The 96247-nt window shown below is 66.3% G+C and carries 77 protein-coding genes and 1 pseudogene; 30 read left to right on the top strand and 48 right to left on the bottom strand.

The genetic code is table 11. The features are described from left to right. The 5 genes from SRAH_RS08885 to SRAH_RS08865 all read left to right on the top strand — a co-directional run. Positions 1-519 (top strand): exodeoxyribonuclease III (locus tag SRAH_RS08885; protein ID WP_029462996.1); only part of this gene is annotated, 519 nt, incomplete at its 5' end. Between the two features lie 39 nt (positions 520-558). Continuing rightward, positions 559-2469: a sensor histidine kinase gene (locus SRAH_RS08880; RefSeq protein ID WP_029462995.1), complete on the top strand. Its 1911-nt coding sequence runs from the start codon at positions 559-561 to the stop codon at positions 2467-2469. Then, a complete protein-coding gene (locus SRAH_RS08875; RefSeq protein ID WP_029462994.1) occupies positions 2466-3164 on the top strand; it encodes a response regulator transcription factor in 699 nt (232 codons plus the stop codon). The genes SRAH_RS08880 and SRAH_RS08875 overlap by 4 nt, the downstream gene beginning before the upstream one ends. 134 nt (positions 3165-3298) lie before the next feature. Continuing rightward, positions 3299-11737: a YDG domain-containing protein gene (locus tag SRAH_RS08870; RefSeq protein WP_029462993.1), complete on the top strand. Its 8439-nt coding sequence runs from the start codon at positions 3299-3301 to the stop codon at positions 11735-11737. A 78-nt stretch (positions 11738-11815) separates the two neighbouring features. Then, positions 11816-13477, top strand: coding sequence for a ShlB/FhaC/HecB family hemolysin secretion/activation protein (locus SRAH_RS08865; protein WP_052369150.1), 1662 nt, complete (start codon positions 11816-11818; stop codon positions 13475-13477). Here the strand turns inward: SRAH_RS08865 and SRAH_RS08860 are convergent. After that, positions 13474-14373 carry a 5'-nucleotidase gene (locus tag SRAH_RS08860; RefSeq protein ID WP_029462991.1) on the bottom strand — a complete coding sequence of 300 codons (900 nt, stop codon included), beginning with the start codon at positions 14371-14373 and terminating at the stop codon, positions 13474-13476. The genes SRAH_RS08865 and SRAH_RS08860 overlap by 4 nt on opposite strands. 89 nt (positions 14374-14462) lie before the next feature. Here SRAH_RS08860 and SRAH_RS08855 point away from each other — a divergent pair, with 89 nt between their 5' ends. After that, entirely contained in the window at positions 14463-16082 is a 1620-nt protein-coding gene (locus SRAH_RS08855) for a peptide chain release factor 3 (RefSeq protein ID WP_029462990.1), read from the top strand. A gap of 9 nt (positions 16083-16091) precedes the next feature. Here the strand turns inward: SRAH_RS08855 and purN are convergent, their stop codons facing one another. Continuing rightward, complete coding sequence (gene purN / locus SRAH_RS08850; protein ID WP_029462989.1) at positions 16092-16694, bottom strand: phosphoribosylglycinamide formyltransferase; 603 nt, start codon at positions 16692-16694, stop codon at positions 16092-16094. A 15-nt stretch (positions 16695-16709) separates the two neighbouring features. On the opposite strand from purN, the gene SRAH_RS08845 reads away from it, so the two are divergent. The 3 genes from SRAH_RS08845 (at position 16710) to SRAH_RS08835 (ending at position 19863) form a co-directional block, all read left to right on the top strand. Further along, positions 16710-17435: a YceH family protein gene (locus SRAH_RS08845; protein WP_082210144.1), complete on the top strand. Its 726-nt coding sequence runs from the start codon at positions 16710-16712 to the stop codon at positions 17433-17435. 111 nt (positions 17436-17546) lie between these two features. After that, positions 17547-18728, top strand: a complete 1182-nt coding sequence (locus tag SRAH_RS08840) for an acyl-CoA dehydrogenase family protein (protein ID WP_029462987.1) — start codon at positions 17547-17549, stop codon at positions 18726-18728. Positions 18729-18747: 19 nt separating this feature from the next. Further along, positions 18748-19863: an acyl-CoA dehydrogenase family protein gene (locus SRAH_RS08835; RefSeq protein ID WP_029462986.1), complete on the top strand. Its 1116-nt coding sequence runs from the start codon at positions 18748-18750 to the stop codon at positions 19861-19863. Between the two features lie 16 nt (positions 19864-19879). Here the strand turns inward: SRAH_RS08835 and SRAH_RS08830 are convergent, their stop codons facing one another. The 3 genes from SRAH_RS08830 to SRAH_RS08820 all read right to left on the bottom strand — a co-directional run bounded on the left by SRAH_RS08830 (position 19880) and on the right by SRAH_RS08820 (position 25145). Continuing rightward, a complete protein-coding gene (locus tag SRAH_RS08830) occupies positions 19880-22087 on the bottom strand; it encodes a hypothetical protein (protein WP_197537870.1) in 2208 nt (735 codons plus the stop codon). 148 nt (positions 22088-22235) lie between these two features. Beyond that, the gene (gene katG, locus SRAH_RS08825; protein ID WP_029462984.1) at positions 22236-24443 is read right to left on the bottom strand and encodes a catalase/peroxidase HPI; all 2208 of its coding nucleotides are present in this window, start codon (positions 24441-24443) and stop codon (positions 22236-22238) included. Positions 24444-24587: 144 nt separating this feature from the next. Continuing rightward, the gene (locus SRAH_RS08820; RefSeq protein WP_029462983.1) at positions 24588-25145 is read right to left on the bottom strand and encodes an HNH endonuclease; all 558 of its coding nucleotides are present in this window, start codon (positions 25143-25145) and stop codon (positions 24588-24590) included. 193 nt (positions 25146-25338) lie between these two features. Here SRAH_RS08820 and SRAH_RS08815 point away from each other — a divergent pair, with 193 nt between their 5' ends. Genes SRAH_RS08815 through lspA form a run of 3 tightly spaced genes read left to right on the top strand, consistent with a single transcriptional unit; the run spans position 25339 to position 29832 of the window. Next, complete coding sequence (locus SRAH_RS08815; RefSeq protein ID WP_029462982.1) at positions 25339-26391, top strand: bifunctional riboflavin kinase/FAD synthetase; 1053 nt, start codon at positions 25339-25341, stop codon at positions 26389-26391. An 8-nt stretch (positions 26392-26399) separates the two neighbouring features. Then, positions 26400-29294 (top strand): isoleucine--tRNA ligase, encoded by a 2895-nt coding sequence (gene ileS, locus SRAH_RS08810; RefSeq protein WP_029462981.1) that lies wholly within the window; start codon positions 26400-26402, stop codon positions 29292-29294. Between the two features lie 28 nt (positions 29295-29322). Further along, on the top strand, positions 29323-29832 hold the full coding sequence (lspA, locus tag SRAH_RS08805) for a signal peptidase II (RefSeq protein WP_029462980.1): 510 nt from the start codon (positions 29323-29325) through the stop codon (positions 29830-29832). A gap of 28 nt (positions 29833-29860) precedes the next feature. Here lspA and SRAH_RS08800 read toward each other — a convergent pair whose 3' ends face one another. From SRAH_RS08800 to SRAH_RS08785, 4 genes are all read right to left on the bottom strand, one after another. Then, entirely contained in the window at positions 29861-30286 is a 426-nt protein-coding gene (locus SRAH_RS08800; RefSeq protein WP_029462979.1) for an Hsp20/alpha crystallin family protein, read from the bottom strand. A gap of 255 nt (positions 30287-30541) precedes the next feature. Further along, entirely contained in the window at positions 30542-30910 is a 369-nt protein-coding gene (locus tag SRAH_RS08795) for a type II toxin-antitoxin system HicB family antitoxin (protein WP_029462978.1), read from the bottom strand. After that, positions 30907-31200, bottom strand: coding sequence for a type II toxin-antitoxin system HicA family toxin (locus SRAH_RS08790; RefSeq protein ID WP_197537869.1), 294 nt, complete (start codon positions 31198-31200; stop codon positions 30907-30909). The genes SRAH_RS08795 and SRAH_RS08790 overlap by 4 nt, the downstream gene beginning before the upstream one ends. Positions 31201-31288: 88 nt before the next feature. Then, positions 31289-32284: a quinone oxidoreductase family protein gene (locus SRAH_RS08785; protein WP_029462976.1), complete on the bottom strand. Its 996-nt coding sequence runs from the start codon at positions 32282-32284 to the stop codon at positions 31289-31291. A gap of 160 nt (positions 32285-32444) precedes the next feature. Between SRAH_RS08785 and SRAH_RS08780 the strand changes: the two genes are divergently transcribed. Then, positions 32445-33377: a DMT family transporter gene (locus SRAH_RS08780; protein ID WP_029462975.1), complete on the top strand. Its 933-nt coding sequence runs from the start codon at positions 32445-32447 to the stop codon at positions 33375-33377. A 45-nt stretch (positions 33378-33422) separates the two neighbouring features. Here SRAH_RS08780 and SRAH_RS08775 read toward each other — a convergent pair whose 3' ends face one another. The 11 genes and pseudogenes from SRAH_RS08775 to SRAH_RS08725 all read right to left on the bottom strand — a co-directional run bounded on the left by SRAH_RS08775 (position 33423) and on the right by SRAH_RS08725 (position 47676). Continuing rightward, positions 33423-34217, bottom strand: coding sequence for an SDR family oxidoreductase (locus tag SRAH_RS08775; protein WP_029462974.1), 795 nt, complete (start codon positions 34215-34217; stop codon positions 33423-33425). Positions 34218-34273: 56 nt separating this feature from the next. After that, positions 34274-35197 (bottom strand): DMT family transporter, encoded by a 924-nt coding sequence (locus SRAH_RS08770; protein WP_029462973.1) that lies wholly within the window; start codon positions 35195-35197, stop codon positions 34274-34276. Between the two features lie 4 nt (positions 35198-35201). Further along, entirely contained in the window at positions 35202-36083 is an 882-nt protein-coding gene (locus tag SRAH_RS08765) for a TatD family hydrolase (protein WP_149028963.1), read from the bottom strand. An 82-nt stretch (positions 36084-36165) separates the two neighbouring features. Next, on the bottom strand, positions 36166-37851 hold the full coding sequence (locus SRAH_RS08760; RefSeq protein ID WP_029462971.1) for a choice-of-anchor I family protein: 1686 nt from the start codon (positions 37849-37851) through the stop codon (positions 36166-36168). Between the two features lie 93 nt (positions 37852-37944). Beyond that, a complete protein-coding gene (gene bktB, locus SRAH_RS08755) occupies positions 37945-39129 on the bottom strand; it encodes a beta-ketothiolase BktB (protein ID WP_029462970.1) in 1185 nt (394 codons plus the stop codon). Positions 39130-39241: 112 nt separating this feature from the next. Further along, positions 39242-39982 (bottom strand): 2OG-Fe dioxygenase family protein, encoded by a 741-nt coding sequence (locus SRAH_RS08750; protein WP_029462969.1) that lies wholly within the window; start codon positions 39980-39982, stop codon positions 39242-39244. An 80-nt stretch (positions 39983-40062) separates the two neighbouring features. Beyond that, positions 40063-43272, bottom strand: a complete 3210-nt coding sequence (locus SRAH_RS08745) for a type I restriction endonuclease subunit R (RefSeq protein ID WP_029462968.1) — start codon at positions 43270-43272, stop codon at positions 40063-40065. Positions 43273-43282: 10 nt separating this feature from the next. After that, positions 43283-44275, bottom strand: a complete 993-nt coding sequence (locus SRAH_RS08740; protein WP_029462967.1) for a virulence RhuM family protein/type II toxin-antitoxin system death-on-curing family toxin — start codon at positions 44273-44275, stop codon at positions 43283-43285. Between the two features lie 118 nt (positions 44276-44393). Continuing rightward, positions 44394-45707 (bottom strand): restriction endonuclease subunit S, encoded by a 1314-nt coding sequence (locus SRAH_RS08735; RefSeq protein WP_052369149.1) that lies wholly within the window; start codon positions 45705-45707, stop codon positions 44394-44396. Continuing rightward, a pseudogene (locus SRAH_RS08730) lies at positions 45697-47259 on the bottom strand (class I SAM-dependent DNA methyltransferase). Before SRAH_RS08730 ends, SRAH_RS08735 begins: the two are co-directional and overlap by 11 nt. Before the next feature lie 183 nt (positions 47260-47442). Further along, positions 47443-47676, bottom strand: coding sequence for a hypothetical protein (locus SRAH_RS08725; protein WP_045476894.1), 234 nt, complete (start codon positions 47674-47676; stop codon positions 47443-47445). Positions 47677-47783: 107 nt separating this feature from the next. On the opposite strand from SRAH_RS08725, the gene SRAH_RS08720 reads away from it, so the two are divergent. The 7 genes from SRAH_RS08720 (at position 47784) to coq7 (ending at position 54197) form a co-directional block, all read left to right on the top strand. Then, on the top strand, positions 47784-48221 hold the full coding sequence (locus tag SRAH_RS08720) for a hypothetical protein (protein ID WP_029462964.1): 438 nt from the start codon (positions 47784-47786) through the stop codon (positions 48219-48221). 82 nt (positions 48222-48303) lie between these two features. Next, on the top strand, positions 48304-49755 hold the full coding sequence (locus tag SRAH_RS08715; protein ID WP_029462963.1) for a TolC family protein: 1452 nt from the start codon (positions 48304-48306) through the stop codon (positions 49753-49755). 2 nt (positions 49756-49757) lie between these two features. Continuing rightward, a complete protein-coding gene (locus tag SRAH_RS08710; protein WP_045476889.1) occupies positions 49758-51173 on the top strand; it encodes a multicopper oxidase family protein in 1416 nt (471 codons plus the stop codon). Between the two features lie 59 nt (positions 51174-51232). Next, positions 51233-52030, top strand: coding sequence for a DUF411 domain-containing protein (locus SRAH_RS13255; protein ID WP_076607011.1), 798 nt, complete (start codon positions 51233-51235; stop codon positions 52028-52030). Between the two features lie 57 nt (positions 52031-52087). After that, a complete protein-coding gene (locus SRAH_RS08700) occupies positions 52088-52456 on the top strand; it encodes a copper resistance CopC family protein (RefSeq protein ID WP_029462960.1) in 369 nt (122 codons plus the stop codon). A 36-nt stretch (positions 52457-52492) separates the two neighbouring features. Then, entirely contained in the window at positions 52493-53422 is a 930-nt protein-coding gene (locus SRAH_RS08695; protein ID WP_045476886.1) for a CopD family protein, read from the top strand. A 106-nt stretch (positions 53423-53528) separates the two neighbouring features. Further along, a complete protein-coding gene (gene coq7, locus SRAH_RS08690) occupies positions 53529-54197 on the top strand; it encodes a 2-polyprenyl-3-methyl-6-methoxy-1,4-benzoquinone monooxygenase (RefSeq protein ID WP_029462958.1) in 669 nt (222 codons plus the stop codon). A 41-nt stretch (positions 54198-54238) separates the two neighbouring features. Here coq7 and SRAH_RS08685 read toward each other — a convergent pair whose 3' ends face one another. Beyond that, complete coding sequence (locus SRAH_RS08685; protein ID WP_029462957.1) at positions 54239-54688, bottom strand: OsmC family protein; 450 nt, start codon at positions 54686-54688, stop codon at positions 54239-54241. Positions 54689-54960: 272 nt separating this feature from the next. Between SRAH_RS08685 and ilvA the strand changes: the two genes are divergently transcribed. After that, a complete protein-coding gene (gene ilvA, locus SRAH_RS08680; RefSeq protein ID WP_045476883.1) occupies positions 54961-56556 on the top strand; it encodes a threonine ammonia-lyase, biosynthetic in 1596 nt (531 codons plus the stop codon). A 71-nt stretch (positions 56557-56627) separates the two neighbouring features. Here the strand turns inward: ilvA and rpmG are convergent, their stop codons facing one another. From rpmG to SRAH_RS08615, 13 genes are all read right to left on the bottom strand, one after another. Further along, positions 56628-56798: a 50S ribosomal protein L33 gene (rpmG, locus tag SRAH_RS08675; protein ID WP_029462955.1), complete on the bottom strand. Its 171-nt coding sequence runs from the start codon at positions 56796-56798 to the stop codon at positions 56628-56630. Between the two features lie 20 nt (positions 56799-56818). Further along, positions 56819-57052 (bottom strand): 50S ribosomal protein L28, encoded by a 234-nt coding sequence (gene rpmB, locus SRAH_RS08670; protein ID WP_029462954.1) that lies wholly within the window; start codon positions 57050-57052, stop codon positions 56819-56821. 243 nt (positions 57053-57295) lie between these two features. After that, positions 57296-58663: a DUF2325 domain-containing protein gene (locus SRAH_RS08665; RefSeq protein WP_171816044.1), complete on the bottom strand. Its 1368-nt coding sequence runs from the start codon at positions 58661-58663 to the stop codon at positions 57296-57298. Next, positions 58647-59156: a hypothetical protein gene (locus SRAH_RS12655; RefSeq protein WP_149028961.1), complete on the bottom strand. Its 510-nt coding sequence runs from the start codon at positions 59154-59156 to the stop codon at positions 58647-58649. Before SRAH_RS12655 ends, SRAH_RS08665 begins: the two co-directional genes overlap by 17 nt. 151 nt (positions 59157-59307) lie before the next feature. After that, on the bottom strand, positions 59308-60789 hold the full coding sequence (locus SRAH_RS08655; RefSeq protein WP_045476880.1) for a TrkH family potassium uptake protein: 1482 nt from the start codon (positions 60787-60789) through the stop codon (positions 59308-59310). Next, complete coding sequence (locus SRAH_RS08650) at positions 60786-62264, bottom strand: TrkH family potassium uptake protein (RefSeq protein ID WP_029462950.1); 1479 nt, start codon at positions 62262-62264, stop codon at positions 60786-60788. Before SRAH_RS08650 ends, SRAH_RS08655 begins: the two co-directional genes overlap by 4 nt. Before the next feature lie 6 nt (positions 62265-62270). Further along, a complete protein-coding gene (trkA, locus tag SRAH_RS08645; protein WP_029462949.1) occupies positions 62271-63662 on the bottom strand; it encodes a Trk system potassium transporter TrkA in 1392 nt (463 codons plus the stop codon). Further along, the gene (locus SRAH_RS08640) at positions 63659-64795 is read right to left on the bottom strand and encodes an acyl-CoA dehydrogenase family protein (protein WP_029462948.1); all 1137 of its coding nucleotides are present in this window, start codon (positions 64793-64795) and stop codon (positions 63659-63661) included. The genes trkA and SRAH_RS08640 overlap by 4 nt, the downstream gene beginning before the upstream one ends. Before the next feature lie 21 nt (positions 64796-64816). Then, entirely contained in the window at positions 64817-66007 is a 1191-nt protein-coding gene (locus SRAH_RS08635; protein WP_029462947.1) for an acetyl-CoA C-acyltransferase, read from the bottom strand. Positions 66008-66039: 32 nt separating this feature from the next. Continuing rightward, the gene (locus SRAH_RS08630) at positions 66040-66627 is read right to left on the bottom strand and encodes a hypothetical protein (protein WP_232841025.1); all 588 of its coding nucleotides are present in this window, start codon (positions 66625-66627) and stop codon (positions 66040-66042) included. 10 nt (positions 66628-66637) lie between these two features. After that, complete coding sequence (gene aceK / locus SRAH_RS08625; RefSeq protein WP_029462945.1) at positions 66638-68506, bottom strand: bifunctional isocitrate dehydrogenase kinase/phosphatase; 1869 nt, start codon at positions 68504-68506, stop codon at positions 66638-66640. Between the two features lie 186 nt (positions 68507-68692). After that, positions 68693-69898: an isovaleryl-CoA dehydrogenase gene (locus SRAH_RS08620; RefSeq protein WP_029462944.1), complete on the bottom strand. Its 1206-nt coding sequence runs from the start codon at positions 69896-69898 to the stop codon at positions 68693-68695. A gap of 137 nt (positions 69899-70035) precedes the next feature. After that, entirely contained in the window at positions 70036-70440 is a 405-nt protein-coding gene (locus tag SRAH_RS08615; RefSeq protein ID WP_029462943.1) for a MerR family transcriptional regulator, read from the bottom strand. 78 nt (positions 70441-70518) lie between these two features. Between SRAH_RS08615 and SRAH_RS08610 the strand changes: the two genes are divergently transcribed. Next, the gene (locus SRAH_RS08610; protein ID WP_052369148.1) at positions 70519-73125 is read left to right on the top strand and encodes a putative bifunctional diguanylate cyclase/phosphodiesterase; all 2607 of its coding nucleotides are present in this window, start codon (positions 70519-70521) and stop codon (positions 73123-73125) included. Here SRAH_RS08610 and SRAH_RS08605 read toward each other — a convergent pair. The 8 genes from SRAH_RS08605 to SRAH_RS08570 all read right to left on the bottom strand — a co-directional run bounded on the left by SRAH_RS08605 (position 73122) and on the right by SRAH_RS08570 (position 81874). Beyond that, positions 73122-73895, bottom strand: a complete 774-nt coding sequence (locus tag SRAH_RS08605; RefSeq protein ID WP_045476875.1) for a M48 family metallopeptidase — start codon at positions 73893-73895, stop codon at positions 73122-73124. The genes SRAH_RS08610 and SRAH_RS08605 overlap by 4 nt on opposite strands. After that, entirely contained in the window at positions 73892-74683 is a 792-nt protein-coding gene (locus tag SRAH_RS08600; protein WP_045476872.1) for a lysophospholipid acyltransferase family protein, read from the bottom strand. The genes SRAH_RS08605 and SRAH_RS08600 overlap by 4 nt, the downstream gene beginning before the upstream one ends. Further along, positions 74680-75279: a D-glycero-beta-D-manno-heptose 1,7-bisphosphate 7-phosphatase gene (gene gmhB / locus SRAH_RS08595; protein WP_045476917.1), complete on the bottom strand. Its 600-nt coding sequence runs from the start codon at positions 75277-75279 to the stop codon at positions 74680-74682. The genes SRAH_RS08600 and gmhB overlap by 4 nt, the downstream gene beginning before the upstream one ends. Positions 75280-75293: 14 nt before the next feature. After that, on the bottom strand, positions 75294-77540 hold the full coding sequence (glyS, locus tag SRAH_RS08590; protein WP_029462939.1) for a glycine--tRNA ligase subunit beta: 2247 nt from the start codon (positions 77538-77540) through the stop codon (positions 75294-75296). A gap of 44 nt (positions 77541-77584) precedes the next feature. After that, positions 77585-78577, bottom strand: a complete 993-nt coding sequence (locus tag SRAH_RS08585; protein ID WP_029462938.1) for a glycine--tRNA ligase subunit alpha — start codon at positions 78575-78577, stop codon at positions 77585-77587. A 71-nt stretch (positions 78578-78648) separates the two neighbouring features. After that, positions 78649-80328: an apolipoprotein N-acyltransferase gene (lnt, locus tag SRAH_RS08580; protein ID WP_082210142.1), complete on the bottom strand. Its 1680-nt coding sequence runs from the start codon at positions 80326-80328 to the stop codon at positions 78649-78651. Then, a complete protein-coding gene (locus tag SRAH_RS08575; RefSeq protein WP_029462936.1) occupies positions 80325-81191 on the bottom strand; it encodes a CorC family transporter in 867 nt (288 codons plus the stop codon). Before SRAH_RS08575 ends, lnt begins: the two co-directional genes overlap by 4 nt. A 26-nt stretch (positions 81192-81217) precedes the next feature. Continuing rightward, positions 81218-81874: a GNAT family N-acetyltransferase gene (locus SRAH_RS08570; RefSeq protein WP_232841024.1), complete on the bottom strand. Its 657-nt coding sequence runs from the start codon at positions 81872-81874 to the stop codon at positions 81218-81220. A 198-nt stretch (positions 81875-82072) separates the two neighbouring features. On the opposite strand from SRAH_RS08570, the gene SRAH_RS08565 reads away from it, so the two are divergent. Beyond that, positions 82073-83752, top strand: a complete 1680-nt coding sequence (locus SRAH_RS08565) for an AMP-binding protein (protein ID WP_029462934.1) — start codon at positions 82073-82075, stop codon at positions 83750-83752. Next, positions 83749-84705: an MBL fold metallo-hydrolase gene (locus tag SRAH_RS08560; RefSeq protein WP_029462933.1), complete on the top strand. Its 957-nt coding sequence runs from the start codon at positions 83749-83751 to the stop codon at positions 84703-84705. The genes SRAH_RS08565 and SRAH_RS08560 overlap by 4 nt, the downstream gene beginning before the upstream one ends. A 17-nt stretch (positions 84706-84722) precedes the next feature. Here the strand turns inward: SRAH_RS08560 and SRAH_RS08555 are convergent, their stop codons facing one another. Both SRAH_RS08555 and argC read right to left on the bottom strand, forming a co-directional pair. Continuing rightward, on the bottom strand, positions 84723-85640 hold the full coding sequence (locus SRAH_RS08555) for a diguanylate cyclase (RefSeq protein ID WP_149028959.1): 918 nt from the start codon (positions 85638-85640) through the stop codon (positions 84723-84725). Positions 85641-85652: 12 nt separating this feature from the next. After that, positions 85653-86573, bottom strand: coding sequence for an N-acetyl-gamma-glutamyl-phosphate reductase (argC, locus tag SRAH_RS08550; RefSeq protein ID WP_029462931.1), 921 nt, complete (start codon positions 86571-86573; stop codon positions 85653-85655). Positions 86574-86761: 188 nt separating this feature from the next. Between argC and sucC the strand changes: the two genes are divergently transcribed. From sucC to SRAH_RS08535, 3 genes are read left to right on the top strand one after another with little or no spacing between them, the layout of a single operon-like run. Then, positions 86762-87937, top strand: a complete 1176-nt coding sequence (gene sucC / locus SRAH_RS08545; protein ID WP_029462930.1) for an ADP-forming succinate--CoA ligase subunit beta — start codon at positions 86762-86764, stop codon at positions 87935-87937. An 18-nt stretch (positions 87938-87955) separates the two neighbouring features. Beyond that, positions 87956-88849: a succinate--CoA ligase subunit alpha gene (gene sucD, locus SRAH_RS08540; protein ID WP_029462929.1), complete on the top strand. Its 894-nt coding sequence runs from the start codon at positions 87956-87958 to the stop codon at positions 88847-88849. A 51-nt stretch (positions 88850-88900) separates the two neighbouring features. Then, positions 88901-89548 carry an FHA domain-containing protein gene (locus SRAH_RS08535; protein WP_029462928.1) on the top strand — a complete coding sequence of 216 codons (648 nt, stop codon included), beginning with the start codon at positions 88901-88903 and terminating at the stop codon, positions 89546-89548. 36 nt (positions 89549-89584) lie between these two features. Here the strand turns inward: SRAH_RS08535 and pyrF are convergent, their stop codons facing one another. Further along, complete coding sequence (gene pyrF, locus SRAH_RS08530; RefSeq protein ID WP_029462927.1) at positions 89585-90439, bottom strand: orotidine-5'-phosphate decarboxylase; 855 nt, start codon at positions 90437-90439, stop codon at positions 89585-89587. Positions 90440-90479: 40 nt separating this feature from the next. Here pyrF and SRAH_RS08525 point away from each other — a divergent pair, with 40 nt between their 5' ends. From SRAH_RS08525 to SRAH_RS08515, 3 genes are read left to right on the top strand one after another with little or no spacing between them, the layout of a single operon-like run. Continuing rightward, positions 90480-91244, top strand: a complete 765-nt coding sequence (locus SRAH_RS08525) for a class II glutamine amidotransferase (protein ID WP_029462926.1) — start codon at positions 90480-90482, stop codon at positions 91242-91244. Between the two features lie 59 nt (positions 91245-91303). Beyond that, a complete protein-coding gene (locus tag SRAH_RS08520) occupies positions 91304-91510 on the top strand; it encodes a DUF2191 domain-containing protein (RefSeq protein WP_029462925.1) in 207 nt (68 codons plus the stop codon). After that, on the top strand, positions 91507-91881 hold the full coding sequence (locus SRAH_RS08515; RefSeq protein WP_029462924.1) for a type II toxin-antitoxin system VapC family toxin: 375 nt from the start codon (positions 91507-91509) through the stop codon (positions 91879-91881). The genes SRAH_RS08520 and SRAH_RS08515 overlap by 4 nt, the downstream gene beginning before the upstream one ends. Positions 91882-91884: 3 nt before the next feature. Here SRAH_RS08515 and gshB read toward each other — a convergent pair whose 3' ends face one another. The 3 genes from gshB to SRAH_RS08500 are packed head-to-tail and all read right to left on the bottom strand — an operon-like array spanning position 91885 to position 96066. After that, positions 91885-92844 (bottom strand): glutathione synthase, encoded by a 960-nt coding sequence (gshB, locus tag SRAH_RS08510; RefSeq protein ID WP_029462923.1) that lies wholly within the window; start codon positions 92842-92844, stop codon positions 91885-91887. Further along, positions 92841-94136 (bottom strand): glutamate--cysteine ligase, encoded by a 1296-nt coding sequence (gene gshA, locus SRAH_RS08505; protein ID WP_029462922.1) that lies wholly within the window; start codon positions 94134-94136, stop codon positions 92841-92843. Before gshA ends, gshB begins: the two co-directional genes overlap by 4 nt. A 25-nt stretch (positions 94137-94161) precedes the next feature. Then, on the bottom strand, positions 94162-96066 hold the full coding sequence (locus tag SRAH_RS08500; RefSeq protein WP_045476862.1) for a methyl-accepting chemotaxis protein: 1905 nt from the start codon (positions 96064-96066) through the stop codon (positions 94162-94164). Between the last annotated feature and the right edge of the window lie 181 nt (positions 96067-96247).

The following is a 96247-nucleotide window of genomic DNA, read 5'->3' as shown; positions in this document are numbered from 1 at the left end:
ATAGAAAAGCGCTTCGACCAGCCCGGCCGCAAGCTCAGCCTGATCAGCTGCTACTTCCCCAGTGGCTCATCGAGCGAGGAGCGCCAGCAGGCCAAGTTTCGCTTTCTCGATGTGCTGGCCCCGCAGCTGGCGGCGCTGCGCGCTGAACGCGAGTTCATCCTGTTGGGTGACGTAAACATCGCACACCAAGAAATCGACCTCAAAAACTGGAAGGGCAACCTGAAAAACAGCGGCTTTTTGCCCGAAGAACGCGCTTGGATGACGCACCTGCTGGGCCGCGAGCCAGGCCAAGGCGGCCTGGTGGACGTGTATCGCCACCTGCACCCCCGCGAGGAGGCCGCCGCCTACACCTGGTGGAGCAACCGCGGCCAGGCCTGGGCCAAGAACGTGGGCTGGCGCATCGACTACCACCTCGCCACCCCGGCGCTGGCCGCCACGGCGCGCCAAGCCAGCGTGTACAAGGCGCAGCGCTTTTCCGACCACGCCCCGCTGAGCATAGACTACGACTTTGGGCTGTGAGGGCTTGGGCGAATCGAAGTTGAGCCTATCATCCCAGCCATGTTAAGGCTGCTTGGCTTGCTGCTGCTGTGCTGGGCTTGGGCATCTGCCCCAGCGGCCGCGCCTGCGCCACCGGCCGCACCAGCACCAGCCACCGCACCCACCCCCACCTCCCCCTTGCCGCAGCCCAACCGGCTGCTGGCGCAAAGCCTGTATGTGGACCTGCATGGCCATCTGCCCATCGAGCAAGTGCAGGCGCGGCCCTTTGAGCCCGTGCCGGCCCTGCTCGCCCGGGGCTACTTCGACGGTGCCCACTGGCTGCGCTTGGTGGTGCGGCCCGCCTATGCCGGCGAGCGCCTGGTGCTGCGCCTGCGGCCCAGCTACCTCGATGCGCTCACCCTCTACCACGCAGACCCCGCCCGGCCCGGTGCTTGGCTGGCCCAGCACAGCGGCGACCGGGTGCCCTTTGGCCTAAGGCCCTACGCCAGCGTGGTGCTCGGCTTTGAGCTTTTCCCTGCTACCGAAACGGTTTACTACCTGCGCCTGCAAAGCACCAGCACGCACCTGCTCAAGGTCGAGGTGCTGCCTTGGCAGGCGGCGCGGCTGGCAGACATTCGACTGGGCATGCTCAAGTGGACTTATCTGGCTATCATGCTCTGGATTTTGTTCAGCGCCTGCTTTGCTTTTGCTGCCCAACGCGACGCGCTCTTGGGCTGGTTTGCCTTGGCACAGGCGGTGTTTGTGGCCTATGCCTTTGCCATCATGGGGTATTGGGCCGCGCTGCTGCCGCAGCACAGTGCCGACATTCCCACCAGCCTCTTGGTGCTGCTCATAGCGCCCACCACCTACTGGTTTCACCACCAGTTGGCAGCACAGTTCCAGCCCCCGGCTTGGCTTATGCATGGCATGAAAGGGCTGGTGCTGGCGTCTTGCATCGGGCTGCTGCTTTACGCCTTGGGCCATGCGCGGCTGGCTTTGCAGATCAATTTGATCTGGAGCCTGGTTCTGGCCCTCATGCTGCCCTTGCTTGCCACCTTGGCACGCCACAGCGCCGCCCCAAGCCTGAGCGCCTTGCGAGCGGTGTATGGTGCTTCGGCGCTGGTGCTGCTCTGGAGCCTGGGCACCCTGCTGGGCTGGCTGCCGCTTGCCGCCGATCTGGCCATGTACGGCATCTTGCTGCAAGGCTTTTTATCGGCCCTCTTGATGGCGCTGCTGCTGTATCTGCGCGCCCGCGTCCTCGTGCAACAGCAGGCACAGGCGCGCACCCAGTGGGCCATGGCGCAGCAGCGCAACGAGCTCGACCGCCAGCGCCTGCAAGAGCAGCAGCGGTTCGTTGCCATGCTCACGCACGAGATCAAAACCCCCCTGGCCACCGTCCAATTCAGCCTCGACACCTTGCAGGTGCAGGGCCCAGCGCGGGCGCGCATCGATCGTGCCCTGGCCGACATGAACCTGCTGGTTGAGCGCTGCCGCCAGAGCGACCAGTTCGAGCACCAAGCCTTGGGCGACGAGATGCGCCCTTGCGATCTGCTGGCCCTCGTGCAGCAAGCCCTTGCCAGCAGCGTGAACGCCAACGAGGCGCAGCGCGTGCGGGTGCAGGCCGCGCCCAGTGCCTACCCCCTCACCAGCGACCCCTACCTGATCGGCATCGTGCTGGGCAACCTGCTCGACAACGCGCTCAAATACGCCGCCCCCCAGTCGGCCATCGATTTGCGTGTGCAAGCCGCCGCAGACGCGCAGGGGCGAGCGGGCTGGCAAATCGAGCTCGACAACGCACTCCGCCCCGCGGGTGCCCCAGACTTGGAGCGCGTGTTCCAAAAATACTACCGCGCCCCGGCTGCACACGGCAAAGTCGGTTCGGGTTTGGGTTTGCACCTCTCGCACGCCATTGCGCAGCAGCTCGGCGGCGCGCTCGGCTGCACCCTGCTTGGCCACGAACGCATCCGCTTCACCCTTTGGCTGCCCCAATGAATGCCCTCGATCCCCCCTTGCACCTGCTGCTGGTAGAAGACAACGACGACTTGCGCGCCGCCCTCAGCGAGGCCCTGGCCGCACAAGGCCACCACGTGTGCAGCCTAGACTGCGCCGAAGCGCTGCCAGAGAGTTCAACCCTCTCGCGCTTCGACATCGCCGTGCTCGATCTCAACCTGCCCGGTGAAAGCGGCCTGAGCCTAGCGGCCCGGCTGCGTGCGGTGCAGCCGGGCATAGGCATCGTCATGCTCACCGCGCGCAACAGCAGCCCAGACGTTTGCCGGGGCTACGCCAGTGGGGCCGACATCTACTTGGCCAAACCTGTGCCCATGATCGAGCTCATGGCGGCCTTGACCGCTTTGGCACGCCGCTTGCGCCTTCACGATCCAGACGCCAGCACGTTGCAACTTCAGCCACAGGCCATGCGATTGCTGGGTGCTGGCGGCGCGGCGGACCTCAGTGCCAGTGAAACCAAGTTGCTCTGCGCCTTTGCCCGCGCCCCACAGCAGCAACTCGAAAACTGGCAGATTGCCGACTTGCTGGGCATGGCGCTCGACTCGTACAACAAAGCGGCTTTGGAGCTGCATATGGTACGGCTGCGCAAAAAGCTGCAGCAGGCAGGCACTGAGCCGACCAGTCTAAAGGCCGTGCGCGGCATCGGCTACAAACTCGGTTTGCGGCTGTTGTTGGTTTGATCCCACACCTGCCCCTATGCGCGGCTTGGTGGTGCGCTCGACACGGGCAAATGAAGGCTTTTGTAGGCTTTGCCGGGCCTAGGTGGCTACAGTCGCGGCATCGTTATCTAGAGTCCTAGAGGAGCCCGCCTGCCATGAACAAAACCCACCGCATCGTTTGGTCCGTCGCCCGCCAAGCCTACATCGTGGCGCACGAAGCCGCTGGCTTTGGGGGCCGCCCCGGCACCACATTGGCGCTCAGCTTGGCGCTCTTGCTCGGGGCAGGGGCCGCAGCGGCCACGCCCACCGCCACCGAACTGCCCACGGGCGGCCAGGTGGTGGCCGGGCAGGCCAGCATCAGCAGCAACGGCGCGCGGCTCGACGTGCTGCAAAGCAGCCAGCGCGCCGCCCTCGACTGGCAAACCTTCAACATCGGCGCCCAGGCGCAGGTACACTTCGAGCAGCCCGCGGCCGGGGTGGCGCTCAACCGCGTGCTCGACACCCAAGCCAGCCAAATCTACGGCCGCCTCACGGCCACCGGCCAGGTGTTCTTGCTCAACCCCAACGGGGTGCTGTTCGCGCCCGGCTCACAGGTCGATGTGGGTGGCTTGGTGGCCTCCACGCTGCAGCTCTCCAACGCCGACTTCATGGCCGGCAACTACCGCTTCGAGGGCAGCAGCAGCAGCGCCATCATCAACCAAGGCAACATCCGCGCCGCCCAAGGCGGCACCGTGGCCTTAATCGCCGCGCGCATCGAAAACACCGGCGGCATCGAAGCCACCCAGGGCAATGTGCTGCTGGGCGCGGGCAGCCGCGTCACGCTCGATCTGGGCGGGCCGGTCAAGCTGCAAGTCGAGCAAGGCGCGCTCGATGCCTTAATCGCCAACGGCGGCGCCATCCGCGCTGCGGGCGGCCTGGTCTATCTCACGGCGCAGGCCGCCGGGGCGCTGGCCAGCACCGCCATCAACCACAGCGGCCTGATCGAAGCCCAAACCCTGGCCACCGGCGAGCGCGGCGAGGTGCTGCTCAGCGCCACCGGCCCTGGCAGCCGGGTCGAAGTCTCGGGCCGCATCGACACCCAAGCCGCCACCGGCGCAGGGGGCCAGGTCGATATCACCGCGCCCCAAATCTGGGTGCAAGGCAGCGCCCAGATCGACACCCGAGGCAGCGCCGGGGGCGGCCAAGTGCGCGTAGGCGGCGGCTGGCTGGGCCAAGACACCGACATAGCCAACGCGCTCGAAGTGCAGGTCGATGCCGGTGCGCGCACCGACTCCAGCGCCACCGCCCAAGGCAACGCCGGCACCGTGGTGTTTTGGTCCGACGACGCCATGCGCTTTGCCGGCCACATCCAAGCCACCGGCGGCCAGCAAGGCGGCGACGGCGGCATGGTCGAAGTCTCGGGCAAAGAGCGGCTGGCCTTCTCTGGCAGCGCCGACACCAGCGCCCCGCAAGGCCAAGGCGGCCTGCTGCTGCTGGATCCAACCGACCTCACCATCGTCAGCGGCGCCACAGGCACCACGGGCAACCAAGCCGCCTGGGCCAGCACCACCGACACCGCCAACTACACCATCGCCGAGGCCACGCTCGAAGCCCTCACGGGCAATGTGGTGCTGCGCGCCACCCGCAATCTAACCATCAACAACTTGGCCGACGGCGTGCTCAACCTCAGCCGGGCCGGCACCTCGCTCGAAGTATTTGCGGGCAATATGACCAACCAGGGCGCGCTGACCATACACACCAGCGGCAACCAGATCTACCACACCCCGCTCACCCTGGGGAATAACCTCACCTTGCGCAGCGACACCGGCGGCATCAGCCTGCGCGGCACCGTCAACGGGCCACACCACCTGGAGTTCACGCTGGGCAGCACCGGCCGCGCCGTGATCAACCACGCCATAGGCGGCACCACCGCGCTGGCCAGCCTGGGCACGAACAACCTCGGCCAGACCTTCATCAACGCCAACGTCACCACCACCGGCGCCCAAAACTACCGCAACAGCGTGCTCTTTGGCACCCAAGGGGTGGCACAGTTCGTCAACGGAGGCTTCGAGACCGGCAACCTCAACGGCTGGGATGTATTCAACTCGCGTGCCATTCTGGGCAGCACCGTTATCGGCGGCTTTACCAGCCCCATGGATACGGTACACCCCAGCCAGCACAACCTAACTGTCTCGACCAGTGGCACCTACAACACCACGGCCTCCAGCGCCCCCGCCGATCGCATCGTAGGCAATTGGGGTGTAGTCATGAGCTCCAACGGCAATTGCGCCTCCGGCGGTGGCTTCTGCATCATCCGCGGACCCTACATCGTGAGCCAAAGCACCGTGAGCCTCACGGCGGGCGACTCGGTTTCCTTCCAGTGGAAGGCCGAGGGCGGCCAGGACGCTTTCGACGTCTATGGCTACCTGCTCAACACCAGCAACGGGAACACCCTGCAACTCTTGAACCAGACTGGGGCCAACGCGGGTGCCAGCACGCCGTGGACCACGGTCTCGCGCACCTTGTCGGGCAGCGACCCGGCGGGCGATTACCGCTTCGTGTTTGTCTCTGGCTCTTGGGATGCCACTGGCGGCAGGGTGTGGGGCGCGCGCCTGCTCATCGACGATGTGCGCACCCAGTCCGCCGCTGCCAACCTATTCACCGGAAGCAACTGCAACCCCTGCACCGTGAGCGGCAGCGAGGTGAACTTCAGCGGCCCGGTCAGCTTGGGTGCCAGTGCCGTGATCAACAACTCGGCCGCCAGCGCCATCAGCGGCGCCATCTCGGGCAGCGGCGCGCTCAGCAAAACCGGGGCCGGCACCCTCACCCTCTCGGGCAACAACAGCTACACCGGCGGCACCGCCATCAACGGCGGCACGCTGGCGCTCAACCACGCCAACGCGCTCGGCAGCACGGGTGCCATCCGCTTTGAAGGCGGTGCCAGTGGCGGCGTGCTGCAATACAGCGCCCAAAATGCCGTGGACTATTCCGCCCGCATCGCCACCACAGGCAGCCAAGCCATCCGCATCGACACCAACGGGCGCGACATCACCTACGCCACCGCCTTGGCCGGGGACAACACCTCGCTCGAAAAACTCGGCGCTGGCAGCCTCATCCTCACCGCCAACGGAACCTACACCGGCGCCACCACCATCAGCAGCGGCAGCCTGGTGCTGCGCCACAACGCACCCACACGCGCCACCAGCGGCTTTGCTGGGCCGGGCACCCTGGTGATCGAACCATCGGGGGCGAGCTTCACCACCGCCGGCGGCTTTAGCACCGCGGGCTGGACCTTTAGCGACACCCAGCGCCTAGGCGGCTTGACCCTAGGCCGAGACGGCAACACCAGCCACATCACCCTGGCCAGCGCCGCCACAGTAAACGGCCCCGTCACGGTTTGGGGCAACAACATCAACGTCAACGCCCGGCTCGAAGCCACGGGCAGCAACACCATTGCGCTCAACGCCCGCCCCAGCGGCAACATCGGCCACAGTGCCAGCGGCAGCGTCCACGCCAGCAACCTGCTGCTGCGCGGCAACAACGCCCAACTCAACAACGTGGCCAATGACGTAGGCACCTTGGCAGCCAGCGTGGCCGGCACCTTGGGCTACACCGACGCCAATGCGCTCACCATAGGCACGGTGGGCGGCATCGCCGGCATCACCGGCGCCACCGGCACCGTGAACGTGGCCACCCGCGAAGGCGACCTCACCCTGGCCGCCAATGTAAGCACCAGCAGCAGCTCCGCCAGCGCCGTGCGGCTCAATGCGGGCGAGGCTGCGGCAGTCCGCACCACCACGGGCGGCAACTTGATGATCGCAAACACCGGCGTCACCGTGACCACGGGCTCGGGCGGCCGCGCCACGCTCTTTAGCGGCAGCATTGCAGGCAGCACCGGGCTGGCGGCTTTGGTGGGCACGGGGCAAAACCGTTTCCGCTACAACGCCGACGAAAGCACCGTCATCAGCGCGGGCGCGGGCTGGCTGGCGCTGGGCAGCGGCCTGCACGGCGTGTTTCGCGAGCAGCCCACCGCCACGCTCACTGTGGGCAATGCCACCATCACCTACGGCGACAACGTGCCGGGCAATATCGCGGCCACTATTGGCGGCCTGCTGCACGGCGACACCATTGCTGCCCCAACGGTGAGCGTGGTGGGCACCCCCACCAATAGAGCCACCAGCGGTGCCTGGCGTGCAGGCACACACGACCTAACCGCCAGCAACGCCGCTGCCACGCTGGGCTATGCCGCGACCGTGACCAATGGCACCCTCACCGTAAACCGGCGCGACATCACGCCCAGCTTTGTGGCCCAAGACCGGGTTTACAACGGCACCACCAGCGCGAGCGTAAACGGCAACCTGGCCAATACCGTGCGCGGCGACCTGCTCACGCTCGACCAGACGGCCACCTTTGACAACCGCAACGCGGGCACTGGCAAAACCGTGAATATCAGCGGCATCTCCTTGGGCGGTGTCGATGCAGCCAACTACCGCTTGGTTTTGAGCGGCACTCCGAACACACCGGTTGATGCCAATACCGCCATTACCACCACCGCCACCATCCACCGTGCCGATTTGCTCATCACGCTGCCCACCACCCCCGGGGCGCGCAGCAAGGTCTATGACCGCAGCACTTTGCTGGCTACGGACGCCAGCAGCTTCGTGGCAGGCGGCGGCACCCAAGTGTTTGCTGGCGACAGCTTGGTCACCACCGGGGCCACAGCGAATTTCAGCGACTTCAACGCCGGCACCGGCAAAACCATCACCTTGACTGGCGTCACGGTCAACGATGGCTATGGCGGCAACAACTACAACCTGCGCTTCGACACCATCACCGATGGCGTGATTACCCCGAGGCCGCTCACCGTCACGCTAAACAGTGCAATTACCAAAACCTACGACGGCACCACCGCCGCTTGGGGGGGCACTGTTGATGTCTCCGGGCTGGTGGCAGGCGACTCGGTAGGCCGCGCAGCCACGCTGACCTTCAACAGCGCCAATGTAATCCGGGATGGCAACGTAGCAACCGGTGCGGTGTTGCCCAACCAACACACCGTCACACCCTCGAACATTGGCATTCAAGGCACATCGTTTGGCGGTGTAACCAATGCCAACATGACCGGCAACTACGCCATCACCTTTGTTGGCAACGCGGCCAGCACCATCAACCCGGCCCCGCTGACCATCGCCGCCAACAACGACGCCAAATTCGTCACCTTTGGCGACCCCACTTTCAGCCTGCGCTTTAGCGGCTTTGTGAATGGCGAAACCGCTACAGGCGTGTTTGGGGGGCAGCAACCCACGGTAAGCCGCCCTCGCGCGGGCACCGACGAGGCTGCTGACACCTACACGGATGCGCTCGTGGTCTCGGGTGGCGCGGCAAACAACTACGATATCACCCGAGTGAACGGCAACTTCACCATCGTCCCGGCGGGCGAGTTGCTGGTGCGCGTGGGGCCTAGCGGGGTTACAAACACCACCTATGGCAGCGCGCCCACTTACACCAATGTGACGGCGCAGTATTTGTTTGCTACAACGGGCACTGGAAACATTACCAGCTCGGGCAACCAAGTTACAGGAGAAGTGGGTGCTAATTTCACTGGCGTGAGCATAGGCGATGTGATCAGTGTGGAAATCAGCGGAGTGCGCCAGCATCGGCGCGTGGCTACGGTTGGCCCGGCTGCAAACACCCTGACCTTGGACAGCGCCTTCACTGCCGATCTGACTACCGCCACGCCTTTTGATTTCAGCCGCGTGCGCACCTTTGGCTCTGGCAATGGGACTGATGCCAACACTGTAGGCATCAGCACCGCGGCCAACGACGCAACCGCAACCGTGAGCTTCAACGATGGCAATTCCACCTCCGGCAGCTTCACCCTAACGCCACCCAACGTCAGCACTAGCACCAGCACCGCAGGCTTCCTGCGCGCCGGTTCCTACCAGCTTGACGACAGCGCAGTCGGCCGCACTGTCTCCGGCACCAACTTCAACAGCAACATCCACGTAGTAGGCGCACTCGAAGTCGCGCGCCGTGGCATCACGCCCGTGGTCAACACCGCCGCCACAACCAAGACCTATGACGGCAACACCGCCATGCTGGGCTTGGACTTGAACGCAAGCCGGGCCACCGGGTTGCTCGGTAGCGACGCCGTCACGGTGGATGGCCTGGGCCAGTTCACCAACCGCAACGCTGGCACCAACAATAGAGAATACACCGTGGTGCTGCAGCGCCTCACCGGCGCAGACGCAGACAATTACTTCTTCACCGCACCCACCCTCAACGGAACCGACGGCACCATCACCCCGCGAACGCTGAACGTCAGCTTCACCGGCATCGACAAGGTCTATGACGGTAGCAACAGCGCCACCGTCAACACCGCAGACGACCGCGTGGCTGGCGATGCGCTCACCATCATCCGCAACGCCACCTTCGCCGACAAGCATGTGAGCGTTAGCGGCGGCGTTGTGCAAGCCAAACCCGTCACCGTGGGCAGCCTAAGCCTTGGTGGAGCGGATGCAGGAAACTACACCCTCGTTGCCAGCACCACCCCTGTAAACGCCCGCATCCTGCCCCGCACCGTCACCGTCTCGGGCGTTACCACGGCAACGCGGGAGTACGACCGCACCACCGCCGCCACAGTGGTGCGCGAAGTCGGCGATCTGGCTGGCCTGATCACCGACGATTTCAACCAAATCACCCTCGACGCCACCTTCCTCGACCCCAACGCCGGCACCGGCAAGCTCGCCACCCTCAGCATCAGCGCAGCCGGGCTCTACGCCAACAACTACCTCTTCGTGGGCGCGCGCACCGCCACCGGCGACGTCACGCGGCGCACCGTCAGCGTCGCGGCGGGTGCCGGCGTGAGCAAGGTCTATGACGGCACCACCGCCATGACCGGCGTCACCCTAGGCTTAACCGGCGCATTAGAAGGCGACGCGTTGACCGTGAGCGGCCAAGGGGCCTTCGCCAGCGCCAACGCAGGCACCGGCATCAGCTACACCTTGAGCAACCTGGTGCTGGGCGGCGCGGCTGCCGCCAACTACCAGTTCACTGGCGGTGCCACCTCCATCACTGGCAACACCGGCGTCATCACCGCGCGGACCTTGAACGTGCGCTTTACCGGCGTGGACCGGAATTACGATGGCACAACAGTCGCCACGGCAACCGTGCTCAGCGACGACCGCATCGCCGGCGACGTTCTCACTTTCACCGGGCTGCCCACCGGCAGCTTTGCCGACAAGAACGTGCTGCGCGACCCAAGCACGGGCAACGTGCTGGCAAAAGCCATCACCGGCATCAACCTAAGCGGCGTAACGCTGGGCGGTGCTGCGGCGGGCAACTACACCTTGGTGGCCGACACCTCGGGCCTCACGGCGCGCATCCTGCCCATCGACCTCACCCTCACGGGCATCACCGGTGGCACCCGCGAATATGACCGCAGCAGGGGCATCACCCTCACCGGTGCCACCTTTACCGGCCTGATCCCTAACGACACCATCACCGTCCAAGGCCAATTTGCCGATTGGAACGTGGGCGAAAACAAACCCGTCACCCTCAGCTTTGGCGGGGCAGACGCGGTCAACTACAACATCGGCGGGCTGACGCACACCACCGCCAGCATCACCCCGCGCACGCTCACAGCTACCGTGACGCCGGGCAGCATCAACAAGGTCTATGACGGCACCAATACCCTCACCAACCTAGACTTCACTTTGCAAGGCGCGATTGCTCCAGACGACGTAGGCGTGCTCTGGGATGGGAATTTCGACTCGATCCACGCCGGCACCAACGTCGCCTACACCCTCAGCCTAACGGGCTTGTTCGGCGTTGATGCAGGCAACTACATGCTGCCCAGTGTGCCCACTGCGCTCAACGGCACAGGTGCAACAATCTCCCCGCGCCCCGTCACCCTAGGCCTAGGCGGCCTGTCGCGGGTGTTCGATGGCACCAACACCTACCGAGCCAGCGAGGCCGACTTGGCCGCTCTGAGCGCGCAGTTGGGCATTGCAGGCAACCGCGTCACCGGCATCCAAGCGCAGTTTGACAATATGCAGGTGGGCACCGGCAAAACTGTGAGCTTTGGCAATGCCATCGTTGATGACGGCAACAATGGCAACAACTTTGCTTTGAGCTTTGCTGCCAGCAACAACAACGAGATCACCCGCTTGGTGCTCACTGAGTTGGATACCTCCCTGACCGCTGCCTTGGGTGGCGGTGTGCTGGACAATCTGCAAAACCAGTCTGACAGCCCGGCACTTGGAATGGATGCGCAAACTTTGGCCCTGCTGGTCAGCACCACGCCTGAGGCGCCTACAGCCGATTCATTTGTCCAAGGCGGTTTGATGTTTGTCGAGGTCTCATCCCTGCAGGCAGTGGGGCAGGACACTGGTGACGCCGTGCCCAGTGCCGACGCGCCAGTTGCTAACAACGAACCGGCCGCAGAGGAATCCACGCAAATAGCGGGCATGTTTGACACTGCGCAGCACAACACCCTGGGCTTTATGAGCGTGTTTGTGGTGGATGGCGGTGTGCGCTTGCCTGGCTTCGCGACAGCCCGAGCGACCGGTGCAGGCACCGAGGGTGAAACCCAAGAGCGCAGGAGGCAGGTCAATTGACGCCCGTCGGCCACATCCTGCAAAATCGATCTTTCTGAATTTTTACGCCTTCAATTCCGCCCAATGAAATCACCTGCAATGCGACAACTTCCCCTCTGGCTCGGCATCGCGCTGGCCTGGCCCGCCTTGGCCCAGCCCACCCTTCCAGACGCTGGCCAAATCCAGCGCCAAGAGCTCGCACCCCAACTGCAGCCGCCGCGCCCCGGTGCCACGGTGGAGGTGCAAGCCCCCGCTGTGGGCCTCACGCTGCCCGGCGGCGCGCAGCTGCGGCTGCAAGGGCTGCGCTTTGTGGGCAACACGGTGTTCGATGAAGCCCAGTTGCGCGCCGTGCTGGGCGATGCGCTGGGCCAGTCTTACGACCTGGCCGGCTTGCGCGCGCTGGCCGAGCGCATCAGCGCGCATTACCGGGCCAGCGGCTACCCCTTTGCCCGGGCCCTTTTGCCGCCCCAGCCCTTGACCGATGGCCAGTTGCTCATCCAAGTGGTGGAGGGCCGCTACGCGCAGGTGCGGGCGCTGTCGGATGAATCGGGCCTTGCAGACGCGGCCCAGCCTTGGTTGGGGCGGCTCGTCGGGGGCACGGTGATCGAGAGCGCCCAATTGGAGCGCACTACGCTGGTGCTCGACGACCAGCCTGGTATTCAAATCTCGCCCATCATCCGCCCTGGGCAGGAAGTGGGCACGGGCGACCTCGATGTGCGCGTGTTGCGCACACCTGGGCTGGGTGGTGAAGTGGGCTTTGACAACCACGGCAACCGCTTTACTGGTGCCCAGCGCCTGCGCTTGAACCTGCAGTGGGACAGCCCCTTTGCCTTTGGCGATCAGTTCAGCGCCCGCTTCTTGTATTCCGAAGAAGGCATGTGGCTGGGCAGCCTGAGCTACAGCCTGCCCTTGGGCTATAGCGGCTTGCGCGGCAACATCGGGTACTCGCACACTTACTACGAGTTGGGCCAAGAGTTTGCGCGCCTGCATGCCAGCGGCACCGCCAAAACCAGCTCTGTGGGCGTGAGCTACCCCCTGCTTCGTTCGCAGCGCACCAACCTCAACGCGGGCTTAACGTGGCAGCACAAGCGCCTCAATGACCGCCAGCAGCAAGCTGGCCTAGACGACCACAAATCCAGCGACAGCCTGCCCCTGACGCTCAACTTCGACCACCGCGACCCAATCGGCGGCGGGGCCATCACCTACGGCAGCGTAGGCGTAACAGTTGGGCGCTTGCGCTTAGGCGCAGCCCTCGCCACCCAAGATCGCGCCAGCGGCCAACACACCGCAGGCAATTTCAACAAATGGAACTTGGACATCGCCCGGGTGCAAGCCACGCCCGTGCCGGGCTTGACGCTGTTTGGCCGCCTCTCTAGGCAGTGGGCCAGCAAAAACCTCGATTCCTCCGAAGGCTTTGGCGTAGGCGGTGCCAGCGGGGTGCGCGCCTACCCACAAGGCGAAGCCAACGGCGACGAAGGCTGGCTGGCCCAGTTTGAACTGCGCTACAGCCTGGGTGCCTTCAGCCCCTATGCGTTTTACGATGCAGGCAGGGTGCGCATCAATGCCCAGCCCGAAACCCTAGCGGTGGCACCCAGCCCCAACCAGCGCGCCATTGAGGGTGCCGGGGTGGGGGTGCGCTATCAGCAAGGCCCTTGGAACCTGGACGCCAGCTTGGCTTGGCGCACCCACGGCGGTGAGGCGCAATCTGACTCGCGCCAGCGCAATCCGCGCATGTGGGTCACGGCCGCGTACCGCTTTTAAATCGCATTCGAAATCCCGCTCGCCACATGCCCCGAGGGCACATGGCGGGCGGCGTGTTCGATGTGGCCGGTCTGGTCGTCGAAAAAGAAATCGGGCTCGAACTCGCGCAAAAACTCGCCCTTGGGCAGGCCACCTAGGAACAGCGCCTCATCGACCTCGATGTTCCAGTTCATCAGGGTGCGGATGGCGCGCTCGTGCGCCGGGGCGCTGCGCGCCGTCACCAGCGCGGTGCGGATGCGCATCTGCGCCGTGCCCGCGCTTTGCAAGCGGTGCAGCGCCTCCAGCAGCGGCTTGAACGGCCCGCCCGGCAGCGGCAGGCCGGCCTTGCTGGCTTCGTGCTGCTGGAAGGCGCTCAAGCCCTGGGCCTGATAGACGCGCTCGGCCTCGTCGGAAAACAGCACCGCGTCGCCGTCGAAGGCGATGCGCACCTGGTGGGGGTGCGCGTCGCTGGCGTGCACCGACTGCGGATAGACCTGCGCCGCCGGCACCCCGGCCTCCAGCGCCGCGCGCACATCGCTCAGGTGCGTGGACAAAAACAAATTGGCGCGCAGCGGCCGCAGGTAGCGCCACGGCGGCTCGCCGCGCGTGAACACGCCGCGCTGGATCGGCAGGCCGTAGTGCTGCGCCGAGCGAAACACGCGCATGCCCGAGACCGGGTCGTTGCGCGACAAAATCACCACCTCGACCCGGGGCGGCTCGGCGCAGTTGAAGCGCATCAGCTTTTGCACCAGCGAAAACGCCACGCCGGGGCGGGCCGGCTGCTGCAAGCGCTCGAGCTGCAACTGCATGTAGGCGCGGTCGTCGCCTTGTTCGAAAACCTGGTTTTCGGCCTCGAAATCGAACAGCGCGCGCGAGGAAATGGCGACCACGAGCTGGCCGTCGAGGGTGGTGGGCATGGTGGGTTCATTGTCGCACGCCCCCCGGCGCGCCGCCCTCCCCCGCCTTGGCCTTGGCCTGGCCCGCCTATCGCCGATAATCCTAGGTTATGCCCGATCTAGCCTCCGAAGTGCGCCGCCGCCGCACCTTTGCCATCATCTCGCACCCCGACGCCGGCAAAACCACCCTGACCGAAAAGCTGCTGCTGTTTTCCGGGGCCATCAACATCGCGGGCTCGGTCAAGGCGCGCAAGGCCGCGCGCCACGCCACCTCCGACTGGATGGAGATCGAAAAGCAGCGCGGCATCTCGGTCGCCTCCAGCGTGATGCAGATGGAGTACCGCGACTGCGTCATCAACTTGCTCGACACCCCCGGGCACCAGGACTTCTCTGAAGACACCTACCGCGTGCTCACCGCCGTCGATGCGGCGCTGATGGTGATCGACGCCGCCAATGGGGTCGAGCCGCAAACGCGCCGCCTGCTGCAAGTCTGCCGCGCGCGCAACACGCCCATCCTCACCTTCGTCAACAAGATGGACCGCGAGGTGCAGGCGCCGCTGGACCTGATGGACGAGATCGAGCGCGAGCTGGGCATGACGGTGGTGCCCTTTACCTGGCCAGTCGGGATGGGCAAGCTGTTTCACGGCGTCTATGACCGGCGCAGCGAGCAGATGCGCGTGTTTGCCGCCGGGGCCGACAAGCGCGGGGCCGACGAGGAGGTGCTGGCCGGGCTGGAGCACCCGGAATCGGCGCGCCGCTTTGGCCACGAGTGGCAGCAGGCGCGCGAGGAGCTGGAGCTGGTCGCGGGCGCTTCACCGGCCTTCGATGAAGCGGCTTTTCTGGCCGGGCAGCAAACGCCGATGCTGTTTGGCTCGGCGATCAACAACTTTGGCGTGCGCGAGGTGCTCGACGCGCTGGTCGATCTGGCGCCGCCGCCCGGCCCCAAACCGGCCATGCAGCGCACGGTGCAGCCGACCGAGCCCAAGTTCAGCGGCGTGGTGTTCAAAATCCAGGCCAATATGGACCCGGCGCACCGCGACCGCATCGCCTTCGTGCGCTGCGCCAGCGGGCATTTCGAGCGCGGCATGAAGCTCAAGGTGGTGCGCTCGGGCAAGGAGCTGCGCCCGAACACGGTGGTGAGCTTTTTGTCGCAGCGGCGCGAGCTGCTCGACGAGGCCTATGCGGGCGACATCATCGGCATCCCCAACCACGGCGTGTTGCAGCTTGGCGACACCCTGACCGAGGGCGAGGCGCTGCAATTCACCGGGCTGCCGTTTTTTGCGCCCGAGATCATCCGCAGCGTCGAGGTGGCAGACCCGCTGCGCGGCAAGCAGCTCAAGGCCGGGCTGACGCAGCTCGGCGAAGAAGGCGCAATCCAAGTCTTTCGGCCGATGGCGGGCACGGTGCTGATGCTTGGTGCCGTGGGGCAGTTGCAGTTCGAGGTGGTGCAGCACCGGCTGGAGAGCGAGTACGGCGTGAAGGCGCGCATCAGCCCCAGCCCCTACCAGGTGGCGCGCTGGGTCACGTGTACGCCCGAAAACGGTGGCGAGACCGAGCTCAAGCGCTTCATGCAGGCCAATTTGCACCGCATGGCCTGGGATGCGGTGGATGCGCCCACGCTGCTGGTCGATCACCAGGCCACGCTGCGCGCGGTGGAGGCCAACTGGCCCAAAATCCAGTTCCACGCCATGCGCGAGCACGCCGGGCTGGTGTTTCACAAGGCGGTTTGAGGGGCGGCCTCAGTGCGCCGCCAGCCAGCGCTCGACCGCCCGTGGGTAGATCAGGTGCTCTTGCGTGAGCAGGCGCGCGGCCAGCGACTCGGGCGTGTCGCCGGGCAGCACCGGCAGCACCGCCTGCTCCAGAATCTGGCCGCAATCGACTTCGGCCGTTACGTGGTGCACCGTGGCCCCGACGAAGCGGCAACCCATTTCGAGCGCGCGCCGGTGCGTGTGCAGGCCCGGAAAGGCCGGCAGCAGCGAGGGGTGGATGTTGAGCAGGCGCCCGGCGTAGTGCTGCACGAAATCCGGCCCCAGAATGCGCATAAAGCCCGCCAGCAGCACCAGCGCCGGGCGGCCGTGGGCATCGAAGCGGTCGATGGCCTGCATCAGCTCGGCCTCGAAAGCGGCCCGGTCGGGGTAGGCGCTGTGCTCGACCAGCGCGGTGGGCAGCCCCTGCGCCTGCGCCCAAGCCAGCCCGCCCGCCTGCGCCTTGTTGCTCAGCACCCCGGCAATGCGCGCCCCAAAGCGCTGCTGCCAGTGCTGCTGCTGCGCCGCCCGCACCAAGGCTTGCATGTTTGAGCCGGTGCCCGAAATCAGCACGACAATGTTCTTTGTTTCAACCATATGGATGCGAGTGTAATGAGTCTGCCCGAACCCGACCCCAGCAACGCCCCCCACGCCCCCAGCGCCCCAGCCCATCCCGCCTTCGAACCCCTGAGCGTGGCGCAAGCGCGTGTACTCGCCACACTCATGGAGAAGGCGCGCACCGTGCCCGACAGCTACCCGCTCACCCTCAACAGCTTGCTGCTGGGCTGCAACCAGAAGTCGGCGCGCGAGCCGGTGCTGAACCTGAGCGAGGCCGAAGTCGCCGAGGCGCTCGACGGCCTGCGCCAGCGCACCCTGGTGTTTGAGAGCAGCGGCGGGCGCGTGCCGCGTTTTGAGCACAACTTTCAGCGCGCCGTGGGCGTGCCCGAGCAGGCCGCCGTGTTGCTGGGGCTGCTAATGCTGCGCGGGCCGCAAACCGCAGGCGAGCTGCGCCTGAACGCCGAGCGCTGGTACCGCTTCTTGGACATCGCTTCGGTGGAGGCCTTTTTGGAGGAGCTGCAACAGCGCGCGGCGCACAAGGGCGGGCCGCTGGTGACCTTGCTGGCGCGCCAGCCGGGGGCGCGCGAGTCGCGCTGGGCCCATCTGCTGTGCGGCACTCCGGCGCTGGAACCCGTTGCCGCAGGGGCGCCGGGCGCGGCACTGGGCGCGGGGTCGGCGGCCGAACTGGCGGCCCAGATGGCTGCCCTGGCCGAGCGCGTGCAGGCGCTGGAGCAGCAGGTGCAGCAGTTGGAGCAGCGGCTGGAGCAAGCCGGGGCCTGATCGGGTTGTTCTCGGGGGGGGCCGCCCCGCCCTGTCACCGCCCGGACAGCACGGGCCAGCAGGGCGTGCTACAAAGCGGTACAACCCCCCGCTGCACAGGAGACCGGCCCCATGGACTTGGCTTTCACGCCCGAAGAGCAGGCTTTCAGAGCCGAAATCCGCGCCTGGGTGCGCGCCCACCTGCCGCCCGAGCTGGCGCACAAGGTGCACCACGCCCTGCGCCTAAGCCGCGACGATCTGCAAGGCTGGGCCAAGGTGCTGGGCCGCAAGGGCTGGCTGGGCTATGGCTGGCCCCAAGCCTTTGGAGGCCCGGGCTGGAACGCGGTGCAAAAGCATTTGTTCGAAGAAGAATGCGCCCTGGCCGGGGCCCCGCGCGTGATTCCCTTCGGCCCGGTGATGGTGGCCCCGGTCATCATGGCCTACGGCAGCCCCGAGCAGCAGCAGCGCTTCTTGCCCGGCATCGCCAGCGGCGAAGTCTGGTGGTGCCAAGGCTACAGCGAGCCCGGTTCCGGCTCCGACCTGGCCAGCCTCAAAACCCGCGCCGAACACCGGGGCGACCACTACCTCGTCAACGGCCAAAAAGCCTGGACCACACTGGGCCAGCACGCCGACTGGATTTTTTGCCTGGTGCGCACCAGCAACGAAGGCAAGCCGCAGACCGGCATCAGCTTTTTGCTGATCGACATGAAATCGCCCGGCATCACGGTGCGCCCGGTGCGCCTGCTCGATGGCGAATACGAAGTCAACGAAGTCTTTTTCGACAACGTGCAGGTGCCGCTAAACAACCTCATCGGCCAGGAAAACAAGGGCTGGAGCTACGCCAAGCACCTGCTCAGCCACGAGCGCACCAACATCGCCGAAGTCAACCGCGCCAAGCGCGAGCTCGAGCGCCTCAAGCGCATCGCCCAAGCCGAAGGGGTGTGGGACGATGCCCGCTTCCGCGACCAGATCGCGCTGCTGGAGGTGGATGTGGTGGCGCTCGAAATGCTGGTGCTGCGCGTGCTGGCGGCCGAAAAATCGGGCAAAAACCCGCTCGACATCGCCGGTTTGCTCAAAATCCGTGGCAGCGAAATCCAGCAGCGCTACGCCGAGCTGATGATGCTGGCCGCCGGCCCCTTCGCCTTGCCCTTCATCTTCGAGGCCATGGAAGCCGGCTGGCAGGGCGATTTCCCCGGCGGCGCGCTGGGCAATGCCCCGCTGGCGGCCAATTATTTCAACTTGCGCAAAACCACGATTTACGGCGGCAGCAACGAGGTGCAGCGCAACATCGTGGCCCAAACCCTGCTCGGCTAAACCCCCCGGAGACACGCACATGGATTTCGACTTTTCCGAAGACCAACTGCAGCTGCGCGAAGCGGTGCGGCGCTGGGTCCACAAAGCCTACCCCTTCGAGCGCCGCCGCACCGCCGCCGCCGCCGGGGGGTTCGATCGCGCCACCTGGGCCGAGCTGGCCGAACTCGGCTTGTGTGGCCTCACCGTGTCCGAAGCCCATGGCGGCCTAGGCATGGGTGCAGTGGAGGCGATGGTGGTGCAAGAAGAACTCGGTCGCGGCCTGGTGCTGGAGCCGCTGGCCCAGGCCTTCATCGCCGCCGCCGTGTTGCAGGCGCACGCCAGCGCGGCCCTGCAGCAGCAGTGGCTGCCGCGCCTGGCCAGCGGCGAGGCGCTGTTGGTGCTGGCGCACGTGGAACGCGGCCTGCGGCACCGGCTTGGGGCCGTGACGACGCAGGCGGTGGAACAAGGCGCCGGCTGGCTGCTCAGTGGTGGCAAGAGCCTGGTGCCAGCCGGCGATTGCGCCGACGCGTTTCTGGTGCCAGCGCAAACGCCGCAGGGGCTGGCGCTGTTTCTGGTGCTGCGCGACGCCGCCGGGGTGCAGACGCGCGCCTACCCGACCCAAGACGGCAGCCGCGCCGCCGAAGTGGGCTTTGCGCAAACGCCAGCGCAACTGCTCAGCCCCGATGGCCAGGTGGCGCTGGAGTGGGCCGCCGATGTCGGCATTGCCGCCGCCTGCGCCGAAGGCGTGGGGGTGATGGAGCAAACGCTGGCCTACACGCTGGACTACCTCAACACGCGCCAGCAGTTTGGGGTGCCGATTTCCAGCTTTCAGGCGCTGCGGCACCGTGTGGCCGACATGAAAATGCAGCTCGAACTGGCGCGCAGCATGAGCTACTACGCCAGCCTCAAGCTCGGTGCGCCGGCCGCTGAGCGCCGCCAGGCGCTGGCACGCGCCAAGGTGCAACTGGGGCAGTCGATGCGCTTTGTGGGCCAGCAGGCGGTGCAGTTGCACGGCGGCATCGGCGTCACCGACGAATACCTCATCAGCCACTGCTTCAAAAAACTCACGCAGCTCGAACTCAGCCTGGGCGACACGCTGCACCACCTGGGCGAGGTGTCGGCGCGCATGCGCGAGAGCGCCGGGGTGTTTGCCTGACGACGCTTGGCCCGATTCAGCGCAGCAACAACAAGGCCAGCGCCAGCACCAGCCCCAGCAGCCCCAGCACGGCGTACCAGCCCCAAGGCCGCGCGGGCTCGGCGTAGGGGTCGACCAGGCTGCGCTCGGCCCCGGCGGGCAGTTGCGCCACCCCGGTGAGCGAGGCCCCAAAGGGGATGTTGATGCGGGCCCGGATGTTGACCGCCCAGCCGTTGGCATCCAGCAAGGGCCCAAGGTTGCGCTGGCGCAGCTTGAACCAGGCCAGCAGCATCGCGGGGCCAGAAATGAGCAGCAGCAGCCCGATCAACACCAGCGGCATCTGCCACAGCGGCAGGCGCAAAAAACCGCTCAAAATGGCAGCGAAGGCGGTGCCCAGCGCCCCCAGCGCCAAGCCGATGGCGGCAAAAATGCCGGCAAAGCGCGCAATGTCGAAAGCCGTGGTGGCGGCCGGGGCCGCTGCGGGCGCACCTGTGACACCGGCAGCACCGGCAGCGGGCAAAGCGGCGGCCCCGGCGGCCGACTGCGCCTCAACCCGCTGCTCGCGCGCCGCCGCAAAGCGCCGGAACTGCTCGCCCACGAAGCGGGCTAGGCGCCGGTAGGGCATCCAGAAAGCCTGGCGCACGCTGATCGGGGCTTCCTCGACGCGCAGCACGCGCGCCTTCCAGTCGCGCCCCTGGCGGTCGTAGAACAGGGCGTTGCGCCCAGCCACCAGCATCTCGTCGGCGTCGCCGCCGGTCAGGGCCGCGACGATGGTGATCGGGGCCTCGTCGGGGCGCTCGCATTCGCAGTAAAGCAAATAGGCACCCGACAGCGGAGCCAGCGCGCTGTGGCGCTCCAGGTCGGCCACGCGCAGGCACAGGGTGCAGCTGCGCTGGTCGATGTAGAGCGTGCCGGCCTGAAAGATGGCGGGCTGCTGCTGGCCGTAAAAATCGCTCAGGTTGACGAAGTTGCGCAGCAAGGGCACGAGGTCGCGCCGCAGCCGCAGCAACAGCTCCAGCGCCTCGATGCCGGCGGCGTTGGCGTCGGCCTGGCAGTCGAGTTCGATCAGGGCGGCCAGCCGGGCTGGCGTGGGGCCATCCAGCAAGCCGCGCAGCGCCGCAAGGCTCCAGTCGGCCAGCGCGGTGGCGGGGCGTTGCGCCAGCCAGGCGCGGCGGGCGGCCAGCCGCGCACGCAGGATCTCCCACTGGGCTGCTGTGAGCGCCGTGCATGGGCCCAGCAGCGGCTGCACCGCATCCTGTTGCAGCGTGGCAATGCGCGCCTGCCAAGCGGGGTTGAGCCCCTTGCTCAGCGGCAATTCGGCCCCCGGGCGCACCCGGGCCAGCGGCAAGGCGGCCAGCGCCTCGCTGCCTTCATGCAGCGTGAGCGCAGCCAGCTCGGTGTAGCGCGCCTCGGCCGGGTTAAGCGCCGCTTCGGCCTGGGGGTCGAACTGCGCCAGTCGGCAGCGGGTAAAAAAATCATCCACCTTGGCCTGCACGGCGTCGAAGGCTTGCAGGGCACAGGCCTCTTGCAGGCCGGAAAGCGCAGCGGCATCGGCCTGGGGCGCTGGGTGGGGCGTCAAGTGGGGCTCAAGCGGCACCTGCAAGTGCCAGTCGAGCGCCTGTTGCGCCTGCTGCAGCAAGGCCTCTAGGCCGGCTTGCGTGGCCCCCGCTTGGCCGCTTCGGTCGGTCTGCGCGCCTTGGGTGGAAATGACGTGCCCGATCAGTTCGGCACAAGCGGCATCCGGGGCCAGCTCGGCCGGCACCACCCCGTCGCCATTGGGCAGCGTGGGTGGGAACAGGCGTGCGGGATCGCTCAGGTCGTCCAAGCCGATGTGTGCGGCGCTGGGCTTGCCCAGGCGCTGCAGCACCTGGTGCGCGGCGGCAAACAGGGGCGCACCAGCGGCGGCGTCGGCACGCAGCGCATCCAGCGGCAGCTCGGTGCCGGGCTGGAACAGCAGTTGCGGGTTGTGCAGCACCTCGCACACCCAGCGCACCGCGGCGCGGATTTCGGGCACGCGGATGCTGCCGTCGCCGTCGGTGTCGATGCGTTGCAGGGTGAGGCTGTCGAATTCCAGCCCACTGGTCGGGCAGGCCAGCACGGCCCAGAGCTTTTGGTCGAGTTGGTCGAGGCAGCGCAAATCTTGCGCGCTTTCGATGCGCACCTGGTCAAAGCCGCCGCTGCGAAAAAAACGCCAGCGGTGCGGGCCGCTCATCTCCAGGGGTTCGCTCAGGGTGGATGGGCTCATGCTTGATCCTCGCCATTAAAAAACCGCCGCCAGCGGCCAAAGGGCTGGCGGCGGTTGCACATATTAGCAGTTCTCCGGGCTCGGTTATCGCTGCGTGGGCGGCTGGACACCGGTCCAGAGCCGGGCCCAACACCGGCCCCGGGCCGCTTTAGCGCAGATCGAAGCGGTCGTTCTCCATCACCTTGACCCACGCGGCGACAAAGTCTTGGGCGAACTTCTGCTGCGCGTCACTCTCGGCGTAGACCTCGGCCAGCGCCCGCAGCTGCGAGTTGGAGCCAAACACCAGATCAACCACGGTGCCGGTCCACTTCAGGGCACCGCTCTTGCGGTCGCGGCCTTCGAGCACGCTGGGGTTGGCGGCCGAGCGCGTCCACTTCGTTCCCATGTCGAGCAGGTTGACGAAGAAGTCGTTGCTCAGCGTGCCCGGGCGCGCAGTGAACACGCCGTGCTTGGCGCCGCCGTGGTTGGCGTCCAGCACCCGCAGGCCGCCGACCAGCACGGTCATCTGCGGGGCGGTGAGGCCCAGCAGGTGCGCCTTGTCGATCAGCCACTCGGCGGCGTCGGCTTGCGTTTCTTTCGTGGCGAAGTTGCGAAAACCATCGGCCTTGGGCTCGAGCCAGGCGAAGGAATCGACCTCGGTCTGCTCCTGCGAGGCATCGGTGCGGCCCGGGGTGAAGGGCACGCTGAGGTCGAAGCCGCCCTTTTTGGCCGCGGCCTCGATGGCGGCACCGCCAGCGAGCACAATCAGGTCGGCCAGCGAGACCTTCTTGCCGCCCGTGGCGGCGGCGTTGAAGCCCTTCTGGATGCCTTCCAGCACGCCCAACACCTTGGCGAGTTCGGCCGGGTGGTTGGCTTCCCAGTCCTTTTGCGGGGCCAAACGCACGCGGGCACCGTTGGCGCCGCCGCGGAAGTCGGTGCCACGGAAGCTTGAGGCCGAGGCCCAGGCCACGCGGACGAGCTCGGCGGTGGACAGGCCCGAGGCCAGCACCTTGGCCTTCAGCGCGGCGATGTCATTGGCGTCGATCAGGGGGTGATCCACGGCCGGAACCGGGTCTTGCCAGATCAGGTCTTCCTTGGGCACCAGCTTGCCGAGGTAGCGCGCCTTCGGGCCCATGTCGCGGTGGGTGAGCTTGAACCAGGCGCGCGCGTAGGCGTCGTGGAACTCCTGCGGGTTGGCAAGGAAGTGGCGCGAGATTTTTTCGTAGGCTGGGTCCATGCGCAGCGCCAGGTCGGCGGTGGTCATCATGGGCTGGTGGAATTTGTTTGGGTCGTGCGCATCGACCACGGTGCCGGCGCCGGCGTCGCCCTTGGGCTTCCACTGGTAGGCGCCGGCCGGGCTCTTGTTGAGTTCCCACTCGTACTTAAAGAGCGTTTCGAGGTAGCCCATGTCCCAGCGGGTTGGGTTGGGCTTCCAAGCCCCTTCGATGCCGCTGGTGATGGCGTCCGCGCCCTTGCCACTGCGGTGTTTGCTGATCCAGCCAAAGCCCTGCTCGGCGAGGTCGGCACCCTCTGGTTCCGGGCCCACCAGCGCGGCGTCACCGGCGCCGTGCGCCTTGCCAAAGGTGTGGCCGCCGGCCACCAAGGCGACGGTTTCGTAGTCGTTCATCGCCATGCGGCCAAAGGTGTCGCGGATGTCGTAGGCCGAGGCCAGCGGGTCGGGCTTGCCGTCCGGGCCCTGCGGGTTGACGTAGATCAGCCCCATTTGCACCGCACCCAGCGGGTTGGCGAGGTCGCGCTTGCCGCTGTAGCGGCCGTTGGGCTTGTCGCTGGTGGCCAGCCACTCGCTCTCCGGGCCCCAGTTGATGTCGCCTTCGGGCTCCCAGATGTCGGGGCGGCCGCCACCAAAGCCAAAGGTCTTGAAGCCCATCGAGTCCATGGCCACGTTGCCGGCCAAAATCAGCAGGTCGGCCCAAGACAGCTTCTTGCCGTACTTTTGCTTGATCGGCCACAGCAGGCGGCGGGCCTTGTCGAGGTTGCCGTTGTCCGGCCACGAGTTCAGCGGGGCGAAGCGCTGCGCGCCGGTGCCGCCGCCGCCGCGGCCATCTTGCACGCGGTAGGTGCCGGCGGCGTGCCAGGTCATGCGCACGAACAGCGGGCCGTAATGGCCGTAGTCGGCCGGCCACCAGTCCTGCGAGTCGGTCATCACCTTCTTCAGGTCGGCGACCACGGCGTCGAGGTCCAGCGTTTTGAAGGCTGCAGCGTAGTCGAAATCGCCCAGCGGGTTCGACTTGGTGTCGTGCTGGTGCAGGATCTTGAGGTTGAGTTGATTGGGCCACCAGTCGCCGTTGTTGGGGCCACCGGCCTTGGTGTGGGCGGGGGCGCCGGCGTGGAAGGGGCACTTGGCTTCGGTCGTCATGTTTGCATCTCCTGGTTGAAATAAGGGTGGGAAGGCAGTGGTGTCAGTGTAGATTCAAACTATCGGTGCGCGGAATTGGTTTTACCTAATCGATCAATAGGGCCTCTGCCTTGCTGCACCTTGCTGCAATTCGGCCCAGCGGCCTTAGGCGTGCAGGCGCGAGTGGCGCGGCAGGCGCGCGGCCAGAAACTCCATCTGGTCGGCCAAGATGCGGCGGTTGCGCAAAATAAAGTCCTCCCACAGGCTGGGCACGTAGGGCGTGTAGAGCAGCGGCATGCGCGCCTGCTCCGGGGTGCGGTTGCCCTTGCGGTGGTTGCAACTGCGGCAGGCCGTGACCACGTTCATCCAGTGGTCGCCGCCCTTTTGCGCCAGCGGGCGGATGTGCTCGCGCGTCAGGAACGACTCGGCAAAGGTGTCGGCGCAGTAGGCGCAAACGCAGCGGTCGCGGGCAAAGAGCTTTTCGTTGCTCAGGCTGGGCTTGAGATCGAAGGGGTTGATGTTGGGCACGCCCGCCGTGCCGATGATGGAGTTGATTTCGATCACCGACTGCAGGCCAGTGAGGGCGTTGGTGCCCCCGCGAAAACGCGCCACGCGCAGGCCCGCCTCCCAGCGCACTTCGTTGGCGGCGTAGTGCAGCACCGCCTGCTCCAGGCTGATCCACGACTGCGGCACGCCCTGTGCCGACAATTTCAACACCTTCAAAGCCAAGCCCTCGCGTCAGGCCCCGATGGGGGGGCTAAGATGCACAAAACCCGGCCTACCAGCCACCGTGCCAAGGCAGCGGCAGGCAAAAAGCGCTTGCCCGATCGGGCAGTGCCCAAACCGGTTTGTGTCAATATAGCGCGCTTTGGTTTCGATTTCACGACACCAGCCTGAAAACTTCCCTTTTTGTCGCATGAAAATCATCCAAGGCTTGGCCAATTTGTTGCGCCAGACCCGCTCCCACGGCGGCTGCGCGCTCACGATTGGCAATTTCGACGGCGTGCACCGCGGCCACCAGGCCATGCTGGCGCTGCTGGGCAACGAGGCGCGGCACCGCGGCCTGCCCACTTGCGCCCTCACGTTCGAGCCGCACCCGCGCGACTACTTTGCCCAAAAATACCGCCAGCCCGATCTGGCCCCGGCGCGCATCGCCACCTTGCGCGACAAGCTGCACGAGCTGCGCCGCTGCGGCGTCGATCGGTGCGTGATCCTGCCCTTTGACGAGCGGCTGGCGGCCTTGGCGGCGCAGGACTTCATCGACCAGGTGCTGGTCGGCGCGCTCGGGGCGCGCTACGTGCTGGTGGGCGACGATTTCCGCTTCGGGGCCCAGCGCCGGGGCGACTACGCGCTGCTCGACGCCGCCGGCAGCGCGCAGGGCTTCGACGTGGCGCGCATGCTGAGCTACGAGGTGCACGGCGTGCGCGTCTCCAGCTCCGAAGTGCGCGATGCACTGGCCGCTGGCCGCATGGACAGCGCCGCCGCCCTGCTCGGGCGCCCCTACGCCATCAGCGGCCACGTGGTGCACGGGCGCAAGCTCGGGCGCGCGCTGGGGGAGTCGGCCAGCGGGGCCGAGGACGGCTTTCGCACCCTGAATCTGCGCTTTGACCACTGGAAACCGGCCGCCAGCGGCATCTTCGTGGTGCAGGTGCATGGGCTGGACCCAGACCCCGCCGCGCCGCCGCTGCCCGGTGTCGCCAACCTGGGGGTGCGGCCCTCGCTCGACCCCCAGGATGCCAACGGCGGCCGCGTGCTGCTCGAAACCCACTGCTTGGCGTGGCCCGAGCGGGTGCAGCGCGCCTTGCAACACGCGCCCACGCCGGGCGAGGCCTACGGTAAAATCATCCGCGTCGAGCTGCTGCACAAATTGCACGACGAACTGCGCTACCCCGACCTTCCTGCCCTCACCCGCGGCATCGCCCAAGACTGCGCCGACGCCCGCGCTTGGTTTGCGGCCCGCCCCGCCTAACCTACCCCATGCCAGACGCCCAGCCCGAACTCCAGCCAACCCCGCGCGACTACAGCGCCACGCTGAACCTGCCCGACACCCCCTTCCCCATGCGCGGCAACCTGCCGCAGCGCGAACCGGGCTGGGTGCAGGAGTGGAACGATAAAGGGCTGTACCAGCGCCTGCGCGCCGCGCGCCGCGGGGCGCCCAAGTTCATCTTGCACGACGGCCCGCCCTACGCCAACGGCCAGATCCACATCGGGCACGCGGTCAACAAGGTGCTCAAAGACATGATCGTCAAGGCGCGCCAACTGGCCGGCTTCGACGCCCAATACATCCCCGGCTGGGACTGCCACGGCCTGCCGATCGAAAACGCCATCGAAAAACTGCATGGCAGGGGCCTGAGCCGCGACGCCATGCAGGCCAAGAGCCGCGCCTTTGCCAGCGAGCAGATCGCGCAGCAAATGGCCGACTTCCAGCGCCTCGGGGTGCTGGGTGAATGGGATCGGCCCTACCGCACCATGGATTTCGAGACCGAGGCCAACGAAATCCGCGCCTTCAAGCGCGTGCTCGAGCGCGGCTTCGTCTATCGCGGCCAAAAACCGGTCTATTGGTGCTTCGACTGCGGCTCCTCGCTGGCCGAATTCGAGATCGAGTACCAGGACAAACGCAGCCAGAGCCTGGACGTGGGCTTTTTGTGCGCCCAGCCGCAGCGCCTGTTGCAGGCATTTTTCCGCGACCACGGGCTGCCGCACGGCAGCGCCGCCGGGCTGGACGCGCAGCCGATCTATGCCGTGATCTGGACCACCACCGCCTGGACCCTGCCCGCCAACCAGGCCCTCAACCTCAACCCCGAGTTGCCCTACGCGCTGGTGCAGACGCCGCGCGGCCTGCTGCTGCTGGCCGAGGCGCTGGTCGAGGGCTGCTTGCAGCGCTACCAGTTGAGCGGCCAGGTGCTGGCCACCTGCGCCGGGCGCGAGCTCGAAGGGATTGAATTCGAGCACCCGCTGGCCACGGCGCACCCCGGCTACCAGCGCCGCAGCCCGGTCTATCTGGCCGATTACGCCACCGCCGACGACGGCACCGGCATCGTCCACTCCGCCCCAGCCTACGGCGTGGAAGACTTCAACTCCTGCGTGGCGCATGGGCTGGCGCTGGACGCCATCCTGAACCCGGTGCAGGGCAACGGCCAGTACGCGGCCGAGCTGCCCTTGTTTGGCGGCCAGCCGATCTGGCAGGCCGGTGCCGCCATCATCGAAGCCTTGCGCGACCAAGGCCGCCTGTTTGCCAGCCAGAGCATCGAGCACAGCTACCCGCACTGCTGGCGCCACAAAAGCCCGGTGATCTACCGCGCCGCCGCGCAGTGGTTTGTGCGCATGGATGCGGGCACCGGCGTGTTCACGCAAGACCCCGCCGACCAAACGCTGCGCCAACTGGCGCTGCACGCCATCGAACAAACCCGCTTCTACCCCGAAAACGGCCGCGCCCGCCTGCGCGACATGATCGCCAACCGGCCCGACTGGTGCATCAGCCGCCAGCGCTCGTGGGGGGTGCCGCTGCCCTTTTTGCTGCACACCGACAGCGGCGAGCCGCACCCGCGCACCCTGGACATCATCGACCTGGCCGCCGATGTGGTGCAGCAAGGCGGCATCGAGGCCTGGAGCCAGCTCGGTGTGGCCGACATCCTGGCGCGCATCGGCGATGCCGCCGACCCGGCGCACTACAGCAAGAGCAGCGACATCCTCGAAGTCTGGTTCGACTCCGGCAGCACCCACACCACCGTGCTCAAGGGCAGCCACGCCGGGGCCGGGCACCCGCACGGCCCCGAGGCCGACCTCTACCTCGAAGGCCACGACCAGCACCGCGGCTGGTTCCACTCCTCCTTGCTCATCGCCAGCGCCCTGTACGGCCGCGCGCCCTACAAGGGCCTGCTCACGCACGGCTTCACCGTCGATGGCGCGGGCCGCAAGATGAGCAAGAGCGTGGGCAACGTGATCGCGCCGCAGCAGATCAGTTCCAAACTCGGGGCCGAGATCATCCGCCTGTGGGTGGCCGCCACCGATTACTCGGGCGACCTGGCGATCGACGACAAAATTCTGGCGCGCGTGGTCGACGCCTACCGGCGCATGCGCAACACGCTGCGCTTTTTGCTCGCCAACATCAGCGACTTCAACCCCGCCACCGACGGCGTGGCCGAGGCCGATCTGCTGGAAATCGACCGCTACGCCTTGGCGCGTGCGGCGCAGTTGCAGGCCGAGGTGCTGGCGCACTACCAAGATTACGAGTTCCACCCGGTGGTGGCCAAGCTGCAGGTCTATTGCTCCGAAGACCTGGGCGCCTTCTACCTCGACGTGCTCAAAGACCGGCTCTACACCTGCGCGCCCAAGAGCCTGGCGCGGCGCAGCGCCCAGACCGCGCTGCACCAGATCACGCACGCCCTGCTGCGCTGGTTGGCCCCGTTTTTGAGCTTCACCGCCGAAGAGGCCTGGAAAATCGTCGGCCACACCGAGTCGATCTACACCGAAACCTATCTGCCGCTGGCCAGCCCGAACGAGGCGCTGCTGGCCAAATGGGGCCGCCTGCGCGAGCTGCGCACCGTGGTCAACAAGGCCATCGAAGACGTGCGCACCACGGGCAGCTTGGGCTCCTCCCTGCAAGCCAACCTGGTGCTGACGCTGGACGCCGAAGACCTGGCGCTGCTGCGCAGCCTGGGCGATGAACTCAAATTCGTGTTCATTGTCTCGGCCGTCGAGCTGCAGCCGGGCCCCGAGCTGGCAGTGCAGGTGCGCGCCTCGGGCGACACCAAGTGCGCGCGCTGTTGGCACTGGCGCGCCGACGTGGGGCACGACCCGGATCACCCCGATCTCTGCGGCCGCTGCACCAGCAACCTGTACGGCGGTGGCGAAGTGCGCCACGTGGCCTGAAACCCTTTTTTAAAGCGATAAAGCCCTCATGGCCAAATCCTCCCCCACCAGCCTGTGGCTCTGGCTTGCGCTGGCAGCCGTCATTGTGCTGGCCGACCAGTTCACCAAAACGCTGATCATCGCCGCCTTCGACCACGGCGAGGCGCTGCGCGTGACCTCGTTTTTCAACCTCACGCGGCACCACAACCCGGGCGCGGCTTTCTCTTTGCTGGCCGATGCGGGCGGCTGGCAGCGCTGGTTTTTAAGCGCGGTGGCGATTGGGGCCAGCGCCTTCATCATCTGGCTGCTGCACAAGCACCACAGCCAGCGCCTGTTTGCCTTTGCCATCGCCTGCATCATGGGCGGGGCGATTGGCAACTTGGTGGACCGGCTGCTGCACGGCTACGTGATCGACATGCTCGACTTTCACTTTCGCTGGCTGCAGCCGGTGTTCCACGGCGGCCACTTCCCCACCTTCAACCTCGCCGACATGGCGATCAGCATCGGCGTGATCGGCATCATCCTCGACGAGATTTTGCGCGTGCGGCGCTCGCGCTGAGCGCCGCCACGCGCGCCGCCCTGCGCCTTTAATCGATCGCCAGCCGCTGGCCGCTGCGGCCACGCTTCTTGGGCAGCGTCAGCGTGAGCACGCCGTTTTCGTACTTGGCCTTGGCCTCGGACTCGTCGATTTCGAGTGGCAACTGGAAGCTGCGCGCCACCGAGCCGTAGTAGCGCTCGCTGCGCAGCAGCTTGTCGTCGGCGGTCTGGCGGTCTTGCTGCTTGATTTCGGCGCGCAGGCTCACGATGCTGCCGTCGATGTGGACATGGATATCCTCGCGCGCCACACCCGGGATTTCGGCCTGCACCTGGTAGGCCTCGGGCGTTTCGCTCAGATCGACCTTGATCGACTGCGGCAGCGCGTCGCCGTGCAGCGGTTTAATGAAAAAGCCGGGTGAGGCCATGTCCTTAAAAAAGTCGTCGAACAGGCTGCCCCGGGGAATGAGGTGGTTCATGATGCACTTGCTCCTTTGCTTGCCAATGCGATGGATGACATTCAAGGTGCCACAAGCCCTTGCGGCACAAGCACAATCTAGCGGCAAAGGGTGCAGATTTCAAGACTTGGCAGCGCCGCATGTGCAACAAAATCTTGTGCCTGGCGTTGGGCTTAAGCGGCGGGCTGCAACCCTCGTCCGAGTTAAACCGAAGCTTCGGCTTTGTGGGGCGGCGGGAGCCCTGCCTGCAGCAGCGGGTCGGCCTAAGCGAGGGGCTTAGGCTTCGCTGCGCGCCGCAGCCCGAACGCATGGCTTTCGAGTTGCCTGAACCAGTGCTCCCTCGGCCCATTTATTTAGACTGGTACCGCTTCTCGCCGCAGCCTTGAGGGCTGCAGCATGGACCTCGGGCGCAATGCGCAGCATAATTTTGCCACTGGCCGGCCTTTCCGCAGCAGAACCCAGCTCCTTTGAGGCGGCAAGGTAGTCTTCAATGGCTGCGCGAAAATTTGATTCAAACTCTGTTACAGACTCACCATGGAAAGAGATGATGTCGTCGATGTCCAAAACGCGCCCAACGATGATCTTGTCTTCTGCGTCGAAGACCATGCTCGCGGTGTAGCCTTTGTAGGTCATGGAATTGATCATGGATTGATCCCTACCTTCTCGATAAACTCTCGAACGGCCAAGACGCGATAGCGCAGCGCTTCCTTGCTTGGATGCGGCCGATGGAGAGTCATCTTGCGGCCGTCGAACTCAAACGTGACGGACGAGCCTGCTCCTTCGATGACTCTACAGCCCACCGCCTTGAGCATGGACTCGATACGTGCCCACTCGATATTCCCGTTAACCGGGTCGGCGAGCACCTTCTCAAGGGTTTTGCGCTGTGTACCATTCACTGCGTCGATGATAGCACTACTCGCACGAAATGCAAGCAAGTTGACCGCGAACCAGTCGATAAGAAGTGTTTGCGAGACCTACGGCTTGGCTTAACCGGCGGGCTGCAACGCCCCACCCACAGCCGCTTCAGGGCAGCAGCACCGTCGAGCCCACGGTCTGGCGCGCCTCCAGCGCCCGGTGCGCCTGCTGCACCTGCGCCAGTGGGTAGCGCTGCTCGACGTGGATTTTGACTTGCCCGCTGCCCACCACGGCAAACAGCTCATCGGCCATGGCCTGGGTGCGGGCGCGGCTACTCAGGTGCGTAAACAGGGTCTGGCGCGTGACATAGACCGAGCCCTTGGCCGCCAGCAGCGCCGGAGCAAAGGGCGGCACCGGGCCCGAGGCGTTGCCAAAGCTCACCAGCAGGCCAAAGGGGGCTAGGCTGTCGAGTGAGCCTTCCCAGGTGTCTTGGCCCACCGCGTCATAAACCACCTTCACGCCGCGCCCGCCGGTGAGCTCGCGCACGCGCGCGGCAAAGTTTTCGCGGCGGTAGTTGATGGCGTGCGCGGCCCCGTTGGCCAGCGCCAGCGCGCATTTTTCGTCCGTGCCCGCGGTGGCGATCAGTTGCAGGCCGAGCGCACGCGCCCACTGGCAGGCGATCAGCCCAACGCCGCCCGCCGCCGCGTGAAACAGCACGAAATCGCCCGCTTCCAGCCCCTCGACCGGTTTGCAATGGCGCAGCAGGTACTGCGCCGTGAGGCCCTTGAGCATCATCGCTGCGCCTTCTTCGAAGGCAATCGAATCGGGCAGGCGGCACACGTGGGTGGCGGGCAGCACCCGTTGCTCGCAGTAGCTGCCCGGCGGCTGGCTGGCGTAGGCGGCGCGATCGCCCACTTGCAGGTGCGTCACGCCCGCGCCCACGGCCTCGATCACCCCGGCGCCCTCCATGCCCAGCGTCAGGGGCAAGGGCAGCGGGTACAGGCCGCTGCGTTGGTACACGTCGATGAAGTTCAGGCCGATGGCGTGGTGCCGGATGCGCACCTCGCCCGGGCCGGGCGCGCCGACTTCGACAGTGACGAGCTGCATCTGTTCGGGGCCGCCGGTTTGCTCGATGCGCACGGCGCGGCTGGAATGGGGGGTCATGGGCAGGCTCCTGCAAAGGCGGTTGAGGGAAAGGGAGGGCGTGGTGGCACACACCGCTTGGGCTCCAAGCCCGCGATGTTGCCACGAAATCGCCCGCCTCACATCCGCGCACGGCGGCCAGCGCGCCGCCGCCGCGCGCGCAAGCGTTACAGTCGCAGCCATGTCTGCACCCCATTTCGCTCCCCTGACCCTGGGCACCGCCGCCCTGCTCACCATCGCCCCGCTGTTGTGGGCCGGCAACGCCGTCGTGGGCCGGCTGGCGGCGGACTGGATTCCGCCCATGAGCTTCAACTTCCTGCGCTGGCTGCTGGCTTTTGCCATCTTGCTGCCGCTGGCGGCCTGGGTGCTGCGCCGCCACAGCGGGCTGTGGCAGCACTGGCGCCGCTTTGCCCTGCTCGGCCTGCTGGCAATCGCCGGCTACAACTCGCTGCAATACTTGGCGCTGCACACCTCGACCCCGATCAACGTCACGCTGGTGGCGGCCAGCATGCCAGTCTGGATGCTGCTGATCGGGCGCCTGTTTTTTGCCGCCGCCATCACGCGCCAGGCGCTGGTGGGCGCCGCGCTGTCGCTGCTGGGGGTGCTGGTGGTGCTCACGCACGGCGAGGTGCAGCGCATCGTGCAGTTGCAACTGGTGGCGGGCGACGCCTGGATGCTGCTGGCTGCCTGCGTCTGGGCGCTCTACAGTTGGCTGCTCACCAGGCGCGACGAACCGGCACCGATCCGCGCCGATTGGTCGGCGTTTTTGCTGGCACAAATCATTTTTGGTCTGTTTTGGTCGGCTGCCTTGACCGCCGGCGAGTGGTGGTTGTGGCCTGGCGCCACTGGCGCGGCCACCCCCACCATCGCGTGGAGCTGGGGCCTGGTTGCGGTGCTGGTGTTTGTGGCCGTGGGGCCGGGCGTGATCGCCTACCGCTTCTGGGGCGAAGGGGTGCAGCGCGCCGGGCCCACCGTGGCCTCGTTTTTCAGCAACCTCACACCCCTGCTGGCGGCGCTGATGTCGGCCGCCCTGCTCGGTGAGCCGCCACAGGCGTTCCACGCCGTCGCCTTTGCGCTGATCGTGGCCGGCATCGTGGTGTCGTCGCGGCGCTGAACGATCAAGACCCCAAGGCTGCGCCGACGGGCTTAAGGGCTGCGCTCAGAACACCCCCGGATAGGCCCCGCCGTCGAGCAAGATGTTCTGCCCGTTGAGGTAGCCGGCGTGGGCGCTGCACAAAAAGGCGCAGACGGCACCGAACTCCTCGGGGCTGCCAAAGCGCCGCGCTGGGATTTGCGCCAGTTGGGCGGCGCGCACCGCTTCCAGCGGCTGCCCGCTTTTTTGCGCCCCGGCGGCCAGGGTAGCGGCCAGGCGCTCGGTGTCAAACTTGCCCGGCAGCAGGTTGTTGAGCGTCACGCCGCGCGCCGCCAGCCCGCTGCGCGCCAGCCCGGCGACGAAGCCAGTCAGGCCGCTGCGGGCGCCGTTGCTCAGGCCCAAGATGTCGATCGGGGCCTTGACGGCGCTGGAGGTGATGTTGACGATGCGGCCAAAGCCGCGCTCGGCCATGCCATCGACCGTGGCTTTGATGAGCTCGATCGGGCTCAGCATATTGGCCTCCAGCGCCTGCAGCCAATGCTCGCGCTCCCAGTGGCGAAAATCGCCCGTGGGCGGGCCGCCCGCGTTGTTCACCACTATATCAAAGGCCCGCCCCGGCCCGCCGGGCACGGCAAACAGCGCCGCGCGCCCGTCGGCCGTGGTCACGTCGGCGGCCACGGGCAGCACCGTCACGCCGCAAACGCGCTGCAGCTCGGCAGCCACCTGCTGCAAGCGTTCAGCCCCGCGCGCCGCGATCACCAGGTTCACCCCTTCGCGCGCCAGCGCCTGCGCACAACCCCAGCCCAGCCCCTTGCTGGCCCCGCACACCAAGGCCCAGCGGCCCGCAATTCCTAGGTCCATTGCCACATCTCCTGCAAAAGGCCCAAAGTGTAGTCGGGTGCTGGCGCCACAGCCCCTCAGCGCGGCGCCCGGCTCACCCACAGCACACCCGCCAGCACCAGCGCGGTGCCGGCCACGATCCAGGCGTTGAAGGGCTCGCCCAGTATCAGCGCGCCCATCAGCAGCGTGGCCATGGGGCCGACCATGCCCGCTTGGGCGGTGAGGCCCGCGCCGATGCGCTCGATCGCCAGCATCACCAGCACCACCGGCGCGGCGGTACACAGCACGGCGTTGAGCACCGAGAGCGCGATCACCTCGGGTGCGACCCAGGCGGCCGAGAGCGGGCGCAGCAGCAAAAACTGCCCGATGCACAGCAGGCAGGCCACCGTGGTGGCCCAGCCCACCAGCCGCAGCGCGCCGATGCGCCGCACCAGCTCGCCGCTATAGACCAGATAGACCGCGTAGCTGAGCGCACTGCCAAACACCAGCGCCGCCCCGATGGCGGTGCTCCAGCCGTCGAAGCGCAGCTCGTGCCCAAACACCAGCAACACGCCGGCGTAGCTCAGGCCCATGGCCCCCAGTTGGCGCGGCGTCACGCGCTGGGCAAACAAGAGCCAGCCCAGCAGCAGCACCAGGGTGGGGTTGAGGTACAAAATCAAACGCCCCAGGCTGGCGCTGATGTACTGCAAGCCCAGAAAATCGAGGTAGCTGGCCAGGTAGTAGCCGCAAAAACCCAGCCCCAAAATGGCCAGCCAGTCGCGCCGCTGCAGCGGCTCCACGGGCTGGCTGCTGCGGTAGGTGGCCCACCAGAGCATGGCCAGAAACAGCGGCAGCGCAAACAGCATGCGGTACATCAGCAGCGTGACCGGATCAACCCCGTAGCGGTAGGCCAGCTTGACGATGATGGCCTTGCCACTGAAAGCCACCGCCCCGGCCACGGCCAGCAGCAGCCCGCTTTGCAGGCGGGTCAGCTTGGAAAAAGCGCTGGGGCGGGCGGGCATGAGGCTAGTGCCGGAGCGCCGCCAGCCGTGGCAGCACGCGCTGCACGTTGGCGCTGGTGCTGGCCGCCAAGGCCTCCGGGCTCAGGCCGCGCAGCGCCGCCAGCACGGCCCCGATGCGCGGCAGCTCGGCCGGGGTGTTGGGCGCCTGACTGGCCCCGCTGGCGCGTGCGGCGGCCGGGGTGTAGAGCCACTGGGGCGGCATGTCGGGGGCGTCGGTTTCCAGCACCAGCGCCTCGGCGGGCAGGTCGGCGGCCAGGCGGCGCAGGTTTTGCGCCGCGTCGAAGGTGCAGGCACCGCCAAAGCCCAAGCAGAAGCCGAGTGCCATGAAGGCCTGCGCCTGCTGCAGGCTGCCATTGAAGGCGTGGGCAATGCCGCCCACAGCCCTTGCACCGCCCATGCCACCTGCACCGGCCCGCCGCTGCACGTGCAGAGAGCGCAGGCCGCGCAGCAGCAGGTCGGCCGAGCGCCGCACGTGCAAAATCACCGGCAGCCCAAAGCGCTGCGCCAGCTCCAGTTGCGCGGTGTAAAAATGCCACTGGCGCTGGCGCGCCGCCGGTTCGCACAGGGCTGGGACGAAGTAATCGAGCCCAATCTCACCCACCGCCAGCAGGCGCGGGTCGGCGTGGCAGCGCTGCAGCTCCTGCGCCAGCGCGTCCAGGTCGGCATCATCGGCTTGCAGCACGTACAGCGGGTGAATGCCCAGCGCGTAGCCGTCGCCACAGGCGTGCGCCAGCTCGCGCACGTGCGCCCAGTTGGCCCGCTCCACCGCCGGATAGACGCAAAAATCCACCCCAGCGGCGCGCGCCTGCTGGCGCAGCACCGGGCGCTGCGCATCGCTCCAATCGGGGGCGTCGAGGTGGCAATGGCTGTCGATCCACATGCGCAGCGATTATGCGCTGCGCAGGGCCCCAAGCCACACTCAACAGCCACGGGGGCCAAGGGGCTAGGCCCCTCAGCCCTTGGGTCAATCAGAAGCCGAGGTTGATTTGCAGCACCCGGGTGGTGCCGCTCACCTCGTTGGCCACCACCAGCAAGGGCCGCCCGTTGGGGGACTGCACCGCCGGGATGAAGGTCAGGCCTTCCGGGCCGCGGTCGCCGGTGGCGGCGCTGCGGGTGCCGTTGAAGTAGGTGATAAAGCGCGCTTCGGCCGGGTTGGTCACCTCATAGACCATCACCCCGCCCACGCGCTCGAGCGCGACGAAGGCAAAAAACCGGGTGCCAAACTGGGCCACCACCACGGCCTCGGGCTCCGGGCCTTTGCTCGGGCTGCGTGAATCGAGCGTGTTGTTGTTGTGGCTGGCGTTGAACACCACGTTGGGCAGGGCGCGGGTGCGCTGCTCGAACTCGTCGCCCGAGTCGTAGACCAGTTGCAGGTTGCTGGCGTCCCAGACCGAGAACGAGCGCGCACCAAAGCTGAACAGCTCGGTGCACTGGCCGGCGGCGTTGCGGCCGGTCTGGCCGGCGTTGGGGGTGCTGGTGACGAGCAGGCGGCCCAGGTTGGAGTCCATGATCTGGTTGGCGGCATCGGGGAACGCGGCCGGGTCCAGCCCTTGGGCGCAATGGGCGCGCACGCGCACTTCCTCGTTGAAGCCGGGCCAGTCGCGCGCGTCGCCTTCGTTGGCCGTGACCAACAAGGTGCGGCCGCCCACCGCAAAGGCGGCGATGGCGTCGGGCTGGTACAGGCCACGCACCCGCTGCGGGGTGATGCGGATGGCGGCGCTGCCGTCGTTGCTGTTGAGGGTGCCGTCTTCGTTGCTCAGGTCGAGCGCGTTGCGCGCCAGGCTGTGGTCTTTGCTGCCCAGCGGCCGCACGGCGGTGACGCGGGCGCTGGCGATCTCGACTGTGGCGATGGCGTTGTTTTCTTGCAGCGTGACGAAGGCGTTGCGGCCGTCGGGTGCGATGGCGATGAACTCGGGCTCGATATCCTGGGCGGCATTGGCGCCGGGGCCGTAGAGGCGCACGCCTTGGGTGCGCAGGGCCGCCTCTTGGCCGATGAAGGCGCGGAAATCGGCCGTGGCCACGCTGGGGGTGCGGCCGCGGTTGACGGTGACGATGCTGACCGAGCCTTCCGGGTCCACCGAATCGGCCTGACCGTAGCTGTTGGGCTCGCCTTCGTTGGCCACCAGCACACGCAAGCCGTCCGGGGTGAAGGTGAGCATGTCGGGCAGCGCGCCCACGGCCACGTGTGAGAGCACGCGCAAGGTGGCGGCTTCGACAAAAGCCACGGCGCCGGGGTTGGTCTTGGGCGCGGCCTGCACGGCAATCGCCAGCAAGCCGCTATGCACCGCCACGCTGTTGGGGCTGTCGCCAAAGGCCGCCACCGGGATGTTGCCGATGCGCTGCGGCGCGCGCGGGTCGCGCAGGTCGAGCACGTCGATCGACTTGGTGGCCGCATTGACCACGAACAGGCGCTGCGAGAACGGGTCAAACGCGGTGATTTCCGAGGCCCCTTCGGCCCCGCCTTCAAAGGCGCCCAGCGCTTCCAGGGTCAGGCCGGTAAGGGCTGCCGCAGGCGCCGCAGCGGCTGCAGCGGCCGCTGGGCTTGCCGGGGCCGCAGCGGGTTGGATGGGGGCGGTCTGGCAACCGGCCAGCAGCAGCATCGACAGGGCGGCGGCGGCCGACAGGCGGGCCAGCGCAAAAGGGGCAGATTTCATAAGCATCCCAAAGTGCAGTTCGACGTTGAACCGCTGCACTCTACGCAAGGCTTATGACAAATATGTGAATCTGCTTCTGCCCGCTGTGCCCAATCAAATCCGCTCAAAAATCGCCGCAATCCCTTGCCCGCCGCCGATGCACATTGTCACCAGCGCGTAGCGGCCGCCGGTGCGCTGCAACTCGTACAGCGCCTTGACCGTGATCAGCGCGCCGGTGGCACCGATCGGGTGCCCGAGCGAGATGCCGGAGCCGTTCGGGTTCACCTTGGCCGGGTCGAGCCCGAGTGCTTGCGTCACGGCGCAGGCTTGGGCGGCGAAGGCCTCGTTGGCCTCGATCACGTCCAGATCGGCAATGGTCAGGCCGGTGCGCTCCAGCACCTTGCGCGTGGCCGAAATCGGGCCCACGCCCATGATTTTTGGGTCCAGCCCGGTGTGCGCGTAGCCCACCAGCCGCGCCATGGGGGTCAGGCCGCGGGCGCGGGCGGTGCCGGCTTCCATCAGCAGCACGGCGGCGGCGGCGTCGTTGATGCCAGAGGCGTTGCCCGCGGTCACGGTGCCGTTTTCTTTCTGGAACACCGGCTTGAGCTTGGCCATGTCGTCCTGCGTGCAGCCGGGGCGGATGTGTTCGTCGGTGTCAAAGACCACGTCGCCCTTGCGGCCCTTTTGCACCACGGGCACGATCTGCGACTTGAAGCGCCCCTCGGCGCTGGCGCGCTCGGCCCGGTTGTGGCTCTCGACCGCCAGCGCGTCCTGCATGGCGCGCGTGATGCCAAACTGCACCGCCACGTTTTCAGCCGTCACGCCCATGTGGATTTTGTGAAAGGGGTCGTGCAGCGCGCCGACCATCATGTCCACCAGCGTGGTATCGCCCATGCGCGCCCCAAAACGCGTCGACAGGCTGACATAGGGCGCGCGGCTCATGTTTTCGGCCCCGGCCCCGATGGCCACGTCGCAGTCGCCGAGCAAGATCGCCTGGCTGGCGGTGACGATGGCCTGCAAGCCGCTGCCGCACAGGCGGTTGACGTTGAAGGCGGGGGTCTCGGGCGGGCAGCCGCCGTTGAGCGCCGCCACGCGCGAGAGGTAGAGGTCGCGCGGCTCGGTGTTGACCACATGGCCAAACACCACATGGCCCACGTCGGCGCCGGGCACGGCGGCGCGCGCCAGCACCTCGCGCACCACCAGGGCGCCGAGTTCGGTGGTGGGCACGTCTTTCAGGCTGCCGCCAAAAGTGCCAATGGCGGTGCGCGCGGCGCTGACGACGACGACTTCTCGGTTCATGGGGGTGCTCCTAAAAAATAAGGGGGCTGGCCGGTGCGGCCAAAAGAGCAATCTTAAACCGGCGGCAGCAGCAAGCGCAACGCAGCCACCGCGCTGCAGCCACAAACGCCGCTCAATCGCCCTGAAACCCCCCGCTGCGGCAGGTCAGCACCAGGGTGTCGCGCCAGCCCAGCAGGCCGGGTTCGAGCGGCTGGATCGGGGTTGATTCGTGGATCACGCGCTCGTCATCGAGCAGCAGCAGCGACCACGGCTGGCTGAGTGTGAAGCGCTGCCCGTTGGGGCCGTGGGCCTCGAAGACCCGGCTCTCGCCGCCCTTGATGCCGTGGCGCTGCACCAAAAACACCGCCACCAGTTCCATGCCGTCGCGGTGCGCGCCTTCGGGCGTGGGGCGGCCGATGCCGTCGGTGGTGTCGATGCGAAACTGGTGCGCCTCCACGTACCAGGGCTGCGCGCCCTTGAGGGCCGAGGCCGCCGCCGCCGTTTGCAGCAGCAGGCGCTGCCAGGCCCGTGTGGCCACCACGGCCGGGCTGATGGGCTCGAACCAGCGCTGCATGCCGCCGTGCAGGGCGTTGTATTCCAGCGGCTGCCAATGCACCCGGTGCGGCACCTGGCGCAGCAGCGGGCCCTCGACCACAAAGCAACTGTGGCGGCGCTTGCGGTAGCGCCCGCCGTCCTTCAGGTAGCCGTCGCTGCACAGATCGTCCCAGCTCGGTTGCAGGGCCGCCAGCTCGTGCGCGGGCACATCCAGCCATTGCTGCACCGAATCGGCGTCGAGCAGGGCAAAGCCTTGGCGTGCCAGGGTGGCGTCGGCGTGCACCAGCGGCACGCAGGGGGGAGGGAAGTGGGTGGTCATGGAAAGGGGGGTGGGGGTGGATACGGGCTCAGGCGATCGACCGGGTGCATAGGTGTGCCAAGTTTAGCTATGGCCCGCCCTCATGCGCGTGAATGCCCCGGCTGCCACGAGGCGGATAGCACCTCGGCCTGCTGCAGCACCGTCTGCACCGCCGCGTCCTGCAAATCCGGCGGGTAGCCGTACTTGCGCAGGATGCGCTTGACCAGCACGCGCAGGCGCGCTCGCGCCGATTCGCGGTGAGCCCAATCGACGGCGACGTTCTCGCGCAGGGACACCAGCAACTCGTGGGCGATCACCCGCAGCGTGTCGTCGCCCATGACCTGCAGGGCAGATTCGTTTTCCGCCAGCGCGTCGTAGAAAGCGATCTCCTCGTCGGACAAACCCTGTTCCTCGCCGCGATTGCGTGCAGCGCGAATGTCCCGGGCGAGCTTGATCAGTTCCTGCAGCACTTCGGCGGTCGTGATGGCGTTGGCGTGGTAGCGGGCAATGGCGTCCTCCAGCCGCTCGGTGAAGGCGCGGGTCTCGACCACGTTGGTGCGGGTGCGCGAGCGGATGCTGTCATTGAGCAGTTTGCGCAGCGCTTCCAGTCCCAGGTTCTTCTTCTCCATCTGCTGCACTTCAAACAGGAATTCGTCGGAGAGGATCGAGATGTCCGGCGTCTGGATGCCGACCGCGGCGAGGATGTCGACGATCTCGGTGGACACCACGGCGCGGCTGACGATCTGCTGGATGGCCAGCTCGCGATCTCGCCGGGTAGCGCCTGAGCCGCCCGCCGTCTTGACCAGTGCGGCACGGATGGCCTGGAAGAAGCCGACTTCCTCGCGGATATCGCGCGCCTCATCCGAGCTCGCGGCCAGCGCGAAGGCCTTCGATAGGCTCAGTACGCCATCGGCAAAGCGCCGTTGCGCCTGCTTCTTTCCATCCGGGGTCTGCTCCGCCGCCGCCCAGTGCTGCTGCTGGTCGAGTATCCATTCGATGGCGCCGGCCATCATCGCCAGCCGCTCGCCGGGCGTGCCGATCAGGCCCGTGCGGTAGTCGAAGCCGTGGAACATGTCGCGCACGATCTCGTACTTCTCCAGCAGCACCGCCACGGCTTCGGTTTCATCGATGCCGGTCTTGTCCTGATCGGGCTTGGAATACTGCGCCAGCGCGGACTTCAGGTTTTGCGCGATGCCGATGTAGTCCACGATCAAACCCGCCGGCTTGTCGCGGAACACGCGGTTGACGCGGGCGATGGCCTGCATCAGTCCGTGTCCGCGCATCGGCTTGTCGATGTACATGGTGTGCATGCTGGGTGCATCGAAGCCGGTCAGCCACATGTCGCGCACGATCACCAGCCGCAGCGGGTCCTGCGGGTCACGCGCACGCTTGGCCAACAGATCACGCCGCGCCTTGTTGCCGATGTGCTGCTGCCACTGCACCGGATCGCTGGCCGCGCCGGTCATCACGATCTTGATGCTGCCGGCGTTGTCGTCCGGGCTGTGCCAGCCGGGGCGCAGCTTGGTGATCGCATCAAAGAGCGCCACGCAGATGCGCCGACTCATGCACACCACCATCGCCTTGCCATGGAGCGCCGCAACCCGGTCCTCGAAGTGCTGCACCAGGTCGGCGGCCACCAGCGCGAGTCGCTTGTCGCTGCCGACCAGCGCTTCCACGGTGCTCCACTTCTGCTTGGTGCGTTCGGCGCTGGGTTCGTCCTCGTCTTCCAGCAGCGCCTCGATCTCGGCATCGATGCGCGGCCTTTCATCCTCGTCCAGCTCGATGCGCGCCAGCCGCGATTCGTAATAGATCGGCACCGTGGCGCCATCTTCCACCGCGCGGCTGATGTCGTAGATGTCGATGTAGTGGCCGAACACGGCCGGGGTATTCACGTCGGTGGCCTCGATGGGCGTGCCGGTGAAACCGATGAAGGAGGCATTGGGCAGCGCGTCGCGCAGGTACTTGGCAAAGCCGTAGGCGATCGCGCCGGTTTGGCTGGCCACCTTGGCCTTGAAGCCATACTGGCTGCGGTGCGCCTCATCGGCGATGACCACGACGTTGGAGCGTACGGTCAGCGCCGGAAAATCGGCCTCGTCCGCCTTTGGTGCGAACTTCTGCAGCGTGGTGAAGATCACGCCGCCCGAGGCGCGATTGAGCAGGGTGCGCAGATGTTCGCGGTCCTGCGCCTGCACCGGCGTCTGCCGGAGCAGGTCACGGCACATGGCGAAGGTCGCAAAGAGCTGGTCGTCCAGGTCGTTGCGGTCGGTCAACACCACAAGGGTGGGATTGGCCATGCGCGGCTCCAGCACCAGCAGGCCCGCGTAGAAGGCCATCAGCAGGCTTTTGCCGGAACCCTGGGTGTGCCAGATCACGCCCGCCTTGCGGTCGCCCGGCGGCTGGTCGCGCACGCTGGGCAGGCCATAGACGGCAGGGTCCTCGGCCACAGCGCGCTGGCTGGCGCGCAGTGTGGAAATCACGGCCTTCTTTACCGCGTGGAACTGGTGGTAGCCAGCGATGATCTTGACCAGCCCGCCACTGGTTTCGCCAAACACGGTGAAGTGGCGCAACAGATCGAGGAAGCGCCCCCGCTCGAATACGCCCTCGATCAGCGTGGCCATCTCTGGCATACCCTTGGGCTCGATGCGTGCGCCGTCGGTGGTGCGCCAAGGCATGAAGCGCTCGCTGTCCGCCGACAGCGAGCCGACGCGCGCCGACAGACCGTCGGAGCTCACCAGCAGCGCATTGCTGCGAAACAGCGCCGGAATCTGTTGCTTGTAGGTCTGCAGTTGATTAAAGGCGCCGGCCAGGGTCGCGTTCTCGCCACCGGGGGCTTTCAGTTCCACCACCGCCAGCGGCAGGCCGTTGACGAACACCACCACGTCCGGCCGACGCTTGGCCTGGCCAGCCACCACCGTGAACTGCTGCACCGCGAGCCAGTCGTTGTGGGCGGGGCGTTCGAAGTCGATCAGCCGCACCTTGCCCGCCGTCAGCGTGCCGTCTTTGGCGTAGTACTCCACATCCGCGCCTTCGGTCAGCAGCCGGTGGATGCGGCGGTTCTCCTCCAGCAAGTTTGGTAGTTCCGATTGCGTCAGGCGGCGAATGGCGTCGGCCTGCGCCTCGGGCGGCAGTGCCGGGTTCAGCCGCGCCACGGCGGCGGTGAGTCGAGCCTTGAACACCACCTCGTCGTAGGCCTCCCGCTCCGGCTGCTTGCCATCGGGGCCGATGAGCTCGTCCGAGGCGCAGGTGTAGCCCAGCCCGGCCAGCTGCGCGAGCAGCGCGGTTTCGAGTTGGGCTTCGGAGAGGAAGGCCATTGTTGCTCCTTTATTCGTTGTTCTCTTTCAGCAACACGAAGTGCTCCACCAGTTTCACCATCAGATCCTTTTGCTCCGGTTTGCTCTCAGCCACCAGCAGCGCCAGCGCCACCAGGGTGTTGTCGTTGATCAGCCGCTCTACGGGCCGCTCCAGCAGGTGCTGGTTCAGACGCAGGTACCACAGGAACAGAAACGAGCCGGTGCGCTTGTTGCCATCGGCCAGCGGGTGATTCTTGATCACGAAGTACAGCAGGTGCGCCGCCCGGCTGGCCACGTTCGGGTAGAACAGCTCGTCGCCAAAGCCCTGCTCGATGGTGGCGATGCTCGATGCCAGGCCAGCGCCGCGCAACTGGCCGAACAGCTCGGTGGCCTCGCCTTTGGCCATCAGTTCCGCCTTGAGTTGGGCAATGGCGCTCAGCACCTCATCGAGCTTGAGCGAGCGCATGCCCTGTTGCTTGCCCGTCTGGCCGGCCAGGCTCTGTTCGTCATAGCCTTGCAGCAAGCTCCAACTGCGGGCGTAGTCGGCGATCACGCCCAGCACCGCCTCACCTTCGGCACTGACCAGTTGCTGATTGGCCAAGGTGCGCGAGAGCAGATCCAGCGCCTGCTCGAACGCGATGCCGCGCTCCCGAAGCCGCTGCTGGTTCAGGCTGTAGCCTTCGACCAGATGCTGACGCAGCACGCCGGTGGCCCACTGGCGGAAACGGGTGGCGCGGGTGGAATTGACCCGATAGCCGACGGAGATGATGGCGTCGAGGTTGAAGAATTCGATCTCGCGCAGGACCTCGCGACCGCCTTCGGTTTGAACTGTTGCATTTTTTGCAACAGTTGCCGCCCGCGCAAGCTCTTCTGAGGCATAGATATTTCGTAGGTGCCGTGAAATCACGGACTTGTCACGTTCGAACAACTCGGCCAGTTGCTGGAGACTCAGCCAGACGGTATCGCCCTCCAGCCGCACCTGCACCGGCTGATCGCCGGCCTCGAAAATCACGATGTTACTCATGGGCTCCCCTCCCTGGGATTTGTTGCTCCTGAATTCAATTTTCCCACCAGCGCGAGCGACTCAAGCCCGGCGCGTTGGCACGCCCAGGTGAGCAGATCGGGGTTGAAGGGGCTGCGGGTCATGCCACGCGCTCCAAGAATTTCTCGGCATCGGCGATGCGCAGCTCGCCGGAGATCAGTTTGGGCAGCAGGGTGTCGCGGAGTTGGGCGAGGGTTTGGGATTGCTCAACGCTGGACAGGATGGCGTCAAAGCACCCGGTGACCAGTCCTTCAAACTCGGTGAGAACAGCCTGTGGCGGCACGGGGCGCTGGATCGCTTCAAATGTCTGGCGCGTGATGGTCGAAAACACCGAGCCGTGCGCCATGGACTTGAGTTGATCGACCATCTGTTGCGTCGCTAGGTAAACGAAGTAGTCGCCTGCATCGCCCGTTCCACGCAGGGCATAGCAAGACTGGTTGAAGGTCATGTCTCGGCCAGCAATCGCCAAGTTGCCCACTGTGCCGCGAGCGGAAATGATAGTGGTGCCTTTAGGAATGAGCCGGGCGGAACTGTCTGCCAAGCCTTGATCCGTGATGGTCTTCTCCGTGGTGACTACGAACACATCGCTGGCGGATGGTGTGTCCACTACGGAGAACCAAGGTATGTCCCCGCCCCAGTACTCCTCGACAGATGTTTTTGGCGTCCCTCCGCCAATGATCGTCAGCAGCTCGCTGAGCTGCTGTATCTCCCACCCCTCCGGTTTGCCCTCGTCGTCAAGGCGGTCGGGGAAGAGCTGCCACAGGTCGGCGGGGAGGTAGGGGGCGCGGCCTTCCATCTTGGCGCGGACGGGGCCGAAGTCCACGAACCAGTCCTTGAACAGGGCGCGGGCCATGGCCTCCAGGGTCTGGTTGCGGCGGCGGTTGAGTTCGATTTTGTCGTCCAGCGTGCCGAGAATGTGGGCGATGGCGCGTTGTTCGGGCTTCGGCGGCAGACGAAAGCTATAAGCGCGAATTTGTGCAGGGCTAATATGAGGAACCGCAGTTCCCGTTTGTACGTTCAGAATGTATTGCGTGAACGATTGGCTGCCGACAACATACCGAAGAAATGCCGTATCAAGCTCATCTGTGCCACGCAGGCGGGATGTTCGCTGAATAAGAAGCGATGGAACATCGTGCGGCCCGACGGCAGCACGCTTCAGCCCTGCTTCAATCCACGGCCTGTCCATCGCTAGCACGACATCACCTGGCTCGAGCCAATAATCGTCAAGCCCATCGGTCATGTCGCGCGGCCAGCGCCGAACGCTATCCCAGCGCAGATTGCCTTGTGCGATGTTGTCTCCGCCAATCAACCGGGGAGCATCCACGTCATCGATGTAGTGCTGGCTCTTGAACGGATACCCGGTCATCAAGTTCGCAACATCACCGAGCCGCACTTTTGGCCAGTCACCCTCCATACCCAAGCCCCCTCAGGTTGGCCTCGATCGCCGCATCCAGCCGCGCCGCTTCCTGCTGCTGCTCGCGCCACTGGGCGCTCAGCCGCTGCATCTTCTCGACAAAAGCTTCGCCGTCATCCTCGGCGGCCTCGGCGCCGACATAGCGGCCGGGCGTGAGCACATGGCCGTGCTTGCTGATGTCGTCCAGGCTGGCGCTCTTGCAGAAGCCGGGGATGTCAGCGTACTTGCCGGCCGCCTTCTCGCCGCGCCAGGCATGGTAGGTGTCGGCGATCTTCTGGATGTCGGCCTCACTGAGTTCACGCCGGGTGCGGTCCACCAGCGTGCCCATGCTGCGGGCGTCGATGAACAGCACTTCGCCCCGGCGGTCGCGCAGCGTTGCGTTGCCGCGCTTGCCGTTGGATTTGTCGCGGGCGAGGAACCACAGGCAAGCGGGGATCTGCGTCGAGTAGAACAACTGCCCGGGCAGGGCCACCATGCAGTCCACGGCGTCGGCCTCGACCATAGCCTTGCGGATCTCGCCTTCGCCGCTTTGGTTGGAACTCATCGAGCCGTTGGCCAGCACCACACCGGCGGCGCCGAAGGGCGCGAGGTGCCAGTGGATGTGTTGCAGCTAGGCGTAGTTGGCATTGCCCGCGGGCGGCACGCCGAATTGCCAGCGCGGGTCTTCGCGCAGGCGGTCGCCACCCCAGTCGGAGATGTTGAACGGCGGGTTGGCGAGAATGTGGTCGAAGCGCAGGTCGCGCAATTCGTCCTTGTGGAAGCTGCCTTCGTTGTTCCAGCGGATGTCGGAGTCGATGCCGCGCACGGCAAGGTTCATCTTGGCCAGGCGCCAGGTGGTGTAGTTGCTTTCCTGGCCGTAGATGGCGATGTCGCCGATGCGGCCGCCGTGTTCGAGCACGAACTTCTCGCTCTGCACGAACATACCGCCGGACCCGCAGCAGGGGTCATACACACGGCCCTGGTAGGGTTCGAGCATCTGCACCAGCACCTGCACCACCGAGCGCGGGGTGTAGAACTCGCCACCGCGCTTGCCCTCACTGCCGGCAAACTGGCTCAAGAAATATTCGTAGACGCGGCCGAGCACGTCCTTGGACTTATCGCCGCCCTCGTTCATGGCGATACCGGAGATCAGGTCGATCAGCTCGCCCAGCATCCCCTTGTTCAGCGCCGGGCGGGCGTAATCCTTGGGCAGTACGCCCTTGAGCGATTCGTTGTCCTTCTCGATGGCGCGCATGGCGTCGTCGATCAGGCTGCCGATCTCGGGGCGGCGGGCAGCGGCCTTGAGGTGCGACCAGCGCGCATCCTTGGGCACCCAGAACACGTTGTCGGCGAGGTATTCGTCCTTGTCCTCCGCTGCTTGCGGGCCTTCGGCCAGCAGTTCGGCGTGGCGGGCTTCGAAGGCGTCGGAGATGTACTTCAGGAAGATCAGGCCCAAGGCAACGTGCTTGTAGTCGCTGGGCTCCATATTGCCGCGCAGCTTGTCGGCGGTCTTGAACAGCTCGGCTTCGAAGCCGAGGTTGCCGCCGTTGTTCTTGTCTTTGCCGTTGGCCATGTGTCGTTCCTGTGGTTCAGTCGCGGCGCACGGCAGTCCAGCACTGCGAGCAAATTCGGTAGCTGGTTTATCCGGGCGGATGCCGACGACCGCGCGTATGAAGACCCTCATCATTGAAGCATGGGGCCATGTGCGCCCTTGATGCTATCACGCGAATATCGTATCGGACAGTCGAGCCAAGGCTTAGCCCCCGCGCCACAGCAGCCACAGCAGCGCCATGCCGATCACCGCGTTGGCCAGCGCCAGCAGGGTAAAGAGCAGCAGCAGCCCGCCCGCCGGCGGCGAGAGGTGCAAAAACCAGGCCATGCCGGTCGAGAGGCCGTTGAACAGCAGCATCAGCCAAAACAGCCCGTTGCGCGGCTGCCAGAGCCGGCGCAGGCGCTGCGGCCAGGGTGTGGGTGGGGCGGAATCGCGCATGGGGGCGATTGTGCCGACAAGTTTGAGGCCAGACCGGTGCGGCGAGGCGGCAAGACTCTACTCGGCAAGCGTTTGCATGCAAGGCCGATTTGCCCTACAATCGCCCCATGCGTCGCTGGCTGATCATTCTGTTTGTGCTGCTGCTGCCTTGGCGGCTGTGGGCGGGCGATGCCATGGCGCTGGAGGCCTTGCATTCGGCCCCGGCCGGTGCGCATGGCTCGGCCCAGATGGCGTCGGCCGACCCGACGGCGCCCAGCGGCCACATCGACTTTGCGCTGCACGAGACTTCTCTCGCCGCTTCCCACGCCGCGCAGCATGGGGCCGCCCCGCAGGCTGCTCTGGCCGACGACCCCCCCTGCCCCGGGCAGCCAGAGGCTGGCGCGCATGGCCTGTGCCTGTTGTGCGGAATTTGCCACCAGGCGCTGGCGGTGCCGCTGCGGCTTGGGGCCATGCCGCCGGCCTTGCACTCCAGCGAACCATTGACCACGCGCACCGCGGTCTTGCAGGCCGAGATCCAGCCCGAGCTCAAACCGCCCATTTCCTGATCCCGACACCCGAAATCCGTCTGCACGTTTCCCTCTTTTGGCAATGTGCGGCCTTTCTTGGATCTGGATCGGAGATGTTTCCATGTTTGCTTTTTCCTTGGCCCCGGTGCAGCGCGTTTGGCGCTTGCAGCGCGGCGGGCCGTATGCCTTTTTGAACCCCATTTTGGGTGCGGCGCTGCTCGGTGCCGCCCTGTCTGGCCCCGCCTGGGCCCACGGCCCTGCGCACGCCCAAGCCCAAAGCGATTGGCGTGCAGCCAATGAGCTGGTCGGCGGCTTCCCGCGCGGCCATGCCGACATCGTGCATTGGGAGGCGCAGCAGGTGCAGCCGCACGCGATGCCGCATCCGATGCCGCACACGCCGCATCACACGCCGCCACCACCCGCCAGCGCCGCACCGCAGCCTGCCGCAGCCCAGCCTGCCGCCGCCCAGCGCTGGAGCTTGGCTGACGCCTTGATGGCGGCCCAGCGCGCACGCCCTGACCTGCTGGCCAAGCCGGGCCAGAACCCGCTCGAGCGCGCCGAGCTGAGGCTGGCGCAGGCCAATCTGGCTTTGCAAGTCGAGCGGGCTTGGCTGCGCGCCGTGGCGGCTGGCAGCAGCGAGCGCTACCAGGCGCAGGAGCTGCAAGCCGCGCAGGCCGGGGCCGAGCTGGCTGCGCGCCTGGTGCGGGTGGGCAATTGGCCGCAAATGCGCTTGTTGCAAGAGCAACTGCTGCTCAACCAGACCCAAGCGCAGTGGCGGGCAGCGCAGCACCAGCAGCACCTGGCTGTGCTCGATCTGTGGCGCCTAGCGGGCAGTGGGCTCACGCCTAGGCAACTGGAGCAGCGGCTGCCGACCGACTGGCCAACCGTGAGCGCCCCGGCGGCTCACACCGCTCGGCCTGGCACGGCCAGTTCAGCAGCCACACCCGCCACACCCGCCTTCGCCCCCTTGGCCGCGCTGGAAGCGCAGGCGCTGCAGGCGCATCCGCGCTGGCCGCTGCTGCAGCGCCAGGCTGAAATGCTGGAGCGTGGCCTGTCCTCGGCCGAGCGCGCAAGCCTTGCCGCCACGCTGGCGGCCGCCGTCGCGCCGCCGCAACCCCAAGCACTTGCTCCAGCCACGCTCCCCGGCACCCCAGCCCAGCCCCACCAGCCCGAACTGACGGCAGCCCAGCTCTGGCCGCACACCTGGGACAAAGCCGCCGAGGCGCGCGCCGAGGCCGATGCCTTGGAGCGCCAGATTCGCGCCGACGTCCACAGCGCCTACAGCGCCTGGCAAACCGCCACCGAGCTGGCCGAGGGCTCGGCGCAAGACGCGCTGCGCCTGCACACCGCCTTGCAAGACGAAACCCAGCAGCGCTACAACGGCATGCTCAAAAGCACCTGGGAGCTGCTGGCCAGTGCCAGCGCCCGGGTGCAGTCCGCCCAAGCCGCCCTGCTGGCGCGGCGCGACGCCGCCGTGGCCGCCGCCGAACTGCGCGCCGTGCTCGACGGCCTGCCCTACAGCGGCAGCGCCCCGGCCGCCGCCGCCACCCCCGAAGCCGCGAAAGGAAAATAACCATGCAACGCCGCCAATTTTTCCAAGGCGCCCTGGCTGCCGGGGCTTTCACGGCCGCCGCCACCGCCACCGTCGGTCGCCACGCCCTGGCCGCCCTGCCCGAGCCGGTGCTGCGGCACAACGCCGCCACCGCCGCGCCCTGGGTGCCGCCCGGCGTCACCGGGGCCGGTCTGCCGTATCGGCCCGTGGTTACGCTCAACGGCTGGACGCTGCCCTTTCGGATGCGCGACGGGGTGAAGGAATTTCACCTCGTGGCCGAGCCGGTGGTGCGCGAGGTGGCGCCCGGTTTCGTCGTCAACATGTGGGGCTACAACGGCCAGAGCCCTGGCCCCACCATCGAAGTGGTAGAGGGCGACCGGGTGCGCATTTTCGTCAGCAACCGCCTGCCCGAGCCCACCTCCATCCACTGGCACGGCCAGCGCCTGCCTTCGGGCATGGACGGGGTGGCGGGAATCAACCAGCCCTCGATCGGGGCCGGCAAAACCTTCGTCTATGAATTCCAAGCGCGCCGCCCGGGCACCTTTATGTACCACCCGCACGCCGACGAGATGGTGCAACTCGCCATGGGCATGATGGGTTTTTGGGTCACGCACCCCAAGCTCGATGCGCGCGGCCGGCACCCCCTGATCGATGCGGTCGATCGCGACTACTGCTTCTTGCTCAACGCCTTCGACGTCGAACCCGGTGCCCAAACGCCCACCGTCGCCACCATGTTCGATTTCAACACCTGGGCCTGGAACAGCCGCGTCTTCCCCGGCATCGACCCGCTGGTGGCGCGCTTGGGCGACCGGGTGCGCATGCGCATGGGCAACCTGACCATGACCAACCACCCCATCCACGTGCACGGGGTCGAGTTCGAAGTCACCGGCACCGATGGCGGCCCGGTGCCCAAGGGTGCGCGCTGGCCCGAGGTGACGGTGGATTTGGCCGTTGGCCAGATGCGCCAGATCGAATTCCTGGCCGACGAACCCGGCGACTGGGCCATACACTGCCACAAGAGCCACCACACCATGGGGCCGATGGGGCACGACGTGCCGACGCTGATCGGGGTCGATCACCGTGGGTTGGTCGGCAAAATCCAGGGCTTGGCGCCCGACTTCATGGTGATGGGCGAGCGCGGCATGTACGATATGAAGCAGATGCCAATGGAGCTGCCCCCCAACACCCTGCCCATGATGACCGGCCAGGGCCAGTTCGGCCCAATCGGCATGGGCGGGATGCTGACCGTGCTCAAGGTGCGCGCCAACCAGCCCCCCAACGACTACCGCGACCCCGGCCCCTACGCCTTCCCGAGCGGTACCGTGGCCTTTGAATACCAAGGGCCAGTACCCGAGGCGGTGCGCCCACCCAGCCCGCCCACGCCTGCAACACCCACTCCGGTCGCACCTGCCCCAGCCGCCCCAGCACACCGGCATTGAACGCGCGCGCTGTGCCAAGCTCAAAATCCCTATTCGCCCAAGCCAAATCCTAGCCCACCATGCAAAGACGCACCCTGCTCCACAGCGCCAGCGCCGCCCTGACCGGGCTGGCTGGCAGCACCTTGCTCGCCCTGTCGGCCCCGTTAGCACTGGCACAGGCACGCCGCACCCCCCCCGTGATGGAGGTCTGGAAAGACCCCCAATGCGGCTGCTGCAACGACTGGATCACCTATCTGGAAAAAAACGGCTTTAGCGTGCGCGCCTTCGACACCGGCAACATCGCTGCGCGCCGGCGCCTAGGCGTGCCGGAGCAATACGGCTCCTGCCACACCGCGCTGGTGGGCGGCTACGTGGTCGAAGGCCATGTGCCGGCAGCCGACATCCACCGCCTGCTGCGCGAGCGCCCGGTTGCGCTGGGCCTGAGCGTGCCGGGTATGCCCATAGGCAGCCCCGGCATGGACGGCCCGCTCTACGGCGGCCGCCGCGACCCCTACCACGTGCTGCTGCTCGGGCGCGACGGCGGCTCGCGCATCTGGGCCTCCTACCACCAGCCCCCGGCTGGCGCGCCAGCGGCGCAGCAGCCAGCCAACGGGGCTGGCACGGCTGCCGCAGCCGCCACCGACCGCGACGGCCGCCCTTGGGTCGAGGCCGAGGTGCGCCGGGTGGACCGCAGCAACCGGCGCGTGAGCCTGCGCCACGGCCCCATCCCCAACCTGGAAATGGGCGGCATGACCATGGTGTTCCAGCTCAGCGAATCGGCCCTGCTGGAGCAGCTGCAGCAGGGGCAGCGCATTCGCTTCAGCGCCGCGCTCATCCAAGGCGAATACACCGTGATGCAGATCGCGCCCCTGCCTTGATTTTTTCCAATCCCGCCGCGCATTCATACCCTTTCCCTTGCACACCGGAGACTGCCCATGCCCCGCCTAAAAACCCTGCTTAAGATAGCCCCCGCTGCGCTGGCGCTGCACCTGCTGCTGGCCACGCCCCATCTGCACGCCCATGCCCAGCCCGAGGGCTCGCTGCCCGCGCACGGCAGCACCGTCAGCGGCAGCCCGAACCGGATCGCGGTCTGGTTCGACCACCCGATGCGGCTCACGCTGTTCGAAGTGAGCGGCCCGCGGGGCCTGGTGCCGCTCAACCCGGCCCCCGGCCGCGAGGCGCTCACCCGTTTCGAAACCAGCCCAGCCACTGCGCTGGGGCCCGGCAAATACACCGTGCGCTGGCGCGGGCTGGCGTCGGACGGGCACGTCATGGCCGACGAAATTTATTTCACTGTGCGCTGAGGTGGGCGCTGGCCCCTGCATGAATCGGCCCCCGGCATGAGCACCAGCCTAACGCTTCAACCCCTGCTGGAACTGCTCGCCCAGACCGACGGCTGGACTGGGCTGCGCGTGCTGGTGGCAGCGGGCTTTTATGCCAGCGCCTTGGTCGCCGTGGGCGGGCTGTTGTTCCGGCTGGTTTTTGGTGGCAATCCAGAGTGGGATCGGGCCACCGGGCTGCGCACGCTGGTGCCCGCTGCCGCCGCCTTGGCGCTCGTCCTGCTGCTCTTGCAGTGGCCCTTGCAGGCGGGTTTCTTGGGGGGCGGTTCGTGGGCGGCGGCCATCGACCCCAGCTTGCTCGCTCTGGTGTTTGAGGGCGCTGCCGGCCAGCGCATGCTGCTGGCGGGCGGCGGGCTGCTGCTCTTGCTCGGCGCGGCGGTCGCGTGGGGGCGCGGGCGCGGGCTCGGCACGGCGGCCAGCCTGCTCGGCGCGGCGCTGGTGCTGCTGTCTTTCACCTGGGTGGGGCACAGCACGGGGGAGCCGCGCCTGCTGCTAGCCAGTTTGCTGCTGCTGCACCTGGTCGGGCTGGCGTTCTGGGTGGGTGCCCTGCTGCCTTTGTACCGCATCAGCGCGCCGCCGCACTTAAGCCAGTCGGCAGGCCGCGTGCTGCAGCGCTTTGGCCAGGTGGCGGCACCCGTGCTGGCGGCCCTGATCGCGGCGGCGCTGCTGCTGGCCTGGCGCTTGCTGGAGGGCTGGGCGCCGCTGCTGCACAGCGCCTACGGGCAGGTGCTGCTGCTCAAACTCGCCGTGCTGGGCCTGCTGCTGGGCCTGGCTGGGCTGAACCGCTGGCTGCTGGTGCCGGCTTTTGTGGCCCGCAAACCCCTTGCCAGCCAGCGGCTGCGCGCCAGCATAGGCTGCGAAGGGCTGTTGGTGGGCCTGATTCTGCTGCTGACGGCTGTTTTGACCACCACCACCTCACCCACGGGCTAAATTCCAAACCCTGCTGCCGACCCTCTGCACCAAGCAAGGCTTTGCAATCCGGCCTCGCGCAGCAGATAATTCCACCCGACCCCTCGTGCACCCCGGAGCCCCCACCATGAGCACTGCCTTCATCGACGCCCACCTGATCGCTGCCGACGGCGCGCTGCGCGCCCTGTTTGCACCGCACCGCGCCGCCCGCCCCTGCCCACGCCCCAGCCTAGCCGCTGGCGCTGCCGTGGCCGAACTCAGCCCAGCCGAAAAGCGCCACGCGGCCGCACTCATGCGCGTCAACCACGTGGGCGAAATCTGCGCCCAGGCGCTCTACACCTCGCAGGCGCTGGCGGCGCGGCTGGGGCCGGGTGAGGCGGGCGAGAAAGAAAAACTGGCGCGCCACCTAGAGGCCGCCGGCCAAGACGAAACCGACCACCTGGCTTGGTGCAAGCAGCGCCTGGACGAGCTCGGCGACCGGCCCTCGCTGCTCAATCCGCTCTGGTTCGCCGGGGCCTTTGGGCTGGGCCTGCTGGCGGGGCGCATGGGCAAAGGTGTGAGCCTAGGCTTTGTGGTCGAGACCGAGCGCCAGGTCGAGGCGCACCTCGACAGCCACCTGGGCCTGCTGCCCGAGCACGACCACGCCTCGCGCGCCATCGTCGAGCAGATGAAGGCCGATGAAATTCGCCACGCCAACGAGGCCAAACGCGACGGCGGGGTGGACTTGCCGCCCCCCGTCAAGGGCCTGATGCGGCTGGCGGCCAAAGTCATGACTACGGTGGCGCACCGGGTCTGAACACCAGCCCGCATCAAGCCCACCGCCAGCGCAGCCGTCGATCAATCCTCGATCAGCTCGAAGCTGGTCGTGATGGCGGCGGTTTTGCCCAGCATCACGCTGGCCGAGCAGTATTTTTCGTGGCTCAGCGCGATGGCGCGCTCCACCGCCGCCTCGGGGATGCCGCGCCCGCGCACCGTGAAGTGCATATGAATCTGGGTGAACACCTTGGGGTCGGTCTCGGCGCGCTGGCTGGTGAGCTTGACGCTGCAGCCGCTCACCGCATGGCGGCCGCGCTTAAGGATCAGCACCACATCGTAGGCGCTGCACCCGCCGGTGCCGGCCAGCAGCGCCTCCATCGGGCGCGGGGCCAGGTTGGCGCCGCCGTGTTCGGGCCGCGCCGGGTCGGGGGCGCCGTCCATGAGCAGCACATGACCGCTGCCGGTTTCGGCCACAAAGCCCATGTTCGAGCGGGTGCCGGTGGCGCCGGTCCAGGTGACGGTGCATTCCATTTCAATTAATCCCACAAAAACCACAGGCATTTACAAAAAAAGATGTTGCATTGCAACAAATCCGGGTTTACACTAGCGCCATTGTATGCAAACACCGGCCCAGCACGGTGGCTGCATCGCCCGGGGCACCGCCCCGTAACCTTTGTCTCCTCTGCCCTTCAACGGGTGGTTCAAGCCCGGTCACCGCGACCGGGCTTTTTTTTGGCCGCGCCGCTTGGCGGTGTCGTCCGCGCTTTGCATATGATGCGGCTTTGCCAGCCTGCACCCGCTCCATGTCCGATTGCCCTACCCACCCATCTGGCACAGCCGCCAACCCAGCCGATCTCAGCCCGGCCGACTACCTCAAGCTTATCCTCACCGCGCGCGTCTATGACGTGGCGGTGGAGTCGGCGCTGGAACCGGCGCGCCAGCTCAGCCGGCGCCTGCACAACAAAATTCTGTTCAAGCGCGAAGACCAGCAGCCGGTGTTCAGCTTCAAGCTGCGCGGGGCCTACAACAAACTGGCCCACCTGACGCCCGAGCAGTTGCAGCGCGGCGTCATCTGCGCCTCGGCAGGCAACCATGCCCAGGGGGTGGCGCTGGGGGCGCACAAGCTGGGCGCGCGCGCCGTCATCGTCATGCCCATCACCACGCCGCAGCTCAAGGTCGAGGCGGTGCGCGCGCTCGGCGGCGAGGTGTTGTTGCACGGCGACAGCTACTCCGACGCCTACGCCCACTCGCTGGAGTTGCAGCAGCAGCACGGCTACACCTTCGTACACCCCTTCGACGACCCCTACGTGATCGCCGGCCAGGGCACGGTCGCGATGGAGCTGCTGCGCCAGTTGCAAAGCCTGGGCAACCAGCGCCTCGATGCGGTGTTTGTGGCCATAGGCGGCGGCGGCCTGATCAGCGGGGTGGCCAACTACATCAAGGCGCTGCGGCCCGAGATCAAGGTGATCGGGGTGCAGATGAACGACTCCAACGCCATGCTGCGCTCGGTGCGCCAGGGCGAGTTGGTCACGCTGCCCGAAGTCGGGCTGTTTTCCGACGGCACCGCGGTCAAGCGCGTGGGCGACGAGACCTTTCGCATCAGCCGTGCGCTGGTCGATGGCTACATCGAGGTGGACACCGACGCCGTCTGCGCCGCCATCAAAGATGTGTTCGTCGATACGCGCAGCATCGTCGAGCCCGCCGGGGCCATGGCGGTGGCGGCGATCAAGCAGTACGTGGCCACGCACAAGACGCGCGGCGAGACCTATGCCGCCATTTTGTGCGGCGCCAACATGAACTTCGACCGGCTGCGCTTCGTGGCCGAGCGCGCCGAAGTGGGCGAGCAGCGCGAGGGCCTGTTTGCCGTCACCCTGCCCGAGGAGCGCGGCAGCTTCAAGCGCTTTTTGCAGGCCATCGGCAACCTGCCGGGCGGCCCGCGCAACGTGACCGAGTTCAGCTACCGCATCAGCGACGCGCGCCAGGCGCATGTGTTCATGGGCCTGAGCACGCACGGACGCGGCGAGAGCACGAAAATAGCCGCCAACTTTGCCAAACACGGCTTTGCCACGCTCGACCTCACGCACGACGACCTGGCGCAGGAGCACATCCGCCACATGGTGGGCGGCCATTCGCCGCTGGCGCAGGAGGAGCGGCTGCTGCGCTTCGTGTTCCCCGAGCGCCCCGGCGCGCTGCTCAAGTTCCTCAGCCTGATCCGCCCCGGCTGGAACATCAGCCTGTTTCACTACCGCAACCAGGGGGCCGACTATGGCCGCATCCTGGTCGGGCTGCAGGTGCCAGCTTCAGACGAAGCCGAGTTCCAAAGCTTCTTGAACACGCTGGGCTACCCCTGGGTGGAAGAAACCGACAACCCGGTCTATCGGCTGTTTTTGAAGCGTTAACGGCAAGCGCGCTTGCCGAAAAGCAAAAACCGCCACAAGGGCGGTTTTTGCTTGCTACCAAGGCTGAGGTTTTACTTCAGCTTGACCTCTTTGTACTGCACGTGCTTGCGTGCCTTGGGGTCGAACTTGGCGAAGGCCAGCTTTTCGGGCGTGGTCTTCTTGTTCTTGGTGGTGGTGTAGAAGTGGCCGGTTCCTGCAGTGGATTCCAGCTTGATTTTTTCGCGTCCGCCTTTGCTTGCCATGGTGTTGCTCCTTTAAGCGATCAGGCTTGACCACGGGCGCGCAAATCGGCGAGCACCGCTTCGATACCGTTTTTGTCGATCAGGCGCAAGGCTGCACCCGAAATGCGCAGGCGCACCCAGCGTTTTTCGCTCTCGAGCCAGAAGCGGCGCGACTGCAGATTGGGCAGAAAGCGGCGCTTGGTTTTGTTGTTGGCGTGGGACACATTGTTCCCCACCATGGGCTTTTTGCCCGTGACTTCACAAACTCGTGCCATGTGGGCACTCCTATCAAATGAAAAACGGCCCTAGGGCCGCACCTCGCTCGCGTCCTGTGTTGCGCCGCCTGCCCCGGCGCCCTGCAGAAATGTCTGCGGGCCTCGGGGACGGCTCCGGCTCGCGAGCGGTCGGGGGGTTGACCAAGTCTTGCGCTTGACACGAGTCAAGTCCAACTACTTGGTCAGCCCAGTATTCTAAACCATTTAACCGGGATTGCAAAACTGACTGACACCCCCCGCGCGTCATGAAGCGGCTGGTGCGGTCCAAGCAAACCCTTGTTGCGCCGTATGGATGCGCTGCATGGCGCGTTCGAGTGCGCTGCGGCTGGTGCTTTCCACGTACAAACAGGGTTTGCCGGTGCGTTTGCAATGGTCTTTGACGCGCCAGTAGGCGTTGTGGCTGATGCATCCGACCTGACAGATCACCCAATCGGCGGCAGCCAAGGTGGCCGGTAATTGGCTCAGGTGGTGCTCGTCGCCGCCGTCGTGGTGCAGCAATTGTGCGCCGTGCGCCTCCACCACCTCGCGAAAGGCTGGCAATTGCGCCGTGCGGCCGCCGATGCACGCGACCTTGGTGGCCAGCGCCGGACGGCTGGGCTCGGAGCTGGGTGCTGCGCCGTCTTCATTGGGCGCAAGCTCGGATCGTGCTTTCGATTCACCGCTGGCGTCGGAGAGGCCGGACTCGGCGCTGCGGCTTCCAGCCTCGCTGGAGCTCGTCGCCACCGCAGTGGCGAGGCAGGGCTGCCCCTGCTGCGCACCCACCCCACACTGGCGCGTGCCGGCGCGCAAGGCCCGGTTGGCCTGCTGGCACTGCTGGCGCAAGTCGGCATTTTCTGCGCGCAAGGCCTGCATCGCCTCAAAATCGGGCCGCTCGGCAAGCAGTTGCTGGCAGCGTTGCAGCAGCCGTTTCTGCTCGGCCTCGGCTTGCAGCAGGCTCTGGCGCAGCCGCTGCAACTCGGCCTGCGCCTGCTGCTGACGCTGCTGCGCCTCTTGCACCTGGCGCTGCGCGCGCACTTGTTGCTCGGCCATTTCGGCGCGCAACTGCGCCAGTTGGCCGCGCTGCTGCTGCCACTGCTGCTGCTCGACCCGGGTCACCATGCCGACCTGGTGCTGCATCATGTGCACATCACCCAGCAATTCGTGCTCCAGCGTGAGCAAACACGCCGGGTGCGTGAGCAGCGCCCACATCGACCCGCCCCAAGCCGGTTCGCCCTTGGCTTGCTGCCAGCGCTGGCGCAGTTCGTCGGCGCTGGACAAATCAGCCGCCTGGCGCAGCTCCAGCGCAAAGCGGCCATCCAGCCACTTTTGCAGGCGCTCGGCCAATGGCGTGCGGCGGCGGCACTCCGAGACCCCGATCTGGTGCAGCTCGTAATCGCTGCGCCCTTGTACATCGATGCCGCACTTGTGCATCAGCGCGCGCTGCTCGCACAGGGGCACACAGACCCCGAGCACCGGGCAGGCGGCGCTGGCGCTCAACTCCCACAAGGGGCGCCTGCGCTTGCTGGCCTTGCTGATACCGTCCAGCGGCGGCACCTCGAACACCAGCGGCCGCAGCCCGTCGGCGCTGGACTCCGGCGGCCAGACCGCGGTGGCTTTACGGGCTAGGCACATAAGCATCCCCGTGGGCCGGCACGCGCTCGCACTCCCCACCCTTGCGCTGGCAGTGGCCGTCGTCTTGCAGCCAGTGGTGGGCATGGCCGACGCAAGCGGTCTGACACAGCACCGCGTCCGAATCTGGCCATTGGGCCGCAGCGCCCGCACCCCATGGGCTTTGCGAGTGCCGCAGCGACTGCGGCGCCCGATCGGCGCGGGCAGCCGACTTTTGAGTCGCAGAGAGCGGCGCAGCGGGCCGTGGCGGCGGCACGCGGTTGGAGCGCCTTGGCACAGGCGTGGGCATGGGTATGACCCACCATTTTGCCGTCCGCTCCAAGATGGCCTGCGCCCGGTGCCGCAGCAAATCGGCCTCTAGGGCTTCGATGCGCAGAGCCATCTGGCGCACCGTTTGGCTCACCCTTTGCTGCACCTGAGCGTAGTGGCGCAGCCAAACCTGTTGCTCCTCACAGGGCACGGTGCTGGCTTGCACGCCCAACGGCTCTCGTTCCATGGCAACTCCTTAGTTTGGGTGCGATGGCTCTATCGTAAATGCGAATCGTTCCTATTCTTTACGCTTCTTGATTGATTTTTTATTGCTTAAAAGTCACATCCATAGCCAAGATCAGCCAATTCAAAAACTGGCCTAAAGGTGGGATAACCGTTCAACGCCGCCAATAATGGCGCGAAAAAAGGACCAGCACCGTGAGCAGCTCCAGCCGCCCGAGCAGCATGGCAAAGCTCAGCAGCCAAAGCTGGAAGCTGCTCAGCCAGCCAAAGTTGTGCGCCGGCCCGACCTGCCCCAGCCCGGGGCCGATGTTGTTGAGCGTGGCCACCACGGCCGAAAAGGCGGTCACGATGTCCAGCCCGGTGAGCAGCAGCAAAAAGGTCAGGCCCAGCGTGGCGGCGCCGTAGATGAGCATAAAACCCAGCACCGTGGTGAGCGTGGCGGCCGCGATGCGCTGCCCGCCCAGCGTGACCGGATTGACCACGCGCGGGTGCACGATGCGCACCAGCTCGCGCCGCGCCTGCTTGACCAGCAGCACCATGCGCACCATCTTGATCCCGCCCCCGGTCGAGCCCGCGCACGAAACGAAGCAGCCCAGAAACATCAGATAGACACCGATGAACACCGGCCACTGCGCGTAATCGGTGGCGGCGTAGCCGGTGGTGGTGGCCAGCGAGAGCACATGAAAGGCGCTGCTGCGCAGAGCGGTCCAAAAATCGGTCTCGACCTGGTGCGCCGTCAACAACAGCGTGACCAAGGCCACCGAGCCAATCAGCACCACGAAGTAGCTGCGGATTTCACGGTCGTGGGCGATCGGGCCCAGCGTGAGCGTGCGCAACACCAGAAAGTAGCGCAAAAAACTGATACCCGCCAGCGCCATGAAAACGATAGCCACCAGCTCCACCGCCGCCGAATCCCAGTAGCCGATGCTCGCGTCCTGCGAGGAAAAGCCGGCTAGGCTCATGGTGCTGCACATGTGAATGAAGGCGTCGGACCAGCTCATCCCGGCCCAGCGGTAAGCCAGCAAACAGGCCAGTGAGAAGCCAAAATACACCATCCACAGCCCGCGCGCGGTCTCGGCAATGCGCGGCGTGAACTTGGTGTCTTTCATCGGGCCGGGGGTTTCGGCCTTGTAAAGCTGCATCCCGCCCAAGCCCAGCAGCGGCAGCACCGCCACCACCAGCAGCATGATCCCCAGGCCCCCGATGTATTGCAAAAAAGCGCGCCAGACGTTGACCGAGACCGGCAAGTCCCCCAAGCCGCTCAGGGCGGTAGCGCCAGTGGCCGTGAGCCCGCTCATGGCCTCGAAATAGGCGTGGCTCCAGGAAATATCGGGCACCAGCCAGTACAACGGGATGGCGGCATAGGCCGTGAGCACCAGCCAGACCAGCGCCACCAGCAAAAACCCGTCGCGCGGCAGCAGCTCGCGGTACTGCTTGCGCGTCAGCCACATGAGCAGCAGGCCGCTGCCGAAGGTCAGGCCAAAAGCCACCCCCCAGATGGCGCGCAGGTAGTCCAGATCGAGCGCCCAGCCCCAGGTCAGGGGCACCAGAAAGGCGAAGGAAAAGGCCATCATGATGCGCGCCAGCAGCGCCAGCACCGGACCAAAAATCGACCACAGGGCAGACAAGCCGTTCATTTGCGCCAAAAAGCCCTTGTAAACAAAACCAGAAAAGCCAAAATTTCGAGCCGCCCGAGCAGCATCGCCAGCGCGCAGACCCAGAGCTTGAAATCGCTCAAGCCAGCGTAGTTGCCGGCCGGCCCAACCTCCCCAAAACCCGGCCCCATGTTGTTGATGCTGGCCAGCACGGCGCTAAAGGCGGTGTCGAAATCCATCCCACCCAGCAGCAGCAGCAGGGTCAGGCCCAGCACCGTCACGCCATAGACCAGCATAAAGGCCAGCACCGACTGGATCGCCGCTTGCGGCACCACGGCACCGCCGACTGTAATCGGTGTCACCGCACGCGGGTGCAGGATGCGCGTGAGCTCGTGCCGCGCCAGTTGGATCAGCAGCAGCAGCCGCGCCATTTTGATGCCGGCCCCGGTGGAGCCCGCGCTGGTGGCCATGCCCGACAAAATCAGCATCAGCCAAGGGGCAAAAGCCGGCCAAAGGGTGTAGTCTTCGCTGGCGTAGCCGGTGGTGGAGGCGATCGAGACCAGGTTGAACAAGGCCCGGCGCAGCGTCTCCAGGTCGGCCGCCGCCCCGCCCTGCCAGACCAGCACGGCGGCCACCGCCAAGCCCGCACCCAGCATCAGGGCTTGGGTGCCGCGCCATTCGGCGTTGCGCCAGATGCGCACCGGGTCGCGCTTGAGCACCGCCACAAAGTACAGCGCAAAGCTGCCGCTGGCCAGCAGCATGAACGCAATGGCGATCCACTCCAGCGCCGCCGAATCGAAATGCCCGAAGCTGGCGTCGTAATTCGACAGCCCGCCCAGGCTCATGGTGGTGAACATGTGCATCCAGGCGTCGAACCACGACATGCCACCGGCCCGGTAGGCCAGCACGCAAGCCAGCGACAGCGCGGCATACACGCTCCACAAGCCCTTGGCGGTGGTGGCGATGCGCGGCGTCAGGCGCAACTCTTTGAGCGGCCCGCTGGTTTCGGCGCGCAGCAGCGAACCGCCGCCCGCCCCTACCAAGGGCAAAATGGCCACCGCCAGCACCAAAATCCCCATCCCGCCCAGCCACTGCAAAAAGCCGCGCCAAATGTTGATTGCCCCCGGCAGGTGGTCCAGCCCCACCAGCACGGTGGAGCCGGTGGTGGTCAGGCCCGACATGGCCTCGAAGTAGGCGCGGGTGAAGCTCAGCGGCCGCCCCACGCCCTCGAAATAGAGCATCAGCGGCAGCGCCGCCAGCGCCGGCAGCAGCGTCCAGACCAGGCCGACCAGCAAGATGCCGTCGCGCACGCCCAGCTCTTGGGCCCGGTGCGGTCGCCAGCGCTGGCCCAGCGCCAGCAGCGCGGCCCCGAGCAGCAGCACCAGCGCCATTGGCCCTACAAAGGCCCACCCGGCCCCCTCGGAGCGCCCAATCGCAACCCCGATCGGCACCAGAAAAGCCAGCCCAAAAGCCAGCAGCACCCAAGCCAGAACCGAAGCGATGCGCAGCAGCGGCACGGCGCTTCAGCCAAAAAAAGTGGCCGTGACCTGAAACAGTTTTTCCACCTCGCGCACGAGGCGCTTGTGCGGGATGAAGATCACCACGTGGTCTTCGGCCTCGATCAGGGTGTCGTGGTGCGGCATCAGCACCTGGGTTTGCTTGCCTTGGCCGCGCACGATGGCACCAAAGCGCGCCCCAGCCGGCAGCGCCACCTGCTCGACCCGGCGCCCGACCAGCTTGGAGGTTTTGAAGTCGCCCCGCGCCACCCCTTCGAGCGCTTCGGCGGCGCCGCGGCGCAGGCTATGCACCGCCACCACATCGCCACGGCGCACGTGCGTGAGCAGCTCGCCGATCACGGTCTGCGCTGGTGAAATGGCGATGTCGATCGCGCTGCCCTGCAGCATGTCGGCGTAGGCGCGGCGGTTGATGAGCGCCATCACGCGCCGCGCCCCGAGCCGCTTGGCCAGCATGGCGGCCATGATGTTGTCTTCGTCGTCGTTGGTGAGCGAGAGGAACAAGTCCATGTCGGCCACGTTTTCTTCTTCCAGCAGCGACTCATCGACGCAGTCGCCGTGCAGCACCAGCGTGCTGGAGGGCAGTTGGCTGGCCAGGTATTCGCATCGCAGCGGGTTTTGCTCGATCAGCTTGACCTGGTACTGCCCGGCCAGGCTGCGCGCCAGCCGCAAGCCGACCCGGCCGCCACCGGCGATCATCACGCGCAGCACCGGCTTGTCGATGGTGTGGATGGCCGCCAGCACCAAGCGGATTTGGTCAGCAGCGGCCAGCACAAACAGCTCGTCGCCGGGCAGGATGCGGGTGTCGCGCGTAGCCTCCATCTCGGTGTCGAGCCGGTACAGCGCCACCACGCGCATTTCGGCGTGCGGCAGCCGTTCGCGGAACTGCCCGATGGTGCGCCCCACCAGCGCGCCCCCGTGCTCGGCGCGCACCGCGATCAGGCACACCTGGCCTTGGGCAAATTCGAGCACCTGCAAGGCTTCCGGGTACTCGATCAACTGGTGGATGAAGCGCATCACCGACTCTTCGGGGCAGATCACCTGATCGACCGCGAAGCCGCCCTTGCCCATCAGCGCGTCGCCAGCCGTGAACTCGGGCGAGCGCAGCCGGGCGATGGTGGTGGGAACGTTAAAAATATCGTGCGCGATCTTGCACACCACCAGGTTGGACTCGTCGGCGGCGGCGCAGGCGATCACCATGTCGGCGTCTTTGGCCCCGGCCTCGCGCAGCACCGAGGGCTGGATGCCGTTGCCGACCACGCCGCGCAAATCGAGCCGCTCCTCGAGGGCGCGCACGCGCAGCGGGTCCTGGTCGATCACGGTGATGTCGTTGTGCTCGGAAACCAGGCTCTCGGCCACGCTCTCGCCGACCCGGCCCGCGCCAAAAATGATGATGTTCATGCAGAGGCCAGCGCACGCTGGATCAGGATTTTTTGCACCTCGCTGGTGCCTTCGTAAATTTGGCAGACGCGCACGTCGCGGTAGATGCGCTCCACGGGAAAGTCGCGCACCACGCCGTAGCCGCCCAGGGCCTGGATGGCGGCCGAGCAGACCTGCTCCGCCGTTTCGCTGGCAAAGAGCTTGGCCATGGCGGCCTCTTTGAGGCAGGGCTGGCCGGCATCGCGCAGGCTGGCGGCGTGCCAGACCAGTTGCCGCGCCGCCTCCAAGCGGGTGGCGCAGTCGGCCAGCTTGAAGCCCAAGCCCTGGTGCTCGATGATGGGGCGGCCAAAGCTGCGCCGCTCTTTGGCGTAGCCGATGGCGAAATCGAGCGCGCTGCGCGCCATGCCCACACTCTGCGCCGCAATGCCGATGCGCCCGCCTTCGAGCGCGCCGAGGGCGATTTTGTAGCCCTCGCCTTCGGCCCCGATGCGGTATTCGAGCGGGATGCGGCAGCCCTCGAAGCGGATTTGGGCCGTGTCGCTGCTGTGCTGGCCGATTTTGTCTTCCAGCCGCTCCACCTGGTAGCCGGGGGTGTGGGTGGGCACCAGAAAGGCGCTCAGGCCTTTTTTGCCCGCCGCCGGGTCGGTGACGGCAATGACGATCATCAGGTCGCCGTATTTGCCGCTGGTGATGAACTGTTTCACGCCGTCGAGGCGGTAGCCCTCGCCCTCGCGCACGGCGCGGGTGCGCAGCTCGGAGGCATCCGAGCCGGCTTGCGGCTCGGTCAGGCAAAAGCCGCCCAGCAACTCGCCGCGCGCCAAGGGAGGCAACCAGCGCTGCTGCTGCGCCGGGCTGCCGTAGCGCAGCAAAATGGCGTTCACCGGGCAGTTGGTGACGCTGATGGAGGTGCTCACGCCACCGCCACCGGCGGCGATTTCTTCCAGCACCAGCGCCAGCGTCAGGGTGTCGAGCCCGGCGCCGCCGAGTTCCTCGGGCACGCAAATGCCGTAGCAGCCCAGTGCCGCTAGGCCCTGGTGCGCGGCCTTGGGGAAGATGTGCCCTTGATCCCAGGCGGCAGCGTGCGGCCACAGTTGCTCTTGGGCGTAGGCGCGCACGGCGTCGCGGATTTGCAGTTGGTCGGGGTTGAGCAGCATGGGGGGGCCTTTACACTCGGTTCAAAGCAGTTCGAGCGCCATCGCCGTGGCTTCGCCGCCGCCAATGCACAGCGTGGCCACACCGCGCCGGGCCGCCCGCGCACGCATGGCGTAAATGAGCGTGACCAGTATGCGCGCCCCGCTGGCCCCAATCGGGTGCCCGAGCGCGCAGGCGCCGCCGTTGACGTTGACCTTGTCGTGCGGCAGCTTGAGATCGTGCATCAGCGCCATCGGCACCACGGCAAAGGCTTCGTTGATTTCCCACAAGTCCACCTGCTCCGCGCTCCAGCCGGCCTTGGCCAGCAGCTTTTGGCTCGCGCCCACCGGCGCGGTAGAAAACCACTGCGGCGCCTGGGCGTGGGTGGCGTGCGCGACCACGCGCACCAGCGGCGTACACCCGAGGCGCTGCGCCGTGCTGGCGCGCATGAGCAGCAGCGCCGCCGCGCCGTCGTTGATGCTGGAGCTGCTGGCCGCAGTCACGGTGCCGTCTTTTTTGAAAGCCGGTTTGAGCGTGGGGATTTTGTCGAGCTTGATGCGGCCCGGCCCTTCATCCACGCTCACCACGCGCGCGCCGCTGCGCTCTTGCAGCGTGACCGGGGCGATTTCGGCGGCAAAGCTGCCGTCGTGGATGGCGCGCTGGGCGCGCTGCACGCTGGCGCTGGCAAAGGCGTCTTGCTGGGCGCGGCTGAAACCGTAGTGGGCGGCGCAGTCTTCACCAAAAGTGCCCATGCTGCGGCCAGCTTCGTAGGCGTCTTCGAGACCGTCGAGCATCATGTGGTCAAACAGCCGGTCGTGGCCGATGCGGTACCCACCGCGCGCCTTGGCCAGCAGGTAGGGGGCGTTGCTCATGCTCTCCATGCCACCGGCGATGAGCACCTCGTGGCTGCCCGCCAGCAGCATGTCGTGCGCGAACATGGCGGCGCGCATGCCGGAGCCGCACATTTTGGACAAGGTCACGGCCCCGGCGCTCTCGGGCAGGCCGCCCTTGAACGCGGCCTGGCGCGCCGGGGCTTGGCCCTGCCCGGCCATGAGGCAGTTGCCCAGCAGCACCTCGCTCACCAGATCGGGCGCAATGCCCGCTCGCTGCACGGCGGCGGCAATGGCCACGCCGCCCAGGTCGTGCGCCGCCAGCGCAGCAAAATCGCCCTGCAAACTGCCCATGGGGGTGCGGGCGGCTGCAACGATGACAATCGGGTCGGTGACGGCGCTCATGGTGGGGGCTCCTGGTGGAATGAAAAGGGGTTTCAGCCTGCTGAACGGGCCGATTCTGGGGCTGGGACGCAGTCTGGCTTGGGAGCTGGATCGGGCACGGGCAGGGACGCCAGCGCGCCAGCGGCATCGGCCGCGGTTTCGCGCAACAGCGCCTCGCGCTCCTCGCGCGCCACCTGCTCGATGTAGGCCACAAAGTCCGGGTCTTCGCCACGCAGCAGGTGCTGCAACGCAGCGGCAAAGTCCTCGCGCCGGCACCACTCGCGCATGTAGTCGTCCCAACTGTTCCAGCGCCGCTGCTCGGTCGGGCTCATCGCCTCTTTGTAGGCCACCAAGTAGGCGCGCTCGAACAGGCTAATGAGCATGTCAAAGATCACCAGCATGCGCTCGCGCTGCTCGGGGCTGGGGTGGGGCAGCGCACGGGTGCTGCGCAGTTGCAAGTCGGCATGGGCCAGCACCACCTGCAAAAACTGGTTGTAGGCATCGCTCAGGTGCTGGTAGGCCTCTTCTTCTTCGTTCTCGCGCTCTTTGCGCGCCTGCTCCACATAGGTCCAGAGGGCAAAGGGCAGGCCGATCACCGTCACGGCGTTGGCGGCCAGCATGAAGGCTTCGTCCAGCGTCATAGGGCTCGCTTCATGGGGTGGCTGCAGCGGCGGCGGCCTGGGCCGCCATGGCAGCGGCGGCTTGGGCGCGCTGCACCACGAAACGGCGCTCGCGCTCGTAGGGGAAGACGTCGTGTACATGCCCGGCGGCGATGCGCTCTTTGTGCGCCTGCCAAAAATCGGCCTGCAGCAAATCGGCGTGGTGGCGCATGAAGACTTCGCGCACACGCGGGTTGCTGAGCAAAAAGGGGCCGAAGGTTTCGGGGAACACGTCGTTCTTGGCCACGTTGTACCAGACGTCGCCGCTCATTTCCTCGTCTTCGTTGCGCGCCTGCGGCACGCGGCGGAAGTTGCAATCGGTGATGTATTCAATTTCGTCGTAGTCGTAGAACACCACCTTGCCGTGGCGCGTGATGCCAAAGTTCTTCCACAGCATGTCGCCGGGGAAGATGTTGGCCGCCACCAGGTCTTTGATGGCGTTGCCGTATTCGATCACGGCGCGCTGCAACTGCGCCTGGGCGGTGGCGTCGTCGCGGTTTTTTTGCAGCACCTCAAAGGCTTCCTGCAAATAGATGTTGAGCGGAATCATGCGCCGTTCGATATAGACGTGCTTGATCACCACCTCGATGGTGCCGTCGCCATCGCGGTCGCTGATTTCGATCTGGCTCGGGGCAAACTTTTTGATTTCTTCGATCAGGTCGTCGTTGAAGCGGGCGCGCGGAAAACCGACTTCGGTGAATTCAAGCGAATCGGCCATGCGCCCGACCCGGTCGTGCTGCTTGACGAGCTGGTATTTGCCCCGGATCTGCTCGCGCGTGGTGTCTTTTTGCGGCGGGTAAAAATCTTTGATGACCTTGAACACAAAGGGGAAGCTGGGCAGGTCGAACACCAGCATGACCATGCCCTTGATGCCGGGGGAGATGCGGAACTTGTCGGTGCTGTGCCGCATGTGGTACAGAAAATCGCGGTAAAACAGCGTTTTGCCCTGCTTGGCCAAGCCCAGCGCGTTGTAGAACTCGGCCCGTGGCTTGCGCGGCATCATGCTGCGCAGGAACTGCACGTAGGCGCTGGGCACCTCCATGTCGACCATAAAATAGGCGCGGGCAAAGCTGAATATCATCAGCAAATCGTCTTCGCCGTGCAGCAGGGTGTCGATCAGCAGTTGGCCGCTGTCGTTGTGCAAAATCGGCAGCGCAAAAGGCAGCTCCTGAAAGCCATTGATGAGCTTGCCCACCGCATAAGCGCCCTTGTTGCGGTAAAACAGGCTGTGCAGCACCTGGATCTGGAAATTGGCGCGCAGCTTGTCGTGCTCAAACAAGGGCAGCAGCGCCGCATAGACCGCCTGGGTGTCGCGCTCAAAATCTTCAAACGGGGCGCGCAGGCCAAAATCGCGCACCATGCGGCGCAATTCGCTCAGCAGGTTGTCGCGCTGCGGGTAATAGCTGCGGTAGCTGGTGTGGGTTTGCGGGTCTTGGGGTTCCAGGTATTCGGTGCTCACCGCCGGGCGCACGAAAATAAAGTCGTTCTGGAAATAGCAGCGGTGCAAAATTTTGGTGCTGACCGAATTGAAAAAGGTTTCGGCCAGCTCGGGCTGGCGGTGGTCCACCAGCATGCCCACATAAAACAGCTTGATCTGCTGCCAGACCTCCATCGGCAACTGCGCGGCGTGGTATTCGCGCTCCAGCCGCGTCACACATTCTTTCACGCGCAGGTCGTAGAACTCGATGCGCTCGCGCTGGGCGCGCTGCTGGCCGTGCCAGTCTTGGGTTTCGAAGCGGTGCTTGGCGCGCGCCGATTCGGCCCGAAACAGGCGGTAATGGCGGTCAAAGCCGTCGATCATGGCAAGCGCAATGTCGTGCGCCAGGGTGGAGTCGAGCCGTTGCGGCAGGGTGGTGGCCATAGGCAGTGGTTGCAGTGGGGGGAGTGGGCGCGGAATGTAGCCAAGCGAAGGTTCAGACCGCCACACTAGCACAAATTGGCCGCGCCTCCGAGGCTGCGCAGCCAGGTGCCCGGCGCTGCACTTTCAGCCTGTGCCGCCACAAGCCAGCGCAAGCGCCGCAGCGCCGCGTCGCCTTGGGCGTGCGCCTCAGCGGGTTTCGTTGAACAGCTCGCGCCCGATCAGCATGCGCCGCACCTCGCTGGTGCCAGCCCCGATTTCATACAGCTTGGCGTCGCGCCACAAACGGCCCAGCGGGTAGTCGTTGATGTAGCCGTTGCCGCCAAAAATCTGGATGCCGTCACTGGCCATGCGCGTGGCCTGCTCGGCACACCACAGAATGACCGACGCGCAGTCCTTGCGCACCTGGCGCACGTGCTGGGCACCCAGCATGTCGAGGTTTTTGCCAATCTGATAGCAAAAGGCGCGCCCGGCTTGCAGCGTGGTGTACATATCGGCCACCTTGGCTTGCACCAACTGGAATTCACCGATGCTCTGGCCGAACTGTTTGCGGTCGTGGATGTAGGGAATGACGTTGTCCAGCACCGCCTGCATGATGCCGATGGGCCCGGCCGCCAGCACGGCGCGCTCGTAGTCCAGCCCGCTCATCAGCACCTTGGCGCCCTGGTTCAGGCCGCCCAGGATGTTTTCCGCCGGCACCTCGACGTTCTCGAACACCAGCTCGCCGGTGTGGCTGCCGCGCATGCCCAGCTTGTCAAGCTTTTGCGCAATGGAAAAGCCCTTCATGCCCTTTTCGATCAGAAAGGCGGTGATTTGGCGGCGCGCGCCTGCGGGCTCGCCATCCAGCCCGGCTGTTTGGGCGTACACCACCAGGGTATCGGCGTCGGGCCCATTGGTGATCCACATCTTGTGGCCGTTGAGCAGGTAATAGCCGCCCTGGTCTTGCGCGCGCAGCTTCATGCTCAGCACGTCGGAGCCGGCGCCGGTCTCGCTCATGGCCAGTGCGCCCACGTGCTCGCCGGAAATGAGCTTGGGCAGGTACTTCTGTTTTTGCGCCTCGCTGCCATTGCGCTTGATCTGGTTCACGCACAGGTTGGAGTGCGCGCCGTAGGACAGGCCCACCGAGGCGCTGGCGCGGCTGATCTCCTCCATGGCGATCATGTGCGCCAAATAGCCCATGTCGGCACCGCCGTAGGCTTCGGGCACGGTGATGCCCAGCAGGCCCAGGTCGCCCATCTTGCGCCACAGGTCCATGGGGAACTGGTCGCTGCGGTCAATCTCGGCCGCGCGCGGGGCGATTTCGGCCTGCGCAAAGCTGCGCACCGCGTCGCGCAGGGCGTCGATGTCGTCGCCGAGCATAAAGTTCAGGCCGGGCAGTTGGGGCAGCGCGTTCATGGGCAGGTCTCCAAGGGGGTTGTGGCTAAAAAAGGGGGCAGGCAAGTTTACGTTTACGTAAACGTCAAGTCATAAAGCAAATTATGCACGGCTGCGGCCGCTGGCGCTACCGGGCCTAACCCGCAGCAGCGGCCGGCTCAGACACCCGCCTCTTTGTCCAGCTTGAGCAGCAGCGCGCGCGCCTCTTTCTCGTGCACCTTCACCTCGTCCAGATTGGCTTGCAGGTCGGCCAGTTGTTCTTCGAGCTGGCGCCGGTGCAGCGCCAGCACCGCCAGAAATTTGCGCAGCTGCGGCCCGGTGTCGCGCGGGCTTTCGTACATGTCGATGATGTCTTTGGCTTGCGACAGGCTCAGGCCCAGGCGCTTGGCGCGCAAGGTGAGCTTGAGCCGGGTGCGGTCGCGCGCGCTGTAGGCGCGGCTGCGCCCGGCCGGGCCAGTGCGCTGCGGTTGCAGCAGGCCCATGTCTTCGTAAAAGCGAATCGCGCGCGTAGTCAAGTCGAACTCGCGCGCCAAGTCGCCGATGGTGTAGCTGTTTTTGGCCATGGTTGCCGGGCGTCATGCCCTTGTTTCAGATTGGGTTCATAATGCCATAAGCGAAAATCTGATCCTCGCCCCACCGCCATGCAAGCGCCCCACCCACTTGCCCCCTACGCCCCGGGTCCGCGCCACTCCGGCCCGGGTTTTTTGGCTACGGCCATCAACGCCTCGCCGGTGGTGGCCATCACCTGGGTAGGGGCCGAGGGCTGCCCGGTCGCGTACGTGAGCGACAACGTCAGCCAGTGGGGCTACACCGCCACCGACTGGATGCGCCGGCACCTGCTCTACTTGGATCTGGTGCACCCAGACGACCTGGACGGCCTCAATGCCGAGGTCGAAGCCAAGCGCCTGCAAGGCGTCGAGAATTACGTGCAGCATTATCGCTTGCGCACCGCCGATGGGCGCTGGGCCTGGATTGAAGACCGCACCTGGATGGAGTACGACGCCGCCGGCACCATCACCTGGGCGCATGGCGTGCTGCTCGACATCAGCGCGCGCAAACAGCAAGAACAGGTGGCCGAACTGGAGCGCCAGGTGTTGGAGCGCTTGCTCGGCCAAACCGGACTGCAACCCTTGCTGGAATTCATGGTGCGTGGCTACCAGACCCTGTTGCCCGGCCGCCTCTTTAGCCTGCTGCGGCTCGACCCCAAAACCCGCACCGTGCGCGACTGCGCCAGCCCCGACCTGCCCGCCGCCTTCCGGCAGGCCATAAACGGACTAGCCATCGGCCCCGTGGCCGGCTCCTGTGGCAGTGCCGCCTACCATGGCCACGCGGTGATCGTGTCCGATATCGCCACCGACCCGCTCTGGGCCGACTACAAACACCTGGCGCTGCCGCACGGCTTGGCCGCGTGCTGGTCGCTGCCGATCAAGGGGCCGCAAGGGCAGGTGCTGGGCACCTTTGCCGTTTACACCCAACAGATCGGGGCACCCTCGCCGGATGAGATGGCCACCTTGGAGCGCGGCGCCTACTTGGCAGGGCTGGCAATCGAGCGCCACCAATCAATGGAGGCGCTGCTCAAATTGCAGCAGGCGGTCGAGCAAAGTCCCTCGTCGATCGTGATCGCCAACCTCGACGCCGAAATCGAATACGCCAACGCGGCTTTTTTCCACGCCACCGGCTACACCCCGCAGGAGGCGCTGGGCCAGAACCCGCGCCTATTGCAGTCGGGCAAAACCCCGCCCTCGGTCTATCGGGACATGTGGGCGGCGCTGAGTTCCGGCCAGCGCTGGGAAGGCGAGCTCATCAACCGGCGCAAAGACGGCAGCGAATACACCGAGATGGCGCGCCTAGCCCCCATCATTCAGCCCGATGGCAGCATCACGCACTACGTGGCGGTCAAAGAAGACATCACACAGCGCAAATTGGCCGAGCAGCAGATTGAGCGCTTGGCTTATTTTGACCAGCTCACCGGTTTGCCCAACCGGCAACTGCTGCACGACCGCTTCCATCAAGCCGCCAGCCTGGCGCAGCGCCACGGCCAGCAGATGGCGCTGATGTACCTGGACCTGGACAATTTCAAGCACATCAACGACACCCTGGGTCACCACCTTGGCGACGAGCTGCTGCAGCGGGTGGCGCAGCGGCTGAACGCCTTGCTGCGCGCGGGCGACACCCTCTCGCGCCAAGGCGGCGACGAGTTCGTGCTCTTGTTGCCCGAATGCGACCAAGGGGCCGCAATCCAAGTGGCCGAAAAGCTGAGCGAGCATGCGCGGTGCAGCCTAGTTGTGGGCGCGCACGAAATCACGGCCACGGCCTCGATCGGGATTGCGCTGTACCCGCGCGACGGCAGTACGCTCGACGAACTGGCGCGCTGCGCCGACATGGCCATGTACCAGGCCAAGCACGAGGGCCGCAGCACCTACTGTTTTTTCAATCCGACCATGGGCGCCCACAGCAGCCGCACGCTGCGCTTGCAAAACGATTTGCGGCTGGCGCTCGAACGCGGCCAACTGACGCTGGTCTATCAGCCCCAGGTGCGACTGGACGACGAGCAGATGCTGGGCGTGGAAGCCTTGCTGCGCTGGCAGCACCCCGAACTGGGCCCGATTTCACCGGCCGAGTTCATCCCCATCGCCGAAAGCACCGGCCTCATCCTGCCCATCGGCGATTGGGTGCTGCGCCAAGGCTTGCAGCAGTTGCGGCTTTGGGACGCCGCCGGGCTGGGGCCTATAAGGGTCGCCGTCAACCTGTCGGCGGTGCAATTTCGCGACCTGCGGCTGGCTGAACGGATCGGGCAACTGCTGCGCGAAAGTGGAATGCCGCCGCAACGGCTGGAAATCGAGCTGACTGAAAGCTGCGCCATGATCAACCCGCAAGGCTCGATCAACACCCTAGAGGGCTTGCGGCGGCTGCAACTGCCCATCGCCATCGACGACTTCGGCACCGGCTACTCGTCGCTCAGCTACCTCAAGCGCTTTAAGGTGGCCCGGCTCAAGATCGACCAAAGCTTTGTGCGCGACCTGCACCTCGACCCGGACGACCGCGCCATCGTGCGCGCCGTGATCGGGCTGGCCGATCACTTGGGCATGCGCACCGTGGCCGAAGGGGTGGAAACGGCCGAGCAAATGGCTTGGCTGCTCAAGCACGGCTGCGATGAGGCCCAAGGCTATTTCTTCAGCCGCCCGCTGCCCCCCGAGGCCTTGCAAGCTTGGGTGCTGGCGCGCACACCGCAGCCGCCTGGCGCTTAATCGCTGGGCAGCTGCACCTGTTTCAGGGCACGGCGGCGCTCGATCTGGTCTGGTAACACGCCCTGCACCAGTTGCCAAAAGGCCGGGCTGTGGTTCATCTCGCGCAGGTGCGCCAGTTCGTGCACCACCACGTAGTCGATCAAATGCGGCTCAAGCTGGATCAGCCGCCAGTGCAGGCGCAGGCTGCCGTCGGCCTTGGCGCTGCCCCAGCGCGTACCGGCATTGGAGAGCTTGAGGCTGCGCCACTGCACCCCAAGCTGCGGCGCAAAGTGCTGCAAGCGCTGCACGTACAGGCTGTAGGCGCTGCGCTGCAACCAGCCATAGACGGCGCTGCGCACGCGCTCGGGCGCGCTGCCTAGGGGCAGCGCCAGGTGCAAGCCGGCCTCGCTCAAGCGGGCGCTGCCGGGAGCCAGGCCGGCTGCGGGTTCTAGCAGCAAAGCCAAGGGCTGGCCCAGATAGGGCACGCTGGCCCCGGCGCGCCAGCGCGCAGCCAGTTGCTCCGGCGTAGGCGGCGCATCTGGGCTTGGCCGCGCCTGCACCTGCTGCAATTTACCGAGTATCCAACGCGCCTTGCTGTCCAAAAAGCGCTCCACCTCGGCCAGCGCCAAGCGGGCGGGGGCGCGCACCGTTAGGCCTTGGGGGCACACGCGCAAGCCCAGCGTCTTGCGCTGGGCGCGCTCGAAGCGGTAGCCTACCCGCTGCCCGCCAAGCAGGCGTTCGCGGTTGGCTTGCGGGTGGCGCAAAGGGGGCGCGCCGAGCGCATCGATCACGGCTGGCTGGGCTGGATGGCGGTGGTTGCGCCGGGGTAGGTGGCTTCGGGGTAGGCTTCGGGGTCGAGGCGGCGCATCTCGGCCTCGATCCAGTCTTGCACCTCGCGCAGCAGCTCCTCGGCGTCGCGCCCGGCGCTGGGTATCGGTGGCCCGATCGAAATATCCACCACCCCCGGGCGCTTGATAAAGGCCTTGGCCGGCCAGCAGCGGCCGGAATTGACGGCGACCGGGATCACCGGCACCCCGGTTTGAATCGCCAGCCGGGTGCCGCCGCTTTTGTAGTCCCCCACTTGGCCGCGCGCAATGCGCGTGCCCTCGGGAAACATGATGACCCAAGTGCCTTGGCCCAACAAGCGCCGGCCCTGCTGCACCACCTTGGCAAAGGCTCGGTTGCGCTGCGCGCGGTCGATGTGGATCATGTCCATGCGCCCCATTGCCCAGCCAAAAAACGGGATGCGCAGCAGCTCTTTTTTGAACACAAAGGCGAGCGGGCGCGGCATCAACGCCGGCATGCTGAAGGTCTCCCAGACCGACTGGTGCTTGACCAGCAGCACCGCTGCATCCAAGCGGCCCTGGGGCAGGTTCTCCCAGCCCGTGACGCGGTTGCGGATGCCCAGTATCCAGCCACCGGCCCAGACCGCCGTGGCCAGCCAGGCCGCGCACATGCGGTAGACGCGGGCACCACCGACCAAGGGCGCCGCCAACACCACCGCCAGCGCCCACGGCACCACCGTGATGGCCATGAACAGCATATGCAACAAGGAACGCAAGGCGTAAATCGCGGTCATGAATGGCCCATCTGGTCTGAAACAGCCGCACCCGTGCGCGCCACGATGGCATCGGCAAAAGCGGTCAAATCGGGGTGCACGGTCACGCCTGCGGGCAGGCCCGGCACCGGCGTGCCGTCGCGGTGCGCCAGCGACTGGCCGGTGAGCACCAGATGCGCCTCGCAGCCCGCTGCCCGTGCCGCCTGCGCGTCGCGCACCGAATCGCCCACCGCCACCATCTGTGCCAGTGGCACCCCCAGGCGCTGGCTGATCTGCAAGTACAGCCCCGGTGCTGGCTTGCGGCAATCGCATTCGTCTTCGGGGGCGTGCGGGCAGAAAAACACCGCCTCCACCCGCCCCCCAGCCAGCGCCAAGGCCTTGTGCATGCGGGCGTGAATGTCGTTGAGGGTGGCGATATCGAACAAGCCGCGACCCAGGCCCGATTGGTTGGTGGCCACCACCACGCGCCAGCCAGATTGGTTGAGCCGCGCCACCGCTTCCAAGGCGCCGGGCAGGGGCTGCCAGTCGTCGGGGCTGCGCAGGTAGTCTTCTGGGTCGTGGTTGAGGGTGCCGTCGCGGTCGATCACGATCAGCTTGGGGTCGCGGCTATGGGGCATGGTGCGCAGGCTGTTCAAGTGGCGAACCCGGTGCCGGCCGAAGGGGCCAAGCGCGCCAGCTCGGCCACCCGGTTCATGGCCTGGTGCAGCGTGCCCAACAAGAGCAGTCGGTTGGTGCGCACCGCCGGCTCGTCGGCATTGACCAGCACCGACTCAAAAAACGCATCCACCGGGGCACGAAGCGCCGCCAGCCCGAGCAAGTGGGCGCGGTAGTCACCAGCCTCAAACTGGGCCTGCGCCTGCGGCAGGGTGGCTTGCAGCGCGGCATAGAGGGCTTTTTCGGCCGCCTCCAGCAGCAGTTGCGGCTGCACGGCTGCCTCGGCCGCCAAGGCCGTTCCCGCGGTCCCAGCGGCCGGCGCCGATTTTTTCAGGATGTTGCCTATGCGCTTGTTGGCCGCCGCCAGCGCCGCTGCCTCGGGCAGGGCCGCAAAGGCGCGCACCGCCTCGAGCCGGCGCGGCACCTCGGCCAGCCGCGGTGGGCGCAGCGCCAGCACCGCATCCACTTCTTGGGTGCCAAAGCCCTGCTCGCGCAAGCTGCCGGCCAAGCGCTCATAGACGAAATCGCTCAGGGCCGCGCTCGGGTCGGCGATCCGGTCGCCAAACACCAGCCGCGCCAGTGCCAGCAGGTCGGGCCAGTCCAGTGGCAAATCTTTCTCAAGCAACATGCGCAGCACCCCCAGGGCGTGGCGGCGCAGCGCATACGGGTCTTTGTCGCCCGTGGGCAGGCTGCCGATGCCAAACAGCCCCACCAGGGTTTCGAGCTTGTCGGCCAGCGCCACGCACACCCCGACCAGGCTGCGCGGCAGCGCATCGCCGGCAAAGCGCGGCTTGTAATGGTCTTCGATGGCCTCGGCCACCGGCTCGCCCAAGCCATCGTGCAAGGCGTAGTAGCGCCCCATGGTGCCTTGCAGCTCGGGGAATTCGCCCACCATGTCGGTCAGCAAATCGGCCTTGGCCAGCACGGCGGCTTGCTCGACCTGGCGCAGCAGCGCCGCATCACCCAAGCCCTGATCGGCCAAGCGCTGCGCGAGGGCGCAGGCGATGGCGCGCACGCGCTCGACCCGCTCGCCTTGGCTGCCGAGCCGGTTGTGATACACCACCTTGGCCAGCCCCAGCAGGCGCGATTCGAGCGAGCGCTTGCGGTCCTGGTCGTAAAAGAAGCGGGCATCGGCCAAGCGCGGGCGCACCACACGCTCGTTGCCACCGATCACCGCGCTGGCGTCGGCGGGGCAGATGTTGCTCACCACCAGAAAGCGCGGCATCAGCTTGCCTTGGGCGTCGAGCAGGGCAAAGTATTTTTGGTTGGCCTTCATGGTCAGGATCAGGCACTCCTGCGGCACGGCCAAAAATTCGGGCTCGAACTGGCACACCAGCACGTGCGGCCGCTCCACCAGGGCCGTGACTTCCTGCACCAGGGCGTCGTCCAGCAGGCGCTGCACCCGCTCCGGCTCGCTCAAGCCCTGCCAGCCCTGCTCCACCTCCAGCCGCGCCCCCAGACCAGACGCGGCCTGGCGCAACTGGCGCACCAGCTCCAGACTGCGCTCGGCGTAGCTGGCAATCACCGCGCCTTGCTCGCGCAGCGTGGCGGCATAGGTGTCGGCGTCTGGCAGCGGCAGCGGGTCCAGCGCCGCCTCGAAGCGGTGGCCACGGGTGCTGCGGCCCGCGCGCAGGCCCAGTGCCTGCACCGGCACCACCTCGGTGCCATGCAGCGCCACCAGGCCATGCGCCGGGCGCACGAACTGCACGCTGCTCCAGCCGGGCACAAAGTTGGCCAAGCCGCCATCGGTTTCGGGCTGGTAGCTCATCACCTTGGGGATGGGCAGCTTGGCAAGGGCCTCGTCCAGCGCCGCTTGCAGGCCCAGCGCCAGGCTCACACCGGGCTGCACGCTGTCAAAAAACAGGGCTTCGGCCTTGCCATCGGTGGCACGCCGCAAACCGGCCACGGCCGTTGCGTCGGCCCCCAAAGCGGCCAGGCGCTTGAGCAAGGCGGGCGTGGGCGCGCCGCTGGCATCGAGCCCCACGCTCACCGGCATGAGCTTTTGCGACACGGCCCGATCCGGCGCGCGCGCGGCCACGCCGCTGATGTGCGCCGCCAGGCGCCGTGGCGAGGCAAAGGGCGTGACCTGCGCTTCGGCATCTGCCAGGCCTTGGGCCTGGAGCTGCTCGGCCAGCACACCCGCGAAGGCTTCGCCCAGCTTTTTGAGCGCCTTGGGCGGCAGTTCTTCGACAAACAGTTCGACGAGGAGGTTGTGGTTAGGCATAAAAGGGGGTCATCTCAAGATCAGGGCCGCAAGCCCCAGCCACATCAGGCGGCCTGTTTGGTGGGCATCTGCGCCACCCACTCGCGCGGGGCCATGGGAAAGCCCAGCCGTTCGCGGCTCTCGTAGTAGCTTTGTGCCACGCTGCGCGCCAGGTTGCGGATGCGCCCGATGTAGGCGGCGCGCTCAGTCACGCTGATGGCCCCGCGCGCATCCAGCAGGTTGAAGCTGTGCGCGCACTTGAGCACCTGCTCGTAGGCCGGCAGGGCGAGCTGGCTGCGCATCAGGTGCTGAGCCTGACGCTCGTGCGCGGCAAAGGCGCTAAACAAAAATTCGGCGTCGGCGTGCTCGAAGTTGTAGGCGCTTTGCTCTTGTTCGTTTTGCAGATAGACGTCGCCATAAAGGATCTTGCCCCCACGCTCGCCCGCTGCGCGGGCGTCGCTGCCCCCCGAGGGGGCTGGGTCAGCTTGGGAGCGGCCCGGCGCTGACCCGGTGTCGGTCCAGACCAGGTCGTACACGCTTTCCACGCCCTGCAAATACATCGCCAGCCGCTCCAGCCCGTAGGTGATCTCGCCCGTGATGGGTTTGCAGTCGATGCCGCCCACTTGTTGGAAGTAGGTGAATTGCGTCACCTCCATGCCGTTGAGCCACACCTCCCAGCCCAAGCCCCAGGCGCCCAGGGTCGGGTTTTCCCAGTCGTCTTCGACGAAGCGGATGTCGTTTTGCTTCAGGTCAAAACCCAGCGCCTGCAAGGAGCCCAAGTACAGGTCCAGAATGTTGGCCGGGGCCGGCTTGAGCACCACCTGGTACTGGTAGTAGTGCTGCAGGCGGTTGGGGTTCTGGCCGTAGCGCCCGTCCTTGGGGCGCCGGCTCGGCTGCACATAGGCCGCCTTCCAGGGCTCGGGGCCGAGGGCGCGCAAAAAGGTGGCGGTGTGGCTGGTGCCGGCCCCCACTTCCATGTCGTAGGGTTGCAGCAGCGCGCAGCCTTGGGCGTCCCAGTAGGCTTGCAGTTTGAGGATGATTTGTTGAAATGTGAGCATGACAGGCCAATGGGCTGGGCCGGCGGGGCGGCAGCCACCGCGCAGCAAGCGCAGCCGTTCATTCTAGCGGGCTACGCGGCGCCTGACGAAGCGCCCGGCGTGCGCCGCCAGCACAGCGCCAGCACCAACACGGCCAGCCCCACCAGCGGCCACAAATCCCAGTGGGCGGCCCAGCGCGCAAACGGCGTCAGCCCGCTGCGCCCTTCGACCCTGAGGTCGAGTGCCCCACGCGTCAGGCGCGGCAACTCGGCCAGCACCCGCCCCATGTGGTCGATGCCCACGGTGGAGCCGGTGTTGGTGGCGCGCACCATCGGGCGCTGCAGCTCGAGCGCGCGCAGGCGTGCGATGTGGCGGTGCTGGTCGATGGCCACCGTATCGCCAAACCAGCCAATGTTGCTCACGTTGACCAGCACCGTCGGGGCCTGATTGGCCAAGCCAAAGGCTGCCGCCAGTTCTTCGCCAAACAGGTCTTCGTAGCAGATGTTGGGGCCAATGCGCTGGTTGGCCCATTCCATCGGCGCTTGCCCGAGCGGGCCGGGCCGGTACGCCCCCAGCGGTATCTGCATCATGTCGATGAACCACTGAAAAAACGGCGGCACGAACTCGCCAAACGGCACCAGATGGTATTTGTCGTAGCGGTATTGCGGCTGTAGCGTGGGCGTCCAGCCCAGCACCGAATTGGTATAACCCTCGCGCCAATCGCCCACCGGGATGCCGATCATCACCGCCGACTGGCTGCGCTCGATGCGGCCCAAGAAGGTATCCCACCAGAGCGGATCGATCTCTTGCGGCAGCAGCGGGATGGCGGTTTCGGGCAGCACCACCAGGCCGGGCTGACCCGCCGCCTCGAGCCGATCGAGGGCCCGCGCGGTCTGCTCCTTGTACCACTGCAGCGCGAACGGAATGCCCACATGGGGCTCGAACTTTTTATCCTGCGCCACATTGCCTTGCAGCAACACCACGGGCAAGCTGCCGGTGCTGCTGGTCCACAGGGGCGCGCGCTGCGCCAGCCAGTTGCCCATCTGGGGCCACGCCAGCAGTGGCAACCAAACCGCCAGCAGCAGCAACAAGGGCCACGCCAAGCGGCCGCTGCTCAGGCTGCGCGCCGACATCAGCCACCCGGTTTGGGGCCCATGCTGGGGCACCGTGCCGCGCTGCAACCTGGCCGCCACCACGCCCGCTGCCAGCGCCGCCAACGCCGCCGCCAGCGCCCCCATGCCGTAGACCCCCACCCAAGGCGCCAAGGCGGCCATCGAATCGACGTGGGCGTAACCGATCGCCCCCCACGGAAACCCGGTCAGCAAGGTACCGCGCGCCACTTCGGCCAGCGTCCACAAGGACGCAAAACTGAGCGCCTGCACCAGCGGCGTGGCATCGCGCCAGCGCCAAAACAGGGCGCCCGCGGCGGCGTAGTACAAGGCCAGAAAGGCCGCCAGCAGCCCGACCGCCGTTGCCGCCAGCGGCACCGCCATGCCGCCGTAGGTGTTCATCGAAACAAACAGCCACCAAAAGCTGCCGCACAACCACGCCAGCGCAAACACCCACGTGCGCCAAGCGGCCCGGCGCCAACTGGGTGCGCGGACAATGGCCAACACCAGCACGCCCAAGGCCAGCCATTGCAGCAGCGGCAGCGGCGCGCCAGCGTGCAAACCCAAACCGGCCAGCGCCAGCGTCTGGAACGGCCACGCCAAGGCCAGCGCTTGCACAAAGCCCGCCAGCAGCAGGGCCAGCGACCAGACGCCGCGCCTCACGGCGCCCCCTCTAGGCGCGTGACCTTGAACCAGATCACCGCCCCGCCGCGGGTGTGCTGGGCGCGAAACAGCAAGCCCCCCAAGGCGTGGCTTTCGCCGCGCTTGGGCACGTGGCCCAGCTCGTGCGCGACCAAGCCGCCGATGGTCTCGAAGCCATTCAGTGGCAGCTCGACCGCAAAGCGCTCGTTGAGGCGCTCGATCGAGGTGTCTCCATTGATGCGCCAAGAGCCATCGGCCAAGGTGAAGATGTCGCCCTCGTCTTCTTCCACGTCGAACTCGTCTTCGATCTCGCCCACGATTTCTTCCAGCACGTCTTCGATCGTAATCAGCCCGGCGACGCGGCCAAACTCGTCGATCACGATCGCCAGATGGTTGCGGTTGCCACGAAACTCGCGCAGCAAGTCGTTGAGCCCCTTGCTTTCGGGCACGAACGTGGCCGGGCGCAGCAAGGCGCGCAGATTCAGCTCCGGCGCGCGCTGCAATTTGAGCAAATCCTTGGCCATCAGGATGCCGATGATCTGGTCGCGCTCGCCCTCAAAGACCGGAAAGCGCGAGTGGGCGGTCGAGATCACGGTGTTGAGCAACTCGTTAAAGGGGGCGTTGATGTCGAGCGCATCCATGCGCGGGGCCGCCACCATCACCTCGCCGGCCGTCATGTCGGCGATGCGGATCACGCCTTCGAGCATGGCGCGCGACTCGGCGTTGATGATGGCGTTGTCCTCGGCCTCGGACAAGGACTTGATCAGTTCATCCTTGGAGTCAGGACCGGGGTTGAGAAATTCCACCAGCCGCTTAAAAAAACCGCGCTGGTCCACATGCCGCAGCCGGCGCTGCGGCGATCTACTGGGGGAGGGTTCGGCCACGAAGGTGCACGGTAGTTGAGCAACCTCTAGGATACAACAGCGCGCTGACGCGCAAGCGCACGCCCCACCCATCGGCGCAAGCGGTAGTGGGCGTGCTTAAATGCGTAGTGCCCACGCGCCACGCCATCTTGCCACCATTCGCTCAGGCTGGATTGGAAGTCTGCCGGTGGCAGCACCAGGTGCGCCTCGCTCTCGCCGCCCTCGCGCTGCACGCTGGCCCCGGCCTTGCGGGCGATGGCCAGCATGGGCGCGTTTTCGCTCAGGGTGTGGATGACGAGTTGCGACACGCCTTCGTTGCGGGCGTGGCGCATGGCGTGGGCGAACAAGCGCGCCCCGTAGCCGCGCCCGCGCGCCGTGGCGGCCACGCTGACCCCAAATTCGGCGGCCTGCTCTTGGCGGCTGCGCACCATATAGGCCAAGTGCGCCACCGCGATCAGGCGCATGCGCCAATTGAAAATCCCAAACACCTCGTCGCGCTCAAAGCGCAAGCCCTCGACGTAGCGCCGAATGTGCGCATCGCTGGCGGCATAGCCGAAACGCAGGTAACGGTCGTGCTCGCCCAAAGCCAGCAGATGCCGCAAAATGGCCGGCCGATGCACCGCCCGCAGCACCGCAATGGGCACACCGATGCGCCCGCGCAAGGCTGCATGGATCGGGTTGCGGGATGGGTCAAGGGGGTTCATGGCCTGATGATAAGGGTTTTCCCTGGTTTTTGCAGCAAGCATGCAGACCAACCCTCCAAAACGGGCCGGGTTTTGCCGCACCTGTTGCGGGCGCGACACCACCCAAGGGCTTGCCCTGAGTCGGATGCGGCCACAAACGGCCACAATCAAAGCCGGTTTGCGCCCCTTCCCCCCGTTTCAACCTTGCTGCGTCCCCTCATGGAAAAAATCTGGCTTCAGAGTTACCCGCCCGGTGTGCCGCATGAGATCGATACGTCTCAGTATCGCTGCCTCAACGAACTGTTCGACGCCTCGTTTCGCGAGCACGCCCAGCGTCCGGTCACGGTCTGCATGGAACGCTGGATGAGCTACGCCCAGCTCGACCGCAAGAGCCAGGCGCTGGGGGCTTATTTGCAGTCGCTGGGCTTGTCAGAAAACGCCCGGGTGGCGATCATGCTGCCCAACCTGCCCCAGTTTCCCATCACCATGACCGGGGTGTTGCGCGCGGGCTACACCTGCGTCAACGTCAACCCGCTCTACACCGCGCGCGAGCTCGAACACCAGCTCAACGACTCCGGCGCCGAAGCCATCGTTATCCTAGAAAACTTCGCCCACGTGCTCGAAGAAGTGATCGAGCGCACGCAGGTCAAACACGTGGTGGTGGCCAGCATGGGCGAACTGCTGGGCTGGTGGTATGGGCGCTGGATTACGTTTGCGGTGCGCCACCTGGCCAAGATGGTGCCGCGCTACCGCCTGCCGCTGCACGGGCGCACCATCGTGCCGTTCAAGCAGGCGCTGCAAAGCGGCCACAGCCTGAGCTTGAAACCGCCCACGCTCACGCACGATTCCATCGCCTTTTTGCAATACACCGGCGGCACAACCGGGCTCTCCAAAGGGGCCATCCTCACCCACGGCAACGTGATCGCCGCCACCTTGCAGGCCGAGGCCTGGTTCACCCCGGCGCTGGACAAGCTCGGCGACGTGAGCCGCGCCAACCACATCATGGCCTTGCCGCTGTACCACATCTTTGCCCTGACCCTGATGCTGCTGGTGCTGCGCCACGGCTCGCACGCCACCCTGATCCCCAACCCGCGCGACATCCCCAAGTTCATCGAGGTGCTCAAGAGCCGGCCGTTTCACTTCCTGCCCGCCGTCAACACGCTGTTCAACGGCCTGCTCAACCACCCGCGCTTCAAGCAGGTCGATTGCTCCAACCTGGTGCTCTCGCAAGCGGGCGGCATGGCGGCCTCGGAAGCCACGGCGCGTCAATGGAAGGCGGTCACCAAAAGCCCCATGATCGAGGGCTGGGGCATGAGCGAGACCTGCGCCATCGGCACCAACAACCCGGTCACCAGCACCGAATTCACGGGCAGCATCGGGCTGCCGCTGCCCAGCATCGACATCGCCATCAAAGACGACGCCGGCCGCGACCTGGATTTGGGCAGCCCGGGCGAGATCTGCATCCGTGGCCCCAACGTGACGCCCGGCTACTACCAAAAACCAGAAGAAAACGCCAAGGTTTTCACCGCCGACGGCTTTATGCGCACTGGCGACGTGGGCATCATGGATGCGCGCGGCTACACCCGCATCGTCGATCGCAAGAAAGACATGGTGATCGTCTCGGGCTTCAACGTCTACCCGGCCGAGCTCGACCAGGTGATCGGCCTGTGCCCGGGCGTGCTCGAATGCGCCAGCGTGGGCGTGCCCGACGAGCGCACCGGCGAGGCGATCAAGGTCTATGTGGTGCGCAGCGACCCGACCCTGAGCGAAGAGGCGCTGCTGCGCTTCTGCCACGACCAACTCACCGGCTACAAGCGCCCCAAATACGTCGAATTCCGCGACGAACTGCCCAAAAGCAATGTGGGCAAGATTTTGCGGCGCGAACTGCGCCAAAAATGAGCCCGCCCCCTGCCCTGCCGCCGGGCGTGCGCGTGTTCGAGCGCGGCTGGCTCTCATCCAACTGCGTGCTGCTCGACGGCCTCGACGGCCCCAACGGCGGCGCGGCCCTGATCGACAGCGGCTACGCCAGCCACGCCGACCAGACCGTGGCCTTGCTGGAGCAGGCGCTGCAAGGCCGCCCCCTGCGGCATTTGCTCAACACCCATTTGCACAGCGACCACTGTGGTGGCAACGCCGCCCTGCAGGCGCGCTTTCCCGGCGTGCAAACCTGGATTCCGCCGGGGCAGGCCGAGGCCGCCCGGGTCTGGGACGAAGCCGCTTTAAGCTTTCGCGCCACCGGCCAGCGCTGCCCGCGCTTTGTTTTCGATGCGCTGCTGCAACCCGGCCACACCGTGGCGCTGGGCGGGCGCGCGTGGCAACTGCACGCCGCCCCCGGGCACGACCCGCACGCGCTGCTGCTGTTCGAGCCGCAGCATCAGATCTTGATCAGCGGCGACGCGCTGTGGCCGAACGGCTTTGGCGTGGTGTTCCCCGAGCTCGACGGCGAGCCCGGCTTTGCCGAAGTGGCCGCCACGCTCGACTGCATCGAAGCCCTGGCCCCGCAGTGGGTGATCCCCGGCCACGGGGCCGTGATCGCCGGGGCAGCGGACGTGGCGCAGGCGCTGGCGCGCGCGCGCAGCCGGCTGGCGCAGTTTGCCAACAGCCCCGAGCGGCACCGCGAGTACGCGATCAAGGTGCTGCTCAAGTTCCGGCTGCTCGAATGGCAGCGCATTGGGCTGGCCGACTTTTTGGCTTGGGCCGAGGGCACGCCCTATTTGCAGCAGTTGCACCGGCGGCATGGCGCAGGGCAACCCCTGCGCGCCTGGGTGCAGCAGCGCATCGAGGCCTTGGTGCAAAGCCAGGCGGCGCGGCTGGAACCCGGCCCCGACGGCCCCTGGCTGCTCGACGCCTGAGGGGCTAGTGCGGCGCCTTAAATCAGCGCCAGCGAGTCGCTGGTGATCACGTAGCGGTCGCGCCCCAGCTGCTTGCCGTGCAGCATCAGCCGGTCGGCGCGCTCGATCGCCTGCTCCAGCCCCTCGCCGGGGCGCACCGCCGTCCAGCCCAGGGTGGCGGTCAGGCCCAGCACCAGGCCCTGGCGCGTGCGCAAGGGCTGGTCGCGCAAGGTCTCGACCATGCGCTGCGCCAGCAGCGTGGCGGCCTCGGCGTTGGGCAGCAGAAACAGGCCCAGAAACTCCTCGCCACCAAAGCGCAACAGCACATCTTGGTCGCGCAGACCGGCCGAGAGCAATTGCGCCACGTGCTTGAGCGCCAGATCGCCCACTGGGTGCCCATACACATCGTTGACGCTCTTGAAGCGGTCGATGTCGATGATCGTCAGCCACAGCTCGGTGCCGCTCTGGGCCGCTTGCAGCGCCAGCGCCTCGAAGCTGTGCTGCAGGCCGTGGCGCAGCGGCAAGCCGGTGAGCACATCGATGCGGTGCGCCGCCTGCGACACCTGCATGCGCAGGGTGTGCAGGTGCGCCACCATCTGCTGCTGGCTGGATTCGTAATCGGCCAGCAACTGCGCCGTGGCCGCCTTGTGCTGCAGCAGGGCCAGGCACATGGCGCGCACCGCGTCGTGTATTTTTTGGTGCGTGGCCAGCATGGCTTGGGTGGTGGCGGAATCGAAGCGCGCCAGCGCCGGGTGCGCCACATCGAGCCAGCGCCCGAGCTGGCACAGGTGGTGGGCGTTGGGGCGCAGCATGTCGTCGCCGGGCGACTCGCGCAGCAAGGCGGTGCGCATGAGCCGGTGGGTCCAGCTTAGGTGCGCCTCGATGCCCTGATCGATTCCAGCCAGCAGCTCTTCGGGCGCGGTATCGGAATGGTTGTTTGGTTTATGGGCCTGCACGGCCACGCCTCCTTAAATGCCCAGCATCAATCGCACATTCTGCACCGCCGCACCGCTGGCCCCTTTGCCCAGGTTGTCCAGCCGCGCCACCAGCAGCGCCTGGCGCCGTGCTTCATTGCCAAACACGCGCAGTTCCATGCCATCGTGCCCGGCCAGCCCCACGGCGTCGAGCTTGCCCTCGGGGCTCGGGCCCTGCACCGTCACCACCGCGCTGCCGGCATAGTGCGCGCGCAGCGCTTGCTCCAAGTCGGCGGCGCGCACCTGGCCCGGCAGCGCGTCGAGGTGCAGCGGCAGTTGCACCAGCATGCCTTGGGCAAAGTTGCCCACCGAGGGCACAAACAGCGGCCGCCGCTGCAGGCCGGTGCAGGCCATGATTTCGGGCAGGTGCTTGTGCTCCAGCCCGAGCGCGTACAGCTCAAAGGCGGGCGCCTGGCCGGCCTCGTAGGCTTCGATCATGGTGCGCCCGCCGCCGCTGTAGCCGCTCACGCTGGGCAGGCAGAGCGGGAAGTCGGGCGGGATCAGCCCGGCATCGATCAAGGGCCGGATGAGTGCAATGGCCCCGGTGGCGTAGCAGCCGGGGTTGCTCACGCGCTCGGCGCGCCGAATCGCTTCGGCCTGCCCTAGGCAGAGCTCGGCAAAGCCATAAACCCAGCCCGGAGCCACCCGGTGCGCCGTAGAGGCGTCGATCACCCGCGGGGCGACTCGGCCCTCGGCCTTGAGCGCATCGAGCAGCGCCACCGACTCGCGCGCGGCCTCGTCGTGCAGGCACAAAATCACCAAGTCGGCCTGCGCCATCAGGGCGCGCTTGGCCTGCGCGTCTTTGCGCTGCTCGGGCGCAATGGCCAACAGCTCAATGGCCGGCCAGTGCGCCAGGCGCTGGCGGATTTGTAAGCCGGTGGTACCGGCCTCGCCGTCGATAAAAAGCTTGGGCATGGGCGTTGAATTTCCAACCTGATCGATAGCCCCGATTGTGCGCCAAAGCAGAGCGCGCCAACCGCACGCCACCGACCGCTTGCGGGTGCGCCGTCAGTTTCGCATCAGCTAAGGTGGGGGCCAGCATGATAAAGTGCAGGTTTCGTGTGCCCGTGTGCGCGTCGCACCCCTTCTAGAGAGCGATTTTTATGAAAATTCACGAGTATCAAGGCAAGGATATCTTGCGTCAGTTCGGCCTGCCGGTGCCGCGTGGCATCCCTGCCTTCACGGTGCAGGAAGCGGTGGAAGCGGCGCAAAAACTCGGCGGCCCGGTGTGGGTCGTCAAGGCCCAGATCCACGCTGGCGGGCGCGGTAAGGGCGGCGGCGTCAAGGTTGCCAAGAGTGTGCAGCAGGTGCGCGATCTGGCCGAGCAGATTCTGGGCATGCAGCTCATTACGCACCAAACCGGCGCTGCTGGCCAAAAAGTGCGCCGCCTCTACATCGAAGACGGCGCCGACATCCAAAAAGAATACTACCTCTCGCTCGTGACCGACCGCGGCAGCCAAAAGGTTGCCTTCATCGCCTCCAGCGAAGGCGGCATGGACATCGAAGAAGTCGCGCACGCGACACCCGAGAAAATCGTCAAGGTGTTCGTCGATCCGCTCACGGGCCTCACGCCCGAGCAAGGCGCGCAACTGGCCCAGGGCGTGGGCATGCCGGCTGGCTCTGTGGCGCAGTTCATCGACATCTGCCAGCGCCTGTACCGCTGCTACATGGAGACCGACGCCTCGCTGGTCGAAATCAACCCGCTCAACCGCGACGCCAAAGGCCAACTCATCTGCCTCGACGCCAAGTTCAACTTCGACGCCAACGCGCTGTTTCGCCACCCCGAAATCGTCGCCCTGCGCGACCTCGACGAAGAAGACCCAGCCGAAATCGAAGCCTCCAAGTTCGATCTGGCCTACATCAGCCTCGACGGCAACATCGGCTGCTTGGTCAACGGCGCCGGGCTGGCCATGTCCACCATGGACACGATCAAGCTCTTTGGCGCCGAGCCGGCCAACTTTCTCGACGTGGGCGGCGGCGCCACCCCCGAGAAGGTCACCGAAGCCTTCAAGATCATGCTCAAGAACGACCGCGTGAAGGCGATTTTGGTCAACATCTTTGGCGGCATCATGAAGTGCGACACCATCGCCACCGGCGTGATCACCGCCTGCCGCGCCGTCAACCTCAGCGTGCCGCTGGTGGTGCGCATGAAGGGCACCAACGAAGAGTTGGGCAAGAAAATGCTGGCCGAATCGGGCCTGCCCATCATCAGCGCCGACACCATGGCCGATGCGGCACAAAAAGTCGTTGCCGCCGTGCAGCCCGCCGCCACCGCCTAAGAAGACCAGGACACCACCATGAGCATTCTGATCAACCAAGACACCAAGGTCATCACCCAGGGCATCACGGGCAAAACCGGCCAGTTCCACACCGAAAAGTGCCAAGAATACGCCAACGGCAAAAACTGCTTCGTCGCCGGCGTCAACCCCAAGAAGGCCGGTGAGCGCATTTTCAACATCCCGATCTACGCCAGCGTCAAAGAAGCCGCAGCCCAGACCGGTGCCACCGTGTCGGTCATCTACGTGCCGCCAGCCGGCGCCGCCGAGGCGATCTGGGAGGCCGTGGAGGCCGATCTCGATCTGGCCATCTGCATCACCGAAGGCATTCCGGTGCGCGACATGCTGATGGTGCGCAACAAAATGAAGGCCAAAGTGGCCGCCGGTGGCAAGGAAACCCTGCTGCTGGGCCCCAACTGCCCGGGCCTGATCACGCCCGAAGAAATCAAGATCGGCATCATGCCCGGCCACATCCACCGCAAGGGCCGCATCGGTGTGGTGAGCCGCTCCGGCACCCTCACCTACGAAGCGGTGGCGCAACTGACCGAGATCGGCCTGGGCCAATCGTCGGCGGTGGGCATCGGCGGCGACCCGATCAACGGCCTCAAGCACATCGACGTGATGCGCCTGTTCAACGACGACCCCGACACCGATGCCGTGATCATGATCGGCGAGATCGGCGGCCCCGACGAGGCCGAGGCGGCGCTGTGGTGCAAGGCGAACATGAAAAAACCGGTGGTTGGCTTCATCGCGGGCGTGACCGCCCCGGCGGGCAAGCGCATGGGCCACGCCGGTGCGCTGATCGCCGGTGGCGCCGATACGGCCGACGCCAAGCTGGCCATCATGGAAGAATGCGGCTTCACCATCACACGCAACCCCTCCGAAATGGCGCGCCTGCTCAAGCGCCTGCTCTAAGCCTGAGGGGCCCGCGCAGCCTCAACGTCATCCAGACACTTGCTTGCAGCCATGCCCTCCTTGTCGATCACCTTGGATGGTGCGGCTGCGCAGGTGATCGGACTGGTGCGCCCGCGCACCACCTTGGGACGGCGGCCCTACAACGACATCGTGGTCGACCATTTGGCCGTCAGCGGTGAGCATGCGCTGTTTGTGCTGCACCCCGATGGCGTGGAGCTGATCGACCTGCACAGCACCAACGGCACCTACGTCAATGGTCGCTCCGTCGACGCGCTGCGCATCGGGCCCGCCGACCTGATCGAAATCGGGCGCTGCCAAATCCGCCTAGTCGAAGGCGAGCTGGTGGTGCAGCCCGTCCAGTCGGCTGCTGCCGCGTTCCACCCTTCACCGCCGAGCGCCGCTCGCGCCTCCGATGAGGTGCCCACGGCCTCTCCGCCCAGCCCCCCGGCACGGCTGCGGCTGCTGGGCACCGCCGCCGCCGGCAAAGAAATGACCCTGCTAAAACCCCACACCACCGTGGGCAAACCGGGGGTGGCCGTGGCGGCCATCGCGCGCAGCAGCAGCGGCCACACCTTGGCTTGGGTGGAAGGGTCGGCGGTGCTGCTCAATGGTGCGCCTGTGACCGAAGCCCCGGTGGCGCTGGCACACTTGGACCAGATCGTGGTTGCGGGCATCGAACTGCAGTTTTTGCTGGACTAAAAAACCCAGCCCGGGCGGTTTGGGCCAGCTCCGGCCTCAAGCAAGCGCGCCCAGCGGCCGCGCCGCCTGCAACAGCGCGCGCGTGCGTTCGGCTTCGCGCCGCGCCGCTTGGGCAAAGTCTGGGCCGGCGCTGGCGTACAAAATGGCGCGCGAGGAATTGACCGCAATCAGCGCCTCGGTACGCTCCGCGCTGCCGCGCCAGCCCGCGTACACGGTCGCGTTTGCGTCGCCACCCTGCGCGCCCACACCGGGTATGAGCAGCGGCAGGGTGGGGGCCAGGGCGCGCACGCGCTCGATTTCCTCCGGGTAGGTGGCGCCCACCACCAGCCCGAGCTGGCCGCTGACATTCCACGGCCCCTGCGCCAGCCGGGCGATGTGCTCGTACAGCAGCGGCTGCCCCGGCACGCTGGCCAGGCGCTGGTTTTGCAGCTCGTCGCCGCCGGGGTTGCTGGTGCGGCAGAGCAAAAAGACGCCCTTGCCGGGGTATTGCAAATAGGGCTGGATGGAGTCGAAACCCATAAAGGGCGAGAGCGTGACCGCATCGGCGCCGTAGCGCTCGAAGGCTTCGCGCGCGTACTGCTCGGCGGTGCTGCCGATGTCGCCGCGCTTGGCATCCAGAATGATGGGCACGTGCGGGGCCGCCACGCGGATGTGCGCCAGCAGGCGTTCGAGCTGGTCTTCGGCGCGGTGCGCGGCAAAGTAGGCGATCTGCGGCTTGAAGGCGAGCGCCAAATCGGCCGTGGCATCGACGATGGCGGCGCAAAATTCGTAAATGCGCGCCGGGTCGTTGCGCCAAGGGTGCGGGAAGCGCGCCGGGTCTGGGTCCAGGCCCACGCACAGCAGCGACTGGTGGCGGCGCTCGGCCGCATGCAGCATCTCGACGAAGTTCATGGCCCCGATTGTAGGCCGGGCATCTGCTACGCTATCGCCCATGTGTCAACTGCTCGGACTCAACTGCGCCACCCCGACCGACGCCCAATTCAGCTTCAGCGGCTTGCAGCGCCGTGGCGGCGCCACCGACCACCACGGCGACGGCTGGGGCATTGCCTTTTTCGAGGGCAAGGGGCTGCGCCTGTTTGTCGATTGCGAAAGCGCGGCGCAATCGCCCATGGCCAATTTTTTGCGCCACTACCCGCTCAAGAGCACCCACATCATCGCCCACGTGCGCAAAGCCACCGAGGGCGCGGTGCGGCTGGAAAACACGCACCCCTTTTGCCGTGTGCTGTGGGGCCGGCACTGGGTTTTTGCGCACAACGGCGACCTTAAAAATTACCACCCACACCTGCACAGCCACTTTCATCCGGTGGGCGACACCGACAGCGAGCGCGCCTTTTGCTGGCTGCTGCAAGAGCTGGCCAAATCGCACGCCAGCCTGCCCAGCGTGGCCGAGCTCACGCTCACGCTGCGCGAGCTGCTGCCCCAGGTGCGCGCCCACGGCAGCTTCAACTTTTTGCTCTCCAACGGCGAGGCGCTGTGGGCGCACTGCAGCACCCAGTTGCACTACCTGGTGCGCCAGCACCCCTTTTCGCACGCCACCCTGATGGACGAGGACTGGACCGTGAATTTCGCCGAAGTCAACCAGCCCGGTGACCGCGCCGCCGTCGTCGTCACCACACCGCTGACGCGCGACGAGCGCTGGACCCCCTTTGCTGCGGGCGAGCTCAAGGTGTTTGTCGGCGGCTTGCCGCTGGATTGATCTGGGTTTGGTTTATAAGCGGCTTGAGGCACAATTTCGAGGTTTTAGGAGAATTCCACATGCGCGCCACCGTGACCATAGATGATGCCTTGTACGAGCAGGCCATGGAAGCAGCCGACTCCGACATGGACCAATCCGAGCTTTTCCGCGAAGCCATCAAAACCTTTGTGCGTGTGCAAGCGGCCAAGCGCTTGGCCGCTTTGGGCGCGACCATGCCGCAGGCTGTGGAGACACCGCGCCGCCGCGATGAACCCCTCGCGCAATGAGCGTGCTCATCGACACCTCGGTGTGGGTCGATCATTTCCGCAACCACAACGCGGCACTGGTGAATCTGCTGCACCAAGACCGCGTGCTCACCCACCCGATGGTCATACTCGAAATCGCTTGCGGCACTCCGCCAACGCCACGCCAGCACACCCTGCGCAACCTGGCCCTGCTGCAGTCGTGTCCAGACGCAAGCTGGAGCGACCTGTTGGAGCTCATCGAGCGCGAACGCTTGCACGGGCAGGGATGCGGGCTGGTTGACATGTCCCTGCTGGCCGCTACTTTGCTGCGGCCAGGCACCGAGTTGTGGACATTGGACAGACGCCTGCAGCAATTGGCGCAGCGCTTTGGTGTAGCTCACCAGCCCGCTTGAACCTCAGCCCAGCACACGCTCCAGCGCATCCACAAACAGCGCCGCCACGTTGCAGCCGGTTTGGTCGGTGATTTCCTGAAAGCAGGTCGGGCTGGTGACGTTGATTTCGGTCACGCAGTCGCCGATCACGTCTAAGCCCACCAGCAACAAGCCGCGCGCAGCCAGCTTGGGGCCGATGGCGCGGGCGATGGCCCAATCGCGCTCACTCAAGGGCTGCGCCACCCCTTTGCCGCCGGCGGCCAGGTTGCCACGCACCTCGCCGCCCTGCGGGATGCGCGCCAAGCAAAAGGGCACCGCCGCGCCGCCGATCAGCAGCACGCGCTTGTCGCCCTGCGCGATTTCGGGTAGAAAGCGCTGCACCATCACGCTGCTCTGGCCGTGGCGGTTCAGCGTCTCGATGATTGAGCCCAGGTTCAGGCCATCGGGGCCGACGCGAAAAATCCCCATCCCGCCCATGCCGTCGAGCGGTTTGAGGATGATGTCTTGCTGCTCGGCGTGAAAGGCGCGGATGGCGGCGGCAGAGCGCGTGACCAAGGTGGGCGGGGCGAACTCGGCAAACTCCAGCAGCGCCAGCTTTTCCGGGTGCTCGCGCAGCGCCTGTGGCCGGTTGAAGACCCGCGCGCCCTCGCGCTCGGCCTGCTGCAGCAGGTGCGTGGCGTAGAAGTATTCGGCATCAAAGGGCGGGTCGGTGCGCATCAGCACGGCGTCGAAGTCGCGCAGCGCCGTGTCGGCGCTGGCGCACACGCGGTACCAGTCGCTGGGGTGGCCGGTGAGCTCGATAAACTGCACCCGCGCCGTGACAGGGGCGCCGCTGCGCCAGTGCAGGTCGGCCGCGGTGCACACCGCCAGCGCATGGCCACGGCGCTGGCATTCGCGCAGCATGGCAAAGGTGCTGTCTTTGTGGATTTTGAAGCCCGGCAGCGGATCGGCCACGAACAGCAGCCGCTGCGCTGGGGCGCTCACACAAACTCCTCGGCCAGCGGGTCGGTGGCTTCGAGCTCGTAGCTGGCCGCCAGCATTGCCAGCCGGGCGATCACGCCGTAGAGGTAGAAGCGATTGGGCACGCTGGCCCCCGGCTTGTGGCCCGGTTGTGGCTGCTGCGCCCCTTTCTCGAAGGCCAGCGGGGCAAAGCTGGAGCCGGGGGCGTTGAGGTTTTCATCCACGCCGCGATCGGCGTGCACGCGGTAAAAACCGCCCACCACGTAGCGATCCATCATATAGACCACCGGCTCGGCCACGGCATCGTTGATGCGCTCGTGCGTCAGCACCCCTTCCTGGATGATCACGTCCGAGACCGGCTGCCCGTCTTTGATGACGGCCATCTTGTTCTTGGTCTTGCGGTTGAGCTCGTTGAGGTCGGAGGCGTCGCGCACCGTCATCACGCCCATGCCGTAGGTGCCGTTGTCGGCCTTGACGATCACGAAGGGCTTTTCGCGGATGCCGTACTCTTTGAACTTCTTTTTGATCTTTCCCAGCAGCGCATCCACATTGGTCTGCAAGCACTCCATCCCGGTGCCTTCGGCGAAGTTGACCTGACCGCAGTGGTTGAAGAGCGGGTTGATGAGCCACGGGTCCATGCCCAGCAGCTTGCCAAAGCGCTTGGCCACCCCTTCGTAGGCGGCAAAGTGCTGGCTTTTCTTGCGCACGTGCCAGCCCGCGTGCAGCGGCGGCAGCAGGTACTGCTCGTGCAAATCTTCCAAAATGCCGGGGACGCCGGCGCTTAGGTCGTTGTTGAGCAGCACCGTGCAGGGGTCGAAGTGCTTGAGCCCGACGCGCCGCCCCTGCCGCAGCAGCGGCTCGATGCGCACCTGCTCGCCGTTGGGCAAGTCGATGGTTACCGGCGACTTGAGCTCGGGGTTTAGCGAACCCAGCCGCACATTCAGGCCGGCTTGGTAAAAGATTTTCTGCAGCTGCGCCACGTTCATCAGGTAGAACATGTTGCGCGTGTGGTTCTCGGGCACCAGCAGCAGGTTTTTGGCTTCGGGGCAGATTTTTTCGATCGCCGCCATGGCCGCCTGCACCGCCAGCGGCAGCATTTCGGGCGTGAGGTTGTTCCAGCCGCCGGGGAACAGGTTGGTGTCCACCGGGGCCAGCTTAAAGCCCGCGTTGCGAATATCGACCGAGCTGTAAAACGGCGGCGTGTGCTCCATCCATTCGAGCCGAAACCAGCGCTCGATGACGGGGGTGGATTCGAGCACGCGCTGCTCGAGTTCATTGATGGGGCCAGTCAGGGCCGTGACGAGATGTGGAACCATGGCCCGACTTTAACCGAACCGGGTTTCAAAAACTCTCCCACTCGCCCTCGGCGTTGTCGGCTGGCTTGGCGCTGGCTTTGGCGCTGCTGCGGTTGGGCAGGGCCTTGGTTGCCGATGCCATCGGGGCCGCTTGGGATGGCGGTGCGGTGCGGGGTGCTGGTTGGGCCTTGGCGGCCGCCGACGCTGCAGCGGGCAGGGCCTTGGCTGAAGCGCTCGGGTGTGCCTGTGGCTTGGGCAGCGGAGCGCTTGCGGCGGGCCTGAAACCGTCTGAGCGGCGTGCGGCGGCAGGGGCATAGGGGCTGGAACGGGCTGGGGTCGCACCTTTGGCCACTGCAGCCGCAGCGGGTGGACGTGTGCGTGGCGCAAGGGCGCCTGCCGGCACCGCTGGATTGCTTTGCGCACCGGTGCGGAAGGTGCCGATGGCCTCGGCCAGCCGCGCCGCCTGCTCGCGCAGGCTCTCGGAGGCTGCTGCGCTTTGCTCGACCAGCGCCGCGTTTTGCTGCGTCATTTGGTCAAGCTGGTTCACCGCCACGTTGACCTGCCCAATGCCATCGCTTTGCTCGGCGGCGGCGGCCGTGATTTCGCCGATGATGTCGCTCACGCGCTGCACGCTGCCCACGATCTCGTCCATGGTGGCGCCGGCCTCTTGCACCAAGCGGCTGCCGTTTTGCACCTTTTCTACGCTGGCCCCGATCAGGTCTTTGATCTCTTTGGCCGCTTGCGCGCTGCGCCCGGCCAGGCTGCGCACTTCGGTGGCCACCACCGCAAAGCCGCGCCCTTGCTCACCGGCGCGCGCCGCTTCCACCGCCGCATTGAGCGCCAAGATATTGGTCTGAAAGGCAATGCCGTCGATCACGCTGATGATGTCGCTGATGCGCTGGCTGCTGCTGCTGATGTCGTTCATGGTGTGCACCACCTGCCCCACCACGGCGCCGCCTTTTTGTGCCACTTGCGCCGCGCTGGCGGCCAACTGGTTGGCTTGGCGCGCCGAATCCGCTGTCTGCTTGACCGTGGCCGTGAGCTGCTCCATGCTGGAGGCGGTTTCTTCGAGGTTGCTGGCGGCTTGCTCGGTGCGCCGGCTCAAGTCTTGGTTGCCGTTGGCGATTTCTTCGGATGCGGTTCCAATGCTGTCGTTGGCCTGGCGCACTTTGCCAACGATGTCGAGCAAAGACACCTTCATGGCTGCCAATGCCCGCAACAAATCGCCCAGCTCATCGGTGCGGTTGCTGGTTACGCTGCGCGTCAAATCCCCTTGGGCCACCGCTTGCGCCAACTCCACCGCTTGTTGAATCGGGGCGCCGATCGAGCGCCCGATGCGCCACGCCAACAGCACAGAAATGAGCAGAGCCGCCACAAAAAGCACCCCAACCAACAGGTACAGGGCTCGGAATTCGGCCTGAATCTGCGCCTGCAACGCCGCCATCGACGCCAACTCACCATCGACCAGCGCCTGCGTGACCTCCACGTAGCGGTTGGTGACGGGCAAAAACTGGCTCTCGATCAGCGCCCGTGCGGCGGCATCGTCGCCGGCGGCCTTGAGCTGGTTGACGGCATCGCGGGCAGCCAGCCACTGCGTGCGCACTTCGCCCACCACGCCGGCGCGCTGCAGCGAGTCGGCGTCTCCCTCAGCCAGTGCCAAGAATTCCGTTTGGGTGGCGGTGGTGTCGCGCGAGGTTTGGGCCATGGCAGCGCGAAAAAACTCGAGCACCTCGGTGCCCGGCGACACCGCCACCGCCAGCGAGCGTGCTGAATTTTGGCGTATGTGGGCCAGCCATTCACTGGCCAGCTCCAGCTTGCTGGCTTTGACCCGCATTTGCTGGCTCAAGTCACGCACCAGCTCTGCCTTCCAGACCGTGGCCGCCAACACCACCGCGAAAATCAGCAAAATACCGGCAAAGGCGCCATTCAGGCGCCTGCGGACAGTTCCCATCAGGCCCCGGCTTGAAGGTTGTGAATCGAATTTATCGCTGTTCATCATAAAAATCCATTAAATATTTCAATTCAAGGTCGAGCAAATTCAGCGCGTTCGGGCCGTCAAACGCCGCTCCGCCCCTTGATAGGACGCGGCCCTGCCATGCCCTCGGGTGGCCGTCGGCTGCAGCGGCGGGGGC

It is taken from the genome of Serpentinimonas barnesii, from assembly GCF_000696225.1.
In the GTDB taxonomy this organism is placed as follows: Bacteria; Pseudomonadota; Gammaproteobacteria; order Burkholderiales; family Burkholderiaceae_C; genus Serpentinimonas; species Serpentinimonas barnesii.
This window is presented reverse-complemented; position numbering and strand designations above follow the sequence as displayed.

Excerpts from the sequence above, each read along its gene's own strand:
- SRAH_RS08630 (WP_232841025.1), bottom strand. The coding sequence starts at position 66,627 with ATGACGCTGGACGAAGCCTTCATGCTGGCCGCCAACGCCGTGACGGTG.
- SRAH_RS08830 (WP_197537870.1), bottom strand. The coding sequence starts at position 22,087 with ATGAGCCCATCCACCCTGAGCGAACCCCTGGAGATGAGCGGCCCGCAC.
- SRAH_RS08840 (WP_029462987.1), top strand. The coding sequence starts at position 17,547 with ATGGACTTGGCTTTCACGCCCGAAGAGCAGGCTTTCAGAGCCGAAATC.
- SRAH_RS08515 (WP_029462924.1), top strand. The coding sequence starts at position 91,507 with ATGAGCGTGCTCATCGACACCTCGGTGTGGGTCGATCATTTCCGCAAC.
- SRAH_RS08620 (WP_029462944.1), bottom strand. The coding sequence starts at position 69,898 with ATGAACGCGCTGCCCCAACTGCCCGGCCTGAACTTTATGCTCGGCGAC.
- SRAH_RS08655 (WP_045476880.1), bottom strand. The coding sequence starts at position 60,789 with ATGAACGGCTTGTCTGCCCTGTGGTCGATTTTTGGTCCGGTGCTGGCG.
- SRAH_RS08865 (WP_052369150.1), top strand. The coding sequence starts at position 11,816 with ATGCGACAACTTCCCCTCTGGCTCGGCATCGCGCTGGCCTGGCCCGCC.
- SRAH_RS08535 (WP_029462928.1), top strand. The coding sequence starts at position 88,901 with ATGCCCTCCTTGTCGATCACCTTGGATGGTGCGGCTGCGCAGGTGATC.
- SRAH_RS08565 (WP_029462934.1), top strand. The coding sequence starts at position 82,073 with ATGGAAAAAATCTGGCTTCAGAGTTACCCGCCCGGTGTGCCGCATGAG.
- SRAH_RS08560 (WP_029462933.1), top strand. The coding sequence starts at position 83,749 with ATGAGCCCGCCCCCTGCCCTGCCGCCGGGCGTGCGCGTGTTCGAGCGC.
- aceK (WP_029462945.1), bottom strand. The coding sequence starts at position 68,506 with ATGGCCACCACCCTGCCGCAACGGCTCGACTCCACCCTGGCGCACGAC.
- gmhB (WP_045476917.1), bottom strand. The coding sequence starts at position 75,279 with ATGCCCCATAGCCGCGACCCCAAGCTGATCGTGATCGACCGCGACGGC.
- rpmG (WP_029462955.1), bottom strand. The coding sequence starts at position 56,798 with ATGGCAAGCAAAGGCGGACGCGAAAAAATCAAGCTGGAATCCACTGCA.
- SRAH_RS08760 (WP_029462971.1), bottom strand. The coding sequence starts at position 37,851 with ATGAAATCTGCCCCTTTTGCGCTGGCCCGCCTGTCGGCCGCCGCCGCC.
- gshA (WP_029462922.1), bottom strand. The coding sequence starts at position 94,136 with ATGGTTCCACATCTCGTCACGGCCCTGACTGGCCCCATCAATGAACTC.
- SRAH_RS08615 (WP_029462943.1), bottom strand. The coding sequence starts at position 70,440 with ATGGCCAAAAACAGCTACACCATCGGCGACTTGGCGCGCGAGTTCGAC.
- sucD (WP_029462929.1), top strand. The coding sequence starts at position 87,956 with ATGAGCATTCTGATCAACCAAGACACCAAGGTCATCACCCAGGGCATC.
- SRAH_RS08585 (WP_029462938.1), bottom strand. The coding sequence starts at position 78,577 with ATGCTCACATTTCAACAAATCATCCTCAAACTGCAAGCCTACTGGGAC.
- SRAH_RS08695 (WP_045476886.1), top strand. The coding sequence starts at position 52,493 with ATGAGCACCAGCCTAACGCTTCAACCCCTGCTGGAACTGCTCGCCCAG.
- SRAH_RS08520 (WP_029462925.1), top strand. The coding sequence starts at position 91,304 with ATGCGCGCCACCGTGACCATAGATGATGCCTTGTACGAGCAGGCCATG.
- katG (WP_029462984.1), bottom strand. The coding sequence starts at position 24,443 with ATGACGACCGAAGCCAAGTGCCCCTTCCACGCCGGCGCCCCCGCCCAC.
- SRAH_RS08735 (WP_052369149.1), bottom strand. The coding sequence starts at position 45,707 with ATGGAGGGTGACTGGCCAAAAGTGCGGCTCGGTGATGTTGCGAACTTG.
- rpmB (WP_029462954.1), bottom strand. The coding sequence starts at position 57,052 with ATGGCACGAGTTTGTGAAGTCACGGGCAAAAAGCCCATGGTGGGGAAC.
- ileS (WP_029462981.1), top strand. The coding sequence starts at position 26,400 with ATGCCAGACGCCCAGCCCGAACTCCAGCCAACCCCGCGCGACTACAGC.
- SRAH_RS08855 (WP_029462990.1), top strand. The coding sequence starts at position 14,463 with ATGCCCGATCTAGCCTCCGAAGTGCGCCGCCGCCGCACCTTTGCCATC.
- purN (WP_029462989.1), bottom strand. The coding sequence starts at position 16,694 with ATGGTTGAAACAAAGAACATTGTCGTGCTGATTTCGGGCACCGGCTCA.
- coq7 (WP_029462958.1), top strand. The coding sequence starts at position 53,529 with ATGAGCACTGCCTTCATCGACGCCCACCTGATCGCTGCCGACGGCGCG.
- SRAH_RS08745 (WP_029462968.1), bottom strand. The coding sequence starts at position 43,272 with ATGGCCTTCCTCTCCGAAGCCCAACTCGAAACCGCGCTGCTCGCGCAG.
- lspA (WP_029462980.1), top strand. The coding sequence starts at position 29,323 with ATGGCCAAATCCTCCCCCACCAGCCTGTGGCTCTGGCTTGCGCTGGCA.
- SRAH_RS08795 (WP_029462978.1), bottom strand. The coding sequence starts at position 30,910 with ATGATCAATTCCATGACCTACAAAGGCTACACCGCGAGCATGGTCTTC.
- SRAH_RS08800 (WP_029462979.1), bottom strand. The coding sequence starts at position 30,286 with ATGAACCACCTCATTCCCCGGGGCAGCCTGTTCGACGACTTTTTTAAG.
- trkA (WP_029462949.1), bottom strand. The coding sequence starts at position 63,662 with ATGAACATCATCATTTTTGGCGCGGGCCGGGTCGGCGAGAGCGTGGCC.
- SRAH_RS08835 (WP_029462986.1), top strand. The coding sequence starts at position 18,748 with ATGGATTTCGACTTTTCCGAAGACCAACTGCAGCTGCGCGAAGCGGTG.
- ilvA (WP_045476883.1), top strand. The coding sequence starts at position 54,961 with ATGTCCGATTGCCCTACCCACCCATCTGGCACAGCCGCCAACCCAGCC.
- pyrF (WP_029462927.1), bottom strand. The coding sequence starts at position 90,439 with ATGAACTTCGTCGAGATGCTGCATGCGGCCGAGCGCCGCCACCAGTCG.
- SRAH_RS08640 (WP_029462948.1), bottom strand. The coding sequence starts at position 64,795 with ATGCTGCTCAACCCCGACCAACTGCAAATCCGCGACGCCGTGCGCGCC.
- SRAH_RS08725 (WP_045476894.1), bottom strand. The coding sequence starts at position 47,676 with ATGCGCGATTCCGCCCCACCCACACCCTGGCCGCAGCGCCTGCGCCGG.
- SRAH_RS13255 (WP_076607011.1), top strand. The coding sequence starts at position 51,233 with ATGCAAAGACGCACCCTGCTCCACAGCGCCAGCGCCGCCCTGACCGGG.
- SRAH_RS08525 (WP_029462926.1), top strand. The coding sequence starts at position 90,480 with ATGTGTCAACTGCTCGGACTCAACTGCGCCACCCCGACCGACGCCCAA.
- SRAH_RS08740 (WP_029462967.1), bottom strand. The coding sequence starts at position 44,275 with ATGAGTAACATCGTGATTTTCGAGGCCGGCGATCAGCCGGTGCAGGTG.
- SRAH_RS08780 (WP_029462975.1), top strand. The coding sequence starts at position 32,445 with ATGTCTGCACCCCATTTCGCTCCCCTGACCCTGGGCACCGCCGCCCTG.
- SRAH_RS12655 (WP_149028961.1), bottom strand. The coding sequence starts at position 59,156 with ATGGAACGAGAGCCGTTGGGCGTGCAAGCCAGCACCGTGCCCTGTGAG.
- SRAH_RS08750 (WP_029462969.1), bottom strand. The coding sequence starts at position 39,982 with ATGACCACCCACTTCCCTCCCCCCTGCGTGCCGCTGGTGCACGCCGAC.
- SRAH_RS08770 (WP_029462973.1), bottom strand. The coding sequence starts at position 35,197 with ATGCCCGCCCGCCCCAGCGCTTTTTCCAAGCTGACCCGCCTGCAAAGC.
- argC (WP_029462931.1), bottom strand. The coding sequence starts at position 86,573 with ATGCCCAAGCTTTTTATCGACGGCGAGGCCGGTACCACCGGCTTACAA.
- SRAH_RS08870 (WP_029462993.1), top strand. The coding sequence starts at position 3,299 with ATGAACAAAACCCACCGCATCGTTTGGTCCGTCGCCCGCCAAGCCTAC.
- SRAH_RS08500 (WP_045476862.1), bottom strand. The coding sequence starts at position 96,066 with ATGGGAACTGTCCGCAGGCGCCTGAATGGCGCCTTTGCCGGTATTTTG.
- sucC (WP_029462930.1), top strand. The coding sequence starts at position 86,762 with ATGAAAATTCACGAGTATCAAGGCAAGGATATCTTGCGTCAGTTCGGC.
- SRAH_RS08665 (WP_171816044.1), bottom strand. The coding sequence starts at position 58,663 with ATGTGCCTAGCCCGTAAAGCCACCGCGGTCTGGCCGCCGGAGTCCAGC.
- bktB (WP_029462970.1), bottom strand. The coding sequence starts at position 39,129 with ATGAACCGAGAAGTCGTCGTCGTCAGCGCCGCGCGCACCGCCATTGGC.
- SRAH_RS08570 (WP_232841024.1), bottom strand. The coding sequence starts at position 81,874 with ATGAACCCCCTTGACCCATCCCGCAACCCGATCCATGCAGCCTTGCGC.
- SRAH_RS08775 (WP_029462974.1), bottom strand. The coding sequence starts at position 34,217 with ATGGACCTAGGAATTGCGGGCCGCTGGGCCTTGGTGTGCGGGGCCAGC.
- glyS (WP_029462939.1), bottom strand. The coding sequence starts at position 77,540 with ATGCCTAACCACAACCTCCTCGTCGAACTGTTTGTCGAAGAACTGCCG.
- SRAH_RS08845 (WP_082210144.1), top strand. The coding sequence starts at position 16,710 with ATGAGTCTGCCCGAACCCGACCCCAGCAACGCCCCCCACGCCCCCAGC.
- SRAH_RS08685 (WP_029462957.1), bottom strand. The coding sequence starts at position 54,688 with ATGGAATGCACCGTCACCTGGACCGGCGCCACCGGCACCCGCTCGAAC.
- SRAH_RS08880 (WP_029462995.1), top strand. The coding sequence starts at position 559 with ATGTTAAGGCTGCTTGGCTTGCTGCTGCTGTGCTGGGCTTGGGCATCT.
- SRAH_RS08860 (WP_029462991.1), bottom strand. The coding sequence starts at position 14,373 with ATGCCCACCACCCTCGACGGCCAGCTCGTGGTCGCCATTTCCTCGCGC.
- SRAH_RS08710 (WP_045476889.1), top strand. The coding sequence starts at position 49,758 with ATGCAACGCCGCCAATTTTTCCAAGGCGCCCTGGCTGCCGGGGCTTTC.
- SRAH_RS08635 (WP_029462947.1), bottom strand. The coding sequence starts at position 66,007 with ATGAGCGCCGTCACCGACCCGATTGTCATCGTTGCAGCCGCCCGCACC.
- SRAH_RS08720 (WP_029462964.1), top strand. The coding sequence starts at position 47,784 with ATGCGTCGCTGGCTGATCATTCTGTTTGTGCTGCTGCTGCCTTGGCGG.
- SRAH_RS08785 (WP_029462976.1), bottom strand. The coding sequence starts at position 32,284 with ATGACCCCCCATTCCAGCCGCGCCGTGCGCATCGAGCAAACCGGCGGC.
- SRAH_RS08715 (WP_029462963.1), top strand. The coding sequence starts at position 48,304 with ATGTTTGCTTTTTCCTTGGCCCCGGTGCAGCGCGTTTGGCGCTTGCAG.
- SRAH_RS08610 (WP_052369148.1), top strand. The coding sequence starts at position 70,519 with ATGCAAGCGCCCCACCCACTTGCCCCCTACGCCCCGGGTCCGCGCCAC.
- SRAH_RS08700 (WP_029462960.1), top strand. The coding sequence starts at position 52,088 with ATGCCCCGCCTAAAAACCCTGCTTAAGATAGCCCCCGCTGCGCTGGCG.
- SRAH_RS08600 (WP_045476872.1), bottom strand. The coding sequence starts at position 74,683 with ATGACCGCGATTTACGCCTTGCGTTCCTTGTTGCATATGCTGTTCATG.
- SRAH_RS08875 (WP_029462994.1), top strand. The coding sequence starts at position 2,466 with ATGAATGCCCTCGATCCCCCCTTGCACCTGCTGCTGGTAGAAGACAAC.
- SRAH_RS08815 (WP_029462982.1), top strand. The coding sequence starts at position 25,339 with ATGAAAATCATCCAAGGCTTGGCCAATTTGTTGCGCCAGACCCGCTCC.